The sequence below is a fragment of the Rahnella bruchi genome (assembly GCF_003614975.1).
In the GTDB taxonomy this organism is placed as follows: Bacteria; Pseudomonadota; Gammaproteobacteria; order Enterobacterales; family Enterobacteriaceae; genus Rahnella; species Rahnella bruchi.
The window spans coordinates 115343-215251 of sequence record NZ_QZWI01000006.1; the positions used below are offsets into that span (position 1 = coordinate 115343).

General features: G+C 52.3%; 79 protein-coding genes and 1 riboswitch (1 of these 80 running past the window's edge). Of the genes, 47 read left to right on the forward strand and 32 right to left on the reverse strand.

Annotated features, from left to right (window positions below; all coding sequences use genetic code 11):
- The 4 genes in view from ileS to ispH are tightly spaced (at most 5 nt apart) and all read left to right on the forward strand, a layout consistent with a single transcriptional unit that may run on beyond the window.
- Positions 1-2789 carry the 3' portion of an isoleucine--tRNA ligase gene (gene ileS, locus D5398_RS13040; protein ID WP_120508021.1) on the forward strand. 28 nt of this gene lie to the left of the window's left edge, so 2789 of the gene's 2817 nt are visible here — the last part of the coding sequence; the start codon falls outside the window, past its left edge; the stop codon is at positions 2787-2789.
- Positions 2789-3295 carry a signal peptidase II gene (gene lspA / locus D5398_RS13045; RefSeq protein WP_120132517.1) on the forward strand — a complete coding sequence of 169 codons (507 nt, stop codon included), beginning with the start codon at positions 2789-2791 and terminating at the stop codon, positions 3293-3295. Before ileS ends, lspA begins: the two co-directional genes overlap by 1 nt.
- Before the next feature lie 5 nt (positions 3296-3300).
- A complete protein-coding gene (gene fkpB, locus D5398_RS13050) occupies positions 3301-3771 on the forward strand; it encodes an FKBP-type peptidyl-prolyl cis-trans isomerase (RefSeq protein ID WP_112286994.1) in 471 nt (156 codons plus the stop codon).
- Positions 3752-4705 (forward strand): 4-hydroxy-3-methylbut-2-enyl diphosphate reductase, encoded by a 954-nt coding sequence (gene ispH / locus D5398_RS13055; RefSeq protein ID WP_120508022.1) that lies wholly within the window; start codon positions 3752-3754, stop codon positions 4703-4705. Before fkpB ends, ispH begins: the two co-directional genes overlap by 20 nt.
- 66 nt (positions 4706-4771) lie before the next feature.
- Here ispH and D5398_RS13060 read toward each other — a convergent pair whose 3' ends face one another.
- Together D5398_RS13060 and D5398_RS13065 are read right to left on the reverse strand one after the other, a co-directional pair.
- Positions 4772-5647 carry an SMP-30/gluconolactonase/LRE family protein gene (locus D5398_RS13060; protein ID WP_120508023.1) on the reverse strand — a complete coding sequence of 292 codons (876 nt, stop codon included), beginning with the start codon at positions 5645-5647 and terminating at the stop codon, positions 4772-4774.
- Between the two features lie 160 nt (positions 5648-5807).
- Complete coding sequence (locus D5398_RS13065) at positions 5808-6953, reverse strand: porin (protein WP_120508024.1); 1146 nt, start codon at positions 6951-6953, stop codon at positions 5808-5810.
- A gap of 686 nt (positions 6954-7639) precedes the next feature.
- Here D5398_RS13065 and dapB point away from each other — a divergent pair.
- The 5 genes from dapB (at position 7640) to kefC (ending at position 15877) form a co-directional block, all read left to right on the forward strand.
- A complete protein-coding gene (dapB, locus tag D5398_RS13070) occupies positions 7640-8461 on the forward strand; it encodes a 4-hydroxy-tetrahydrodipicolinate reductase (protein ID WP_120508025.1) in 822 nt (273 codons plus the stop codon).
- 477 nt (positions 8462-8938) lie between these two features.
- Positions 8939-10111, forward strand: coding sequence for a glutamine-hydrolyzing carbamoyl-phosphate synthase small subunit (gene carA, locus D5398_RS13075; RefSeq protein ID WP_120132503.1), 1173 nt, complete (start codon positions 8939-8941; stop codon positions 10109-10111).
- A 17-nt stretch (positions 10112-10128) separates the two neighbouring features.
- Positions 10129-13353 (forward strand): carbamoyl-phosphate synthase large subunit, encoded by a 3225-nt coding sequence (gene carB, locus D5398_RS13080; protein WP_120508026.1) that lies wholly within the window; start codon positions 10129-10131, stop codon positions 13351-13353.
- 123 nt (positions 13354-13476) lie between these two features.
- Complete coding sequence (gene kefF, locus D5398_RS13085) at positions 13477-14031, forward strand: glutathione-regulated potassium-efflux system oxidoreductase KefF (RefSeq protein WP_120508027.1); 555 nt, start codon at positions 13477-13479, stop codon at positions 14029-14031.
- Positions 14024-15877 carry a glutathione-regulated potassium-efflux system protein KefC gene (gene kefC, locus D5398_RS13090; RefSeq protein WP_120508028.1) on the forward strand — a complete coding sequence of 618 codons (1854 nt, stop codon included), beginning with the start codon at positions 14024-14026 and terminating at the stop codon, positions 15875-15877. Before kefF ends, kefC begins: the two co-directional genes overlap by 8 nt.
- 54 nt (positions 15878-15931) lie before the next feature.
- Here kefC and D5398_RS13095 read toward each other — a convergent pair whose 3' ends face one another.
- On the reverse strand, positions 15932-16546 hold the full coding sequence (locus D5398_RS13095) for a LysE family translocator (protein WP_120508029.1): 615 nt from the start codon (positions 16544-16546) through the stop codon (positions 15932-15934).
- A gap of 402 nt (positions 16547-16948) precedes the next feature.
- On the opposite strand from D5398_RS13095, the gene folA reads away from it, so the two are divergent.
- Positions 16949-17434: a type 3 dihydrofolate reductase gene (gene folA, locus D5398_RS13100; RefSeq protein ID WP_120508030.1), complete on the forward strand. Its 486-nt coding sequence runs from the start codon at positions 16949-16951 to the stop codon at positions 17432-17434.
- Between the two features lie 82 nt (positions 17435-17516).
- Here the strand turns inward: folA and apaH are convergent, their stop codons facing one another.
- The 6 genes from apaH to lptD form a co-directional block, all read right to left on the reverse strand.
- Positions 17517-18371 (reverse strand): bis(5'-nucleosyl)-tetraphosphatase (symmetrical) ApaH, encoded by an 855-nt coding sequence (gene apaH, locus D5398_RS13105; protein ID WP_120508031.1) that lies wholly within the window; start codon positions 18369-18371, stop codon positions 17517-17519.
- A 5-nt stretch (positions 18372-18376) separates the two neighbouring features.
- Positions 18377-18754 carry a Co2+/Mg2+ efflux protein ApaG gene (apaG, locus tag D5398_RS13110; protein WP_112286979.1) on the reverse strand — a complete coding sequence of 126 codons (378 nt, stop codon included), beginning with the start codon at positions 18752-18754 and terminating at the stop codon, positions 18377-18379.
- A gap of 4 nt (positions 18755-18758) precedes the next feature.
- Positions 18759-19586, reverse strand: coding sequence for a 16S rRNA (adenine(1518)-N(6)/adenine(1519)-N(6))-dimethyltransferase RsmA (gene rsmA, locus D5398_RS13115; RefSeq protein WP_120508032.1), 828 nt, complete (start codon positions 19584-19586; stop codon positions 18759-18761).
- A gap of 5 nt (positions 19587-19591) precedes the next feature.
- Positions 19592-20599, reverse strand: coding sequence for a 4-hydroxythreonine-4-phosphate dehydrogenase PdxA (pdxA, locus tag D5398_RS13120; RefSeq protein WP_120508085.1), 1008 nt, complete (start codon positions 20597-20599; stop codon positions 19592-19594).
- Positions 20589-21884, reverse strand: coding sequence for a peptidylprolyl isomerase SurA (gene surA / locus D5398_RS13125; protein WP_120508033.1), 1296 nt, complete (start codon positions 21882-21884; stop codon positions 20589-20591). Before surA ends, pdxA begins: the two co-directional genes overlap by 11 nt.
- Before the next feature lie 125 nt (positions 21885-22009).
- Entirely contained in the window at positions 22010-24391 is a 2382-nt protein-coding gene (gene lptD, locus D5398_RS13130) for an LPS assembly protein LptD (protein ID WP_120508034.1), read from the reverse strand.
- 181 nt (positions 24392-24572) lie between these two features.
- Between lptD and djlA the strand changes: the two genes are divergently transcribed.
- Positions 24573-25394, forward strand: coding sequence for a co-chaperone DjlA (djlA, locus tag D5398_RS13135; protein WP_120508035.1), 822 nt, complete (start codon positions 24573-24575; stop codon positions 25392-25394).
- Positions 25395-25482: 88 nt separating this feature from the next.
- On the opposite strand, the gene rluA is transcribed toward djlA, so the two are convergent.
- The 3 genes from rluA to D5398_RS13150 all read right to left on the reverse strand — a co-directional run bounded on the left by rluA (position 25483) and on the right by D5398_RS13150 (position 31763).
- A complete protein-coding gene (rluA, locus tag D5398_RS13140; protein WP_120508036.1) occupies positions 25483-26184 on the reverse strand; it encodes a bifunctional tRNA pseudouridine(32) synthase/23S rRNA pseudouridine(746) synthase RluA in 702 nt (233 codons plus the stop codon).
- A gap of 66 nt (positions 26185-26250) precedes the next feature.
- Positions 26251-29148 (reverse strand): RNA polymerase-associated protein RapA, encoded by a 2898-nt coding sequence (rapA, locus tag D5398_RS13145; protein ID WP_120508037.1) that lies wholly within the window; start codon positions 29146-29148, stop codon positions 26251-26253.
- 209 nt (positions 29149-29357) lie between these two features.
- Positions 29358-31763, reverse strand: a complete 2406-nt coding sequence (locus D5398_RS13150) for a DNA polymerase II (RefSeq protein ID WP_120508086.1) — start codon at positions 31761-31763, stop codon at positions 29358-29360.
- A gap of 243 nt (positions 31764-32006) precedes the next feature.
- Between D5398_RS13150 and D5398_RS13155 the strand changes: the two genes are divergently transcribed.
- Complete coding sequence (locus D5398_RS13155; protein ID WP_120508038.1) at positions 32007-32774, forward strand: DedA family protein; 768 nt, start codon at positions 32007-32009, stop codon at positions 32772-32774.
- On the opposite strand, the gene thiQ is transcribed toward D5398_RS13155, so the two are convergent.
- The 4 genes from thiQ to sgrR form a co-directional block, all read right to left on the reverse strand.
- Positions 32764-33504, reverse strand: a complete 741-nt coding sequence (gene thiQ, locus D5398_RS13160) for a thiamine ABC transporter ATP-binding protein ThiQ (RefSeq protein WP_120508039.1) — start codon at positions 33502-33504, stop codon at positions 32764-32766. The genes D5398_RS13155 and thiQ overlap by 11 nt on opposite strands.
- On the reverse strand, positions 33488-35098 hold the full coding sequence (thiP, locus tag D5398_RS13165) for a thiamine/thiamine pyrophosphate ABC transporter permease ThiP (RefSeq protein ID WP_120508040.1): 1611 nt from the start codon (positions 35096-35098) through the stop codon (positions 33488-33490). Before thiP ends, thiQ begins: the two co-directional genes overlap by 17 nt.
- Positions 35074-36057 (reverse strand): thiamine ABC transporter substrate binding subunit, encoded by a 984-nt coding sequence (gene thiB, locus D5398_RS13170; RefSeq protein ID WP_120508041.1) that lies wholly within the window; start codon positions 36055-36057, stop codon positions 35074-35076. Before thiB ends, thiP begins: the two co-directional genes overlap by 25 nt.
- A 43-nt stretch (positions 36058-36100) precedes the next feature.
- A riboswitch (TPP riboswitch) is annotated at positions 36101-36229 on the reverse strand.
- Positions 36230-36269: 40 nt separating this feature from the next.
- Complete coding sequence (sgrR, locus tag D5398_RS13175) at positions 36270-37931, reverse strand: HTH-type transcriptional regulator SgrR (protein ID WP_120508042.1); 1662 nt, start codon at positions 37929-37931, stop codon at positions 36270-36272.
- Between the two features lie 102 nt (positions 37932-38033).
- Here sgrR and sgrT point away from each other — a divergent pair, with 102 nt between their 5' ends.
- Positions 38034-38219, forward strand: coding sequence for a glucose uptake inhibitor SgrT (sgrT, locus tag D5398_RS13180; RefSeq protein ID WP_120508043.1), 186 nt, complete (start codon positions 38034-38036; stop codon positions 38217-38219).
- A 168-nt stretch (positions 38220-38387) separates the two neighbouring features.
- On the forward strand, positions 38388-39551 hold the full coding sequence (locus D5398_RS13185) for an MFS transporter (protein ID WP_120508044.1): 1164 nt from the start codon (positions 38388-38390) through the stop codon (positions 39549-39551).
- A gap of 63 nt (positions 39552-39614) precedes the next feature.
- Here D5398_RS13185 and leuD read toward each other — a convergent pair whose 3' ends face one another.
- The 4 genes from leuD to leuA are packed head-to-tail and all read right to left on the reverse strand — an operon-like array spanning position 39615 to position 44313.
- Positions 39615-40217 (reverse strand): 3-isopropylmalate dehydratase small subunit, encoded by a 603-nt coding sequence (leuD, locus tag D5398_RS13190; RefSeq protein ID WP_120508045.1) that lies wholly within the window; start codon positions 40215-40217, stop codon positions 39615-39617.
- Between the two features lie 10 nt (positions 40218-40227).
- Positions 40228-41628 carry a 3-isopropylmalate dehydratase large subunit gene (gene leuC, locus D5398_RS13195; protein WP_120508046.1) on the reverse strand — a complete coding sequence of 467 codons (1401 nt, stop codon included), beginning with the start codon at positions 41626-41628 and terminating at the stop codon, positions 40228-40230.
- Between the two features lies 1 nt (position 41629).
- The gene (leuB, locus tag D5398_RS13200) at positions 41630-42721 is read right to left on the reverse strand and encodes a 3-isopropylmalate dehydrogenase (RefSeq protein WP_120508047.1); all 1092 of its coding nucleotides are present in this window, start codon (positions 42719-42721) and stop codon (positions 41630-41632) included.
- Between the two features lie 2 nt (positions 42722-42723).
- Entirely contained in the window at positions 42724-44313 is a 1590-nt protein-coding gene (gene leuA, locus D5398_RS13205; RefSeq protein ID WP_120508048.1) for a 2-isopropylmalate synthase, read from the reverse strand.
- Between the two features lie 752 nt (positions 44314-45065).
- Here leuA and leuO point away from each other — a divergent pair.
- The 21 genes from leuO (at position 45066) to lpxC (ending at position 70429) form a co-directional block, all read left to right on the forward strand.
- Complete coding sequence (gene leuO / locus D5398_RS13215) at positions 45066-46013, forward strand: transcriptional regulator LeuO (RefSeq protein WP_120508049.1); 948 nt, start codon at positions 45066-45068, stop codon at positions 46011-46013.
- A 295-nt stretch (positions 46014-46308) separates the two neighbouring features.
- Positions 46309-48105, forward strand: coding sequence for an AMP-dependent synthetase/ligase (locus D5398_RS13220; protein WP_120508050.1), 1797 nt, complete (start codon positions 46309-46311; stop codon positions 48103-48105).
- Between the two features lie 421 nt (positions 48106-48526).
- Complete coding sequence (gene ilvI / locus D5398_RS13225; RefSeq protein WP_120508051.1) at positions 48527-50245, forward strand: acetolactate synthase 3 large subunit; 1719 nt, start codon at positions 48527-48529, stop codon at positions 50243-50245.
- 2 nt (positions 50246-50247) lie between these two features.
- Entirely contained in the window at positions 50248-50739 is a 492-nt protein-coding gene (ilvN, locus tag D5398_RS13230) for an acetolactate synthase small subunit (protein WP_013577020.1), read from the forward strand.
- A 167-nt stretch (positions 50740-50906) separates the two neighbouring features.
- On the forward strand, positions 50907-51911 hold the full coding sequence (cra, locus tag D5398_RS13235; protein WP_120508052.1) for a catabolite repressor/activator: 1005 nt from the start codon (positions 50907-50909) through the stop codon (positions 51909-51911).
- A gap of 707 nt (positions 51912-52618) precedes the next feature.
- Positions 52619-53077 (forward strand): division/cell wall cluster transcriptional repressor MraZ, encoded by a 459-nt coding sequence (gene mraZ, locus D5398_RS13240; RefSeq protein WP_120508053.1) that lies wholly within the window; start codon positions 52619-52621, stop codon positions 53075-53077.
- A 2-nt stretch (positions 53078-53079) separates the two neighbouring features.
- A complete protein-coding gene (gene rsmH, locus D5398_RS13245; protein WP_120508054.1) occupies positions 53080-54021 on the forward strand; it encodes a 16S rRNA (cytosine(1402)-N(4))-methyltransferase RsmH in 942 nt (313 codons plus the stop codon).
- Positions 54018-54338, forward strand: a complete 321-nt coding sequence (gene ftsL, locus D5398_RS13250; RefSeq protein WP_120508055.1) for a cell division protein FtsL — start codon at positions 54018-54020, stop codon at positions 54336-54338. Before rsmH ends, ftsL begins: the two co-directional genes overlap by 4 nt.
- Positions 54339-54365: 27 nt before the next feature.
- The gene (locus tag D5398_RS13255) at positions 54366-56129 is read left to right on the forward strand and encodes a peptidoglycan glycosyltransferase FtsI (RefSeq protein ID WP_120508056.1); all 1764 of its coding nucleotides are present in this window, start codon (positions 54366-54368) and stop codon (positions 56127-56129) included.
- On the forward strand, positions 56116-57603 hold the full coding sequence (gene murE, locus D5398_RS13260; protein ID WP_120508057.1) for a UDP-N-acetylmuramoyl-L-alanyl-D-glutamate--2,6-diaminopimelate ligase: 1488 nt from the start codon (positions 56116-56118) through the stop codon (positions 57601-57603). Before D5398_RS13255 ends, murE begins: the two co-directional genes overlap by 14 nt.
- Positions 57600-58961, forward strand: a complete 1362-nt coding sequence (murF, locus tag D5398_RS13265) for a UDP-N-acetylmuramoyl-tripeptide--D-alanyl-D-alanine ligase (RefSeq protein WP_120508058.1) — start codon at positions 57600-57602, stop codon at positions 58959-58961. The genes murE and murF overlap by 4 nt, the downstream gene beginning before the upstream one ends.
- Positions 58955-60037, forward strand: a complete 1083-nt coding sequence (mraY, locus tag D5398_RS13270) for a phospho-N-acetylmuramoyl-pentapeptide-transferase (protein WP_112286949.1) — start codon at positions 58955-58957, stop codon at positions 60035-60037. The genes murF and mraY overlap by 7 nt, the downstream gene beginning before the upstream one ends.
- Before the next feature lie 2 nt (positions 60038-60039).
- Positions 60040-61356, forward strand: coding sequence for a UDP-N-acetylmuramoyl-L-alanine--D-glutamate ligase (gene murD, locus D5398_RS13275; RefSeq protein WP_120508059.1), 1317 nt, complete (start codon positions 60040-60042; stop codon positions 61354-61356).
- Positions 61357-61361: 5 nt separating this feature from the next.
- A complete protein-coding gene (ftsW, locus tag D5398_RS13280; protein WP_415838473.1) occupies positions 61362-62564 on the forward strand; it encodes a cell division protein FtsW in 1203 nt (400 codons plus the stop codon).
- Positions 62561-63628 (forward strand): undecaprenyldiphospho-muramoylpentapeptide beta-N-acetylglucosaminyltransferase, encoded by a 1068-nt coding sequence (gene murG / locus D5398_RS13285; protein WP_120508061.1) that lies wholly within the window; start codon positions 62561-62563, stop codon positions 63626-63628. Before ftsW ends, murG begins: the two co-directional genes overlap by 4 nt.
- A 78-nt stretch (positions 63629-63706) precedes the next feature.
- Positions 63707-65182: a UDP-N-acetylmuramate--L-alanine ligase gene (gene murC / locus D5398_RS13290; protein WP_120508087.1), complete on the forward strand. Its 1476-nt coding sequence runs from the start codon at positions 63707-63709 to the stop codon at positions 65180-65182.
- Complete coding sequence (locus tag D5398_RS13295) at positions 65175-66095, forward strand: D-alanine--D-alanine ligase (protein ID WP_120508062.1); 921 nt, start codon at positions 65175-65177, stop codon at positions 66093-66095. The genes murC and D5398_RS13295 overlap by 8 nt, the downstream gene beginning before the upstream one ends.
- 1 nt (position 66096) lies before the next feature.
- Positions 66097-66933, forward strand: a complete 837-nt coding sequence (gene ftsQ, locus D5398_RS13300; RefSeq protein ID WP_120508063.1) for a cell division protein FtsQ — start codon at positions 66097-66099, stop codon at positions 66931-66933.
- Entirely contained in the window at positions 66930-68186 is a 1257-nt protein-coding gene (gene ftsA, locus D5398_RS13305; RefSeq protein ID WP_009634688.1) for a cell division protein FtsA, read from the forward strand. The genes ftsQ and ftsA overlap by 4 nt, the downstream gene beginning before the upstream one ends.
- 71 nt (positions 68187-68257) lie before the next feature.
- Entirely contained in the window at positions 68258-69412 is a 1155-nt protein-coding gene (gene ftsZ, locus D5398_RS13310) for a cell division protein FtsZ (RefSeq protein ID WP_112286943.1), read from the forward strand.
- Between the two features lie 99 nt (positions 69413-69511).
- Positions 69512-70429 (forward strand): UDP-3-O-acyl-N-acetylglucosamine deacetylase, encoded by a 918-nt coding sequence (lpxC, locus tag D5398_RS13315; protein WP_120161921.1) that lies wholly within the window; start codon positions 69512-69514, stop codon positions 70427-70429.
- Positions 70430-70441: 12 nt separating this feature from the next.
- On the opposite strand, the gene D5398_RS13320 is transcribed toward lpxC, so the two are convergent.
- Positions 70442-70966, reverse strand: a complete 525-nt coding sequence (locus D5398_RS13320; protein ID WP_120508064.1) for a DUF721 domain-containing protein — start codon at positions 70964-70966, stop codon at positions 70442-70444.
- A 26-nt stretch (positions 70967-70992) separates the two neighbouring features.
- Here D5398_RS13320 and secM point away from each other — a divergent pair, with 26 nt between their 5' ends.
- The 3 genes from secM (at position 70993) to mutT (ending at position 74831) form a co-directional block, all read left to right on the forward strand.
- Complete coding sequence (gene secM / locus D5398_RS13325; protein WP_120508065.1) at positions 70993-71520, forward strand: secA translation cis-regulator SecM; 528 nt, start codon at positions 70993-70995, stop codon at positions 71518-71520.
- 80 nt (positions 71521-71600) lie between these two features.
- The gene (secA, locus tag D5398_RS13330) at positions 71601-74318 is read left to right on the forward strand and encodes a preprotein translocase subunit SecA (RefSeq protein ID WP_120508066.1); all 2718 of its coding nucleotides are present in this window, start codon (positions 71601-71603) and stop codon (positions 74316-74318) included.
- Between the two features lie 111 nt (positions 74319-74429).
- Positions 74430-74831: an 8-oxo-dGTP diphosphatase MutT gene (gene mutT, locus D5398_RS13335; protein ID WP_120508088.1), complete on the forward strand. Its 402-nt coding sequence runs from the start codon at positions 74430-74432 to the stop codon at positions 74829-74831.
- Positions 74832-74911: 80 nt separating this feature from the next.
- Here mutT and yacG read toward each other — a convergent pair whose 3' ends face one another.
- Genes yacG through coaE form a run of 3 tightly spaced genes read right to left on the reverse strand, consistent with a single transcriptional unit; the run spans position 74912 to position 76493 of the window.
- The gene (yacG, locus tag D5398_RS13340; protein ID WP_013576999.1) at positions 74912-75109 is read right to left on the reverse strand and encodes a DNA gyrase inhibitor YacG; all 198 of its coding nucleotides are present in this window, start codon (positions 75107-75109) and stop codon (positions 74912-74914) included.
- A 9-nt stretch (positions 75110-75118) separates the two neighbouring features.
- A complete protein-coding gene (gene zapD / locus D5398_RS13345) occupies positions 75119-75871 on the reverse strand; it encodes a cell division protein ZapD (protein WP_120508067.1) in 753 nt (250 codons plus the stop codon).
- Positions 75864-76493 (reverse strand): dephospho-CoA kinase, encoded by a 630-nt coding sequence (coaE, locus tag D5398_RS13350; protein WP_120508068.1) that lies wholly within the window; start codon positions 76491-76493, stop codon positions 75864-75866. The genes zapD and coaE overlap by 8 nt, the downstream gene beginning before the upstream one ends.
- Before the next feature lie 241 nt (positions 76494-76734).
- Between coaE and D5398_RS13355 the strand changes: the two genes are divergently transcribed.
- Entirely contained in the window at positions 76735-77778 is a 1044-nt protein-coding gene (locus tag D5398_RS13355; RefSeq protein WP_120508069.1) for a GMP reductase, read from the forward strand.
- A gap of 74 nt (positions 77779-77852) precedes the next feature.
- On the opposite strand, the gene hofC is transcribed toward D5398_RS13355, so the two are convergent.
- The 4 genes from hofC to nadC all read right to left on the reverse strand — a co-directional run bounded on the left by hofC (position 77853) and on the right by nadC (position 82194).
- Positions 77853-79073, reverse strand: a complete 1221-nt coding sequence (hofC, locus tag D5398_RS13360) for a protein transport protein HofC (RefSeq protein ID WP_120508070.1) — start codon at positions 79071-79073, stop codon at positions 77853-77855.
- On the reverse strand, positions 79070-80563 hold the full coding sequence (gene gspE, locus D5398_RS13365) for a type II secretion system protein GspE (protein ID WP_120508071.1): 1494 nt from the start codon (positions 80561-80563) through the stop codon (positions 79070-79072). The genes hofC and gspE overlap by 4 nt, the downstream gene beginning before the upstream one ends.
- Entirely contained in the window at positions 80560-81009 is a 450-nt protein-coding gene (ppdD, locus tag D5398_RS13370) for a prepilin peptidase-dependent pilin (protein WP_120508072.1), read from the reverse strand. Before ppdD ends, gspE begins: the two co-directional genes overlap by 4 nt.
- Before the next feature lie 291 nt (positions 81010-81300).
- A complete protein-coding gene (gene nadC / locus D5398_RS13375; protein ID WP_120508073.1) occupies positions 81301-82194 on the reverse strand; it encodes a carboxylating nicotinate-nucleotide diphosphorylase in 894 nt (297 codons plus the stop codon).
- Between the two features lie 94 nt (positions 82195-82288).
- Here nadC and ampD point away from each other — a divergent pair, with 94 nt between their 5' ends.
- Positions 82289-82861 carry a 1,6-anhydro-N-acetylmuramyl-L-alanine amidase AmpD gene (gene ampD / locus D5398_RS13380; RefSeq protein WP_120508074.1) on the forward strand — a complete coding sequence of 191 codons (573 nt, stop codon included), beginning with the start codon at positions 82289-82291 and terminating at the stop codon, positions 82859-82861.
- Between the two features lie 59 nt (positions 82862-82920).
- Positions 82921-83775, forward strand: coding sequence for a beta-lactamase regulator AmpE (gene ampE / locus D5398_RS13385; RefSeq protein WP_120508075.1), 855 nt, complete (start codon positions 82921-82923; stop codon positions 83773-83775).
- 80 nt (positions 83776-83855) lie between these two features.
- On the opposite strand, the gene D5398_RS13390 is transcribed toward ampE, so the two are convergent.
- The 3 genes from D5398_RS13390 to aroP all read right to left on the reverse strand — a co-directional run bounded on the left by D5398_RS13390 (position 83856) and on the right by aroP (position 87852).
- Positions 83856-84833, reverse strand: coding sequence for a glycoside hydrolase family 43 protein (locus tag D5398_RS13390; protein WP_120508076.1), 978 nt, complete (start codon positions 84831-84833; stop codon positions 83856-83858).
- Positions 84826-86268 (reverse strand): glycoside-pentoside-hexuronide (GPH):cation symporter, encoded by a 1443-nt coding sequence (locus tag D5398_RS13395; protein WP_120508077.1) that lies wholly within the window; start codon positions 86266-86268, stop codon positions 84826-84828. Before D5398_RS13395 ends, D5398_RS13390 begins: the two co-directional genes overlap by 8 nt.
- A gap of 213 nt (positions 86269-86481) precedes the next feature.
- Positions 86482-87852 carry an aromatic amino acid transporter AroP gene (gene aroP, locus D5398_RS13400; protein ID WP_120508078.1) on the reverse strand — a complete coding sequence of 457 codons (1371 nt, stop codon included), beginning with the start codon at positions 87850-87852 and terminating at the stop codon, positions 86482-86484.
- Between the two features lie 428 nt (positions 87853-88280).
- Between aroP and pdhR the strand changes: the two genes are divergently transcribed.
- The 4 genes from pdhR (at position 88281) to lpdA (ending at position 95432) form a co-directional block, all read left to right on the forward strand.
- Positions 88281-89051, forward strand: coding sequence for a pyruvate dehydrogenase complex transcriptional repressor PdhR (gene pdhR, locus D5398_RS13405; RefSeq protein ID WP_013576986.1), 771 nt, complete (start codon positions 88281-88283; stop codon positions 89049-89051).
- Positions 89052-89213: 162 nt separating this feature from the next.
- Positions 89214-91877, forward strand: coding sequence for a pyruvate dehydrogenase (acetyl-transferring), homodimeric type (gene aceE / locus D5398_RS13410; protein WP_120508079.1), 2664 nt, complete (start codon positions 89214-89216; stop codon positions 91875-91877).
- A gap of 13 nt (positions 91878-91890) precedes the next feature.
- Complete coding sequence (aceF, locus tag D5398_RS13415; RefSeq protein WP_120508080.1) at positions 91891-93795, forward strand: pyruvate dehydrogenase complex dihydrolipoyllysine-residue acetyltransferase; 1905 nt, start codon at positions 91891-91893, stop codon at positions 93793-93795.
- Between the two features lie 212 nt (positions 93796-94007).
- Positions 94008-95432 (forward strand): dihydrolipoyl dehydrogenase, encoded by a 1425-nt coding sequence (gene lpdA, locus D5398_RS13420; protein ID WP_162940760.1) that lies wholly within the window; start codon positions 94008-94010, stop codon positions 95430-95432.
- Positions 95433-95534: 102 nt separating this feature from the next.
- On the opposite strand, the gene D5398_RS13425 is transcribed toward lpdA, so the two are convergent.
- Complete coding sequence (locus D5398_RS13425; protein ID WP_162940761.1) at positions 95535-96203, reverse strand: helix-turn-helix domain-containing protein; 669 nt, start codon at positions 96201-96203, stop codon at positions 95535-95537.
- A 429-nt stretch (positions 96204-96632) separates the two neighbouring features.
- Here D5398_RS13425 and acnB point away from each other — a divergent pair, with 429 nt between their 5' ends.
- On the forward strand, positions 96633-99230 hold the full coding sequence (gene acnB, locus D5398_RS13430; RefSeq protein ID WP_120508083.1) for a bifunctional aconitate hydratase 2/2-methylisocitrate dehydratase: 2598 nt from the start codon (positions 96633-96635) through the stop codon (positions 99228-99230).
- Between the two features lie 320 nt (positions 99231-99550).
- Positions 99551-99909: hypothetical protein (locus tag D5398_RS13435; protein ID WP_162940762.1), on the forward strand; the 359-nt coding region annotated here is incomplete at its 3' end.

Sequence of the window (99909 nt, forward strand, 5' to 3'; positions counted from 1 at the left end):
TGCCGGAAACAGGGTTCCCGATGCGTGGCGATCTGGCCAAGCGTGAACCTGACATGCTGAAAAATTGGTATGACCAGGATCTGTACGGGATTATTCGTGCTGCCAAGAAAGGCAAAAAAACCTTTATTCTGCATGACGGCCCTCCGTATGCGAACGGCAGCATTCATATTGGTCACTCAGTAAACAAAATTCTTAAAGACATGATCGTTAAGTCCAAAGGACTGGCGGGCTTTGATGCGCCGTATGTTCCGGGCTGGGACTGTCATGGTCTGCCAATCGAGTTGAAAGTCGAGCAACTGATCGGCAAGCCGGGCGAGAAAGTCACGGCGGCAGAATTCCGTGAAGCTTGCCGTAAATATGCAGCAGAGCAGGTTGAAGGTCAGAAGAAAGACTTCATCCGTCTGGGCGTACTGGGCGACTGGGATCATCCGTATCTGACTATGGACTTCAAAACTGAAGCCAACATCATTCGTGCGCTGGGTAAAATCATCGGTAACGGCCACCTGCACAAAGGAGCTAAGCCGGTTCACTGGTGTACAGATTGCGGTTCATCACTGGCGGAAGCAGAAGTTGAGTATTACGACAAAGCGTCTCCTTCTATTGATGTGGCGTTCAACGCGACTGACGCTGCCGCCGTGGCTGCGAAGTTTGGCGTATCTGCTTTCAATGGCCCGGTCTCTCTGGTCATCTGGACCACCACACCGTGGACCATGCCTGCTAACCGCGCCATTTCACTCAATCCTGAGTTTTCTTATCAGCTGGTTCAGGTTGAAGGTCAGTGTCTGATCCTCGCAACCGATCTGGTTGAAAGCGTGATGAAACGTGCCGGTATCGCAGAATGGACCGTGCTGGGCGAGTGTAAAGGTGCGGATCTCGAACTTCTGCGCTTCAAACACCCGTTCCTTGGTTTCGACGTTCCGGCGATCATGGGTGATCACGTGACGCTCGATGCCGGTACCGGTGCCGTGCATACCGCACCAGGCCACGGTCCTGATGACTTTGTTATTGGCCAGAAATATGGTCTGGAAGTGGCGAACCCGGTAGGGCCGAACGGCTGCTACCTGCCAGGCACTTACCCGACGCTTGATGGTAAATTCGTCTTTAAAGCCAACGACCTGATCGTTGAGCTGCTGCGCGAAAAAGGCGCATTGCTGCACGTTGAGAAAATCACGCACAGCTACCCGTGCTGCTGGCGTCACAAAACGCCGATCATCTTCCGCGCTACGCCACAATGGTTCATCAGCATGGATCAGAAAGGCCTGCGTCAGCAGTCTCTGGAAGAGATCAAAGGCGTGCAGTGGATCCCTGACTGGGGCCAGGCGCGTATCGAAAACATGGTCGCTAACCGTCCTGACTGGTGTATCTCCCGTCAGCGTACGTGGGGCGTGCCGATGTCTCTGTTCGTCCATAAAGACACCGAACAACTGCATCCGCGCAGCCTTGAGCTGATGGAAGAAGTCGCCAGGCGTGTTGAAGTGGATGGCATTCAGGCGTGGTGGGATCTGAATCCGGAAGACATTCTGGGTGCAGAAGCAGCTGATTACGTCAAAGTGCCGGATACGCTGGACGTGTGGTTTGACTCCGGTTCAACGCATTCTTCCGTTGTGGATGTGCGTCCTGAGTTCAACGGCCATTCACCGGACTTGTATCTGGAAGGTTCTGACCAGCATCGCGGCTGGTTTATGTCTTCTCTGATGATTTCGACGGCAATGAAAGGCAAAGCGCCTTACAAACAAGTTCTGACGCACGGTTTCACCGTAGATGGTCAGGGCCGCAAAATGTCTAAATCCATCGGCAACACCATCGCGCCGCAAGACGTGATGAACAAGCTGGGTGGCGACATCCTGCGTCTGTGGGTGGCGTCTACGGATTACACCGGCGAAATCGCGGTGTCCGACGAAATCCTCAAACGTGCTGCTGATTCTTATCGCCGCATCCGTAATACCGCGCGCTTCCTGCTGGCGAACCTTAACGGTTTCGATCCGGCGCTGCACAGCGTGGCTCCGGAAGATATGGTCGTTCTGGATCGCTGGGCTGTTGGTCGTGCGAAAGCCGCGCAGGATGAAATCATTGCCGCATATGAAGCCTATGATTTCCACGGTGTGGTTCAGCGCCTGATGCAGTTCTGCTCGATCGAAATGGGTTCCTTCTATCTGGACATCATTAAAGATCGCCAGTACACCGCGAAAAGCGACAGCGTTGCTCGCCGCAGCTGTCAGACTGCGCTGTACTACATCAGCGAAGCACTGGTTCGCTGGATGGCGCCAATCATGTCGTTCACCGCAGATGAAATCTGGGCTGAGCTGCCGGGCAACCGTGAGAAATTCGTCTTTACCGAAGAATGGTATGACGGTTTGTTTGGTCTTGCAGGCAACGAATCCATGAACGATGCGTTCTGGGATGAACTGCTTAAAGTCCGTGGCGAAGTGAACAAAGTGATCGAGCAGGCACGTGCTGATAAACGTCTGGGCGGTTCTCTGGAAGCGGCGGTCACACTGTATGCTGATGATGCACTGGCAACTGACCTGCGTTCTCTGGGCAACGAACTGCGCTTCGTGCTGCTGACTTCAGGTGCGAAAGTTGCCGCTCTGTCTGAAGCGGATGATGCCGCTGTGCCAAGCGAATTGCTCAAAGGCCTGAAAATCGGTCTGGCGAAAGCGGAAGGCGACAAATGTCCGCGCTGCTGGCATTACACTACTGACGTCGGCCAGAACGCGGAACACAGCGAGATCTGCGGCCGTTGTGTCACTAACATCGCTGGCGACGGCGAAGAGCGTAAGTTTGCATAATGAGTAAATCGATTTGCTCCACCGGACTCCGCTGGCTCTGGCTGGCGGTCGTGGTCATTATCGTGGATCTGGGCAGTAAGTTTCTCATTATGGGAAACTTCCAGCTCGGTGAGTCCATGCCTTTGATTCCGTATTTAAATCTGTTCTACGCCCAGAATCACGGTGCTGCGTTCAGTTTCCTGGCAGATAAAGGCGGCTGGCAGCGCTGGTTCTTCGCGTTAATCGCATTGGTTATCGTGGTAGCGTTAGTCGTACTGATGTACCGCGGCAACGCGAAGCAAAAGCTGAACAATATTGCCTTCGCCATGATTATTGGTGGCGCATTGGGCAACTTGTTTGACCGCCTGTATCACGGTTTCGTGGTCGACTTTATCGATTTCTATGTCGGTAACTGGCACTTCGCGACCTTCAATCTTGCCGACAGCTTTATTTGCGTCGGTGCGGCAATGGTGGTGCTGGAAGGTTTTCTGGCTAAACCGAATGAAGCCACGAAGAGCAAAGGATAAGAATTATGTCTCAACAGGTGAAACACGACAGCGCCGTGCTGGTGCATTTTACGTTGAAGCTGGAAGACGGCTCGACGGCAGAATCGACCCGTGCTAATGGGAAACCTGCGCTGTTTCGCCTTGGCGACAGCAGCTTGTCTGACGCGCTGGAAAATCAGCTGTTAGGGCTGAACGTCGGAGATAAACGTGCATTCACGTTAGCTCCTGAATCTGCATTCGGTACCAAAAGCCCGGATCTGGTTCAGTTCTTCTCCCGCCGTGATTTTCAGGAAACTGGGGTGCCGGATGTCGGCACCATTATGTTATTCAGCGGCCGTGATGGCAGCGAAATGCCTGGCGTGGTGCGTGAAGTGACAGAAGATTCAATCACTGTAGATTTCAACCATCCGCTGGCAGGGCAACATATCGATTTCGATATTGAAGTGCTGGAAATTGACCCGGAACTTGAGGGGAAACATGCAGATATTGCTGGCTAACCCGAGAGGGTTTTGTGCGGGCGTTGACCGCGCAATCAGTATCGTTGAGCGTGCGCTGGAAATTTACGGCGCACCCATTTATGTGCGTCACGAAGTGGTACACAACCGCTATGTGGTCGACAGCCTGCGTCAGCGCGGGGCGGTCTTTATTGAGCAAATCAGCGAAGTGCCTGATGGGTCAATCCTGATTTTCTCCGCCCACGGTGTTTCTCAGGCAGTACGCGCAGAAGCGAAAGCGCGTGATCTGACAATGTTGTTTGACGCGACCTGTCCGCTGGTGACCAAAGTGCATATGGAAGTGGCGCGTGCCAGTCGTAAAGGCACCGAAGCCATTTTGATTGGTCATGCCGGACATCCGGAAGTGGAAGGCACGATGGGCCAGTACAGCAACCCGAACGGTGGCATGTATCTGGTTGAAGCGCCGGAAGATGTTTATAAATTGCAGGTGAAAGATGAAAACAACCTGTGCTTTATGACGCAAACCACATTGTCGGTAGACGATACCTCAGCGGTCATTGATGCGCTGCGCGACCGTTTCCCGAACATTGTCGGGCCGCGCAAAGATGATATCTGTTACGCCACCACAAACCGTCAGGAAGCCGTACGTACGCTGGCGGATGGTGCGGATGTTGTGCTGGTGGTGGGTTCGAAGAACTCGTCGAACTCCAATCGTCTGGCGGAACTTGCTCAGCGTGTCGGCGTGCCTTCTTATCTCATCGACTCGGCGGCAGACATTCAGGAAAGCTGGCTGAAAGATGCGAAAAGCATTGGCGTTACGGCAGGCGCATCCGCACCCGATATTCTGGTGCAGGATGTGATAAGCAAACTGAAAACTTTCGGTGGTCTTGATGTGATCAACATCGAAGGACGCGAAGAAAATATCGTGTTCGAAGTGCCGAAAGAGCTGCGCGTTGATGTAAAACAGATCGACTGATCCCCGTCTTTAAATGAAAAACCGGCTCAATGTGGCCGGTTTTTTTATGACTGAAGTCAGGCGGAATTAATGTTTTTCAAGTTTAAACAAATTCTGCGGTGCGCCGACGGTGGTAGTTTCTACATGTAGCAAAGCACCCTCCAGTGCATGCGGTGCGTCGAGATTTTTGCGAGCTGACGTAATAAACAGCTCTGTCATATCCGGACCACCAAATGTGCAGCAACTCGGTTGTGTGACCGGCACCGGTTGCGTATCGAGCGTCAATAATTCGCCCTGATTAATCTGCTGGCGCAGCAAACATTTCGAACCCCAGCAGGCAGTGATCAGCCTGCCATTCTGCGTCAGTGCTGAGCCGTCCGGGATTTTATCGCCCGAAGAAAAACAGGATATTTTCAGTGGATTGATCCGGCGGGCGTTGGCGGAAAAGAAGCGTTTTTTCTTACTGTCGGCGAACCAGACTTTGCCTTCATACCAGACCAGCGTATTGGTACAACCCACACCATCGAGCATCATTTCAGGCTTTTCATCACCCGCTTCATAGCGGAACCATTCGCCGTTGTCCTTCTCTTCTTTGATATCGAGCGTGCCAAACCACAGTGAACCGTCGGGCGCGACAGCGGCTTCGTTCGGACGTGTGCCTTCTGCACCAGGATAATCGCAAAGCTTCTGGCGGAATTTCTGTTCGTAATCGTAGAGATGGATCCCATCAACGGAAACCAGCAAAAACTGATTTCTCTTTTCAGTCAGCAATACGGCGCTGGTGAGGGCGGGAAGTTCATGAATTTCGGTTTGCCTGGTATCAGGCCAGTAGCGCAGAACGCGCTGAGCCAGAATATCGACCCAAAGCAAAGATTGTGTGCGCTGGCACCAGACGGGAGTTTCACCCAATTCGGCTCGATAGTCGCCAATGGCAGTTACGTCGGACCGGAAAAATGCTGACATCGCAAAGCTCTCCTGCAGGTTACAAAGTGAATATAGCGACAGCTGTCTCTATGAGTCTAGTCTGGCTTTGCGTTCGCGGGATAGATGAAATGATGTAAAAAGGAAGGGCCAGCCCGTCAATAAGACGTAAAGCCGGCCCTTAAAGTTCAGTCGATAAGGCTTAGAAGTCGTAACGCAGACGGATCAGGTTCATATCACCGAGGTTATCGGTAGAGGATGTGAACACGTGTTCGTAATCAACACGGAAACCGTAGTCGAGCTGGAAAGACACACCCAGACCGTTATCAATACGCTGGTAATTACGGCCAGTCACATAGGTCAGACGGTCACCCATGAAGTATGGCTGGATGGTTTTGACGGCCAGCTGATTGATTGGGAAGGCGTAGCCCAGGAAGTATTCCAGACCGTAGGCATCACCTGCGAAGAACTGGTCTTCATTTTTCACGCCAGTGGTCAGGAAGTCATGGTAGTAACCGCCACCGAAGGAGGCTGTCCAGTTGCCCGGTTTCCAGCTCAGTGCGGTACCGATAATGCTCTGGTTGTAGTCTTTAGAGGTGTTGTCGCCCGGATTTCTCATTTCTGCGTCGGTGTAGTTGTACGCAGTACCCCACGTCAGATCTTTGGTGATGTGGTAATCCACACCGACGGAACCGCCGCCGTTACGTTTGTAACGCAGGCCATTTTTGCCGGTCAGCAGTTCGCTGTCTTCGAACAGGTAGGATGCATAAACGTCCGCATCACCGAAGGTGTTTTTGTATTTCAGCATCTTACGGGAACGGTAAGAACCATCGTAGTCGCCGTTAACACCATTGCCTGGTGCCTGAGCGAGCATGTCGTAGTCCCAGATATCGGTTTTCGCACCGACCACATCGTAATAAACGCTGTTTTGCTGGCCGAAGGTCAGCTGACCGTAGGTTTTGCTTTTCAGACCGGTATAGAGCATACGACGGGTGGTGTTATGAGCCCCTTTCGCATAATGGTTATCCCAGCCTGTAATTGCCGGCAGATTGACACCCAGCTCGTAGTAGTTGATCCAGCTGATATCATCAAACAGATAATAATCAGTGGAGAAACGGAAACGCGTACCGCCATCAAAACCGTTGGTTTTATAGTTTTTTACGCCGTTCTGGAATTGCCACTGCGGACGAATGCTCCCGCCAACCTGGAATTGCAGGCGGCTCAGCGGATCGTTTGGCTGCGGATCTTGTTTAATCAGGGTGATTTCTGCGTGTGAAGCGAAAGAGGCTAAGCCGAATAAAAGGCCTGCAGTCGTCGCTTGGGCGACTTTGTTTAGTTTGAATTTCATATTAAGTCCCTGTGCCAACATGCCGATACAAAGAATCAGCAATAATATTGGCCCTGTATTATTATTTTTCCCCTCACGGATGACTGTCTGGTGAGGGTGAAGACGCGCCATATGAAGCCAGGCTGCCTATTCCGACTGCATTCAAATCAAATTTCTGCAGTTAAAATTAGGTTGCTATTTATTACCACAATCATTGGTTTTATCAATATTATTTATCTACATATAATAAAAAATTAATGTTTCAGATCTAAGAAAAGCCGTGATTGGTGTTTTATTTGCCATTCCAGGAGCAGGAATCAACGCTTGCAGATATCGCCGTCATCTTCGCTTTTATCCTGAATAACATATTGTCAGACGGTGCCCTGAAGGACGGTGGTAAAATCAGGAATGCGGGTAATAAGGTGACTGAGGTGTTTGAATCGTAAAGTTTATGCACGATATTGCATGATTATGCGAATGGGGCGTTTACGGGCTTTGCAGTGGATTTCGCCAGATAAGTTCCAGTTCCACCTGCGGTTTAACACAAAATTCTACGTTTAGTAACCTGAAACCGGATGGCTTTTACTGATATTAACCGGCCTGTATCATAATTTTCTAATTATGAGGCAATTTCTCTGGCTCCCTCATGGCGGGGCCGATAACCTGATTCTGTTTTGCGGCAGAACCCCTATAAGAAGAGAGTAATTATGAGTAACGCAGATATTCGCATGGCCATTGTTGGCGCTGGAGGCCGTATGGGCCGGCAGCTGATTCAGGCTGTGTCTGATGCCGATGGCGTGGTGTTAGGCGCAGCGCTGGAACGTCCCGGCTCTTCCTTAGTCGGTGCCGATGCGGGCGAACTGGCCGGTGTGGGTAATGCGGGCATTAAAGTGCATGACAACCTGGATGCTGTGGTGAATGACTTCGATATCCTGATCGACTTCACCCGCCCGGAAGGTACCCTGAACCACCTTGAATTCTGCCAGAAACACCATAAAGGTATGATTATCGGGACTACAGGCTTTGATGATGCCGGTAAGGCTGCAATTAAGCAGGCTTCAGAGGTTATTCCGGTAGTTTTTGCGGCCAACTTCAGCGTCGGCGTGAATGTTGTCCTCAAGTTGCTGGAAAAAGCGGCCAAAGTCATGGGCGATTACACCGATATCGAAATCGTGGAAGCGCACCACCGTCATAAAGTTGATGCACCATCAGGTACAGCACTGGCGATGGGTGAAGCGATTGCGGGTGCATTAGGACGAGATCTCAAAGATTGCGCGGTGTACGCCCGTGAAGGTCATACCGGTGAGCGTGATCCACAAAGTATTGGTTTTGCCACTATTCGTGCCGGCGATATCGTTGGTGAACATACCGCGATGTTTGCGGATATCGGTGAGCGTGTAGAGATTACCCACAAGGCTTCCAGCCGTATGACCTTCGCTAATGGCGCTGTTCGTGCCGGTAAATGGCTTTCTTCGCATAAAACTGGTCTTTATGACATGCGTGATGTGCTTGAATTAGATAATTTGTAATAAATGATTTAGATGTGATGTGGTTGTTTTGGTCATAATCTTTTGATAAAAGGGCAGTTCCTTGATTGCCCTTCTCTTTTTATTTGAAAAATAACGCATTGTGTTAATTTTATTGCCTGATGGTTTTTTTTAGATGTTTTCTCTGGTTTTTCATGACGGGTTGTTCGTTTTTTGCTCGTGACAACTCTTCCGTTCTGCAATAATCCCGCTCTCCTCGTCATTTTTCAGACATCCTCCCCCGCAAACGGTTACTATGCTCACTTAGACGCTATTTTTATGGCAGTCATATAGCCTTTTCTCTGAGTTGTGCGAAAAGGATAGAAATATTGGTGCTTTTGGTAGACAAACGTAACTGCCATCATTAGAATGCGCGCAATTTGCCAAAAATTGGCTTTGGGAGCGATTTTTGCATTGATTTAGATCTGGTTATCTGAATTAATATGCAGATATTGTGATTTATTATTCTTGGAGGATGCTTTGATAAAGTCAGCGCTATTGGTTCTGGAAGACGGAACCCAATTCCACGGTCGGGCCATCGGGGCAGAAGGGTCGGCAGTGGGGGAAGTGGTCTTCAATACGTCGATGACCGGTTATCAAGAAATCCTCACTGATCCTTCCTATTCCCGCCAGATTGTCACTCTCACTTATCCCCATATCGGTAATGTCGGCACCAACGCCGCTGATGCAGAATCCTCCGCAGTACACGCTCAAGGCCTGGTCATTCGCGATTTACCTCTGATTGCCAGCAACTACCGTAGTGAAGAAAACCTCTCTGATTATCTCAAGCGCAACAACATCGTTGCCATCGCCGATATTGATACCCGCAAACTGACCCGCCTGTTACGTGAAAAAGGTGCACAGAACGGCTGCATCATCGCGGGCGATTCACCGGATGCTGAACTGGCGCTGCAAAAAGCCAAGGCATTCCCGGGGCTGAAAGGGATGGATCTGGCGAAAGAAGTCACCACAACAGAATCTTATAGCTGGCAACAAGGCAGCTGGACGCTGGAAGGCGAGCTGCCGGAAGTGAAGAAATCTGAAGAGTTGCCATTCCATGTAGTGGCCTACGACTACGGCGCGAAACGCAATATCCTGCGCATGCTGGTTGATCGCGGTTGCCGCCTGACGGTAGTTCCGGCGCAAACACCGGCAGAAGAAGTCCTGAAAATGAATCCGGACGGCATCTTCCTGTCCAATGGTCCGGGTGACCCGGAGCCTTGCGATTATGCTATCGCGGCCATCAAAACTTTCCTCGAAACCGATATTCCGGTATTCGGCATCTGTCTCGGCCATCAGTTACTGGCTCTGGCCAGCGGCGCGAAGACAGTCAAAATGAAGCTCGGCCACCACGGTGGTAACCACCCGGTAAAAGATATCGATAAAGATATTGTAATGATCACCGCGCAGAACCATGGTTTTGCGGTTGATGAAACCGGCCTGCCGGCTAACCTGCGTGTGACTCACAAATCACTGTTTGACCACACGGTGCAGGGGATTCATCGCACAGATAAAGCGGCATTTAGCTTCCAGGGCCATCCGGAAGCGAGTCCGGGCCCGCACGATGCGGCTCCGCTGTTCGACCACTTCATTGAACTGATTGAAGCTTTTCGCGCTACAAATAAAAACGACGCCACTCTTATAGGCAAATAAATCAGGAGCAAGAATAAATGCCAAAACGTACAGACATAAAAAGCATCCTGATCCTGGGCGCGGGCCCGATTGTTATCGGCCAGGCTTGTGAATTTGACTACTCAGGCGCGCAGGCGTGTAAGGCGCTGCGTGAAGAGGGTTACCGCGTCATTCTGGTGAACTCCAACCCGGCGACCATCATGACTGACCCTGAAATGGCCGATGCGACTTACATCGAGCCAATTCACTGGGAAGTGGTGCGCAAGATTATCGAAAAAGAGCGTCCGGACGCTGTGCTGCCAACCATGGGCGGCCAGACCGCACTGAACTGTGCGCTGGAACTGGAACGTCAGGGCGTGCTGGAAGAATTCGGCGTGACCATGATTGGTGCGACTGCCGATGCGATTGATAAAGCGGAAGACCGTCGCCGTTTCGACGTGGCGATGAAGAAAATCGGTCTCGACACTGCGCGTTCTGGTATCGCACACACCATGGAAGAAGCGCTGGCGGTTGCCGCTGACGTAGGCTTCCCGTGCATCATTCGTCCATCATTCACCATGGGCGGCACCGGTGGCGGTATCGCCTATAACCGTGAAGAGTTCGAAGAAATTTGCGAACGCGGCCTGGATCTTTCCCCAACCAAAGAGCTGCTGATTGATGAGTCGCTGATTGGCTGGAAAGAGTACGAGATGGAAGTGGTGCGTGATAAAAACGACAACTGCATCATTGTCTGCTCTATCGAAAACTTCGATGCGATGGGTATCCACACCGGTGACTCCATCACCGTGGCACCTGCTCAGACGCTGACCGACAAAGAATACCAAATCATGCGTAACGCCTCGATGGCGGTACTGCGTGAAATCGGCGTAGAAACCGGTGGTTCTAACGTCCAGTTCTCGGTAAATCCGAAAAATGGCCGTCTGATTGTTATCGAAATGAACCCGCGTGTATCACGCTCTTCCGCTCTGGCCTCTAAAGCGACCGGTTTCCCGATTGCTAAAGTCGCGGCGAAACTGGCGGTGGGTTACACCCTCGATGAACTGATGAACGACATCACCGGCGGTAAAACTCCGGCGTCATTCGAACCTTCTATCGACTACGTAGTGACCAAAATCCCTCGCTTTAACTTCGAGAAATTTGCCGGTGCTAACGACCGTCTGACGACACAGATGAAATCTGTCGGTGAAGTGATGGCGATTGGCCGCACGCAGCAGGAATCCCTGCAAAAAGCGTTGCGCGGTCTGGAAGTGGGCGCGAGCGGCTTTGACCCTAAAGTGAGCCTGGATGACCCGGAAGCGCTGACCAAAATCCGTCGCGAGCTGAAAGAAGCCGGGGCTGAGCGTATCTGGTACATCGCCGATGCTTTCCGTGCCGGGATGTCCGTGGACGGTATCTTCAATCTGACCAACGTGGACCGCTGGTTCCTGGTGCAGATTGAAGAGCTGGTGAAACTGGAAAATGAAGTGGCTGAAGGCGGCTTCAACATTCTGACCCATGATTATCTGCGTATGCTCAAACGCAAAGGCTTTGCAGACTTGCGCCTGGCTAAACTGGTCGGCGTATCTGAAAGCGAAGTGCGCAAGTTGCGCCACAAATACAACCTGCACCCGGTCTACAAACGTGTGGATACCTGTGCCGCGGAGTTTTCTACTGATACCGCGTACATGTACTCAACCTATGAAGAAGAGTGCGAATCTAACCCGACCAATGACAAGCCAAAAATTATGGTGCTGGGCGGTGGTCCAAACCGTATCGGTCAGGGTATCGAGTTCGATTATTGTTGCGTACACGCCTCGCTGGCGCTGCGCGAAGACGGTTACGAAACCATCATGGTTAACTGTAACCCGGAAACCGTGTCTACCGACTACGACACTTCCGACCGTTTGTACTTCGAATCTGTCACACTGGAAGACGTGCTGGAAATCGTGCGTATCGAACAGCCGAAAGGCGTGATTGTTCAGTACGGCGGCCAGACTCCGCTGAAACTGGCGCGTGAACTTGAAGCCGCTGGCGTGCCAATTATCGGCACCAGCCCGGACGCGATTGACCGTGCCGAAGACCGCGAACGTTTCCAGCAGGCAGTTAACCGTCTGGGTCTGAAGCAACCGGCTAACGCCACGGTAGCGACTATCGAACAGGCTGTTGAAAAAGCGGTCGGTATCGGTTATCCGCTGGTGGTGCGCCCGTCTTATGTACTGGGCGGTCGTGCGATGGAAATCGTATACGACGAAATCGACCTGCGCCGTTACTTCCAGAATGCCGTCAGCGTCTCCAACGATGCACCTGTTCTGCTGGACCGCTTCCTGGATGACGCCGTAGAAGTTGACGTCGATGCTATCTGCGACGGCGAACGCGTGCTGATTGGCGGCATCATGGAGCACATCGAACAGGCGGGCGTTCACTCCGGTGACTCTGCATGTTCACTGCCTTGCTACACGCTGAGCCAGGAAATTCAGGATGTGATGCGTCAGCAGGTTGAGAAACTGGCATTCGAACTGAGTGTTCGTGGTCTGATGAACGTCCAGTTTGCAGTGAAGAACAACGAAGTTTACCTGATTGAAGTTAACCCGCGTGCTGCACGTACCGTCCCGTTTGTTTCCAAAGCGACCGGTGTCGCGCTGGCGAAAGTTGCCGCGCGCGTGATGGCGGGTCAGACGCTGGCAGAGCAGGGCGTGACTGAGGAAGTTATCCCGCCTTACTACTCCGTGAAAGAAGTGGTGCTGCCGTTTAACAAATTCCCTGGTGTTGACCCGATTCTGGGGCCGGAAATGCGTTCGACCGGTGAAGTCATGGGCGTCGGCCGCACCTTCGCTGAAGCCTTTGCCAAAGCGCAGCTGGGCAGCAACTCTGGCATGAAGAAAGCCGGTCGCGCACTGTTGTCTGTCCGCGAAGGCGACAAAGGCCGCGTGGTAGACTTAGCCGCGAAATTGCTCAAACGCGGTTTCGAGCTGGATGCCACCCACGGTACAGCGGTAGTGCTGGGCGAGGCCGGGATTAACCCGCGTCTGGTCAACAAGGTGCATGAAGGCCGTCCGCATATTCAGGACCGTATCAAGAACGGCGAATATGTGTATATCGTGAATACCACGGCGGGCCGTCAGGCGATTGAAGACTCCAAGCTTATCCGTCGCAGTGCGCTGCAATACAAAGTGCATTACGACACCACCCTGAACGGTGGTTTCGCCACCGCGATGGCGCTGTCTTCTGACCCGACCGAGCAGGTGATTTCAGTGCAGGAAATGCACGCGAAAATCAAAGGCTAATGGCATAATTGCTTTATGAAAGGCGCGGCGAAAGCTGCGCCTTTTCTTTTTATACGCTCAGCTTTTACCAGAAAGCCTAAAATTGCGTATGCTGAAGTAAAGCTAATAAGACAAGAGACCTGCATGATTTTAATAATTTACGCCCATCCTTATCCGCGCCATTCGCGGGCCAACCAGGGATTACTGGCGGCCGTCAGCGATTTGCCCAACGTTGAAGTGCGCTCGCTGTATGACCTTTATCCTGATTTTAATATCGATATTGCCGCTGAGCAGAAAGCGGTTGAACGTGCGGATCTGGTGGTATTTCAGCATCCTATCCAATGGTACAGCCTGCCGCCGCTGATGAAGCTGTGGATCGACAAAGTACTCGAACACGGCTGGGCTTACGGTCACGAAGGCAATGCGCTGAACGGCAAACATTGTCTGTGGGCAGTGACGACCGGTGGCAACGAGCATCATTTTGAGCTGGGCGATCATCCTGATTTTGATGTGCTGGCGCAGCCGTTGCAGGCAACTGCTATCTATTGCGGTATGCACTGGCTGCCCTATTTTGCCGTACACAACACCTTCATTTGCGATGAAGTGGCGCTGAAAGAGGCCGGTGAAGAGTATCGCCGTCGCCTGACTGCCTGTCTGAGCCTGAAAGAAGGCTGCCCGCCGGAGGTGGATTTTGGATAACCATAACCTGATGATCGAAGGGCTGATTTATCTTGGCTCCGCGGCGCTGTTCGTGCCGATTGCGGTAAGACTCGGGCTGGGATCTGTGCTTGGTTATCTGATTGCCGGCTGCATTATCGGTCCGTGGGGACTGAAGCTGGTCTCCGATGCAGAGTCGATTCTGACCTTTGCGGAAATCGGCGTGGTGCTGATGCTGTTTGTCATCGGGCTGGAGCTGGATCCAAAACGGTTGTGGACGATGCGCGCCTCGGTATTTGGCGGCGGCAGCATCCAGATGGTCGGCTGTGGCGTGGTGCTTAGCGCCTTCTGTTATTTCCTCGGCCTTGACTGGAAAATCGCGCTGCTGATTGGCCTGACGCTGGCGTTGTCCTCAACGGCGATTGCCATGCAGGCGATGAGTGAACGCAGTCTGACAGCTTCACCTATCGGGCGCAGTTCGTTTGCCGTGTTGCTGTTCCAGGATATCGCTGCGATCCCACTGGTGGCGATGATCCCGTTACTGGCAAGCACCGGTGAAGCGACCACGCTCATGAGCTTTGGTCTCTCGGCGGCAAAAGTAGCGGGCGCGCTGGTGCTGGTTATTCTGCTCGGACGCTATGTCACCCGGCCTTTGCTGCACTTTGTTGCACGTTCCGGTATGCGCGAAGTGTTCAGTGCCGTTGCGCTGTTTCTGGTATTCGGGTTCGGTATCCTGCTGGAAATGGCCGGAATGTCGATGGCAATGGGCGCGTTTCTGGCGGGCGTATTGCTGGCGAGTTCAGAATACCGTCACGCGCTGGAAAGCGATATTCAGCCGTTCAAGGGACTGCTCCTCGGTCTGTTCTTTATCGGTGTCGGTATGTCTATCGACTTCGGCACGCTGGTCCATCAGCCGCTTTTGATTGCCACATTACTGGTCGGGTTTATGGCGCTCAAAGCCGCGTTACTGTGGCTGATTGCGCCATGGCTGGGTGTGCCGAAAAAACAGCGTGGCCTGTTTGCCATCTTAATCGGGCAGGGCAGTGAATTTGCCTTCGTGATTTTCAGCACGGCGCAAATGGCAGGTGTCTTGCCGGTGGAATGGTCGAAAGCCCTGACGCTGGCTGTGGCGCTTTCCATGGCGGTGACGCCGCTGCTGCTGGTACTGTCCGCGCGGCTTGAACGCAACGCGCCGAAAGATGATCGTCCGCAGGACACCATCGATGAAGAAAATGCACAGGTAATTATCGCCGGTTTCGGCCGCTTTGGTCAGATTGCCGGTCGTCTGTTACTGGCGAATAATGTACATACCGTGGTTTTGGATCACGATCCGGACCATATTGAGACGCTGCGTAAATTTGGCACCAAAGTCTTTTACGGCGATGCCACGCGCGTTGATTTGCTGGAATCGGCAGGTGCGGCGCAGGCTAAAGTGCTGATTAATGCCATTGATGATGTGGAAGCAAACCTTCAGCTGACGGCGCTGGCAAAAGAGCATTTCCCAAATCTTAAAGTGATCGCCCGTGCCCGTGACGTTGACCACTGGTATCAGCTGCGTCAGTTAGGTGTGGAAGCACCTGAGCGTGAACTGTTCGAAGGATCCTTGCGCGTCGGTCGTGACGTTCTGGAAGCACTGGGACTGGACGCCTATGAGGCACGCGAGAAAGCCGATTTGTTCCGCCGCTATAACCTGAAAATGCTGGAAGCGACTATCGAGAATTATGAAGATACCGAATTCCGCATTGCCAGTATGCAGCGTGCGAAAGATATGCTGACGGCGGCGATTGAGCAGGATCAGGTGCGTCTGGCTTCCGGTCAGCAGCAGGGCTGGCGAGGCAGTATTGACGGAAAAGCCCCGGAGAATGAGGTGATAGAAGCGAAGGGGTAAACAGACTCAAAACTGAAAGCCGGTGCCTGATGCACCGGTTTTTTCTTTCTGAACTTAGCTAAGCGCGACTTTAATACCTAAACCAATCAGTACGCCACCCAGCAGCTTATCGATAATTTTCTGCGCTTTTGCCAGACCGCGACGCACTGGCGGGCTCTGGATCAGTAACGCCAGTGACGGCCACCAGATTGCAGACAGGCCGACGATAATCGAGGCATACCACAGCTTTTCACCGACGGTGGAGTTGATCTGCAAAACCTGAGTGAACATCGCCAGAAAGAACAGCGTTGCCTTAGGATTGAGCAGATTACACAGATAGCCTTGCACGAAAGCTGTACGCAATTTCACCTGCTGCGGTTCCAGACCGTCGAGATTCATCTTGCTGTTGCTGCGAGAGAAGAGCGCCTGAATGCCGACCCAAATCAGGTATGCCGCACCAACGTATTTCAGCAAATCGAACAACCACGGCGTTGTGGTGATCACCACCGCCAGACCGGCCACGCAGTACGACATGTGCGTGATCACACCGCAGATGACACCCAGTGACGTCATGAGTGCTGCCATGCGGGGATAGCGGGCTGCATTTTTGATGACCAGAAAGAAGTCAGGGCCGGGAGAAAGCATGCCGAGGAAGGCGATACTGGCAACAAAAAGGGTGGTTTCAAGCATGAAAATAACCGTCGTCAATGTTCAGAACAAAAGAAGGCGGCATGATACGCCAATCCCCGGCAAGTTAAATCACTCTTATTGCTTTTTTTGCAGGCAACTATAATGATCTGTACCGTAAACGCCCCGGTGTGTAAGGGTTGTTGTACAGCGTGGATGAACAATGCGAGCAGGAAAGATAGGGTTCAGCATTTTCGACTGGATTAGGGCGAAAGCTTCCTGCTTATGACCGCCCTTTACCGCCTGAGCTGGTACTTTTGACGGGGAATATCCCGGCAGAGTTAAAGCTCTCTTATATCTTTGTAAAGCGCAGGTCTTCCTATCGACGGCTGATAGGGCTTTCCGTATAGTGTCAGCTCTTTTTTCGGGTCACGCACCAATTCCTTTTCTACACAGGGCTTCACAATGATTATTAGCCTGATCGCCGCACTGGCGACCGATCGCGTTATTGGCATGGAAAACGCTATGCCTTGGCATTTACCCGGTGATCTGGCCTGGTTCAAGCGTAATACGCTTAACAAACCTGTCATCATGGGACGCAAGACGTTTGAGTCAATCGGACGCCCTTTGCCTGGCCGGCTGAATATCGTCATCAGCTCTAAAGCGGGCGAGCATGAAGGCGTGACCTGGGTAACGTCTGTTGACGCTGCGCTGGCTGCTGCCGGTGATGTGGAAGAAGTGATGGTAATGGGTGGAGGCCGCGTCTACGAACAGATGCTGCCAAAAGCTAACCGTTTATATCTGACTCACATCGATGCAGAAGTGGAAGGCGACACGCATTTCCCTGATTACGAGCCGGATGACTGGGAGAGCACGTTCAGCGAATTCCATGATGCGGATGAGCAAAACTCGCACGGTTATTGCTTCGAAATTCTTGATCGTCGCGCCTGATCCCATGGCCACATGGGATATGTGACAATAAAAAGGCACCCTTCGCAGGTGCCTTTTTGCTATCTGATTGCCTGCGATTGAGCTAAATCGCTTTCGGGATCTCAGAATGCTCTTTTTCACTGTGACGGTTTGACGGTTGCGTGAAGTAGGTTTTATCTTCCCAGCGTAACATTGTCAGATCGCCACCCCAGCAGCAGCCGGTATCGAGTGCATAGATGCCTTCCGGCGCGCCTTTTCCTTCCAGCGATGCCCAGTGACCAAACGCAATGCTATAACCCGCTTCCTGCACGGGACCAGGAATATCAAACCAGGGTTTGAGGGGCTTTGGCGCGCTTTCCGGCACATCTTTGCAAATCATATCCAGCTGACCGTTAGGGAAACAGTAGCGCATACGGGTAAAAGCGTTGGTACTGAAACGCAGGCGTGCCAGGCCGGAAAGCTCCGGATGCCAGTTGTTGGGCATATCGCCATACATCGCATCCAGAAACAGCGGATAGGTATCGCTGCTCAGCACAGATTCCACTTCACGTGCACACATCTGTGCCGTTTCGAGATCCCACTGTGGCGTGATGCCAGCATGTGCCATAACCAGCTTCAGATCCTCGTCTACCTGCAGCACCGGCTGGCGTCGCAGCCAGTTGATGAGCTCATCAGCATCCTCGGCTTCAAGCAAGGGCGTGATGCGATCTTTCGGTTTGTTAAAGCTGATACCCGCGTAAACCGCCAGCAGATGCAAATCATGGTTACCGAGCACCATGCGCACCGAATCGCCCAAACCGCTGACAAAACGCAGCACTTCGAGGGAGGACGGGCCGCGTGCAACCAGATCACCTGTTAACCACAGGACATCATTTTGCGGATCAAAATCCACCTGCGCCAATAGCGCCTTGAGTTCATCGATGCAACCGTGAACATCACCAATAAGATATGTCGACATGAGGATTAATTTATCAGCGTAGGGATGGCGAGGCGGAAGACCGGAACGGGCACACGGAAGGCTTCACCGTCTTGTGCGACCATTTCATAATGGCCTTCCATCGTGCCCAGCGGCGTTTCTAAAATCGCGCCGCTGGTATAGTGAAATTCATTGCCCGGCAGGATCAACGGCTGTTCACCGATAACCCCTTCGCCCTGGACTTCAGTCTGGCGGCCGTTACTGTTGGTAATCAGCCAGTAACGGCGAAGCAGTTGCACATTAAAACGCCCCAGATTGCGGATGGTGATGGTGTAAGCGAAGACAAAACGTTCTTCTTCCGGTATCGACTGTGACTCAACGTAGATACTTTGCACCTGAACACAAACGCGGGGCGAATTAAGCATAACGCTACTCCTGAGGTTCCGGGGTTTTAGGTCGTGTAGACAACCAGTTAGCCAGTTTACAGTATTGCTCTACAGAAATATTTTCAGCACGCATGCTGAGATCTAAGCCCAGTTCGGTCATTTGTTCAGGTGTGAACAGGTGGCCAAGGCTGTTGCGTACTGTTTTACGACGCTGGTTGAACGCATCGGTGGTCAGACGGCTGAGAACGCGAATGTCCGGTACCGGATACGGGATCACTTCATGCGGCACTAAACGTACCACAGCGGATTCCACTTTAGGTGCCGGTGTGAAGGATTCGGGTGGAACTTCCAGAACCGGGATCACGTTGCAATAATATTGCGCCATCACTGTTAAACGACCATACGCCTTGCTGTTCGGGCCTGCAACCAGACGGTTTACCACTTCCTTCTGCAACATAAAGTGCATGTCTTTGATGGCGCTGGTATAGGTGAACAAATGGAACATCAGCGGCGTAGAGATGTTGTACGGCAGGTTACCAAAGACGCGCAGTGGCTGGCCGAGTTCTTCAGACAGTTCGCCGAAATTGATTTTCATCGCGTCAGACTGAATGACACGTAATTTGCCCTGATACTTAGGGTTATTTTCCAGACGCGTTGCCAGATCACGGTCGAGTTCGATAACCGTCATGCTGTCCAGGCGTGAAGCGACAGGCTCAGTTAATGCCGCCAGACCCGGACCGATTTCAACGACAGCCTCGCCCGGCATAGGGTGAATGGCCGATACGATGCTGTCGATAACAAACTGATCGGTTAAGAAGTTTTGCCCAAAACGTTTACGGGCAAAGTGACCTTGGTGGACTCTACTATTCATTGTTGTTATTTATCGTTGCTGTTATTTGCCATGTGAATGGCGAGATTTATTGCTGTCTTGAAACTGCCCGCATCGGCGGTGCCGGTGGCGGCGAGTTCAAGGGCGGTACCGTGATCAACGGAAGTCCGGATAAAAGGCAGGCCGAGCGTGATATTCACTGCGCGACCGAATCCCTGATATTTTAGCACCGGAAGGCCCTGATCGTGATACATCGATAAAACAGCATCGGCATGTTGCAGATATTTAGGCTGGAATAACGTATCAGCGGGCAACGGGCCGATGAGATTCATCCCTTGCTGGCGCAGTTCGTCCAGTGCAGGAATGATAATGTCGATCTCTTCGTGCCCCATGTGGCCACCTTCGCCAGCATGTGGATTCAGGCCACACACATAAATTTGCGGCTCGGTAATACCAAATTTGGTTTTCAGATCATGATGCAAAATGGTGATGACTTCGTGCAGGCAATCTCGGGTAATTGCACCCGGCACCGCCAGTAAAGGCAAATGCGTCGTCGCCAGCGCCACGCGCAATTCTTCGGTTGCCAGCATCATCACAACGCGGTTGCAATGGCTGCGGTCGGCAAAGAATTCAGTGTGGCCGATGAAGGGAATACCTGCATCGTTGATAATACTTTTTTGAACGGGACCGGTAATTAGTGCGGAGAATTCACCGCTGATGGCACCATCGCAGGCACGTGCCAGTGTCTCTACCACGTAGGACGCATTGGCGACATCCAGCTTACCGGCAGTCACAGGCACCGCGAGCTTAACCGGCATTACGGTCAGTGTGCCTGCAGCCTGAGGCTCCGGCTGGCGATCTTGCTGATACTCACGCAACTGAATACTCAGGCCCAGTTTCTCAGCACGTTCAAGTAGCAGGGCCGGATCGGCACATACCACTAACTCAACAGGCCATGCCTGCTGAGCCAGAGCAAGTACCAGATCCGGCCCAACCCCGGCTGGCTCGCCGGGGGTGATGACCACAGATTTTGTCACGGAAGAATTATTTTCCATTACCATCCATAATTTTCACATACGCTTCAGCACGTTGTTCCTGCATCCACGTCTGCGCTTCTTCTGCAAATTTGCGGTTGAACAGCATTCGGTAAGCACGTTCTTTTTGCGCTGCATCAGTTTTGTCAACCTGACGGGTGTCGATCAATTGGATCAGATGCCAGCCGAACGAAGAGTGGACCGGTGCGCTCATTTCGCCTTTTTTCAGGTTCATCAGTGCATCACGGAACGCCGGATCGTACATGTCTGCTGAAGCCCAGCCTAAATCGCCGCCCTGAATGGCAGAACCCGGATCCTGAGAAATCTGTTTGGCTTCATCAGCGAAGGTTGCTTTACCGCTCTTAATATCGGCTGCCACTTGTTCCAGTTTTGCACGCGCCTGTGCATCGGTCATCACCACTGAAGGTTTCAGCAGGATGTGACGGGCATGTACTTCGGTTACGGAAACAGTTTTGTTATCGCCACGGATATCGTTCACTTTCAGAATATGGAAGCCTACGCCTGAACGGATCGGGCCGATAACCTGACCTTTCTGCGCGGTGCTTAACGCCTGTGCAAACAGGGAAGGCAGTTCCTGCAATTTGCCCCAACCCATATTGCCGCCTTTCAGCGCCTGGGAGTCAGCCGAATAGGTGATCGCCAGTTTGCCGAAATCCGCGCCATTGTTCAGATCAGAGACGATTTTTTTCGCCAGCTGTTCTGCAGAATCAACTTGATCCTGACTTGGGTTTTCTGGCAATGGCAACAGGATATGGCTGAGGTTGAATTCAGCACCGCTGCCGTTTTGCGCAGCTACCTGTTTGGACAGCTGATCCACTTCCTGAGGCAGGATAGTGACGCGACGACGTACTTCGCTGTTACGCACTTCACTGATGATCATTTCCTTGCGGATCTGCGCACGGTAGGTGTTGTAGTTCATACCGTCATAAGCCAGACGACTACGAAGCTGATCAACTGAAATGTTGTTCTGCTGGGCGATACTGGCAATGGCTTTATCCACATCCTGATCGGTTGGCGTGATCCCCATACGGGTCGCCATCTGTAGCTGGATCTGATCCATGATCAAACGGTCGAGGATCTGGTGACGCAACGTTGCATCATCTGGCAACTGTTGTTTCGCCTGCTGAGCCTGCTGTTTGACGGAGTTAAACAGACTATCTACGTCACTTTGCAATACGACGCCGTTGTTCACGACGGCAGCAACTTTATCAACTTCCTGAGGGGCAGCAAACGCAGTGCTGGCACAAAGCGTCACGCCGAGGAGAAGTGTTCTCCAGTTCTTCATACTTTTTCCATTTGTCTAATCCGCAAGCGCGGGTTTCAAGTTCACTGAGTTCGTAGTGTCTTCACTAAATCAGCCCCGTCCGAGCGAAACTGGCTGCGGACGGGAACTCAAAAGTGTCGTCGGGCTTAGAAAGCTCGCTGATATGGCAGTATGCCGCTGGCCAACATTTCTTTTGTTCCGAGGGTTTGATTGTTACCCAGGCCTCTAAGTTCAATATTGAAACCAATCTTATTGTCATACTTACTTTCGGACTTGGTCGTGTCGTAGTTGGTAATCTTACGTTCGTAACCGACATTGATCGCCCAGCAGCAGGTATTGTACTGCAGGCCAAGCAACTGATCTGCGCTCTGCTGTGCTTTGGTATCGTAATAATATGCACCGACGATGGACCAGCGGTCGGCAATCGGCCAGCTGGCGATACCGCCGACCTGAGAAATACCGTCCTGATACCCCGCGTTTTTCACATCAGGCAGCGTAGCCTGAATATATTCCGGGCTGGCATAACGGTAGCTCAACTGAATCATTCTTTCCGAGTCAGCGCGATATTCAAGCACCGCATCGCCGAGCGCCAGCGCATCCAGGCGGGTGTCATATTGCACACCGCCACGTACGCCCCAGAAGTTATTGATTTTGTAATAACTGTCACCCGCCCAAACTAGGCTACCGGTGTCATCACTTTTATCCAGCACGCTGTACTGATCACCTGTACGTGGTGGCTGGAAGTAATAAATCTGTCCGGCAGAGGCGTTGAAGCGCTCTTCCAGATTTTCGTCATAAATACGGGTGGTTAAACCGCTCGCTACCTGATTCGCAGAGGCAATGCGGTCAAGGCCACTGTAGCTCTTATCGCGGAACAGACCGGTGTAGTCGGACTGAAGCAACGTGGAGTCATAGGTGTTGATCGAGCTTTGGTTACGATACGGAATGTACAGATACTGCACACGCGGCTCGAGGGTCTGGGTGTAATCACTGTTCCAGTCCATCGTGCGATCAAACACCATCTTGCCGTCGGTTTTAAACTCAGGCATCACGCGATTTACAGATGATCTTAAATCAAGTGGTTTGGCGGTATTAGTGTAATAACTATCAGGGATATCCTGCTGATAGTGGGTAGCCATCAGCTTGACTTCGTTATCCAGGCTGCCCCAGCCATTACTGAGCGGGAGGCTGAGCGTTGGCTCGAAGTGGGTTCGGATGGCTTCAGGATTTGACGGGTTGACACTGGTGAATTTCACCGCCTGACCGTACAGGTGCAGGTCGAACGGACCCAGATCGTTTTTATAATAGTTAATGTCCAGCTGTGGCTGGGCACGGTAAGCATTCTGGTTACCGTAATCACTGAAGACCTGGAACTGTTTACTTGCCAGCGTGACATCCCAGTTTTCGTTCGCGTAACCTACGCTGAATTTCTGGGTGGAATAGCCGTCAGTACTTGAGCCGTATTTCGAATCGAAATCGGTGAAGTAATAAGGGTCACTGACCTTGGTGTAATCGACGTTAAAACGCCATACCTGATCGTAAACACCCGAATGACGCCAGTAGTACATCCAGCGTTTGGTGGAGTTGTCACTGGTACGGCCTTCATCCTTCAGGAACTGATCGTCGATCTGCTTATCATTACCCAGATAATCGAACTCCATCAGGCCTGCACCGGCGACGGTCAGGTAACGGAATTCGTTCTGCAGCTGTAGACCACGGTTGCTCATATAATTTGGCGTGATCGTGGCATCGTAGTTTGGGGCGATGTTCCAGTAATAAGGAACCGTCACACCGAAACCATTGTTGCTGCTGTATTTGGCGTTAGGGATAAGGAAACCGGAACGGCGCTTATTCCCAATCGGTAACTGCATATACGGGCTGTAGAACACCGGAACCGGGCCGATATGGAAACGTGCGTTCCAGATCTCTGCCACTTCTTCCTGGCGGTCCTGAATCACTTCCGAACCGACCACGCTCCAGCTGTTATCGCCTGGCAGACAGGTCGTGAACGTGCCGTTGTCCATGATGGTGTAGCGGTTGTTGTCACGCTGCTTCATCTTATCAGCCTGGCCCCGTCCCTGACGGCCAACCATCTGATAATCACCATCCTGAACATCAGTGTCTTTCGTGGTCAGGTTTGCAAAGCCTTTCGGGCCATTCAGCTTGATTTGATTATCGTTATAACGCACGTTCCCGGTCGCTGTGGCGGTACGGGTTGGCGTTGGCTGATTAGGATTGGCGATTTGATTGAGCTGAACATGATCAGCGTCCAGCGTGCTGTTACCCTGAACAACGTTAACGTTGCCGCTAAACAATGCGCTGTCGGGATAGTTGCCCGTCGCCTTATCGGCATTAATGGTCACAGGCAGTGAGTTAGGATCACCCTGCACCAAAGGTTTGTCATAGGTCGGAACGCCGAGCATACATTGTTCTGCGAGATCGGCCATTGCGCCGTGACTGTACAATACTGACCAGATTGTTGCGGCCAGCATTGTCGGTAAGCGTGTTTTCAGACGTCTGTTTTTCATACGTAAAATGGTGTTCCGTCATCAGAGGCATCATGCCGGCAAACGGTCAGAGACTATCTCACTCATCATGGTTGCGCTAGTGTTAAATCCCACCTGTTACGTTGCCGCCGTTAGGCACAACGATAAATGCCGGTTATGATAAAGCAATTTTTAAGCGACGGCATGGCGAATTGAGGAGTATATGCAGTATTGGGGAAAACTGCTCGGACTTATCCTTGGCTTATGGTCAGGTTTAGGCTTCTGGGGAATTGTTGCAGGGTTGCTGATAGGGCATATGTTTGATACCGCGCGTTCCGCGAAACGCCGGGGTTATTTTGCCGATCAGCAGACACGTCAAACCATCTTTTTCCGCACCACATTTGAAGTGATGGGGAATCTGACTAAATCAAAAGGCAGGGTTACCGAAGCAGATATTCAGATCGCCAGTCTTTACATGGAACGTATGCAATTGCACGGCGAGCAACGCGAAGCCGCGCAGCGCGCCTTCCGAGACGGCAAAGAAGCCAATTATCCTTTGCGGGAAAAAATGCGTGAATTGCGCAGTGCGTGTTTTGGTCGTTTTGACCTGATACGGACTTTTCTGGAAATTCAGATCCAGGCCGCATATGCCGACGGTTCATTGCATCCTAATGAACGTGAAGTGCTGTATGTGATTGCCGAAGAGCTCGGAATTTCGCGGATGCAGTTCGATCAGTTCCTGCGCATGATGGAAGGCGGCCAGCAGTTTGGCGGCCATCAGCAGGGCGGTCAGTCCTATCGCGGCGGTTATCATCAGACGCAGCAAGGCCCGACACTGGCGGATGCCTGCAAGGTGCTGGGTGTGAATGCCACTGACGACGCGACGACCATTAAGCGTGCGTACCGCAAGCTGATGGGGGAGCATCATCCGGATAAACTGGTGGCGAAGGGCTTGCCGCCGGAAATGATGGAAATGGCGAAGGAAAAAGCGCAGGCAATTCAGGCTGCGTATGATTTGATTAAGCGTGAGAAAGGTTTCAAGTAAGCCGACACAGCCTTTACAAACAATCGAATAAATAAATGGCGCTGAGTTCAGCGCCTTTTTTCTTGCTCATTTTTAACTCTGACGGATATCAGAAATCCGGTTCGCAGTTAAACACCAGCGGGGCATCAGTGATCGGATGATAGAAGGATAATTCCTGAGCGTGCAACTGTAGGCGGTCCGCCGCCGCCAGCGCCTGCGGATGAGCATAGAATTTATCGCCCAGAATCGGATAACCGAGCGCCAGAAGATGCACGCGCAGCTGATGTGAACGGCCGGTGATAGGACGCAGTTTCACCCGCGTAGTCCCGTCTTCATCCCAGGACATGACCTCATACTGGGTCAGCGCCTTTTTACCGGTTTCGTGACAGACCTTCTGTTTTGGCCGGTTGGGATAATCACAAATCAGCGGCAAATCGATAATGCCGTAATCTTCTTCAACCCGCCCCCAGACCCGTGCGATATACACTTTCTTGGTTTCCCGCTCGCGGAACTGACGTTTCAATTCGCGCTCTGCGTCCTTAGTGAGTGCCACTACGATCACGCCGCTGGTGGACATATCCAGACGATGAACAGATTCCGCTTCGGGAAACTCCTGCTGAATGCGTGTCATCAGACTGTCCTGATGCTCGGCTAATTTGCCCGGTACCGAAAGCAGTCCGCTTGGCTTATTCACCACCATGATGTGTTCATCCTGAAAAATCACCTGTAACCAGGGATCGGTCGGCGGATTATAATTCTCCAGCGGCCGGGTTTTGGAAGGCTCAGGGATAGTCGGTTGATGTTCGCTCATAGCGGTTTCAGTCTGTGTCCGGATTAAAGATAAGAAGGGATGCAGACTGGCTGCATCCCGTCGGGCTTACTGATGGCTGACCACCACAAGGCGGATAGCATCCAGACGCCAGCTGGCATCGTTCAGATTCGCCAGCACCTGCTTACGGTTAGAGTCTACCGATTCCAGTTCGTCATCACGAATGTTTGGGTTTACTTCTTTCAGCGCTTTCAGGCGATCCAGTTCCTGAGTCAGTTGCTCGTCGGCTTCGACTTTCGCCGCTTCAATCAGCGCGCGTGCCTGCTCAGCGATTTCTGCTTCGGCCTGTTGCAGCATGGCGTGGACGTCCTGCTGCACCGCATTCACCAGTTTGCTGGAGTTATGACGGTTGATGGCGTTCAGCTGACGGTTGAAGCTTTCAAATTCTACCTGAGCCGCCAGGTTGGTGCCTTTGCGATCCATCAACATACGCACCGGTGTCGGTGGCAGGAAACGGGTCAGTTGCAGATGTTTCGGCGCCTGACATTCCACCACGTAAACCAGTTCAGCCAGTAACGTACCGACCGGCAGCGATTTGTTTTTCAGGATCGACACCGCACAACTGCCGGTATCGCCGGAAAGGATCAGATCCAGGCCGTTACGCACGATCGGATGTTCCCAGCTGATAAACTGTGTATCTTCACGGGACAGTGCCTGTTCACGATCAAACGTCACGGTACAGCCGTCTTCCGGCAGACCTGGGAAATCCGGCACCAGCATGTGATCTGACGGCGTCAGCACGATCAGATTATCGCTGCGATCGTCCTGATTAATGCCGACGATATCAAACAGGTTCAGCGCAAAGTTCACCAGGTTTACATCGTTATCCTGCTCGCCGATTTCTTTCGCCAGTTGCTGCGCGCGCTCGCCTCCGTTGGAATGCATCTCCAACAGGCGGTCGCGGCCATTTTCCAGCTTTTCTTTCAGCTCGTCATGTTTTGCGCGGCATTCAAGGATGAACTCGTCCAGACCAGCCTGCTCGGCAGGCGTCGCCAGAAACGCAATCAGCTGTTCGTAGGCGCTGTCATAAATGGTACGGCCGGTCGGGCAGGTGTGTTCGAACGCGTCCAGACCTTCATGGAACCAGCGAACCAGCACCGACTGAGCGGTCTGTTCGAGGTAAGGCACCATAATGTCGATATTATTTTGCTGACCGATACGATCCAGACGACCAATACGCTGTTCCAGAAGATCCGGATTAAACGGCAGATCGAACATCACCATTTTGCTGGCGAACTGGAAGTTACGGCCTTCGGAGCCGATTTCAGAACACAGCAGAACCTGCGCGCCTTCTTCCTGAGATGCAAAGTAAGCGGCGGCGCGGTCACGTTCAATGATCGACAAACCTTCGTGGAACACGGCGGCACGGATCGCTTCGCGCTCACGCAGAACCTGCTCCAGCTGTAAGGCAGTGGCGGCTTTGGCGCAGATCACCAGCACTTTCTCGTCGCGGTTGGCGGTCAGATAACCGAGCAGCCATTCGACGCGCGGATCAAAGTTCCACCAGGTGGCGTTCTCGCCTTCGAATTCCTGATAAATTTGCTCCGGATACAGCATGTCGTGCGCACGGGCTTCAGCGGTTTTCTTCGCGCCCATAATGCCCGAAACTTTAATCGCAGTCTGATACTGCGTCGGCAGAGGCAGTTTCACCGCATGCAGATGACGATCAGGGAAACCTTTCACACCGTTACGGGTGTTACGGAACAACACGCGGCTGGTGCCGTGGCGGTCCATCAGCATGGAAACCAGCTGTTTCGCCGCCGCTTCATCACCTTTATTGGCGGCGGTCAGCAGAGCATCGGTATCGGCGTTGCCAACACTTTCACCCAGCAGAGCCAGTGCTTCTGGCGTCAGCGGTTCTTTGTTGAGTAACAGCGTGACGGCATCAGCCACCGGCTGATATTGCTGCTGTTCTTCGATAAATTCTTCGTAATCATGGAAACGATCCGGATCCAGCAGGCGCAGACGTGCAAAGTGGCTCTCCTGACCCAGCTGTTCCGGCGTTGCCGTCAGCAACAGAACGCTCGGGATCTGCTGGGAAAGCTGCTCGATAACCTGATATTCACGGCTCGGCGCGTCTTCGCTCCACACCAGGTGGTGCGCTTCATCGACCACCAGCATGTCCCATGACGCATCGGACAACTGCTCAAGACGGGATTTATTGCGGCGCACGAAGTCCAGAGAGCAGATCACCAGCTGTTCGGTATCAAATGGATTGGTCGCCTCATGCACGGATTCGGCGTAACGGTCATCATCAAACAGAGAGAAGCGCAGGTTGAAACGGCGCAGCATTTCCACCAGCCACTGGTGTTGCAGTGTTTCCGGCACCACGATCAGCACGCGCTCGGCACGGCCAGAAAGCAGTTGCTGATGGATGATCATCCCCGCTTCAATGGTTTTACCCAGACCCACTTCATCGGCCAGTAAAACGCGCGGCGCATGGCGCTGACCGACTTCGTAAGCGATGTGCAACTGGTGCGGGATCAGGCTGGCACGCATACCGCGCAGGCCGCCGAATTCCAAGCGGAACTGCTCGCGCTGATATTTACGGGCACGGAAACGCAGAGCGAAGCGATCCATACGATCAATCTGACCGGCAAACAGACGGTCCTGTGGTTTACTGAACGTCAGCTTGCTGTCGAGCAGCACTTCACGCATCGCGACGCCGGTTTCTTCGGTGTCCAGACGGATGCCGATGTAAGTCAGCAGACCTTTGTCTTCAACGACTTCTTCAACCTGTAACTGCCAGCCTTCATGACTGCTGATGGTGTCACCGGGATTGAACATCACACGGGTGATCGGGGAATCATTTCGGGCATACAAACGGTTTTCACCGGTGGCGGGGAAAAGCAGAGTAACCATGCGCACGTCCAGTGCTACTACGGTCCCTAATCCTAATTCGCTTTCCGTATCGCTTATCCAGCGTTGACCCAATGTAAACGGCATAATCTCTCTCTGTGTTGTTTGCACTATATACGGCGACTGCGCAATGCTTGTTCAGCCCGCGAACTTTCTCGGGCAATAGTTTTCTTTCCCCGCCAGATGGCGCGGAATAGTTCGCTGTGTGAGGATGTTTCAGAAATGGGAAAGGGCGCTATGGTAAAGGAAGGTAAGCCTTTCGTCACCTGCGAATCAAAGAGCAATTCTTTTTTTGCTTAGAATAATCCCATCTGGCCTGTAATCAGTGTAGCAAAGTCATCGTGCAGAAAAGGCAAAATACCGTCGGCAACCGGCTCCAGCTGACGTTCTATGTAATGATCGTAATCGATGGGGGACTGGCGGTTCTCCAGCGGCTCAGGCCCGGAAGTGGTCATCACATAACTTATCCAGCCACCGTTCTGGTACTGCTTTGCGCGCCCATGCTGAACATTATAGTCATCAGCCAGCCTCGCCGCACGAACATGCGGCGGGACATTTTTTTCGTAGTCACTCAGTTTTCGGCGCAGGCGTTTGCGATACACCAGTTTGTCATCGAATTCACCGCCGAGCGTGCACGCGACATAATCGCGGACGTAATCCTGATACGGCTTACGGTGGAAAATACGCTGATACAGTTCCTGCTGGAACTCCTGCGCCAGTGGCGTCCAGTCGGTGCGTACGGTTTCCAGTCCTTTATAAACGATGTGCTCGCCCTCGGCGTCATTCACCAGTCCGGCGTAACGTTTTTTGCTGCCGGTTTCCGAACCCCGGATGGTAGGCATCAGAAAGCGCTGATAGTGCGTTTCAAATTCCAGTTCCAGCGCGCTTTCCAGTCCGTATTCCTGTTGCAGATGTGCTTTCCACCAGACATTCACCTTTTCAACCAGATGGCGGCCAATCGCGCTGGCGTCTTCCTGAGAATGGGCTTTGTTCAGCCAGACAAAAGTGGAATCGGTATCACCGTAAATCACCTGATAGCCTTCGGCTTCAATCAGCTCGCGAGTCTGGCGCATGATGTCGTGCCCACGAAGCGTGATCGAAGACGCAAGACGCGGATCAAAAAAACGACATCCGCTGGAGCCGAGTACGCCATAAAAGGCATTCATGATGATTTTCAGCGCCTGTGAGAGCGGTTTATTTTTTTGCTTTTTGGCTTCCTCGCGCCCCATCCAGATCTGGCGGACAATTTCCGGCAGACAATGTTTTTCCCGCGAGAAGCGGGCATTGCGGTAACCCGGCACCGAATGTTCGTCGTCCGGTTGTTGCAGTCCGGCGACCAGCCCGACCGGGTCGATCAGAAAGGTGCGGATAATCGACGGATACAGACTTTTATAATCGAGCACCAGCACGGAATCATACAAACCGGGGCGCGAATCCATCACAAAACCGCCGGGGCTCATTTCGCCCTGCAATTCGCCAAGATTCGGCGCAACGTAACCGGCGCGGTGCATGCGGGGCAAATAAAGGTGGGTAAACGCCGCGACGGAACCGCCGCTGCGATCTACCGCAAGACCTGTCACTGAGGCGCGTTCGAGCAAAAAGGGCATCAGCTCGGTTTTGGCAAAAATCCGCGTCACCAGCTCGCAGTCTTTCAGGTTATAGCGTGCCAGCATCGGTTTATCTTCACGAAAACGCTGCTCGATTTCGGCCAGCCGCTGATAAGGATTGTCGCTGGCTTTGCCTTCGCCCAATAAACTTTGCGAAACGAATTCCAGACTGAAAGAGTTGAAGTTCCAGAATGCGGATTTCAGTGCTTCTATGCCGTCAATGATCAGGCGACCGGCGGCGGCAGCGAAAAAGTGTCCCTGTTTAAACCCGTGCTCACGCCATTCCAGTTCGCCGCCGCCGCGTCCGAATTTCAGCGGGATTTTGTAGCGGTCAGCGTGTTTTTGCAAAACCCGCAGGTCGAACTGCACCACGCTCCAGCCAATAATGGCATCGGGATCGTAAGCTGCCAGCCACTCATTGAGTTTTTCCAGCAACTGCGGGCGGCTGTCGACGTAAACCAGATTGAAATCGAACTCTGCGTCAGGGTCGCCGTTGGGCGGGCCAAGCATATAAACGTGGCGCTGCCCGCAGCCTTCCAGCCCGATGCAATACAACTCGCCATTGCCGCTGGTTTCTATATCCAGCGAACACAGTTTCAGTGGCGGACGGTAGTCCTCCGCCGGCTTCATTTTGGTGTCGAGCAGCAACTTATCTGAAGCGGTTTTACCGCTAAACCAGACCGGCGCGGTGATGTAGCGTTCCATCAGGAAACGTTCCGGTGGCCGGATATCCGCTTCGAAAACATTAACCCCGTTTTCTTTCAGCAGTTTTTCTATCCGCATCAACTGCCGGTGTTGCGGGCAGTACAGGCCCAGAACGGCACGGGAATGGAAATCCTGCAAAGGAAGCGGACGCAGACTGATATTTTTTTCGTCCGCGAGAATACGCTCCGCCTGTGGCCGCTGTTCGGCGGGAATAAACGCCACCGACTCCTGCAACGGCAGGCGCACTTTTTGCGGGCCGTCGTCTGTTGCCAGCCATAAATCCACCTCCGTACCCCGCGGCGTGTCGCGCCAGTGGCGGGTCAGCACAAATCCCTGACGCGGCGCCGTGTCAGTGGTTCGGGCAGGTGAGGGTACGGAATTTGCGTTAATAAGCGCCTCGGAACAGGTGAAATAAAAGATGAAATACAAAGACAGAGTATGGTTATTTATACAGTCTTTGTCTACGTCTCAGGTTTTTGCCAAATACGCATACAATTACACGGTTGACTGCAATAGTTCATGCGCTGACAATTCAGCCGCTTGATGTATTTACTACAATGAGAATGCAGAAAACTCACACTTGTCTCATTTTTCTACGCAATTGGCGTAGGCGTAACTGAATTCTGGGAATTTATGGAAGCCTATCTACAACATCTGGTCGCTCAGTCGGTGGGCTTCGCATTAATTATTGTCGCTGTGGTGGCTTTCTTCGAGTCGCTGGCGCTGGTCGGACTGATCCTGCCTGGTACGGTGATGATGGCAACGCTCGGCACGCTGATCGGCAGCGGTCAGGTGGGGTTATACGAAGCGTGGCTGGCGGCGGGTATTGGCTGTTTTCTTGGGGACTGGGCTTCGTATTTCATTGGCCGCGGTTTCAAGGAACCGCTGCACCGGTGGCGTTTCCTCAAGCGTTATCAGTCATTGCTAGATAAAACCGGTTACGCGCTGGACAGACACAGCTTCGCCACTGTGATCATCGGGCGCTTTATCGGCCCGACGCGCCCGCTGGTGCCGATGGTCGCGGGTATGCTGAATCTGCCGCCTTACAAATTTGCTCCCCCGAACATCATCGGCTGTATTTGCTGGCCTCCGGTGTATTTCCTGCCCGGTATTCTGGCGGGTGTGGCGATTGATATTCCGGCAGGGCACAACAGCGCGGTCTTTAAATGGCTGTTATTGCTCTGTGTGGCGCTTATCTGGCTGACGGCGTGGCTGGCGTGGCGTTGGTTCCGGGCCGGAAAAGGGTCGTCCGACGCCCTGACCAAATGGCTGCCTTTACCGCGTTTGCGCGTGATTTGTATTCTGAGTCTGCTGGCGACGATTGCCAGTTTCGTGATGCTGAACCAGCAGCCGATGCTGCCGGTTTACGGTCATTTACTCTGGAAAGTGATTACCCGCTGATTTCCGGCGGACTTTCAGAAACGACGGGTTCTGACACCTCTATCCCCAATACTCTGGCCTCCGGCGCACTGCCGTCGGCCAGCGCCTGAGTCGGCCCGTCGTAGAAAATCCGGCCATCGACAATCAGCAATGTTCGCGGCGCAATCCGTGCTGCATCGTCCAGATTATGTGACACCATCAGCAGCGTGAGATTACGCTGCACGCAAATCTTATCCAGTAACGTCAGCATCTCACTGCGCAGTGCCGGATCGAGCGCTGAAAAGGGCTCATCGAGCAGTAAAACTGGCTGACTGCGTAACAGACAGCGTGCCAGTGCGACACGCTGACGCTGGCCGCCGGAAAGCTGTGACGGCAGGCGGTCAAGGCAATCACTCAGCCCGACCTGTTGGGCGATCTCTTCCAGTTCCAGCTTTTGCTGCACGCTAAGTTTCAGCCCCGGATGTAATCCCAGCCCCATGTTCTGGCGAACGGTCAGATGCGAGAACAGATTGTTTTCCTGAAACAGCATCGACACCGGACGCTTGGCCGGAGCCGTGGCACTGTGATCTGCACCATCGAGCCAGATCTGTCCGCTGACCGGTGCCAGAAAACCCGCCACCAGGCTAAGCAGGGTACTTTTCCCCGCGCCGCTCGGGCCAAGGATTGCCACGCGCTCACCGGCTTCAATCTTTAAATCGAAGCGCATCGGCAGATGTTCGTACAGGTACGTCAGTTTACTCAGCGTCAGCATGGCGGCCCGGCAATTTCTCAATCAGGGTGAATAACAGGAAACATAACAGCAGTAATAGCAGCGCCGTTACCGCACCGTCCTGGCTGCGATAGGAACCGATCTGCTGATACAAATAAAACGGCAGGGTGCGGAAGTTCTCGTTACCGAACAATGCGATGACACCAAAATCCCCCAGTGAAAGCACGCAGGCAAACGCCAGCGCTTGTGCAATCGGGCGTTTCAGCGCGCTCAGTTCCACCCAGCGCAGCCGCTGCCAGCCGCGCATATCCAGTGAAATACACAACGGATTATAACGTTCCGCCACGTCGCGCATCGGGTTATCCAGCACCTTCAACGCGTAAGGTACCGCCATCAGCGCGTTGGTCATGATGACCAACGGCCAGGGCGATTGCGGCAATCCGGTGGTGTCGCCGAGCAGCAGGAAAAAGCCGGTGGCCAGCACGATGCCGGGCATCGCAAGGATCAGCATGCCGCTGAGATCCATCGCCTGTGCCCAGCCGTTTCGCTGACGCAAACGCAGTTCACGGCTGCTCCATAGCAACATCATCGTCAGCAGCACACACAATACGCCGCTGCCCAATACAATCCGCACGGATGTCCATAACGCCTGCCAGAGCTGCGGTTGTTGCAAAACACCGACCGCAGCCCGGTTGATACCGTCAGTCATCACGGCGAGTAACGGCGGCAGGATCAGCAGCAATGCCAGACCAATTAATACCGCATCGCCAATACGACGCGGCAGGGAGTCGTCGGGATTTCGCCAGCGCTGAGAATGTGTCTGACCGACCGGCAGCGCCTGGCTGAGTTTCTGACTGAGCAACACCAGCGCCAGACAACAAAACAGCTGGACGAGTGCCAGCGTGGCCGCACGGCTTAAATCGTAGTCGTAACTCAGCGCCTGATAAATCGCCAGTTCAATGGTGGTGGCCTGCGGTCCGCCGCCCAGCGAAAGCACTGTGGCGAAACTGGCGAAACACAGCATGAAGATCAAGGCCGCAGCGGGGAAAATCTGACGGCGGAGGGCAGGCCATTCCACAAAGCGGAATTGCTGCCAGGTATTCATCCCGAGCTGCGCAGCCAACTGGCGCTGCTCGACGGCGATATTTTCCAGCGCCTGCACTAACAGACGTGTCGCCAGTGGCAGATTGAAAAATACGTGGGCCAGTAAAATGCCCTGTAAACCATAAGGCGAGAAACGATAATTTACGCCCAGCCAGCCTAAAATCTGCGCCAGCCAGCCCTGTCTGCCGTATACGCTGAGAATGCCGAATACCGCCACCAGAACCGGCAGAACCAGCGTCATTGCGCACAAGCGTAATAACAGCTGACGGCCTGGGAAGCGGCGACGAAACAGCGCGCGGGCAAGCCAGATGGCGGGCAGCACCGAGCAGAGTGCCGAAAGCAGCGCCTGCCAGAAGGTAAAGCGGATCACATGCCAGAGATACGGATCCTGCCACAGCGAGGCACCGCTCATCTCTGGCGCATGACGCCAGAGTGAGCCTAACGCCAGCGCCGCGACCAGCAGCATCAGCAGCGAGGCAATTGCGCCCGGCCACAACCAGCGCGGGATCAACGGCTGACGGCGTTCTGCCATGCCTGGATCCACTGGCTGCGGTGAGTGGCGACATCCTGCGCGCTGTATTGCAGCGATTTCGCCGGTACGGTCAGCTGTTTAAAGGCGTCAGGCAGCGGTGTGTTCACCACCGGATACATCCAGTTGCCGGCTGGGATCACTTTCTGGAAATCTTCGGTGGTGACGAATTTCATGAATTCTTCGGCCAGTTTTGGTTGCTTGCTGTTAGCCAGCTGTCCTGCCACTTCGACCTGCATATAGTGACCTTCGGTGAAGTCAGCGGCGGCATAGTTATTTTTCTTCTCTTCAACGATGTGGTACGCCGGAGAAGTGGTGTAGCTCAGCACCAGATCGCTTTCTCCTTTCAGGAATAAACCGTAAGCCTCACTCCATCCTTTAGTGACAGTCACGGTTTTCTTGGCCAGTTTTTCCCACGCCTGTGGTGCTTTATCGCCATAGACTTTTTGCATCCACAACATCAGGCCCAGACCCGGCGTGCTGGTACGCGGATCCTCATAAATGACTTTCCAGTTTTGATCGCTGTTGATCAGCTCATCGAGGCTTTTTGGCGGATTCTTCAGTTTGTTTTTGTCATAGACGAAGGCGAAATAACCGTAATCATAAGGCACGAAAGTGGTGTTATCCCAGCCGCCAGGCACGGTCAGTTTGGCATCGGTTTTCGGCGCTTTGGCGAATAAACCGGTTTGTTCGGCAGCCTGCAACAGGTTGTTGTCCAGCCCCAGCACGACGTCTGCTTTGCTGTTTTTACCTTCCATTCGCAGACGGTTAAGCAAAGACACGCCATCTTCCAGCGCGACATATTTCAGCTCGCAGCCGCACTGGGCTTCAAAGGCTTTTTTGATCGCCGGACCGGGACCCCAGTCCGCAGAGAAAGAGTCATAGGTGTAAACCGTCAGAACAGGTTTTGCAGCAAATGCAGGTGCAGAAAGTAACAGCAGGCAGGACAATAATTTTTTCAACTTTGCGCTCCAAAAAAATGAAAGGGCAAAGGATTTTGAGTAAGCATCGCGCAGTCTCAAATCCCTCCGCCGGTATCAACCGGATCAGGTTCGACGAGTCTAAATCTCAGCCAAACTTGCACGCGGCGTTTACATCGCTGCTTAAACAAGTCGGGCACCCCGTTGAGAACGGATGTCATTCTAGAGATTAACGGCGCGATGCGATAGTCCGATTAACTGTCCGGTGGCGCAAACCAGGCGGATTTAAAGTCGAACCAGCCGAGGGTGTTCATGCGCACGCCGCGCATACTGCGTTGCCCCTGTAAGACTAACCAGTGATGGAACAGCGGGTGAATCTGATGAGTGTGGATTTGTTTCTGTCCCCATTTTGCCATCGAGAATTTCCCTTCCTGCCAAAGCGCAGCGTCCTCGCTGATTTCATCGCTAAAGCAATGTCTGGCCAGAGGCAGCTCATAAAAATGAGCAAACAGGGAAAATTCCAGCGGCAGGGTGAAATTGGCGCTCCCCAGCCACAGGTCACTTTGCGCGTCACCGCGATGCCAGGCGGCATAGTCAACAATCTGAACAATCAGCTCAATGCCCTCTGACACCATCAGCGGACGCAGCGTGTTACATATGGCCTCATGCTCGGAGTGCTCGCCGTAAAATGTCAGCGTCACCTGGCTGAGTCCTGCCGGTTTTGCCGGGCGCGGTTGCGGGTCTATATGATGCCAGCGGGGCAGCAGTCCATAGGCAGGAGACCAGTAGCGCTGATATACCGGCTCGGCGGCGTTGAGCAGGGCGATCGGATTGAGTAAATCGCACAGCCACTGGCGGGTTTCATTGTTTTGGCCGACCGGCGAACGTTGGTCAAATAAAAGAAAATAACAGCCTTCCTCGAGGCGGCTTTCCAGTTCGCTTTTGCCGGACTCATCAGCCTGTAGCTGAACGCCGGAATGCACCAGTTCTTCACTCAGCTCCGGTAACACCCAGATATTCACTTCGTCTATCAATGCCCGAAAGCCAAAGTAATCGTCAAAGGCGCGGATGCGCAGCTGTGTTTTCAGATTACGCACCACCGCATAAGGACCTGTGCCTACCGGATGGCGGGCAAAATCAGGCAGCGATTGCCACTCCTGCGGCAGGATCATGGCGTGGACATTGCCCAGCAGCCAGGGCAGCCAGTGGTCGGGGGACGTCAGATGAACATCAATGACATTCGGTGTCGGCGATACCACCGATAACAGGTTACCGAAAAGCGGATGCGTTTTGAGCCGGGTAAAAGTGGCAATAATGTCCGCCATCTCCAGCTCACGCCCGTGATGAAAATGAATGGCCGGACGCAGATAGAAACGCCAGTGCAGCGCTGAAATTTCCTGCCAGTGATGGGCTAAATCGCCTTCTGCTTCCCCATTTTCCTCATTTATGCGCGTCAGTCCGCTAAAAATTTGCCGTGCAATATGGGTTTCTGACCGGCGCAGCATCGTGCCGGGAAGCAGGTTAAAAAGAGGGCGGTAATACAGAACGCGCAGGATATGCTTGCCCTGGCGAAAGCTGCGTCCCAGCTGTGAGAGCAGCATCTGGCGCACCATGGTTTTGTCGCCAACCAGCTGCACCAGCTGGTCGATATGGTCCTGTTCCAGCAGCTCTTCGGCGCGCTGCTGCTGGAGTGCCAGCCCGGTATATAGAAATTTCAGGGTCGATCGCTTCCCCCGTCCGGCTTGTGCATCCCACATCAGCCAGCCCTTTTCCTGCATGGTGCTGAGCAAGGATCGCATATGCCTTCGCGAGCAGTTCAGAACTTCCGACAGTGCCAGTAACGTGGTTTCGGTTTCTTCACCGTGACAGCTTTGCCACAGGCGGATGAACTGTTGTTGCAAACGGGACGAGGACATAAAAGAGGAGCTCCGTGGGCAGTTTTCATCAATTTATCTTTCCTCATATTACGCTGATACTGTTTCTCAACGAAAGCTTGTTGTGAACGACCGGAGGTCAGCATGAAACGCAATCTGAATGCCCGTTTCTATCAGCGTTACTTTGAAGTTATCAAAAGGAACGCCTCTAAAAATCATGCAGACTGGCTGTCCTGGGTTCCTGTGCAATACCGTCTGGATATTCTGTCCCGTCTCACGCAGTGGGATATCGATTCAGTGGATGAAAAAGAATATCGCCAGCGTCTGTAATCATTTTCACAACGTGCCGGACAAATTCGATTTTCTGAGTAATGGTGTAATTTCACCAGCCAGTGGGGCGACTCACTGGTTTTTTTATGCTCATTTTCCAGAACCGCCTGAAACTTCGCTACACTGTCTGTCTTGCTCTATCTGCTTTCATTTCTCAGGGACGACGTCATGCCAAAACCTCGTTTTAATCGTATTTATGTCACCTTTCTGGTGGTCTCCTTGCTGTGCGGCGTGGCGGGCGCATTACAGGCGCCGACACTCAGTCTGTTTCTGACCAACGAAGTGAAAGTCCGTCCGCTGTGGGTGGGGTTCTTTTATACCGTTAACGCCATCGCCGGGATTGCGATCAGCTTCCTGCTGGCCAACCGCTCGGATAACAAAGGCGACCGGCGCAAATTGCTGATGTTTTGCTGCCTGATGGCGCTCGGCAACAGTCTGGTGTTTGCCTTCAGTCGCGATTATCTGGTGCTGATCACCGTCGGTGTGCTGCTGGCGGCGATAGGGAATGCGTCGATGCCTCAGCTGTTTGCACTCGCCCGTGAACATGCGGATCGCTCTGCCAGTGAAGTGGTGATGTTCAGCTCGATGATGCGTGCGATGCTCTCGCTGGCCTGGGTGCTCGGCCCGCCGCTGTCTTTTATGCTGGCGCTGAATTATGGCTTTACGCCGATGTATCTGAGTGCCGCCGCGGTGTTTGTCGGCAGTATATTAATGATCTTCTTTTTCCTGCCGTCTGTGCCGCGCCTCGAACAACCGTTGGATGAAAAAGTGGTGCCGGTTAGCGCCTGGCGCAATAAAGATGTGCGTTTTCTGTTCTTTTCTTCACTGCTGATGTGGACCTGCAATATCATGTATGTCATTGATATGCCGCTCTACATCACCAGTGATTTAGGCCTGCCGGAAGGGCTGGCAGGGCTGCTGATGGGGACGGCCGCCGGGCTGGAAATTCCGGCGATGTTGCTGGCGGGCTATCTGGTGAAACGTACCGGTAAACGCAAACTGATGCTGTATGCCGTGGCGAGTGGTGTCGTTTTCTATGCCGGGCTGGTGGCGTTTCAGTTCAAGGCGGCGCTGATGATCCTGCAACTGTTTAACGCGATTTTCATCGGGATCGTGGCCGGGATAGGGATGCTGTATTTTCAGGATCTGATGCCGGGAAGGGCGGGTTCAGCGACCACGCTGTTCACCAACAGTATCTCCACCGGTGTGATTTGCGCAGGCCTGTTACAGGGCTTTATCGTGGAAAACTTCGGGCATTATCCGGTGTACTGGGCGGCAACCGTGCTGGCGGTTGTGGCGCTGGGTTTGATGTATAAAGTGAAAGACGTCTGATCTGATTTTGATAAAGAAAAACCCGCGAATTCCGCGGGTTTTTTTATGCTCACAGCTCAGAAATCACTCCATGAAAGCAGGCTGATTTTTCTCGTAGCTGGAAATGTTCCCTTCATGTTGCAGGGTCAGGCCGATGCTGTCCAGGCCGTTGATCATGCAATGACGACGGAAGTTGTCGATGACGAAAGGATAGCTTTTCTCGCCGGCTTTGACGGTTTGCGCTTCCAGATCTACTTCAAACTGAATGCCTTCGTTATTTTTCACCAGCTCGAACAATTCATCGACTTCTGCTTCGCTCAGAGTGATGGGCAGTAACTGATTGTTGAACGAGTTGCCGTAAAAGATATCGGCAAAGCTTGGCGCGATAACGGCGTGGAAACCGTAATCAGTCAGCGCCCACGGCGCATGTTCACGGGATGAGCCGCAACCGAAGTTTTCGCGTGCCAGTAAAATGCTCGCGCCTTTGTAGCGCGGCTTATTCAGCACGAAATCAGGGTTAGGTTCCTGACCGGCATCGTCCAGAAAACGCCAGTCGTTAAACAGATGCTGACCGAAACCGGTGCGGGTGACTTTCTGCAAAAACTGTTTCGGGATAATGGCATCGGTATCGACGTTAGCTGCATCCAGCGGAACCACCAGACCGATGTGTTGGGTAAATTTAGCCATGGTGTTTTCCTCAGTTCAGTTCACGGATGTCAGCGAAACGGCCGGTGACCGCAGCCGCAGCCGCCATCGCCGGGCTGACCAGATGGGTACGGCCGCCACGGCCCTGACGCCCTTCGAAGTTACGGTTGCTGGTGGACGCGCAACGCTCGCCCGGTTCCAGACGGTCGTTGTTCATCGCCAGACACATCGAGCAGCCTGGCAGGCGCCATTCGAAACCGGCTTCGATGAAGATCTTATCCAGACCTTCTTCTTCCGCCTGCGCTTTTACCGGGCCTGACCCCGGAACCACAATCGCCTGCACGCCGGTCGCCACTTTACGGCCTTTGGCAATCGCTGCCGCAGCGCGTAAATCTTCGATGCGGGAGTTGGTGCAGGAACCGATAAAGACTTTATCAATCGCGACGTCAGTCAGTTTAATGCCCGGTTGCAAATCCATATACGCCAGCGCTTTTTCAGCGGACGCACGTTCTACCGGATCCGCAAATGAGGCCGGATTTGGGATGGTCTGATTCACCGCCATTACCTGACCCGGATTGGTACCCCAGGTGACCTGTGGTGCGATTTCAGACGCGTCCAGCGTGACAATACTGTCAAACTTCGCGCCATCTTCGGTTTTCAGGGTTTTCCAGTATTCGACTGCTTCGTCCCAGTTCTGATCTTTAGGCGCAAACTGACGGCCTTTCAGATAAGCAAATGTGGTTTCATCAGGAGCCACCAGACCGGCTTTCGCACCCATTTCGATCGCCATGTTGCACAGAGTCATACGACCTTCCATGCTCAGCGCCTCAATGGCTTTACCGCAGAATTCTACAACGTGACCGGTACCACCAGCACTGCCGGTTTTACCTATGATCGCCAGAACGATATCTTTCGCCGTGATACCCACAGGTGCATCGCCGGTCACTTCGATTTTCATCGTTTTGGCACGACCCTGTTTCAGGGTTTGCGTCGCCAGAACGTGTTCCACTTCTGAAGTACCAATACCGAAGGCCAATGAACCAAACGCACCGTGTGTGGCGGTATGGGAATCGCCGCACACAATGGTCATACCCGGCAACGTCATGCCCTGCTCAGGGCCGATGACGTGAACAATGCCCTGATACGGGTGGTTCAGGTCATACAACTGCACGCCGAATTCCGCACAGTTTTTGATTAATTCCTGCATCTGGATGCGCGCCATTTCGCCGCTCGCATTGATGTCTTTGGTTTGTGTGGATACGTTGTGATCCATGGTCGCAAAGGTTTTACCCGGCTGACGCACCTGACGGCCCATCGCGCGCAGACCGTCGAATGCCTGCGGAGATGTCACTTCATGAACCAGGTGGCGGTCGATGTATAACAATGGCGTTTCGTTTTGCGCTTCATAAACCACATGCGCATCAAACAATTTTTGATACAGAGTCTTGGCCATGTTATGCCCCTTCTTTCACAAAGCGGGCAATGATATCGCCCATTTCACTGGTGCCCAGTGCCTGCTGGCCGTTAGCCAAATCGCCGGTACGATGGCCAGCTTCCAGTACTTTATTGACGGCGTGCTCAATGGCATTGGCCGCGTCATCTGCACCCAAGCTGTAACGCAGCAACAGCGCGGCAGACAGGATTTGTGCAATTGGGTTAGCGATGTTTTTACCAGCGATATCCGGTGCAGAGCCACCCGCAGGTTCGAACAGACCAAATGCCTGTTCGTTCATGCTGGCAGAAGGCAACATGCCCATCGAACCGGTGATCATCGCACATTCGTCGGACAGGATGTCGCCAAACAGGTTGGAACACAGCAGCACGTCAAACTGGGACGGATCTTTAATCAGCTGCATGGTCGCGTTATCGATGTACATGTGACTCAGGCTGACATCAGGATAATCTTTGGCGATTTCGTTAACCACTTCGCGCCACATAATAGAGGTCTGCAAGACGTTCGCTTTATCGATGGACGTCACTTTGCTGCGGCGTTTGCGCGCAGATTCAAAGGCGATACGGGCGATACGTTCGATCTCAAAGCGGTAATACACTTCGGTATCAAAAGCTTTTTCATGTGCGCCCTGACCTTCGCGGCCTTTAGGCTGACCGAAATAAATGCCGCCTGTCAGTTCGCGCACGCACAGAATATCGAAACCTTTTGCGGCGATATCGGCACGCAGCGGACAGAATTCTTCCAGACCCTGATACAGACGGGCAGGGCGCAGATTGCTGAACAGTTTAAAATGTTTGCGCAGTGGCAGTAATGCGCCACGCTCAGGCTGATCGTTTGGCGGCAAATGTTCCCATTTCGGGCCACCGACGGAGCCGAACAGAATCGCATCAGCTTGTTCGCAACCGGCGACGGTCGCTTCCGGCAACGGGCTGCCGTGTTTGTCGATGGCTGCGCCACCCACATCGTATTCGCTGGTGCTGATCTTCAGGCCAAAACGCTGACGAACTGCTTCCAGAACTTTATATGCCTGGGCCATAACTTCCGGGCCAATTCCGTCTCCGGGTAAGACGGCAATATGATGGGTCTTGCTCATGTTCACACCGTTTCCTGATTATTTTGAATGTTGTTGTGTTGCTGACCTGCCTGCTGCAAACGTTGTTTTTCGATCTCAACTTGTTTGCTGCGCCAGATGTTATTCAGTACGTGCACCATCGCTTTCGCGGAAGATTCAACGATGTCCGTCGCCAGACCGACACCGTGGAAACGGCGACCATTGAAGGAGACGACCACGTCCACCTGACCCAGTGCATCACGGCCCTGGCCTTTCGCGCTCAGCTGGTATTTCACCAGTTCAATCTGATAGCCGGTAATGCGGTTGATGGCCTGATACACAGCATCAACCGGACCGTTGCCGGTGGCGGCTTCAGTAATGATTTCTTCGCCGCAGGACAGATTGACTGACGCAGTAGCGGTAATTTTGGAGCCGGACTGCACGCTGAAATTATCCAGACGGTAGAATTCAGGCTCTTCCTGCTGCTTATTAATGAAGACCAGTGCTTCTAAATCGTAGTCGAAAACTTGCCCTTTTTTGTCGGCCAGCTTCAGGAAAGCGGCATACAGATGATCCAGGTTGTAATCGGCTTCTTTGTAGCCCATTTCTTCCATACGATGCTTAACGGCAGCACGACCAGAGCGGGAAGTCAGGTTCAGTTGCACCTGATTCAGGCCGATAGATTCCGGGGTCATGATTTCGTAGTTTTCGCGGTTTTTCAGCACGCCATCCTGATGAATACCGGAGGAGTGTGCGAAGGCGTTAGAGCCGACAATCGCTTTATTGCCCGGGATCGGCATGTTGGTAATCTGGCTGACAATCTGGCTGGTGCGGTAAATTTCTTTATGGTTGATGTTGGTGTGAACGTTCATGTAGTCGCTGCGGGTGCGGATCGCCATGATCACTTCTTCCAGGGCAGTATTCCCGGCGCGTTCGCCGATACCGTTCAGCGTCCCTTCAACCTGTCGCGCACCGGCCTGAATGGCGGCGATGGAGTTACCGACTGCCATGCCCAAATCGTCATGGCAGTGAACGGAAATAATCGCTTTATCAATGTTAGGCACACGTTCATACAGATTCGTGATGATGCCACCGAACTGAACCGGGGTGGTGTAACCGACGGTGTCAGGAATATTGATGGTGGTCGCCCCGGCTTTAATCGCGGCTTCAACGACGCGGCACAGGTTATCCAGCGGTGTACGACCGGCATCTTCGCAGGAGAATTCTACGTCATCGGTATAGTTACGGGCACGCTTCACAGAATGCGTTGCCATCTCCAGCACCTGATCAAACGAACGCTTCAGTTTGGATTCAATGTGCAAGGTAGAGGTGGCCAGAAATACGTGGATGCGGAAAGCTTCTGCGACGCGTAAAGCCTCGGCAGCGGCGTCGATATCACCGTCCACGCAACGAGCCAGACCGCAAACACGGCTGTTTTTAATCTGACGCGCAATAGTTTGTACAGACTCGAAATCGCCGGGAGACGAGACAGGGAAACCGACTTCCATCACGTCAACGCCCATTCTTTCCAGCGCCATTGCAATTTGAATCTTCTCTTTAACACTCAGGCTGGCCTGTAACGCCTGTTCACCGTCACGCAGCGTGGTATCGAAAATAATGACTTGCTCGCTCATGGGTTGTTCCTTGTCTGCTTTTATTTTCGCGCCCTGCGGAGGTAAAAAAAAACCCGCGCATCGGCGCGGGTTTATTGTCTGTGGAAGTTGAAATCAGTTTTGATTTTCGCCCACTGGCTTACCGCGCAAATTTTCTGCGTTGAGTAGTAGGCCTAGGAGACGGGTAATCATGAACATGTGTTTTCAGCTTCTCGTAATGGAGTGGTCAGAACGGACTTCGTTCAAACAGTGCTTAAAGTGATACGGGAATGTGCGCGGCATGTCAACCTTCACTGTGTGGAAATAACAGGAAATTGCAATAATGATAGTTGATCTCATTTAGCATTAAACACTACTTTGCTAAATGTATCCGGAATGAAGATTTTTGCTCATCTGAAGGATGTAAAGAGAAAAAATTAGTCCAAAAATGGATATTAACTTTCTAGGTAAGGAGGAATAAGCTATTTATTACAATAAGTTGAGAATGATTTAGCGCGGCTTAACTTATTATTCATTTTTCGCATGTTGTTTCTATAAACATTTTATTGTTCTATATCATCAGTTTCACCCTAGCGAAATGAAGATAGCATTTAACTTTCTGATTATTGGAAATGAGAACCAATTTCTTTCCGAAATTAAGAACGCATTAAAGTACCGAGTTTATCCGCCGGTCTTCTGTATGTCAGAATTCATTCCGGTGCCATTTTAAATAAAACAAATAATTAAAGATAATCAGTCTTAAGCAGGTTGAGGTATCTTGAATGGGAAATGTAATGTCTGATCTGACCACAGATAATCAAACTAAACCTGCGGAAGCGGATACGCATCTTCGCAATGTTGATTTGAATTTGTTAACGGTATTTGATGCTGTTATGCAATTACAAAATATTACTCGTGCGGCCAATATGTTGGGAATGTCCCAACCTGCGGTGAGTAATGCCGTTGCCCGGTTAAAAATCATGTTCAATGATGATTTATTTGTCCGCTTTGGTCGCGGGATCCAGCCAACCATGCGTGCGCGCCAGTTATTTGGCCCCATCCGGCAGGCTCTGCAACTGGTGATGAACGAACTCCCTGGAGCCGGTTTCGATCCTAACGTGAGTATTCGTGAGTTCAATGTGGCGATTTGCAGTCCGCTGGATAAACGACTGACTTCACATGTTTTGAATGCGGTCGAAAATTTATCGACTGATGTCAGCATTAAATTGCAAACAATTGTGAATGACAATATAGAGCACCAGTTACGTTATCAGGATATTGAATTCATGATCAGCTATCGTAAATTTGATCGCCCGGATTTTTGTAATGAGGCGTTATTTAATGATGAACTGGTCCTGGTTGCTGCGCAAAAACACCCTCGTATCAGTCCGTATATGTCAGATGAGAAATATCTGAAAGAAAAGCACGCGGTAATGATGCTGGACCGTTTTTATTCATTCAGCTCACCTTATTATGATGACCCTGAAATGCATTCGCTGATTGCTTATCAGGGAACAGATCTTTCCAGCGTAATGGAAATTGTTTCGAAAACCGATATGGTCGCGCTGGTGCCGCGCTGGATGGCACAAGCGAGCGCCGGAATATTAAATCTGTCTGTTATCCCTTTACCCTGGATGAAGAATAGCCTGACTTGCTATCTGTCATGGCACGAATCTTCCAGTAAGGATAAAGGCAATATGTGGATGAAGTCGTTATTAAGCCAATGCATTCTCTCCTTGTAGAAGGGGGCGCTGATATATCCCATTTTTACTGAGCTTCGCTCAACAGTAAAAATGGCTGGTTATGGTTTTCTTTGTAGTTTTTTATCCTGCATGGTTTTTTCTCCTCGTTAAAGCCACGCAGGTTTTTTTCATTTCTAAAATCCCCTTCCCGCTTTTCCAAAAGAGCATTTCTGCTTCTACAATTTGATTTCACCGTGCAATGTTTGCCGGTAGACTGCGTTAAATCTTTGTAACAGAGCAATGCAGTCAGCTCCCTCCTTTATCTGATTGCGCTGGACGCCGGTATAGACGCTCAATGAATCCAACCTTAAATGACTACCATCTGATCACCCGTTTTCGCCAGCAAGTCATCAGCCGTGCTGAAAATATCGCATTCCGTGAATGGTCGCCTGTGGCAGAAAGCGCACTCACCTGGCGGGAGCTTGGGGAAAAAGTCGATGCGCTGTCCGACATTTTACTGCAGGAAAACGTAGGTGTTCAGGAGCGCATCGCCATTTGCGGGAATAACTCCATCGCCTGGGCGATGACAGATCTGGCGATTTTGCAGTTACGCGCTGTCACTGTACCCGTGTATGCGACCAATACGCCCGCGCAGTCAGCCTATGTGCTTAATGACGCTGATATCCGTATTTTGTTTGTTGTCGGACAGAGTCAGTACGATGCGGCGGTGGCGTTGCGTGAATTGTGCCCGCAGCTGAAGCATATTTTTGTGCTCGATAACGATGTTGATTTACGTGGTGTACCCATTGCCCGGCACGTTTCAGGCATTGTTCCTCAGGATCTCGTTCTGGCGGCTGAACGAGAGGCGCGGGTTAACGCCTGCCAACTCAGTGATCTCTTCACGCTGATTTATACCTCGGGAACAACGGGGGAGGCAAAAGGGGTGATGCTGGATTACGTCAGTATGGCGACGCAGCTTAAGCAGCATGAGAAGCGCCTGAGCATTTCTGACCGTGATGTTTCGTTATGCTTCCTGCCGTTGGCTCATGTTTTTGAACGCGCCTGGAGTTTCTTCGTCATGCACAGCGGTGCGCAGAACGTTTTCCTGCGTGAAACCGATCTGGTGCGCGATGCGTTACAGGCTGTTAAACCGACGGTGATGTGCGCCGTTCCGCGTTTCTATGAAAAAGTCTTCAGCGCCATTCACGACAAAGTGGCCCGCGCCGGAACCATCAAAAAACGATTGTTCCATTGGGCGGTTGCACAGGGTAAAGAGAAGTTTCTGACTGAGCGTCGTAAAGCGCGTTATCCCTTCTGGCTTTTGGTGTCGCACTTTATCGCCGATAAGCTGGTGCTGAAAAAACTGCGCAATCTGCTGGGCGGAAATTTACGCTTTCTGCCGGCAGCGGGCGCCAGCCTGGACGACAATGTCATTCTGTTTTTCGAATCGCTCGGTTTGAAAATCAAATACGGTTATGGCCTGACCGAAACGTGCGCGACCGTCACCTGTTGGGAAGAGAATGATTTCCGCTTCGGTTCAGTCGGTACGGCGTTGCCCGAGATTGAAGTGCGTATTGGCGAAGAGAACGAGATCCAGGTTCGTGGCCCGACATTGCTGCGCGGTTATTTCAATAAGCCCGAGGAAACGGCGGCCAGTTTTACGGCTGATGGCTGGTTTAAAACCGGCGATGCCGGGAAAATGGATGCAGAAGGCAATGTGTTTATCACCGAACGCCTGAAGGATCTGATGAAAACCTCGGGCGGCAAATACATCGCGCCGCAGCGCATCGAAGGCACGCTGGTACAGGATCGTTACATTGAGCAGGCGGCGGTTATCGCCGATGAGCGTCACTTTGTTTCGGCGCTGATTGTTCCTGATTTTGATGTGCTCAATGCTTACGCGCAGCATCACCATATCGATTATCTCAACCGCACCGGGCTGGTTAAAAACGAGCAAATTCTTTCACTTTTTGCGCATCAGCTTCGTGAGGTACAGCACGAACTGGCCGGTTTTGAGCAGGTGAAAAAATTTGTGCTGCTGACCAAGCCCTTCACGATGGAAGACGGCGAGCTGACGCCGACGCTCAAGTTGCGGCGCAAGATTATTTTCAGCCGTTACCAGAAAGAAATCGACCAGCTGTATCGCGAGTAATTCCTTCCCGAACTGTTTTCCCGTTTTCCCCGCACAATCACCGGCGAACATATGTTTGCCGGTTCATCCTCATCTTTATGTCAGTCACGGACATAATTTAATACTGTAATTTTTCGGGCCTTCCTGATATTTCTGACTGGTTGTTACGCTCAGGCAGTGTTTTGTGTCGGACAGAAGAATGAAGGCAGTGCGAGCCGATATAACGACATTTCCTGACCCTTTTTGGCGTTTGCCTGACTCAGATTCTGACGCTAAGGTACTGAGTTAGATTCATGAACGCCAATAAGAACAGCAGGGTTTCTAAATCCCGATAGAAAGTCCTAAAATTCAGCGATTTACCCGTAAGTCGTTGCCTGATAGAACAGCTAGCTGAAATAAAAAGTCATCCTATAGAAGAAGCAAAAAGCCTGGAGGCAAAACCATGGAGATGTTGTCAGGAGCCGAGATGGTCGTCCGGTCGTTAATCGACCAGGGCGTTAAGCACGTATTCGGTTATCCCGGCGGAGCGGTGTTGGATATCTATGATGCCCTGCATACGGTCGGTGGGATAGATCATGTGCTGGTGAGACATGAACAGGGTGCTGTTCATATGGCTGACGGTTATGCGCGCGCCACGGGTGACGTGGGCGTGGTGCTGGTGACTTCCGGTCCCGGCGCAACCAATGCTATCACCGGTATTGCCACGGCTTATATGGATTCCATTCCGCTGGTGGTGCTATCAGGCCAGGTTCACAGTTCACTCATTGGTTATGACGCGTTCCAGGAATGCGACATGGTGGGGATCTCCCGCCCGGTGGTGAAACACAGTTTTCTGGTAAAACGCGCGGAAGATATTCCGACTGTACTGAAAAAAGCGTTTTATCTGGCGTCTACCGGCCGTCCTGGTCCGGTAGTGGTCGACTTGCCAAAAGACGTGGTAAATCCGCAGATCAAACTGCCTTACGCTTATCCTGAACAGGTTGCGATGCGCTCCTACAACCCGACGGTGCAAGGTCATCGCGGGCAAATGAAACGCGCCGTGCAAACCTTACTGGCGGCTAAAAAACCGGTGCTTTACGTCGGCGGTGGCGCGATTAATTCTGAGTGTGATGCTGAGTTGCTCCAGCTGGCAGAGAAACTGAACCTGCCGGTGACCAGTTCCCTGATGGGGCTTGGCGCTTTCCCTGGCACTCATCGTCAAAGTCTGGGTATGCTGGGTATGCACGGCACTTATGAAGCCAATATGGCGATGCATAACGCGGATTTGATTTTCGGCGTGGGTGTCCGTTTCGACGACCGTACTACAAACAATCTGGCGAAATACTGCCCGAATGCGACGGTTATGCACATCGATATCGACCCGACGTCAATATCCAAAACCGTGAATGCGGATATCCCGATTGTCGGCGACGCGAAACAAACGTTGGTTCAGATGCTGGAACTGCTGGCGCAAAGCGATGAGAAGCAGGAATTCGATGCGCTGCGCGACTGGTGGCAAAATATTGAAAACTGGCGCGGGCGTGAATGCCTGAGCTATGACAAAAATACCGGCACCATCAAGCCTCAGGCGGTTATCGAAACATTGCACCGTCTGACCAAAGGCGATGCCTATGTGACGTCCGACGTCGGCCAGCATCAGATGTTTGCTGCGCTGTATTACAAATTCGACAAACCGCGCCACTGGATCAACTCCGGCGGTCTGGGCACGATGGGCTTTGGCCTGCCTGCCGCGCTGGGTGTGAAACTCGGTCTGCCTGATGAAACGGTGATTTGCGTAACCGGTGACGGCAGTATTCAGATGAACATTCAGGAACTGTCGACTGCGCTGCAATACGATTTACCGGTGATCGTGGTGAACCTGAACAACGGTTACCTCGGCATGGTGAAGCAATGGCAGGATATGATTTACTCTGGCCGCCATTCCCAGTCCTATATGCAATCGCTGCCTGATTTTGTGAAACTGGCTGAAGCTTACGGCCACGTGGGTATTGCTATCCGCACGCCGGATGAGCTGGAAAGCAAACTGGCGCTGGCGCTGGAACAGAAAAATCGTCTGGTATTTGTGGATATCAGCATAGATGAAACAGAACACGTTTACCCGATGCACATCCGTGGCGGTGCGATGGACGAAATGTGGTTAAGCAAAACGGAGAGGACCTGATCATGCGCCGGATTTTATCAGTATTACTGGAAAACGAATCGGGCGCGTTGTCCCGCGTAGTCGGCCTTTTCTCTCAGCGTGGCTACAACATTGAGAGCCTGACCGTAGCACCGACGGACGATCCTACCCTGTCGCGCATGACCATTCAGACCGTCGGTGATGCCAAGGTGCTTGAGCAAATCGAAAAGCAGCTGCACAAGCTGGTCGACGTGCTGCGTGTGACTGAACTGGTGCAGGGCGCTCATGTTGAGCGTGAAATCATGCTGGTGAAGGTACAGGCATCCGGTTATGGCCGCGAAGAAGTGAAACGTTCCACCGAGATTTTCCGCGGGCAGATTGTGGATGTCACGGCAACGCTTTACACCGTTCAGCTTGCAGGGACCAGTGACAAACTTGACGCCTTTTTAGCCAGCATTCGTGATGTGGCTGAAATTGTCGAAGTGGCACGCTCCGGCGTAGTCGGTGTTTCGCGTGGCGATAAAATCATGCGTTAAAGCGTAAATAATCAGCAAGATGTAACATTTGTCTGCTCACTGAAAGCCCGACGTTGACGTCGGGCTTTCTTTTTTGCAGGTCAGGTGAAGCGATTCGGTAAAACACCTTGCCCGGCAGGGGCTTCTGCGGTTAGATAAAGCATTATCTTTATTAAGGGGTTTGCTCAGTGAAGCTGGATGAGATCGCGAGGTTAGCGGGCGTTTCGCGTACCACTGCCAGTTATGTGATTAATGGCAAGGCGAAACAGTATCGTGTCAGCGATAAGACAGTCGAGAAAGTCATGGCTGTCGTGAAGGAACATAACTATCACCCGAACGCGGTGGCAGCAGGTTTGCGCGCTGGACGTACCCGCTCTATTGGTCTGGTGATCCCTGATCTGGAAAACACCAGCTATACTAAAATTGCCAATTTCCTTGAGCGTCAGGCCCGGCAGCGCGGTTATCAGCTGTTGATCGCTTGCTCTGAAGATCAGCCTGATAATGAAATGCGCTGCATTGAACACCTTCTGCAACGTCAGGTTGATGCCATCATTATCTCCACGTCTTTGCCGCCGGAACACCCATTCTATCAGCGCTGGGCTAACGATGATTTTCCGATCATTGCGCTCGACCGCGCCCTTGATCCTGAGCATTTCATCAGCGTGGTCGGGGCCGATCAGGATGACGCACTGATGCTGGCGCAGGAGTTGCGGACTTTCCCGGCTGAATCGGTACTCTATCTTGGCGCACTGCCGGAGTTATCAGTGAGCTTCCTGCGCGAACAGGGATTCCGTCAGGCCTGGGCTGAAGATCCCCGTCAGCCAAAATATTTGTATGCGAATGCGTACGATCGCGAATCGGCCGCTGTCGTTTTTGCCGAATGGCTGAAAACCAATCCGATGCCGCAGGCGTTATTTACGACCTCATTCCAACTCTTGCAGGGCGTGATGGACGTTACGTTGAAAACGGAAGGGCGTTTGCCGGTCGATCTGGTGATTGCCACATTTGGCGATAACGAGCTGCTCGATTTCCTCGAATGTCCGGTTCTGGCGGTGGCACAGCGTCACCGCGATGTGGCTGAACGCGTGCTGGAACTGGTACTGGCCTGTCTTGATGAGCCCAGGAAACCGAAAGCAGGGCTGACCCGTATCCGTCGTAACCTGTTCCGTCGTGGCCGTCTGAGCCGAAAATAAATCCCTGACGGGTATTCATCCTGATTGCCCGTCGCTCCCCTTGGCAGCAGCGCGTTTAAAATGAACGAATAATGGGGCTTACCGGTTCTGATAATCGAATGTGAAAATTCCCATATAAGTTCAGCGGGTAATTTAGGAGCATTCTCAGCCTGCTGAATTATTAACAAATATTTTCGCCTTTCTTTTGCTGATATAAACCTGCCAATCAATTTCTAAAATACGTTAATGCTGCCTGCAAAAGTGCTGTAGAATTCCCCGCTTAATTTCCCAGAGTCAGTGTTTGCGTCTGTTAGGATGGTTTTTAACATTCCTTGAACGCATGTGTCATGCGGGTTGGCACTAAAAATGATGATGATTTAGCAGTGATAGCCTGAAAAAAAGTAAAATCGGTTTTTCTCATGGCTAACAGGTTAAGAAATGAGAGTTAGTTAGCAGAAGAATATAAATAGTTAAATAATGTTCAGTTTGGCTTTTTTTTAAACGAAATTATTAACCCTCCGAAATTTCTTCAACTAATCATGACGTTATTTTCTATTCCACCTCTAAAACACCTCACAACATTGCGCTGCATTTTCGTGTGCCTGCGTAAATATTGCCAAACCGCCTCTGCTCTGGCTTGACAAGGTTTTAAAACCATCCGTAAACTCTTTTCTGTGGGAATTTGTGGGGGAAAGTGGTGAAAAGGGTCACAGAGGGGTAGATCGGTCATGTTTCGTGGCGCGACGTTGGTTAACCTCGACAGCAAAGGGCGACTTGCCGTACCCACCCGTTATCGGGATTTGCTGAGCGAAGAATCGCAAGGTCAAATGGTTTGCACCATAGACCTCCATCACCCATGTCTCCTCCTTTACACCCTCCCTGAGTGGGAAGTTATCGAACAAAAATTGTCCCGTCTGTCGAGCATGAACCCCGTTGAGCGCCGTATTCAGCGCCTGTTACTCGGGCATGCCAGTGAATGTCAGATGGATAACGCCGGGCGCCTGCTGATTGCAACGACATTGCGACAGCACGCCGGGCTCGCAAAAGAAGTGATGCTGGTTGGGCAGTTCAATAAGTTTGAGCTGTGGGATGAACAGACCTGGTATCAACAAGTTAAGGAAGACATCGACGCTGAACAATCGTCTCAGGAACCTCTTACTGACCGATTACAGGACTTGTCATTATAAGCATGGTTGAAAACTACAAACACACTTCCGTTTTGCTGGATGAAGCCGTTAATGGCCTCAACATTCGTCAGGACGGCATTTACATAGACGGAACTTTTGGCCGCGGTGGCCACTCACGTCTGATTCTGTCCCAGCTTGGGCCGGACGGACGCTTGCTGGCAATTGACCGTGATCCACAAGCGATCAAAGCCGCAGAATCCATTGATGATCCTCGTTTTTCGATTGTTCACGGACCTTTTTCCGATCTCGCCGATTATGTGCGTGAACGTGGTCTGGAAGGCAAGATCGACGGCGTTTTACTGGACTTGGGCGTTTCCTCTCCGCAGCTCGACGATCCTGAGCGTGGATTCTCATTTATGCGCGACGGGCCTCTGGATATGCGTATGGATCCTACCCGTGGTTATTCAGCAGCTGAATGGTTGATGAAAGCGGAAGCCGAAGACATTGCCTGGGTGCTGAAAACGTTTGGTGAAGAACGTTTCGCCAAACGCATTGCGCGCGCGATCGTCGAACGCAACCGTGAGTTGCCGATGACACGGACCAAAGAGCTGGCTGATCTGATCGCCAATGCCTCGCCGTTTCGTGAAAAGCATAAGCATCCGGCCACGCGCAGCTTCCAGGCTATTCGTATTTACATCAACAGTGAGCTGGAAGAAATCGAACGCGCGCTGGATGGCGCACTGGAAATTCTGGCACCTGAAGGTCGTTTATCGGTCATCAGTTTCCACTCGCTGGAAGACCGCATTGTGAAGCGTTTTATTCGCCAGCACAGTCGTGGCGCGCAAGTGCCAGCGGGTATCCCGATGACGGAAGCGCAGATCGCTGAGCTCGGTGGTCGTTCACTGAAATCCGTCGGCAAAATGATGCCTTCTGACGCGGAAGTCGCGGAAAACCCACGAGCACGCAGTTCCGTTCTGCGTTTTGCTGAGAGAACGACAGCGTGATTGGCAACGAACGCCACGGATTAGTGGGAGTAATTGCCAGCGATATCCTTCGCAACGGTAAAATTCCAATGATTCTCCTGATCACCGTTTTGGTCAGTGCTGTTTTAGTCGTTACCACCTCTCACCGCACGCGTTTGCTGACGGCTCAGCGTGAACAATTAGTACTGGAAAGGGATGCGCTGGATATCGAATGGCGCAACCTGATCCTGGAAGAAAACGCCCTCGGCGACCACAGCCGGGTAGAACGCATCGCAACGGAGAAATTGCAGATGCAGCACGTTGATCCATCTCAAGAAATTATTGTGGTTCAGCCTTAAAATGCGCACGGAGAATACAGGCAGCTAATGAAAGCAACACGCACCGCGAAGTTAAAGCGTCCAGAAGATCAAGCCAGCTTTATCAGCTGGCGTTTTGCGTTGTTGTGCGCCTGTATCCTGCTGGCATTGGTTGGCCTGATGTTGCGTGTGGCTTATCTGCAGGTAATTAATCCGGACAAACTGGTGAGAGAAGGCGATCTGCGTTCCCTGCGCGTGCAAACCATTCCGACCTCACGTGGCATGATAACCGATCGTTCCGGCCGCCCTCTGGCGGTCAGCGTTCCGGTCAATGCTATCTGGGCAGACCCGAAAGAAATTAACGATCGCGGTGGTATCACCGTTGATACCAAATGGAAAGCGCTGGCTGATGCGCTGAACATGCCACTTCCCCAGCTTTCCGCCCGCATCAACGCCAATCCAAACGGACGCTTCGTTTATCTTGCACGTCAGGTTAACCCTGCCGTTGGCGAATATGTCCATAAGCTCAAACTTCCTGGGATTTCCCTGCGTCAGGAATCACGCCGCTACTATCCGGCCGGACAGGTGACGTCACACGTTATCGGCGTGACCAACATTGACGGTGAGGGCATTGAAGGCGTTGAGAAGAGTTTTGACCGCTGGCTGACCGGTAAACCGGGTGAGCGAACCATCCGTAAAGACCGTTTCGGTCGCGTTATCGAAGATATCTCTACCGTCGACAGTCAGGCTGCGCACAACCTCGCGCTGAGCATTGATGAGCGTTTACAGGCGCTGGTTTACCGCGAACTCAATAACGCGGTGGCGTTTAACAAAGCTGAATCTGGTACAGCAGTGCTGGTGGATGTTCAGACCGGTGAAGTCCTGGCGATGGCCAACAGCCCGTCCTACAACCCAAACAACATGCCAGATACACCGAAAGATGTGATGCGTAACCGTGCGATCACTGACATTTTTGAGCCGGGTTCCACAGTGAAACCGATGGTGGTGATGACGGCGCTGAAAAACGGCGTGGTGCGCGAAAACAGTGTGCTGAATACCCTGCCGTACCGGATCAATGGGCATGAGATTAAAGATGTTGCGCGTTATGCGGAGCTTTCCGTGACGGGCATCTTGCAGAAGTCGAGTAACGTCGGTGTTTCACGACTGGCGTTATCGATGCCATCCGCTGAGCTGGTAGATACTTACTCGCGATTCGGATTGGGAAAACCGACCAATTTGGGGCTGGTTGGAGAAAGCAGTGGCATATACCCTAGAAAACAACGGTGGTCTGACATAGAGAGGGCCACCTTCTCTTTCGGCTACGGGCTAATGGTGACACCTCTCCAGCTAGCGCGAGTCTACGCAACGATCGGCAGCATGGGCGTTTATCGCCCATTGTCGATTACCAAAGTTGATCCGCCGGTCTCCGGTGAACGTATTTTCCCAGAGCCGCTGGTGCGTACCGTCGTACACATGATGGAAAGCGTGGCACTGCCTGGCGGCGGTGGCGTGAAAGCAGCCATCAAGGGTTACCGCATTGCGATTAAAACTGGTACCGCGAAGAAAGTCGGTCCGGACGGTAAATACGTTAACAAATACATTGCCTATACCGCAGGCGTTGCGCCAGCAAGCAATCCAAGATTTGCGCTTGTGGTGGTCATTAACGATCCACAAGCAGGGAAATATTACGGTGGGGCCGTTTCCGCACCGGTGTTTGGCGCCATCATGGGCGGCGTACTGCGCACCATGAACGTTGAACCGGATGCGCTGACTGCCGATGAAAACGCAGACATAGTGAATAATCAAAAAGAGGCTTCAGGTGGCAGATCGTAATTTGCGCGACATCTTAGCGCCCTGGGTGAGTGATGCCCCGGCAGTAGCGCTAAAAGACATGATTCTGGACAGCCGCGTTGCGGCTGCTGGCGATCTGTTTGTCGCGATTTCAGGCCATACCAGTGACGGGCGTCGTTTTATTCCCCAGGCAATTGCCCAGGGCGTCGCTGCGGTAGTGGCCGAGGCAAAGGGTGAGCAAGAGCATGGTTCGGTCTGCCAGATGCATGGTGTACCGGTCATTTATCTCGAAGATCTCAACGTCCTGCTGTCAGAACTTGCGGGACGTTTTTACCAGCAACCGGGCAAAGCATTACGTCTGGTTGGCGTTACAGGCACCAATGGCAAGACCACTACCACGCAGCTGCTGGCGCAGTGGAGCCAGTTACTGGGCGAAACCAGCGCTGTGATGGGCACCGTGGGTAACGGTTTGCTGGATAACGTAGTTCCGGCGGAAAACACCACCGGTTCTGCCGTGCAGGTTCAGCACATTCTTGCCTCTCTGGTGAAACAGGGCGCAACTTTTGCCGCGATGGAAGTTTCTTCCCACGGGCTGGTGCAGCACCGTGTCGCCGCATTGCCGTTTGCCGCTGCCGCATTCACTAACCTGAGTCGTGATCATCTTGATTATCACGGTGATATGCAGAGTTACGAAGATGCCAAATGGCAGCTTTTCTCCTCGCATCAGGTCGGCCAAAAAATTATCAATGCTGACGACGAAGTCGGGGCTCGCTGGTTAGCGAAAACTCCTGATGCTATCGCCGTCAGTATGGAAGACAAAATTCCGGCAGGCTGGAAAGGCCGCTGGCTGGTCGCGCGCAGCGTGAATTATCACGATAACGGCGCCACCGTAAATATCGATTCAAGCTGGGGCGAAGGTAAGTTCGACAGTCGCCTGATGGGCGCGTTTAACGTCAGCAACCTGCTGGTTGCGCTGGCAACGCTGCTTTCTCTGGATTATCCGCTGGCGCAGCTACTGGCAACGGCTTCTCAGCTGCAACCGGTTTGCGGTCGCATGGAAGTGTTCAACGCACCGGGTAAACCTACCGCTGTGGTTGATTATGCCCACACGCCTGACGCGCTGGAAAAAGCGCTGGCGGCTGCCCGTCTGCATTGCCGTGGGACGCTGTGGTGTGTGTTTGGTTGCGGCGGTGATCGCGATAAAGGCAAACGTCCGCTGATGGGCGGTATTGCTGAGCAATTTGCCGACCGCGTGATCGTCACCGATGACAATCCGCGCAGCGAAGAGCCTCGCGCTATCGTCGCAGATATTCTGGCAGGTCTGCTGGATGCCGGACGTGCACAGGAAATTCATGGTCGTGCAGAAGCTGTCACCAGCGCGATTATGCAGGCAAAAGAAGAAGACGTGGTGCTGATTGCCGGTAAAGGGCATGAAGATTATCAGCTGGTCGGTAATCAGCGTCTGGATTATTCCGACCGCGTCACGGTCGCCCGTTTGCTGGGGGTGATCGCATGATCCGCGTTTCCCTGCAAACTCTGGCCGATGCGCTCAACGCTGAGCTCATCGGCACAGACACTCAAATCGACAGCGTGACGACGGATACCCGTCAGATCACCGAAGGCTGTTTGTTTATCGCGCTGAAAGGCGAAAAATTCGATGCCCACGACTTTGCTGCTGATGCCGTAAAAGCCGGCGCAGGGGCTTTACTGGTGAGTAAGCGCTTACCGGTGGATGCTCCTCAATTAGTGGTGGCTGATACCCGCATCGCTCTAGGGCAACTGGGAGGCTGGGTGCGCCAGCAGGTTCCTGCGCGCGTTGTGGGTCTGACCGGTTCTTCTGGCAAGACTTCTGTGAAAGAGATGACGGCGGCGATTTTGCGTGAGTGCGGCAACGTGCTTTATACCGCGGGCAACTTTAATAACGACATCGGCGTTCCGCTCACCTTGCTGCGCCTGACCGCAGAACATGATTTTGCAGTTATCGAAATGGGTGCAAATCATTCTGGTGAAATCGCCTATACCACTGCGCTGGCACAGCCTGAAACGGCACTGGTGAATAATCTGTCAGCCGCGCACCTGGAAGGTTTCGGTTCTCTTGCCGGAGTCGCCCGTGCCAAAGGTGAGATTTTCGACGGCCTGCCGGATAACGGTATTGCCGTGATTAACGCCGATAACAACGACTGGGCGAACTGGCAGCATAAGCTTAACGGTAAAACCGTCTGGCGTTTCTCCCCGACTTTCGGTCAAGACATCGATTTCAGTGCAACGGATGTCAAAATCAGTCCGCTGAATACCGCGTTCACCCTGCATTCTCCTCAGGGCAGCATTGACGTTTCGCTGCCGGTTCCGGGTCGTCACAACATCGCTAACGCTCTGGCTGCGGCTGCGTTGGCAATGTCTGTCGGTGCCTCAATGGACAACGTGCGTGCTGGTCTGGCGACTCTGCAATCCGTTAAGGGGCGTTTATTCCCGATAGCACTTTGCGAAGGTAAAACTCTGCTCGACGACAGCTACAACGCTAACGTCGGTTCCATGACAGCCGCTGCACAGGTGCTGGCAGAAATGCCGGGCTACCGCGTAATGGCGGTGGGCGATATGGCAGAGCTCGGCGCAGAAAGTGAAAGCTGTCATCGTCAGGTTGGCGAAGCCATCCGCGACGCAGGTATCGACAAAGTATTCAGTATTGGCCATGACAGCCGCATCATCAGTGATGTCAGTGGATGTGGTGAGCATTTAGAGGATAAGTCAGCCCTGACGGCCCGTTTAACAAGCTTACTGTCCGAACACGCGGTAATTACCGTTTTGATTAAAGGTTCACGTAGTGCCGCAATGGAGCAGGTAGTACGCGCGTTACAGGAGAATGCAACATGTTAGTTTGGCTGGCCGAACACTTGGTCAAATATTATTCCGGCTTCAACGTCTTTTCCTATCTGACGTTTCGCGCCATTGTCAGCCTGCTGACCGCTTTATTCCTGTCGCTGTGGATCGGGCCCCGCATGATTGCCCGTCTGCAAAAAATGTCTTTCGGCCAGGTTGTCCGTAACGACGGCCCTGAATCGCATTTCAGTAAACGCGGTACGCCAACGATGGGCGGCCTGATGATTCTGGCATCCATTACCATTTCCGTACTGATGTGGGCGTATCCGTCCAACCCGTATGTGTGGTGCGTGCTGTTTGTTCTGATTGGCTACGGCATCGTGGGCTTTATCGATGACTACCGCAAAGTGGTCCGTAAAGATACCAAAGGCCTGATTGCCCGCTGGAAATACTTCTGGCAGTCGGTCATCGCGCTGGCCGCCGCTTTCACAATGTACGCGATTGGTAAAGACACGCCAGCGACCGAGCTGGTAGTACCGTTTTTTAAAGACATCATGCCGCAGCTGGGTCTGATGTACATCCTGCTGAGCTATTTCGTCATCGTGGGAACCAGTAATGCCGTCAATCTGACCGATGGTCTGGACGGTCTGGCGATCATGCCAACGGTCTTCGTGGCAGCGGGCTTTGCGCTGGTGGCGTGGGCGACGGGTAACATGAATTTCGCCAGTTATCTGCACATCCCTTACCTGCGTCACGCAGGTGAACTGGTGATCGTGTGTACGGCGATTGTCGGTGCAGGGCTTGGGTTCCTGTGGTTTAACACTTATCCGGCACAAGTATTCATGGGCGACGTCGGTTCACTGGCTCTGGGCGGAGCGCTGGGTACCATAGCCGTGCTGCTGCGTCAGGAATTCTTACTGGTGATTATGGGCGGTGTGTTCGTGGTCGAAACACTGTCGGTCATTCTGCAGGTTGGGTCCTTTAAGTTACGTGGACAGCGCATTTTCCGTATGGCGCCTATTCATCATCACTACGAACTTAAAGGCTGGCCGGAACCGCGCGTCATCGTGCGATTCTGGATTATTTCGTTGATGCTGGTGCTGATTGGCCTGGCGACTCTGAAGGTACGGTAATTATGGCTGACTATCAGGGTAAAAAAGTGGTCATCATCGGGCTGGGTCTGACCGGCCTGTCTTGTGTTGATTTCTTTGTTGCACGGGGCGTGATGCCGCGTGTCATTGATACCCGCGTCAGCCCGCCAGGACTCGATAAACTGGCGGATAACATTGAGCGTCACCTGGGTTCGCTCAACGAAGACTGGCTGCTGGATGCAGATTTAATCGTTTCCAGTCCAGGCGTTGCGCTGGCGACGCCGGCACTCAGCGCTGCTGCTGAGGCTGGTGCGGAAATTGTGGGTGATATCGAGCTGTTTTGCCGTGAAACCACGGCGCCAATTGTCGCTATCACCGGTTCTAACGGTAAGAGTACCGTCACCATGCTGGTAGGTGAAATGGCGAAGGCCGCGGGCTGGCGTGTGGGCGTGGGCGGTAATATCGGCCTGCCGGTGCTGACCATGCTGGGCCATGAATACGATCTGTTTGTGCTCGAGCTTTCCAGCTTCCAGCTTGAAACCACATACAGTTTGCACGCGGCGGCGGCGACCATTCTGAATGTGACGGAAGATCATATGGATCGCTATCCGTTTGGTTTGCAGCAATACCGTGCGGCAAAACTGAAAGTGTATGAGAACGCCGCGCTGTGTGTGGTTAACGCGGACGATGCACTGACTATGCCGGTGCGTGGCGCGGATAAACGTTGTGTGAGCTTTGGTGTCGATGTGGGTGATTACCATCTGACCCGTCAGCAGGATGATATCTGGCTGCGTGTTCATGGCGAAAAAGTGCTGAACACCAGTGAAATGCCGCTGACTGGCCGTCACAACTACACCAATGCGCTGGCTGCTCTGGCGCTGGCGGATGCGGTGGGTATTCCTCATGCGTCCAGCCTGAAAGCGCTGACGACCTTTACCGGTCTGGCTCACCGTTTCCAGATAGCCTGGCATCATAACGGCGTGCGCTGGATTAATGATTCTAAAGCCACCAACGTGGGCAGCACTGAAGCGGCGCTGAACGGATTACAGGTTGAAGGAACGCTACATCTCTTGCTCGGTGGCGATGGAAAATCTGCCGATTTCGCGCCACTGACGCGTTATCTGCAGGGCGATAATCTGCGTATTTATTGCTTTGGTCGTGATGGCGCTGAGCTTGCAGAGCTGCGCCCTGATGTTTCCTCCCTGTTTGAGACGATGGAACAGGCGATGCGCGAAATCAGTAAGCATGTAGCTTCCGGCGATATGGTTCTGTTATCTCCGGCTTGTGCGAGTCTGGATCAGTTCCGTAGTTTTGAACAACGTGGTGACGTCTTTACCGCGCTGGCGAAGGAGCTGGGCTGATGCGGTTGCGTATTCCGGGGCTGAGCCTCGTCGGAAAATTTAATGACTGGGTGATGGGCATCAAGGAAAGCGATTCTGTCACGCTGGTGCTGTACGACCGGACTTTGTTGTGGCTGACCTTTGGCCTGGCGATCGTGGGTTTTGTAATGGTGACGTCTGCCTCCATGCCTATCGGTCAGCGTCTGGCAGACGATCCGTTCCTGTTTGCTAAGCGTGACGCCATTTATCTTGGTCTGGCTTTTGGTTTATCGCTGGTGACGCTTCGGGTGCCGATGGCCGTCTGGCAGAAGTACAGTAACGTTCTGCTGTTGCTTTCGGTAGTGATGCTGCTGGTGGTTCTGGTGGTCGGCAGTTCCGTCAACGGGGCATCGCGCTGGATTTCACTCGGACCGTTGCGTATTCAGCCTGCGGAGTTCTCCAAGTTGTCGCTGTTTTGCTATCTCGCCAGTTATCTGGTGCGCAAGGTAGAGGAAGTACGCAGCAACTTCTGGGGCTTTTGCAAGCCGATGGGCGTCATGGTCGTGCTGGCCGTTTTACTGCTGGCTCAGCCTGACCTGGGTACCGTCGTTGTACTGTTTATCACCACGCTGGCGATGTTGTTCCTGGCGGGGGCGAAAATGTGGCAGTTCCTGGCCATTATCGGTTCCGGTGCGTTTGCGGTTGTGCTGCTGGTTCTTGCCGAACCGTACCGTATGCGCCGCGTGACTTCGTTCTGGAACCCGTGGGCTGATCCGTTTGGCAGCGGCTACCAGTTAACCCAGTCGCTGATGGCATTTGGCCGTGGTGAATTCTGGGGGCAGGGCTTAGGGAATTCAGTGCAGAAACTGGAATATTTACCGGAAGCGCATACCGACTTTATCTTCTCCATTTTGGGTGAGGAACTGGGGTATTTCGGTGTGGTTTTGGCCCTGTTGATGGTATTCTTCGTCGCTTTTCGCGCGATGTCCATCGGGCGTCGTGCGCTTGAGATTGATCAGCGTTTTTCCGGATTTTTGGCCTGTTCCATCGGCGTGTGGTTTAGCTTCCAGGCGCTGGTAAATGTCGGGGCTGCGGCGGGAATGTTGCCGACCAAAGGTCTGACGCTGCCGCTGATCAGTTACGGTGGTTCGAGCCTGATCATTATGTCGACGGCAATCGTGTTATTGCTGCGAGTGGATTTTGAAACGCGGCTGGCAAAAGCCCAGGCGTTTGTAAGGAGTGCCCGATGAGTGGCAATACCCGGCGTTTAATAGTGATGGCTGGCGGTACCGGCGGGCATGTGTTCCCGGGGCTGGCAGTGGCGCATCACCTTATCGCGCAAGGTTGGGAAGTTCGCTGGCTGGGTACAGCAGACCGGATGGAAGCGGATCTTGTGCCGAAACATGGCATCGACATTGATTTCATTAAAATCTCAGGATTACGTGGGAAAGGTCTGAAAGCGCAACTCACTGCCCCGATTCGCATATATCATGCGTGGCGTCAGGCGAAGGCCATCATGAAACGCTTTCAACCCGATGTGGTGTTGGGCATGGGCGGATACGTTTCTGGCCCAGGCGGTCTGGCAGCATGGTCACTGGGTATTCCGGTGGTGTTGCACGAACAAAATGGCATTGCGGGCATGACCAACAAAGGTTTGTCGCACATTGCCACCAAAGTATTGCAGGCGTTCCCCGGCGCTTTTCCGAAAGCTGATGTGGTGGGAAATCCGGTGCGCACCGATGTGCTGGCGCTGGAATTACCAGAAACGCGCTTAGCCGGACGAGAAGGCCCGATCAGGGTTTTAGTGATTGGTGGCAGTCAGGGCGCACGGGTTCTTAATCAGAGCATGCCGGAAGTGGCGGCACTGATGGGCGATAAAATTACGCTGTGGCATCAGGTCGGTAAAGGTGCGCTGGAGTCAGTGATCCAGGCTTACGAAAAAGCCGGTCAGACTCAGCACAAGGTCACCGAATTTATTGATGACATGGCAGCAGCTTATGCCTGGGCGGATGTTGTGGTTTGTCGCTCCGGCGCATTAACGGTCAGTGAAATTGCTGCCGCAGGTTTGCCGGCCATTTTTGTGCCATTCCAGCATAAAGACCGTCAGCAGTACTGGAACGCATTGCCGCTGGAAAAAGCGGGTGCTGCAAAGATTATCGAGCAGAAAGATTTTAGTGCCGCAGCCGTCGCAGATCTGATGGCCGGATGGGACAGAACCCATCTGATGGAAATGGCAAAGGCCGCGCGTGGAGCCGCTATTCCTGATGCGACAGAGCGTGTAGCCGCAGAAGTGGTTGCCGCCAGCAAAAAATGAAATTGAACGGGCCATGCAGTATGTGGTCCCAGCCGTAAGAAACGGATTAATCAGTAACCTGAAATAGTGAATAAAAACGTGAATACACAACAATTGGCGAAACTGCGTACCTTCGTGCCCGAGATGCATCGTGTCCGGCACATTCACTTTGTTGGCATCGGTGGTGCCGGCATGGGTGGTATCGCCGAAGTGTTGGCAAATGAAGGCTATCAGATCAGTGGATCTGACCTGGCACCGAACCCGGTAACGCAGCAACTGACGGCGCTGGGCGCGACGATTTATTTTAATCACCGCCCCGAGAACGTGCTTGATGCCAGCGTGGTCGTAGTATCGACGGCGATTTCGTCCGATAACCCGGAAATCGTTGCCGCACGCGAAGCGCGAATACCTGTGATTCGCCGCGCGGAAATGCTCGCTGAGCTGATGCGTTTTCGTCACGGTATCGCCGTGGCAGGTACGCACGGCAAAACGACGACCACGGCGATGGTCACCAGTATTTATGCCGAAGCCGGTCTGGATCCGACATTTGTTAACGGCGGACTGGTCAAAGCGGCGGGGACACATGCGCGTCTGGGCTCCAGCCGTTTTCTGATTGCCGAAGCAGATGAAAGCGATGCATCGTTCCTGCATCTGCAACCGATGGTGGCCATTGTGACCAACATCGAAGCGGACCATATGGATACCTATCAGGGTGACTTTGAAATCCTGAAGCAGACGTTCATTAATTTCCTGCATAACCTGCCATTCTACGGACGAGCAGTGATGTGCATTGATGATCCGGTGATCCGCGAGCTGATCCCGCGCGTGGGCCGCCATATGACGACTTACGGTTTCAGCGAAGACGCCGATGTGATTATCGAAAATTACCGTCAGGTCGGCGCGCAGGGGCACTTTACCCTCCGCCGTCAGGACTTGCCGCTCATCAGCGTGACGCTGAATGCGCCGGGCCGTCATAACGCCCTGAATGCCGCCGCCGCCGTGGCCGTTGCGTCAGACGAAGGTATCTGTGATGACGCTATTCTTCGCGCACTGGCAGGTTTCCAGGGAACAGGACGTCGTTTCGATTTCCTGGGCGAATATGCGCTGGATAACGTTAACGGCAAAACCGGTAGCGCGATGCTGGTTGATGATTACGGTCATCACCCGACGGAAGTAGATGCAACGATCAAAGCGGCACGCGCTGGCTGGGCGAACAAGCGTCTGGTGATGATTTTCCAGCCGCACCGTTACACGCGTACCCGTGATTTGTACGACGATTTCGCGAATGTACTGTCTCAGGTTGATGTGCTGATCATGCTGGATGTGTATCCGGCCGGAGAAGCGCCAATCCCGGGAGCAGACAGCCGCTCACTGTGCCGCACCATTCGTGCGCGCGGGAAACTGGATCCGATTTTGGTTTCTGATATTGAAGCCGTGCCGGAAAGTCTGGCGCAGATCCTCGAAGGTGACGATTTAGTTCTGGTTCAGGGTGCCGGTAATGTCGGCAGAGTGGCCCGTAAATTGGCGGATCAAAAGCTGCAACCAGTAAAGAAAGGTGAAGAACATCATGTCTGAGAAAGTAGCAGTATTGTTGGGTGGTACTTCCGCAGAACGCGATGTGTCATTACAGTCCGGCGCTGCGGTGCTGGCTGGCTTACGTGAATCCGGCATTGATGCTCACGGCATCGATACCAAAACTTTTAATGTGGCGCTTCTTAAACAAGAAGGCTTTGGCAAAGTCTTTATCGCACTGCACGGGCGCGGTGGCGAAGACGGTACGTTGCAGGGCTTGCTGGAACAAATTGGCCTGCCTTATACCGGCAGCGGTGTGATGGCGTCTGCGCTGACCATGGATAAATTCCGCACCAAGTTGGTGTGGCAGGCATTAGGTTTACCGGTCGCACCGTTTGTTGCACTGCATTGTTCACAAATTGAAGAAGCAGGGCAGGGCGCTCTGGCGGCAAAAATCGCCGAATTAGGTCTGCCGGTGATCGTTAAACCGAGCCGCGAAGGTTCCAGCGTCGGCATGAGCAAAGTGACAACTGAAAAAGAATTGCTGCCAGCCCTGCAGGAAGGCTTCCGTCATGACGATAACGTACTGATCGAAAAATGGCTGAGCGGCCCGGAATATACGGTTGCCATCGTGGGTGACGAAGTGATGCCATCAATTCGTATCCAGCCAGCCGGAACATTTTATGACTATCAGGCAAAATATCTGTCTGATGAAACGCAGTATTTCTGCCCAAGTGGTTTAAGCCAGGAGCAGGAGCAACAGTTATCTGCGCTGGCATTGCAGGCCTATCAGGCGCTTGATTGCAGCGGCTGGGGACGCGTTGACGTGATGCAAGACAGCGATGGCAGCTTTAACCTGCTGGAAGTGAATACGTCGCCGGGCATGACCAGTCACAGTCTGGTGCCGATGGCAGCCAAACACGCGGGGTTAAGTTTCCCGCAGCTCGTTTCCCGTATTCTGGCACTGGCGAACTGATATGTCTCAAGCCGCCCTGAATACCCGAGAGCGTGAGACGGTCGAAAACAACGGCCGTCGCAGTAACGGTGGCCAGCTGGCAGGGATCGTGTTTCTGTTGTTGGTAGTAGGTACGATTTTATGGAGTGCGTGGGCCGTTGTGGGCTGGATGCAGGATGCGAACCGATTGCCGTTGTCCCAGTTAGTGGTTACCGGGGAACGCCATTACACGACCAACGATGATATTCGTCAGGCGATTCTCTCCTTAGGGGCTCCGGGAACGTTCATGACGCAGGATGTAAACGTCATTCAGCAGCAGATTGAGCGTTTACCCTGGATAAAACAGGTCAGCGTCCGTAAGCAATGGCCGAATGAATTGAAGATACATCTGGTGGAGTATGTGCCGGTCGCACACTGGAATGATCTGCATATGGTTGATGCCGATGGCAAATCATTCAGCATACCCGCTGAGCGTGTGGTCAAACAAAAAATGCCGTTGCTTTACGGTCCGGAAGGCAGCGAACAGGATGTTTTGCAGGGCTTTCAAACAATGAGCCAGGCGCTGGCCGCCGGTAAGTTTACGTTGAAAGCAGTGGCAATGAGTGCGCGTCACTCGTGGCAGTTAACTCTGGATAATGATGTCCGGCTGGAATTAGGAAGAGATGACCGGATGGGACGTTTACAACGTTTTATCGAGCTCTACCCGCGATTCCAGCAACAGGCAGAGGCCGATAAGAAACGCATCACTTATGTCGATTTACGTTATGACAGCGGTGCGTCGGTAGGTTGGGCACCAGAGTTTATTGACCAGCAAAACAGTAATCAGCAACAGAATCAGGCACAGGCTAAACAACAATGATCAAGTCGACGGACAGAAAACTGGTAGTTGGGCTGGAGATCGGTACGGCAAAGGTCGCCGCATTGGTGGGGGAAGTTCTGCCCGATGGCATGGTCAATATTATCGGCGTGGGCAGTTGCCCATCCCGTGGCATGGACAAGGGTGGCGTGAATGATCTGGAGTCGGTGGTGAAATGCGTTCAGCGCGCCATCGATCAGGCTGAACTGATGGCTGATTGCCAGATTTCCTCTGTTTACCTTGCTTTGTCTGGTAAACATATCAGTTGTCAGAATGAAATAGGGATGGTTCCTATTTCAGAAGAGGAAGTCACGCAGGAAGATGTAGAGAACGTTGTGCACACTGCGAAATCAGTACGCGTGCGTGACGAGCATCGGGTTCTGCATGTGATCCCTCAGGAATATGCCATTGATTATCAGGAAGGGATCAAAAACCCGGTGGGACTTTCCGGCGTGCGTATGCAGGCCAAAGTTCACCTGATCACCTGCCATAACGATATGGCGAAGAACATTGTTAAAGCGGTAGAACGCTGCGGCTTAAAAGTTGACCAGCTTATTTTTGCCGGTCTGGCAGCCAGTTATGCCGTTCTGACCGAAGATGAACGTGAATTAGGTGTGTGTGTGGTCGATATTGGTGGTGGAACCATGGATATCGCGGTTTATACCGGCGGCGCACTACGTCATACTAAGGTCATCCCTTATGCAGGGAACGTGGTCACCAGCGACATCGCTTATGCGTTTGGTACACCACCGACCGACGCCGAAGCGATCAAAGTTCGCCACGGTTGTGCATTAGGATCGATTGTCGGCAAAGACGAGAACGTCGAAGTGCCGAGCGTAGGTGGACGTCCACCACGCAGTCTGCAACGTCAGACACTGGCTGAAGTTATCGAGCCACGCTACACAGAATTGCTGAATTTAGTGAACGACGAAATTTTGCAATTGCAGGAGCAGTTACGTCAGCAAGGCGTAAAACATCATCTGGCCGCTGGTATTGTTCTGACAGGCGGTGCAGCACAAATTGATGGTCTGGCAGCCTGTGCGCAGCGGGTATTCCATACCCAGGTGCGTATCGGGCAACCCCTGAACATCACCGGGCTGACAGATTATGCGCAGGAACCTTACTACTCAACGGCTGTAGGGCTGCTGCACTACGGGAAGGAGTCTCACCTGAGCGGTGAGGCCGAAGTGGAAAAACGCGCCTCAGTGGGCAACTGGTTCAAACGAATCAACAGCTGGCTGAGAAAAGAGTTTTAATGGTTTAACAACGGGATCATGCTGTTAAGGTTTTTGATCCCGACGCGACAGGCACAAAACGGAGAGAAACTATGTTTGAACCTATGGAACTGACCAATGACGCGGTGATTAAAGTCATCGGCGTCGGCGGTGGCGGTGGCAACGCTGTCGAACACATGGTGCGCGAGCGCATCGAAGGTGTTGAATTCTTCGCCGTTAACACCGACGCTCAGGCGTTACGTAAAACGGCAGTAGGCCAGACTATTCAGATCGGTAGCGGTATTACCAAAGGTCTGGGTGCTGGTGCGAACCCGGAAGTGGGTCGCAATTCTGCAGAAGAAGACCGTGAAGCCCTGCGCGCTGCGCTTGAAGGTGCTGACATGGTCTTTATCGCAGCGGGCATGGGCGGCGGTACCGGTACCGGTGCAGCGCCAGTGGTTGCTGAAGTAGCAAAAGATTTAGGTATTCTGACCGTTGCTGTTGTGACTAAGCCTTTCAATTTCGAGGGCAAAAAGCGCATGGCATTCGCGGAGCAGGGTATCGCTGAACTGTCCAAACATGTGGACTCCCTGATCACTATCCCGAACGATAAGCTGTTAAAAGTTCTGGGTCGCGGTATCTCTCTGCTGGACGCTTTCGGTGCGGCCAACGACGTCCTCAAAGGCGCCGTGCAGGGTATCGCAGAGCTGATCACCCGTCCGGGTCTGATGAACGTCGACTTCGCTGACGTGCGCACCGTAATGTCCGAAATGGGTTATGCCATGATGGGCTCCGGCGTGGCATGTGGTGAAGACCGTGCTGAAGAAGCAGCTGAAATGGCGATTTCCAGCCCGTTGCTGGAAGATATCGACCTGTCAGGCGCTCGCGGCGTTCTGGTTAACATCACCGCTGGCTTCGACCTGCGTCTGGATGAGTTCGAAACTGTGGGTAACACTATCCGTGCTTTCGCCTCTGACAACGCGACCGTGGTTATCGGGACTTCCCTTGACCCGGAAATGAATGACGAATTGCGCGTCACCGTTGTAGCGACCGGTATCGGCATGGACAAACGTCCTGAGATCACTTTGGTGACCAACAAGCCGGCAGCCCAACCAGTGATGGATCATCGTTATCAGCAGCACGGGATGTCTCCGCTGCCGCAGGAAACAAAACCCGCTGCTAAAGTGGTCAATGATCAAAGCGCGCAATCTAATAAAGAGCCCGACTATCTGGACATCCCGGCCTTCCTGCGTAAGCAGGCAGACTAGTCCGAATTGTAGGATCTCCGCTCTTTGTGCTAAACTGTCCCGCCGACCTTAAGGTATGCTTAGGTCGGTTGGATGGATAAACATTGCGAGATAAAAACGATGATCAAACAACGTACATTAAAACGTATCGTTCAGGCGACGGGCGTCGGTTTACATACCGGCAAGAAAGTCACCCTGACTCTGCGTCCTGCACCGGCAAATACCGGGGTCATCTATCGTCGCACTGACTTGAATCCACCGGTTGATTTCCCGGCAGATGCAAAATCCGTGCGTGATACCATGCTCTGTACTTGTCTGGTTAATGAGCATGACGTGCGTATTTCTACGGTAGAACACCTTAATGCGGCATTAGCTGGCTTGGGCATTGATAACATTGTTATCGAAGTCGATGCGCCTGAAGTGCCGATTATGGACGGTAGTGCTGCACCTTTCGTCTATCTGCTGATGGATGCAGGGATTGAAGAGCTGAACAGCGCCAAGAAATTCTTGCGCATCAAAGAAACCGTGCGTGTCGAAGACGGTGATAAGTGGGCTGAGTTCAAACCATTCAATGGTTTTTCTCTGGACTTCACTATCGACTTCAATCACCCGGCGATTGATTCCAGCTCACAGCGCTACAAAATGAATTTCTCCGCTGAAGCATTTGTTCGCCAAATTAGCCGCGCACGTACTTTTGGTTTCATGCGTGATATCGAGTACCTGCAGTCACGTGGTTTGTGCCTGGGTGGCAGCTTTGATTGCGCTATCGTTGTGGATGATTACCGTGTGCTTAACGAAGATGGCCTGCGTTTTGAAGACGAGTTCGTTCGTCACAAAATGCTGGATGCTATCGGTGACCTGTTCATGTGTGGACATAACATTATTGGTGCGTTTACCGCATTCAAGTCTGGTCACGCATTGAACAACAAGTTATTGCAAGCGGTACTGGCTAAGCAGGAAGCCTGGGAATTAGTTACCTTCCAGGATGAGGCTGAATTGCCACTGGCTTTTAAAGCACCTTCCACAGTATTGGCGTAATCGATACTCGTATTACTTATTACGACTGGTTGTTTTGGCACCCTCTCCGGCCAACCCAGCCAGTCGTTCTAATGCCTTCCTCAGTTTTTCCGGGCTACGGCTCGCAAGTTCTCTTAATTCCTCAGCACTTTGCGCACTCAAATGTCTGACCGGCATGGATTCAGAAGCGATCGCTTGATTTTTAATCGCAATCTGCGAGGCATTTTCCATTTTCGCCATAAGCGAAGGATTAATCCTGATGTCGATTGATGACAATGATGGTAGAATTTGCGCTCGAAGTGCAGAGAGTAATGCAGGTTGTTCATAGCGTAATCGCATCATCCAGCTGGCATTAGCAATCTCGAGTACTAAAACACCCTGTCGATAATTACCGACACGACACCATGGTTGCATGGGCGTCGGTAACAGACCTTTCACTGCGCGGTTGAGTTTTAATAACGCCGCTGCACGCTGTTGAACAATGCGCAGCGGGCTTTGCTCAGTGGAAGATGCGTCATCGAACAGGATATCTAATAATTGTGGGCGACTATCGCGCATGACGGGCTCCGGCGGATTGTAAACTTGTGATTGGCATTCTAAATCGTTGGCGACAATTTGGCAGAAGGTATTTTTGGCCGCATCTCCTTTTGGGGATGGTCGCGGCGAGCCTTGGCGTGTCAACGAACCTGTCGCAAACGGAACTGCCTGCGGTTCCCAATACGTCCTCAAGTCTAAACCGTCTTAACATCGGGAGTACAGGGCTGAGTAATCTTGCATTACTCCAGGCGAATCGCCGCCCGTCTTTCGGTGTGGATTACTGGCAGCAACATGCGTTGCGCACGGTCATCCGTCATCTCTCTTTTGCTCTCGCTCCGCAGGTAGTTTACACCGTTGCCGCGCCGGAAGTAGTGGCTGAAGAAGCCGGACCCTTACACGTTCAGCAACTGGCTTTGCTGGTTACTCTGAATGCTTTACTGACACATGAATCCAAACCACCGGTTATCATCCGTCAGACGCAACAACCTTTTCTAACCTTCTCTTTACCGCACCAGACTGGCCTGTGGTTAGCACAGGTGCAAGGCATTCGTGCTGGCCCAACCTCCCTGATTTAACAGACTGTAATTTTAAACTCTATCTATAAATCAATAAATTAGTGGCCAGTTTACATGGCCTCCAAGAGATATTAAGCATAATGTTAATCAAATTATTGACCAAAGTTTTTGGTAGCCGTAACGATCGTACACTTCGTCGTATGCGTAAAGTTGTCGACCTGATCAACCGCATGGAACCTGAAGTTCAAAAGTTGACGGATGAGCAACTGCAAGCGAAAACCAATGAGTTCCGTGAGCGTCTGGCAAAAGGTGAAGTACTGGAAACCCTGATCCCGGAAGCTTTTGCTGTGGTTCGTGAGTCCAGTAAGCGTGTGTTCGGAATGCGTCACTTTGACGTTCAGTTGCTCGGCGGTATGGTCTTGAACGAGCGTTGCATCGCGGAAATGCGTACCGGTGAAGGTAAAACGCTGACCGCAACGCTGCCAGCCTATCTGAACGCACTGAGCGGTAAGGGCGTTCACGTTGTTACCGTCAACGACTACTTAGCCCAGCGTGACGCCGAAAATAACCGTCCGTTGTTTGAATTCCTTGGCCTGAGCATCGGCATCAACTTACCTGGTATGCCTTCACCGGCTAAACGTGCTGCTTACGCTGCTGACATCACTTACGGTACAAACAACGAATACGGCTTTGACTACCTGCGCGATAACATGGCGTTTAGCCCTGAAGAACGTGTTCAGCGTAAACTCCACTACGCGCTGGTGGATGAGGTTGACTCCATCCTGATCGATGAAGCACGTACTCCGCTGATCATCTCCGGCCCGGCCGAAGACAGCTCAGAAATGTACACCCGCGTGGACAAACTGATCCCTAAACTGATCCGTCAGGAAAAAGAAGATTCCGACACCTTCCAGGGTGAAGGGCACTTCTCCGTGGATGAGAAAGCGCGTCAGGTTCACCTGACCGAACGTGGTCTGGTACTGATTGAAGAAATGCTTGTAGAAGCAGGCATCATGGAAGAAGGTGAATCTCTGTATTCCCCGACTAACATCATGCTGATGCACCACGTGACAGCGGCACTGCGCGCACACGTGTTATTCACCCGTGATGTCGATTACATCGTGAAAGACGGTGAAGTTATTATCGTCGATGAACATACCGGTCGTACCATGCAAGGTCGTCGCTGGTCTGACGGTCTGCATCAGGCTGTGGAAGCCAAAGAAGGCGTTGAAATTCAAAACGAAAACCAGACACTGGCTTCTATTACCTTCCAGAACTACTTCCGTCTGTACGAAAAACTGGCCGGTATGACCGGTACTGCGGACACCGAAGCGTTCGAATTCAGCTCTATCTACAAACTGGATACCATTGTTGTGCCAACTAACCGCCCTATGGTGCGTAAAGATATGGCCGACCTGGTGTACATGACGGAGATGGAAAAAATTGGCGCGATTATCGAAGATATCCGTCAATGTACTGCGAACGGTCAGCCGGTCCTGGTCGGTACGATCTCGATTGAAAAATCAGAAGTCGTTTCTAACGAACTGACTAAAGCGGGCATCGCGCACAGCGTACTGAACGCCAAATTCCACGCCAAAGAAGCAGACATTGTTGCTCAGGCGGGTCAGCCAAGCGCGGTCACCATCGCCACCAATATGGCTGGTCGTGGTACCGATATCGTACTGGGTGGCAGCTGGCAGGTTGAAGTTGAAAACCTGGGCGAAGAAGTGACTGACGAGAAAATCGCTGAAATTAAAGCAGCCTGGCAGATCCGCCACGACGCGGTTCTGGCTTCAGGTGGTTTGCATATCATTGGTACTGAGCGTCACGAATCACGTCGTATCGATAACCAGCTGCGCGGCCGTGCGGGTCGTCAGGGTGATGCCGGTTCATCCCGCTTCTACCTGTCTATGGAAGATGCCCTGATGCGTATCTTCGCCTCTGACCGCGTATCAAGCATGATGCGTAAACTGGGTATGAAACCAGGCGAAGCGATTGAGCACCCTTGGGTGACCAAAGCGATTGCCAACGCTCAGCGTAAAGTTGAAAGCCGTAACTTCGATATTCGTAAGCAATTGCTGGAATATGATGATGTGGCGAGCGATCAGCGTCGTGCGATCTACAGCCAGCGTAACGAACTGCTGGACGTGTCTGATGTGAGCGAAACCATCGCCAGCATCCGTGAAGATGTGTTCAAAGCAACTATCGACAGCTACATTCCACCACAGTCTCTGGAAGAAATGTGGGATGTGAAAGGTCTGGAAGAGCGTCTGAAAAACGATTTCGAGCTGGAAATGCCGATTTCTGAGTGGCTGGATAAAGAGCCGGAACTGCATGAAGAAACCCTGCGCGAACGTATCATGGAGCTCGCGAAAGAATCTTACGCCCGTAAAGAAGAAGTCGTTGGCGCTGAAATGATGCGTAACTTCGAGAAAGGTGTGATGTTGCAGACCCTCGATTCCCTGTGGAAAGAGCATCTGGCGGCAATGGATTACCTGCGTCAGGGCATCCACTTACGCGGTTACGCGCAAAAGGATCCTAAGCAGGAATACAAACGTGAATCCTTCGCGATGTTTGCTGCGATGCTGGAATCTCTGAAATATGAAGTGGTCAGCGTGCTGAGCAAAGTTCAGGTACGTATGCCTGAAGAAGTTGAAGCGATGGAGCTTCAGCGTCGTGAAGAAGCAGAGCGTCTGGCGCGTCAGCAGCAGCTGAGCCATCAGGATCAGCAGGAAATCGAAGTGGCCGAAGCCGCACGTCTGGCTTCATCCGGTGAACGCAAAGTGGGACGTAACGATCTCTGCCCATGCGGTTCCGGCAAGAAATACAAACAATGCCATGGCCGCCTGCAAAAGTAAGCTCTCAGGTTAAGTCATCGTGTTAATCTTAAAGGCGGCTAATCACCGCCTTTATTTTTGTCTAAAAGTTCGTACAGGACAGTCTTTGCAGTCAGCGGATAGGTGGATACTGTGACGCTTAAACAACTGAATATCTCAGTCGGTATTATTCGTAATACTCAGAAAGAAATCTTTATTACTCAGCGTGATGCGTCATCGCATATGGCAGGTTTCTGGGAGTTTCCCGGCGGAAAAATCGAAGCAGGTGAAATGCCAGATCAGGCGGTGATCCGCGAGTTACAGGAAGAAGTTGGCATTGATGCGAAGGCTCCGGTTTTACTGAAAACGCTGGAGCATCGTTTCCCTGACCGTATCATCACTTTGTATTTCTTTATGGTAGAAGAGTGGCAGGGTGAACCGTATGGCAAAGAAGGACAGCCCAAGCGCTGGGTTGCTCAGTCTGATTTGAAGGCGGAAGAGTTTCCCCCGGCTAACGAAGTCATCGTTACTGCCCTTAAAAATAATCAGTACTGATTGCGGCTGTTATTCGATTACCCATACAAAAAGGGGCCAAAGCCCCTTTTTCATACCCTTTTTCTTACCCGTTTTCCTGACTAGATTTCTTCTTCACTCCAGTCGTCCAGGTCATTCACATCCCCTTTGCTCGGGATGCGTTTCTCTTCATCAGCCCATTCACCGAGATCAATCAGCTGGCAGCGCTTGGAACAAAACGGGCGGTATGGGCTTTGTTCACCCCAGACCACGATTTTCTGACAAGTCGGGCAATTTACTTCAATAATTTCAGGATCCATTTGCAACTCCTAGCAGCAGGCAAGTTCAAAATTCAGTCGCGCGGGAACCACGCCATGTTCGCTGTCCAGAGGTAAAAAGCGAATGGCATAACGGGTTTTATGCCCGGATACTTGCGGATAAAGTTGGTTTTCCATCGAGAGGCGCAATCGTAACAGATCTGCGCCTTCTGCGTTGTCCTGGAAAAAACCATTCAGGCTGATCTGATTACGAAACGCGCCGGACTGGCGGATCAGATCGAGAACCATCGTGAGTGAGTTATTCAGCGGAGCCAGCGTTTCGAGCCAGTTTTGTACTTCACTGTCACGCAGGGACTGAGCCAGATGCAGCCAGATATGCAGCGTCGGCAGATCAAAACTACAGCAGCCACCAGGAATACTCAGACGCTGACGGACCAGGGCAATCAGGCGATCTTCCTTCAGCGCCTGTCCGATACGCGGGGCTTTCATCAGCACGGTCGCACACTGTTTGAGGTCGGTGCGCAGTCCGTCAATTCTAGACAGATCCACGCCGGGAACGTCTTTCCACTGAGATAATTTTTGTTGCTGGCGTTCCAGTTCCTTCAGTAAATCAGTACGAACTTCTCCACGTTCCAGAACGTCGAGCAAATCGGATGCGGTTCGGAAAAATAACAGGGCGGAAGCAATCGAAGTGATTTGCGAATTAGAGTGCATCTGTTGCAACAAAAACTCGATACGCAACCAGGTGCGCATCTTCTCATTCAGTGGATGTTCAAAAAGAACGGTTGCAGCTACATCAGTCATGCTTGGCAATATCCTGTCTGTTTACTGATGCCGCAAATTCCAGATAGCGGCGATGTAATAAGGCAACATGCGGTTCGATAGATTTCGGGTCACCGCTGTTATCAATGATGTCATCCGCACAGGCCAGCCGCTTTTCACGAGTGACCTGCGCAGCAATAATATTTTCAGCCTGCTGACGACTAACGCCGTCACGAAGCATGGTGCGTGAAAGCTGGATCTGAGGCTCAACATCCACTACCAGTACGCGATTTGCCCGCGTCTGTAATCCATTTTCGATAAGCAATGGCACCACCCAGAGCACATAGGGCGTATCAGCCTGTGCAAAAAACTGCTGTGTTCTGGCATGAATAATCGGGTGCAGTAACTGGTTAACCCATTCTTTATCAGGCGGATAACTAAAAATTTTCTCCCGCAGAGCCGGGCGGTTCAGTGAGCCATCCGCAAGAATAATTTCGTTACCAAATCGTTGATGGAGCTGTTTTAGCGCAGGTTCCCCCGGCGCAACCACCTGACGGGCAATAATATCAGCATCGACAATGCTCACACCGTGGCGGGCAAAACTTTCGGCAACGGTACTTTTTCCACTACCGATACCTCCGGTCAATGCAACGATATAGCTCATGCTGATGCTCTGATAAAATTAGTTAGGTAAATGATAAAGAGATTGTGATTAAGTGCAAGCCGTCGTCGTCCCGCTTTTCATGCGAAAATTATTCAGCAGCACAATCAAAAGTCTGTGATGTGAGTTGCAAAAGCCATCTTGCCGTTGTCATTTTCCTGTGTATGATAAAACCACTGGAAAGGGTGTCTAAAAATTTGCTGTACACCCTAGCGACCCGTCGCCAAACCAGGACAAACCCGTCATGCGCATTGAAGAAGATTTGAAGTTAGGTTTTAAAGACGTACTCATCCGCCCTAAACGTTCTACTCTCAAAAGCCGTTCCGAAGTTGAACTGGAACGCACATTCACATTCAAACACTCTGGTATCAGCTGGTCTGGCACACCGATTATTGCCGCGAACATGGACACCGTCGGAACATTCCGTATGGCGACCGTTCTGGCATCTTTCGGTCTTCTGACCGCGGTGCATAAGCATTACACCGTAGAACAGTGGCAGGCATTCATCACTTCAGCGGATGAATCAGTCCTGCGCAATGTGATGGTTTCTACCGGAACGTCTGAAGCGGATTTCGTCAAAACTCTGCAAATCCTTGCTCTGTCGCCGCTGCTGAAATTTGTTTGTCTGGATGTCGCGAACGGGTACTCCGAACATTTTGTCGGTTTCCTGCAACGCGTACGTGAAGCCTGCCCGGATAAAGTGATCTGCGCCGGTAACGTGGTCACCGGTGAAATGGTTGAAGAACTGATCCTTTCAGGTGCTGATATCGTTAAAGTCGGTATCGGGCCGGGATCGGTATGTACAACCCGTGTGAAAACCGGTGTGGGTTATCCGCAGCTTTCTGCGGTAATTGAATGTGCAGATGCCGCTCACGGTCTGGGCGGTCAGATTGTCAGTGACGGCGGTTGCGCGGTTCCTGGTGATGTGGCGAAAGCCTTCGGCGGCGGCGCTGATTTCGTCATGCTCGGCGGTATGTTGGCTGCGCATGAAGAGTGTGAAGGTACCGTCGTCGAAGAGAATGGCGAAAAGTTCATGCTTTTCTATGGTATGAGCTCAGAGTCTGCCATGAAACGTCACGTTGGCGGTGTTGCAGAATACCGTGCAGCAGAAGGTAAAACGGTAAAATTACCTCTGCGTGGTCCGGTTGAAAACACCGTACGTGATGTCCTCGGTGGCCTGCGTTCAGCCTGTACTTATGTCGGTGCTGAGCGTCTTAAAGAACTGACCAAACGTACGACCTTTATCCGCGTAGCGGAGCAGGAAAACCGCCTGTTCGGCAGCAAATAAGTCAGTTATCTCTGATGCGGCGAGACTCGTTTTCGCCGCTTTCTGTTTTTTTTCATTCTGCTTTATCCGTTTTCCTATCCCATCACCGACCCCAGCTGGAATATCGGAAGATACATTGCAATCACCAGCCCGCCCACAATGATCCCCATTACTGCCATCAGCACGGGTTCAATGGTTTGCGACAAAGTGTCGGCCAGTGAATTCGCTTTATGGTTATGCAGGTGCGCGAGTTTTTGCAGTAGCTCATCCAGAGAACCTGATTCTTCACCGATTTTAATCAGCTGATGGCATAAGGTCGGAAACAGCGGTGACTGAACAAACGCTTTGTGTAGGGGGATCCCTTGCATGATCTGCTCACGTATCTGGTTCAGTGCGGCCTGAAAATGCAAATTAGATACAGAAGCAGAGGCCGCCGCCAGCCCTGCGATTAATGTCATTCCTGCCTGTTGTGTCATCGCCAGTGTTTGAAAAATTTGGCCGAGGCAGCTGTCTGTTACCAGCCGTGAAGTCAGGGGCAACCGGAGCAGAAGTTTTTGCTCACGCAGTTTCCAGCGAATGTGCGGATGCATTTTTTGCAGATATCCAAAACAACAAAGCAAAAGTGCTCCTGCTATCCACGGGCCTGTCGTGATCAACGCTTCCGAAGTGTTGATTAGCATCTGAGTAAACCACGGCAACTTAGCATCAAAGGAAGCGTAAATCTTCGCAAACTCAGGCAGAACCAGCGTCAGCATCAGCACGGTAACAACAGTGGCAATCGCGCTGACGATCAGCGGATAACGCAGAGCTTTTTTCACCTTATTTCTCAATTCAGCCTGTTGTTCCTGCTGGGTCGCCAGTTGCAGACAGCATCTGTCCAGCTGACCCGTCAGCTCGCCTATCGAAATAATTTGCCGGTAAATATCAGGAAACGTATCGGGATACTGGCCCAGCATCTCTGAAAGAGGTTTTCCCTCGCGGACGCCTTTGGCGATGTTCAGCAGCACGCAGTTCCACGCTGCTTTCGTATGCTCATTGCCCAGCAACGTCAGGCTATTCATCAGGGGTAAACCGGCCTGCAGAAGCGTCGCCAGTTGTCTGACAAAGGCGACGCGCTCCTGATTTTTCCAAAATTGCCTTCTCAGGCGTTGCTTCATCCTGATACTCACCGGCTGCAAACCTGCGGCAAAGAGCTGCTGGTAAATGTTGTCTTTATTTATTTCAATGCAATTTCCCTGCTGAATACTTCCCAGCGTATCGACTGCCTGCCATTGATAAAGTCGCCACTTTTTAGAAACAGCCCCGGTTTCGTTCATAAGCCGGTGTCTTCCCCGGTAACTCTGTAGAGTTCTTCAAGTGAGGTGATACCTTGCTCGACCAGTAGCATTCCCGCTTCCTGCAAGGTTTTCTGTCCCTGCTCTCGGGCGATTTTACTCAGTTCAGTCACACCCGCACCCGAGACCAGGGCCTGCTGCAACCGGGGGGTAATATTGAGTGTCTCGTAAATCCCTGTACGTCCGTAGTAGCCGGAAAAACATTGATGGCATCCCGCGGCTAACCAAAGTGGCATTGTGCTGCTGTGCCCATCGGGGCCTTTTTCGACCAGTGCCATATGTGCTTTGCGGCAATGTGGGCAAAGTTTTCGAACCAGTCGCTGTGCGATGACCAGACGTAAACTGGCTGCTATATGAAAGCCTTCGATCCCCATTTGTCTCAGACGGGTCAGCGTCTCGCAGGTGGAATTGGTGTGGAGAGTAGAAAGCACCATATGCCCGGTCTGCGCCGCTTTTACAGCAATCTCGGCAGTTTCTTTATCCCGGATTTCACCGACCATAATCACATCAGGATCCTGACGTAATAATGCCCGCAGGACACCGGCAAAACTCAGATCCGTTTTGCTGTTGATCTGCGTCTGATTAATGCCGCTGACCGGAATTTCGATCGGATCCTCAACGCTGCAGATATTTCGGGTAATGGCGTTCAGATGCCGCAGGCCGCTGTAGAGCGTCACTGTTTTTCCGCTGCCTGTCGGGCCGGTGACCAGAATCAATCCCTGCGGATGTTTAAGCGCTGCTTTGAAATAGTCGAGATCGCGTGGCGTAAACCCCAGCTGTGACATTGACAGATCCTGCTGTGTCATATGGAGTATCCGCAGCACGATTTTTTCACCGTGCAGCGTCGGCAGGGACGAAACCCGCATCGAGTATCGCTGATTTTGCAGCATCACTGAAAGCTGACCGTCCTGCGGCAATCTGCGTTCTGCCACGTTGAGCTGCCCCATAATTTTCAGGCGTGCGCATACGCTGGCAGCCATCGAAAACTCAGGGCCGGGGATTTCCTGTAATACGCCATCAATCCGGACGCGAACCCGGAAGCTGTGCTCAAAAGGTTCAAAGTGAATATCCGAGGCGCGACGGGTAATAGCGTGCCTGAGGATCTGGTTAAGCACATTAATGACCGGGGCTTCACTTTGGGCGCTAAGTTCATTCTCGTCATGGGAAACTGACGGGGTTGGCTCCTCCTGCACGGCATTTTGCTGCGAGCCGGAAGGGTCTTTTTCCATTACCTGTTCCAGCCGCGCCTGTGGCCAGCGTTCAAGCTGGACTTTCAAGCCGGTGGCGAAACGCAGCACGTTGCTCAGCGATTCCGTGTCCGCCTCGCTTTCATGACAGGCAACGCGAAGGGTCTGCGGGTCACGATGTAAAATGACGGCTTTATATCGCTGGCACAGGGCTTCAAGCGAAGCTTCACTTTGCTGCCTTTCGCTATGTACCGGCGAAACAGTGGTCAGTGGTGTATCGGTCATTGAGTTGCTCCCTGACTGTCAAAACGAAATACGCTTTCGCACGCATCAACCATCGAAGTATTGGCGGCGTTCGTGCAACTGCGATTCCAGACGATCCCCCCTGCCAGATTATCGACCACCGGTGTCATGACGACGCTGAGCCCATCGAGCGCCTGTTGCCCGGTGAGCGATATGACGCCTGCGCTGACGCGTACCTGGCTGACATAACGGCTGCTGGTTGCAGCGGGGATCCCCTGAGTGCCTGCGTTGCAACCCGTCAGGGTTCCGACATCAATCACACACAATTCGACGCCGGTTTTATACGGCACCATCGTTTGCAGCATGTCGGTCATGGCGGCTTTCTGGATATAGCTCTGGTAAGCGGGTATGCCGATGGCGCTGAGGATCGCAATAATCGCGATCACGACCATCAGTTCAATGAGGGTAAATCCTTGTTGCCGGTGCATGGCGTTCTCCGTTAAGTAAAACTGCGGGGGTAATGCTCTGGCAGCAAACTAAACGCAGATATCACCGGACTCCAGCCCCATTGTTGGCTTCTACGCGATGTCTTCCAGGATAAATATGCATGTTATTCAGGACGGCAAAATTTTTGCGTAATGCTCCGCAAGAATGATGATGAAATGAAAAAGGGGATGGCAGTCAGGCCGTGAGAATGCGAGGGTAATGCGGCAAGATGAAATAGACCGGAAGAAGTCGTGTTGCCCCTGAAAAGGAAGTCAGGGGCAACAGCGCAGCAATCAGCTAAAGCGCATGGAGAGATCCATCGCTCTGACATGTTTAGTCAGCGCACCGACGGAAATATAATCCACGCCGGTTTCTGCGAACTCACGCAGCGTTGTTTCCGTAACATTACCGGAGACTTCAAGCAGCGCGCGACCGGCGGTCAGTGCCACGCCTTCGCGCATCATCGGTACGGTAAAGTTATCGAGCATGATGATGTCCGCTTTTGCATCCAGCGCCTGCTGAAGTTCATCGAGGGATTCGACTTCGACTTCCACAGGAACCTCGGCATGGATCCACAATGCGCGCTCGACTGCCGCTTTAATTGAGCCACAGGCAATGATGTGGTTTTCTTTAATAAGAAACGCATCGGCCAGACCCAGACGGTGATTGCTTCCGCCACCGCACAGCACGGCATATTTCAATGCAGTACGCAGACCCGGCAAAGTTTTGCGGGTGTCCAGCAGCTTGGTTTTTGTGCCTTGCAGAATTTTCACATAGTGATTCACTTCGGTTGCCACGCCGGAGAGCGTTTGCACAAAATTCAGCGCGGTACGTTCGCCGGTCAGCAACATACGTGCGGAGCCGGAAAGTTCGCATAACGTCTGGTTTTCAGAAACTGCGTCGCCGTCTTTAACATGCCATCTGACGGTGATTTTGTCCCCGGCCAGTTGCTTAAAGACTTCATCCAGCCAGCGTTGCCCGCAAAAAATGCCAGGTTCCCGGGTGATGATTGTGGCGGTCGCGTTTTTATCCTGCGGTAACAATTGCGCCGTTAAATCATTGTTAGCATTAGCTTCGCCGCCGAGGTCTTCGCCCAGGGCTTGAGTCACAAGAGTTGGAATATCATTCTGGATACGTTCGAGTAACTGTGCGCGGCGACTTTCAGGGCTGTAGCTGCGGGTAGACATACAAATACTCCGAAATGGCGGATAAGAAGGACAAAAAAACATGCTACCCTGTTGCTGTGATAAGTACCACACAAGCACATCATTGAGGTCTTTGATGCACTTAGAACAAGGCTGGATAGCCGAAGCCCGGCGGGTCGTTTCTCCCCATTTTGATCTCCGTCCTGACGATGAAATCCCCTCGTTGCTGGTTGTCCACAACATCAGTTTGCCGCCCGGAAAATTCGGCGGTCCTTATATTGATCAACTCTTTACCGGCACCCTGAACCCGCAGGACGATCCTTATTTTGAAGGCATCCACCAGCTGCGTGTTGCTGCGCATTGCCTGATCCGGCGCGATGGCGAAATTGTTCAATACGTTCCTTTTGATAAACGTGCCTGGCATGCAGGTGTTTCAATCTGGCAGGGGCGCGAACGCTGCAATGATTTCTCCATTGGCATCGAGCTGGAGGGCACTGATTTTGAGCCTTTTACTGACGCGCAATATCGCAGTCTCGCTGCTGTTACTGATTTGTTAATTAAGCACTATCCCATTAATCTTGATGCCATTACCGGACACAGTGATATTGCTCCGGGGCGTAAGACCGATCCCGGCCCTGAATTTGACTGGGCATTTTATCGCAAGCTGATAACGCTGCCGGTAGGGCAGAATAGTTCTTCTGACCAGTGAGTTAACGCGGCCTCTGGTGTGTGTTGAGCATGTGATGTATTGAGAGAGAGTGACAATCGATGACGTTATTTACTTTGCTGCTGGTGCTGGCTTGGGAACGGCTGTTCAAACTGGGTGAACACTGGCAGCTGGACCATCGGTTCGAGGTGATATTCCGCCGCGGGCGGCAGACTTCCCTGGTGAAAACGCTGGCTATCATGGTCATCTGGATGGCGGTGATCTGGGTCGTACTGCGTGCACTGCAGGGGATCTTCTTTGGCGTACCGACGCTGATTTTATGGGTGATTTTGTGTCTGCTGTGTATTGGCGCGGGAATTAAACGTAAGCATTATCGCGCTTATCTTAAGTCCGCCCGTCAGGGGGATGCTGACGCCAGCAAAGAAATGGCTGAAGAACTGGCGTTAATCCATGGCCTGCCGACGGATTGCACGGAAGAAGCCCGCTTGCGGGAACTGCAAAATGCGCTGTTATGGATAAACTACCGTTACTATCTCGGGCCATTATTTTGGTTTGTGGTGTGCGGACCCTTCGGCCCGGTTGCTTTAGGCGGATATGCAGCCTTGCGCGGATACCAGACCTGGCTGGCGCGCCATATGCCGCCTTTAAAACGTGCGCAATCCGGCGTTGATGCTCTGCTGCATATTCTGGACTGGATCCCGGTTCGTCTGGCGGGTGTGGCTTATGCACTGCTGGGCCACGGTGAGAAAGCGCTGCCGGCGTGGTTTGCTTCGCTTGGTGATATTCACTCGTCACAGTATCAGGTATTAACCCGTCTGGCGCAGTTCTCGCTGGCACGTGATCCGCATACCGATCCGGTACAAACGCCACGCGCTGCGGTGAGTCTGGCACGCAAAGTGACGATGATTATTCTGGTCGTTGTTGCGCTTCTGACGATTTACGGCACGCTGATTTAACGAGATTCTGCTGCACCTCTGGTCACTACAAAGCACGAATAAAAAAGCCCGGCACATTTTCATGTTCGGGCTTTTTGTTTTTATCCGCGCTGTTTTTGCAAGGTCAGCGGCCGGTTATCGGCGGCGGGTTCACCGAAATCTGGCATCCCGTTTTCATCCCAGCGAAGGGTCTTTATGCGCGTATGCCGGTTAGGGTCATAAAGTGGATCACCTTCTATTTCCGTGTAATTTCGCGCGTGATACACCAGTACATCTTCGCCCTGTTCGTTGCGGGTAAAGCTGTTGTGGCCAGGGCCGAACTGTTTGTTCTGCGCCTGGGTGGTGAACACCGGATGCTGAGATTTATGCCAGTTCGCCGGATCCATCAGATTGCTACTGAGATCTGCCCAAAGTAAACCAATACAGTAATTCTCGTCGGTGGCGCTGGCGGAATAAGTGATGAAAATCTTATCGCCATGGGTGATCACCGCCGGGCCTTCGTTGACCCAAAAACCGATGATTTCCCAATCCAGTTCAGGTTTGGTAAGCAAGACTGGCGGCGATTTCAGCGTCCACGGGTTTTCCATTTCAGCCAGATACAGATTGGAGTTTCCGCGAATTGCCGGGTCTTTCTGCGCCCACAGATAATAGCTTTTGCCCTGATGTTCGAAATGCGTGGCATCGAGGGAGAAGCTGTCGATAGGCGTCTGGATCCGGCCTTTCTCCTGCCATTTTCCCGTAAGCGGATCGGCCTCTTCGCACACCAGCGCATACATCCGGTGCTGGAATAATCCGTCCACAATTTCCTGCGACGGCGCAGCGGCGTAATAGATAACCCATTTATCGTTAATAAAATGCAGTTCCGGCGCCCAAATCAGTGCGCTCATCGGTCCGGTTTCAGGTTTATGCCAGACGACGGTCGCTGGCGCGCTGGCAAGGCCGGTCAGCGTTGGCGAGCGGCGGATCTCCAGCCGGTCATATTCAGGAACCGACGCGATAAAGTAATAGTTTCCGTCGCTGTGCAGCCAGATATGCGGGTCTGCGCGTTGCTCAATCAGCGGATTAGGGTAATTACTCATGTTTCAGCTCCTTGCTGTTCAGTGAGACGCTGGCGATATCCGCGTCTTGTGCATTTTTTGCGTCGTGATATTCATTCAGCTCGCGGTAATTACGGCGACGAATTTCCAGATCAGCCTGAATGGTGCGCATGGTTTCGCGATCCACTTTCAGTAAACGCACCACACCGGCAGTAATCAGATATCCCACACCTGGGATGATGGTGAACAACAGCACAATGCCGTTGATTGCGTGGTCACTTTGCTGTGTTGCTCCGGCATTGTAGCCATAAGCGGAGAGCAGGAAGCCGACCATCGCACCCGCCACCGCCAGCCCGCATTTGAGGAAGAACAGGTTGCCGGAGAAGCTGATACCGGTGACGCGTTTCCCGGTTTTCCATTCGCCATAATCATCCACATCGGCCATCAGCGACCAGTGCAGCGGGGAAGGGAGCTGGTGCATGATGTTCAGAATGAAGTACGCCACCAGAATCAGCGTTGTGGCGTGCGGATCGAGGAAATAGAAGCCGCAGGAGAAAATTGTCAGGATGATGTTGGCCCAGAAGAACACTTTCAGTTTGCAGTATTTATCGGTCAGCGGTTTTGCCAGTGCGCTGCCGATCATCATGCCCACTACGCCCAGGCTGATAAACATACTGGCGAACGACGTGGACTTTTCCATAACCCAGGTGACGTAATACATGGTGGCTGCCATCCGGATGAAGCCCGGACAGACGTTGCAGAATGTCAGCAACAGGATGCGCACCCACTGGTCGTTTTTCCATACATCTTTCAGGTCAGATTTCAGGGCGTGTTTAGAAGGTACCGCTGGCTGGATGCGTTCTTTCACCGAGCTGAAGCAGAACAGGAACATAAACAGCGCGATGATCGCCATCACGCCCATAGACATCTGATAGCCCTTGGCTTTATCCGCGCCGCCGAAAAAATCCGCCATTGGCAGAAGAGTCGATGACAGGATCAGTGTGGCAATCCCAACCATAAAGAAACGGTAAGACTGACAGGCCACACGTTCATGCGGATCGGCAGTAATTACGCCCCCCAGTGAACAGTAAGGAATGTTAATGGCTGTGTAAGTCAGTGACATCAGGAAGTAGGTGACAAAAGCATAGATAACCTTGCTGTTATAGCTCCATTCTGGCGTGGTGAACATCAGCACGCTGAAAAGAACATACGGCACCGAAACCCATAACAAATACGGGCGGAACCGTCCCCAGCGGGTGGTCGTGCGATCGGCAATCGCGCCCATGATCGGGTCGGTGACGGCGTCAATGACGCGTACTGAAAGCAGTAATACGCCGACCAGCGCCGGTGCTAAACCGAAAACGTCAGTGTAAAAATAATTAAGAAACAGCATGATGGCGCCGCCAATCATATTACAGCCTGCATCCCCCATGCCGTACGCCACTTTCTCTTTGAACGACAGCGCGCCTTCCTTCATGGATGTTCTCTCCGGATAGATGTCAAAAGGACAGTTGTTAAAAAACTGTTTGATAGCCCAGAGTATTGGCTCAGGAAGGGAATAAGAGTCAGGAGGTAAGAGTCGTGAAGATGGACGATTTGGTCATCTCAGAAAAAGTGTGACCTGTATAACAAGACGCCCCGGTAAGTGATTTAGCCGGGGCGTCTGAGAATTTTAAACAATTACTATTGCTTAAGCGTTAACGGATTTTCCGCTTTGCTGATTCTTGATCCAGTAACCGATGCCCAGAACGACAAGCCAGACCGGGATCAGCCATACGGAGATCGCCATGCCAGGGGTCATAGCCATGATCACCAGAATCGCCGCCATAAACAGCAGACAGATGTAGTTACCCACCGGATACAGCAGCGCTTTGAACTTAGGTTCCACGCCTTCACGACGTTTAGCCTGACGGAATTTCATGTGCGCAAGGCTTATCATCGCCCAGTTGATCACCAGTGCAGAAACCACCAGTGCCATCAGCAGACCAAACGCTTCTCCCGGCATCAGATAGTTAATCAGAACGCAAAGTGCGGTAGTGGCAGCAGAAACGAGGATGGAAGCCACCGGCACGCCGCGTTTGTCGACTTTCATCAGGGATTTTGGCGCGTTGCCTTGCTGTGCCAGACCGAACAACATGCGGCTGTTACAGTAAACACAGCTGTTGTAGACGGACAGGGCAGCAGTCAGGATCACCACGTTCAGAGCATTCGCAACCAGTGCATCACCCAGTTCATGGAAGATCAGGACGAACGGGCTGGTGTCTGGCCCGACGCGGGTCCACGGCATCAGGGAAAGCAGTACGGCCAGTGAGCCCACATAGAAAATCAGAATGCGGTAGATAACCTGATTGGTGGCTTTAGGAATGCTGATTTCCGGATTATCCGCTTCAGCGGCGGTGATACCGACCAGTTCCAGACCACCGAACGAGAACATGATGATGGCCATCATCATGACCAGCCCGGTCATACCATGCGGCAGGAATCCTCCTTGTTCCCAGAGGTTACGTACTGTGGCCTGCGGACCTGCGGTATCGCTGAACAGTAACCAGCCGCCGAACAGAATCATCGCCACAACGGCAACCACTTTGATGATCGCAAACCAGAATTCCATCTCACCAAAAACTTTAACGTTGGTGAGGTTGATGGCGTTGATCAGCACGAAAAATACAGCCGCAGAAGCCCATGTTGGGATCTCCGGATACCAGAATTGAATATATTTACCTACTGCGGTCAGTTCTGCCATCGCCACCAGCACGTACAGAACCCAGTAGTTCCAGCCGGAAGCAAAGCCCGCGAATCCACCCCAGTATTTATAAGCAAAGTGGCTGAATGAGCCTGCAACCGGCTCCTCAACAACCATTTCACCTAACTGGCGCATAATTAAAAAGGCAATAAAACCTGCAATTGCGTAACCCAGAATAATCCCCGGCCCCGCAGACTGAATGACGGAAGCGCTGCCCAGAAACAGCCCTGTGCCGACGGCCCCACCTAGTGCAATCAGCTGAATATGGCGGTTTTTTAGACCACGCTTCAGCTCATCGCCTTGTTGTTGATCAACCATTTACCTGTCCTCTGTCATTGGGGCAAAACCCATAACATTCTGCGTGTTATAAAGAATGTAAGGCGATAATTACACTTTTTGTATTTAATTATTTACGGCTGGATTGTGCCTAAAAAGCAGCATCATCTACCGTTCGGCCAAGAATAGTGGTATGCGCAAAAGTTTGCACGGGGTTTATGCATCATCTGCATAACAAATAGCCAAATTGACTGGAAAATTGTTCAGGATCTAAAAAATGTGATCTGCGGCTGGGTAAAAAAGATAAATGATAAGAATTTGTTAAATTGTGCGGGGTCGACGCATTTACTGGGTAGCCATATGGACACAAGGTGAATACTTTGTTACTTTACGGCCACGTTTTTTAAATTGGTATTACCAATTGACTCCGGCAACTTACAGAGTCGCTACTCGCAGAGAACAGCACATATATGGCTTACAGCAAAATCCGACAGCCTAAGTTATCCGATGTGATCGAGCAGCAACTTGAGTTCCTGATCCTCGAAGGCACTTTGAGACCCGGGGAAAAGCTTCCGCCAGAGCGCGAACTGGCCAAACAGTTTGATGTATCGCGACCTTCTCTCAGAGAGGCAATCCAAAGCCTGGAAGGGAAGGGGCTACTCCTGCGCCGTCAGGGTGGTGGTACTTTCGTACAAAGTAATCTCTGGCAAAGCGTGAGCGATCCGCTGGCCGAATTACTGGCCGACCATCCTGAATCACAATTCGATCTCCTTGAAACACGCCATGCCCTTGAAGGGATCGCTGCCTATTACGCGGCGCTTCGTGGCACAGAGGAAGATTTGCAGCGCATTCGCGATTGTCATGTGGTCATTCAGACTGCACAAGACAGCGGGGACCTGGATGCAGAAGCCGACGCGGTGATGCAGTATCAGGTTGCTGTAACAGAAGCAGCGCATAATGTCGTGCTGCTGCATTTGGTTCGCTGTATGGGACCGATGCTCGAGAAGAACGTTCGACAGAACTTTGAATTGCTATACTCACGCCGCGAAATGTTGGCGACGGTTAGCAACCACCGCGCCAGTATTTTCGAGGCGATTGTTGCACGGGAACCAGAAATAGCGCGTGCCGCATCTCACCGTCACCTGGCGTTCATTGAAGAAGTTTTGCTGGATCTCAGCAGGGAACACACCCGGCGGGATCGGTCTTTACGACGGCTCCAGCAACGAAAAGATGAAAGTTAACCCACGGGGTTAATTTTTAGAGCCTTCATTTGAGGGCTCACGGCAACTACATGACGGGCCTGTCTTCGTGTGCTTTCTCATCACCAAGACCGTTTTAGAAAGAGCGCAGGAAGACAGGCTCCAGATAAACCAACGTATTAGATACAGATAAGGAAAAGCACCATGTCAGAACGTGTAAATAATGACGTGGATCCGATCGAAACTCGCGACTGGCTACAAGCGATCGAATCGGTCATCCGTGAAGAAGGTGTTGAGCGTGCACAGTTCCTGATCGATCAGGTTCTGAGTGAAGCGCGTAAGGGCGGCGTGAGCGTCGCTGCTGGTGCAGCCAGCCGTAACTACGTCAATACCATCGCTGTTGAAGACGAACCTGAGTACCCAGGTAACCTGGAGCTGGAACGTAACATTCGTACCGCTATCCGCTGGAACGCCATCATGACCGTTCTGCGTGCGTCCAAGAAAGACCTGGAACTCGGTGGCCACATGGCTTCTTTCCAGTCTTCTGCGACCGTGTACGAAGTGTGTTTCAACCACTTCTTCCGCGCACGCAACGAAAAAGACGGCGGCGATCTGGTTTACTTCCAGGGCCACATCTCTCCGGGCGTTTACGCACGTGCTTTCCTTGAAGGCCGCCTGACAGAAGACCAGATGAACAATTTCCGTCAGGAAGTTCACGGTAAAGGTCTGTCTTCTTATCCGCACCCTAAACTGATGCCAGAATTCTGGCAGTTCCCGACCGTTTCCATGGGTCTGGGCCCAATCGGTGCTATCTATCAGGCTAAGTTCCTGAAATATCTGGAACACCGTGGTCTGAAAGACACTTCCGCACAGCGCGTTTACGCGTTCCTGGGCGACGGTGAAATGGACGAACCAGAATCCAAAGGTGCGATCACCATCGCCACCCGTGAGAAACTGGACAACCTGTGCTTCATCATCAACTGTAACTTACAGCGTCTTGATGGCCCGGTAACCGGTAACGGCAAAATCATCAACGAACTGGACGGCATCTTTGCAGGCGCTGGCTGGAACGTGATCAAAGTGATTTGGGGCAACCGTTGGGATGAGCTGCTGCGTAAAGATACCAGCGGTAAACTGATCCAGCTGATGAACGAAACCGTTGATGGCGACTACCAGACCTTCAAGTCCCGCGACGGCAAATACGTTCGTGAACACTTCTTCGGTAAATACCCTGAAACCGCCGCTCTGGTCAAAGATATGACCGACGACGAAATCTGGGCGCTGAACCGTGGCGGTCATGATCCGAAGAAAGTCTTCGCTGCACTGAACAAAGCACAGAACACCAAAGGCCAGCCGACCGTTATCCTTGCGCATACCATTAAAGGTTATGGCATGGGCGACGCTGCCGAAGGTAAAAACATTGCTCACCAGGTGAAAAAAATGAACATGGATGGCGTACGCTATATCCGTGATCGTTTCAGCGTGCCAGTTGCCGATGAAAATCTGGAAAAACTGCCGTACATCACTCTGGAAAAAGACTCTGCAGAATACAAATACCTGCATGAGCGTCGTGCTGCGCTGAAAGGCTACCTGCCGACTCGTCTGCCAAACTTCACTCAGAAGCTGGAAATGCCGAAACTGGAAGACTTCTCACAACTGCTGGAAGAGCAGAAGAAAGAGATCTCTACCACTATCGCTTTCGTCCGTGCCCTGAACGTGATGCTGAAAAACGACTCTATTAAAGACCGTCTGGTCCCGATCATCGCCGACGAAGCGCGTACATTCGGTATGGAAGGTCTGTTCCGTCAGATTGGTATTTACAGCCCGAACGGCCAGCAGTATACCCCGCAGGACCGTGAGCAGGTTGCTTACTATAAAGAAGACGAGAAAGGTCAGATCCTGCAGGAAGGTATTAACGAACTGGGCGCCGCTTCTTCATGGCTCGCCGCAGCGACTTCTTACAGCACCAATGATCTGCCAATGATCCCGTTCTACATCTACTACTCCATGTTCGGTTTCCAGCGTATCGGCGACCTGTGCTGGGCAGCGGGTGACCAGCAGGCGCGTGGCTTCCTGATCGGCGGTACTTCAGGTCGTACTACCCTGAACGGCGAAGGTTTGCAGCACGAAGATGGTCATAGCCACATTCAGTCTCTGACTATCCCGAACTGTATTTCTTACGATCCGTCTTACGCTTACGAAGTCGCTGTCATCATGCATGATGGTCTGGTTCGTATGTACGGCGATGCGCAGGAAAACGTCTACTACTACATCACTACGCTGAACGAAAACTACCATATGCCAGCCATGCCAGAAGGCGCGGAAGAAGGCATCCGTAAGGGTATCTACAAGTTAGACACTCTGGAAGGTAGCAAAGGTAAAGTGCAGCTTCTGGGCTCCGGTTCAATTCTGCGTCACGTACGTGAAGCGGCTGAAATCCTGTCCAAAGACTACGGCGTAGGTTCTGACGTTTACAGCGTGACATCCTTCACTGAACTGGCCCGCGACGGTCAGGACTGTGAGCGCTGGAACATGCTGCACCCAACCGAAACGCCACGCGTTCCGTACATCGCCCAGGTGATGAGCGACGCGCCAGCGGTTGCGTCTACCGACTATATGAAACTGTTTGCTGAACAGGTTCGTACTTACGTTCCGGCCAGCGATTATCGCGTACTGGGTACAGACGGCTTCGGTCGTTCAGACAGCCGCGAAAACCTGCGTCACCACTTCGAGGTGGATGCTTCCTACGTTGTGGTTGCTGCGCTGGGTGAATTGGCTAAACGCGGTGAAATCGAAACGTCTGTAGTGGCAGAAGCCATTAAGAAATTCGATATCAACCCTGAAAAAGTTAACCCGCGTCTGGCATAAGAGGTAAAGACAGATGGCTATTGAAATTAACGTACCGGACATCGGTGCAGATGCAGTGGAAGTCACCGAAATTATGGTGAAGGTGGGCGATAAGGTTGAAGTTGAACAATCGCTGATCACCGTTGAAGGCGACAAAGCTTCTATGGAAGTGCCTTCTCCACAGGCTGGCGTGGTCAAAGAAATTAAAGTTGCGGTCGGCGATACCGTCGAGACCGGCAAACTGATTATGATCTTTGAAGCCGCCGACGGTGCTGCTGATGCAGCACCCGCGAAACAGGAAGCGAAAGCAGAAGCAAATGTTCAAGAGAACGCTGCCGCTGCGCCTGCTTCGAGCGAAAGCAAAGAAGTGAACGTGCCTGATATCGGTGGCGACGAAGTTGAAGTCACAGAAATCATGGTAAAAGTAGGCGACACCGTGACAGCTGAGCAATCGCTGATCACCGTAGAAGGCGACAAAGCCTCTATGGAAGTCCCTGCGCCGTTCGCGGGCAAAGTTAAAGAAATCAAAATCGCTGCGGGCGACAAAGTCAGCACCGGTTCTCTGATCATGGTCTTCGAAGTTGCAGGTTCTGGTGCAGCAGCACCGGCCGCAGCAGCAGAAACCAAATCAGACGCGGCTCCAGCAGCTCCAGCTCAGACCGGCAGCAAAGAAGTGAACGTACCAGATATCGGTGGCGACGAAGTTGAAGTCACTGAAATCATGGTTAAAGTTGGCGATAAAATCAGTGCAGAACAGTCACTGATCACCGTTGAAGGCGATAAAGCTTCAATGGAAGTCCCGGCACCGTTCGCGGGCACCGTGAAAGAAATCAAAATCGCTGCGGGCGACAAAGTCAGCACCGGCTCTCTGATCATGGTCTTCGAAGTAGAAGGCGCTGCGCCTGCTGCTCCGGCGGCTAAGAAAGAAGAAGCGGCTGCACCTGCGAAACAGGAACAGAAAGCGGCTGCCCCTGCTGCTTCAGCCGCGAGCAAAGGCGAATTCGCTGAGAACGACGCTTACGTTCACGCCACGCCGGTTATCCGTCGTCTGGCCCGTGAATTCGGCGTTAATCTGGCGAAAGTCAAAGGGACTGGCCGTAAAGGTCGTATCCTGCGCGAAGACGTTCAGACTTACGTGAAAGACGCAGTCAAACGTGCTGAAGCCGCTCCGGCAGCAGCAACGGGTGGCGGTCTGCCGGGCATGCTGCCTTGGCCGAAAGTAGACTTCAGCAAGTTCGGTGAGATTGAAGAAGTTGAGCTGGGCCGTATCCAGAAAATCTCTGGTGCGAACCTGAGCCGTAACTGGGTGATGATCCCGCACGTTACGCACTTCGACAAAACCGATATCACTGAGCTGGAAGCGTTCCGTAAACAGCAGAACGATGAAGCCGCTAAACGCAAACTGGACGTGAAATTCACCCCGGTCGTCTTCATCATGAAAGCCGTTGCCGCTGCGCTTGAGCAGATGCCACGCTTCAACAGTTCACTGTCTGAAGATGGTCAGAAACTGACGCTGAAAAAATACATCAACATCGGTGTGGCGGTAGATACGCCAAACGGTCTGGTTGTTCCGGTCTTCAAAGACGTGAACAAGAAAGGCATCGCCGAGTTGTCCCGTGAGCTGATGGCTATCTCCAAGAAAGCCCGTGACGGTAAACTGACTGCTGGCGAAATGCAGGGCGGTTGCTTCACTATCTCCAGCCTCGGTGGTATCGGGACGACCCACTTCGCGCCAATCGTCAACGCGCCGGAAGTGGCTATCCTCGGTGTTTCCAAGTCTGCTATCGAGCCAGTCTGGAACGGTAAAGAGTTCACACCGCGTCTGATGATGCCAATGTCGCTCTCCTTCGACCACCGTGTCATTGACGGTGCCGATGGTGCGCGCTTCATTACCATCATCAACAACGTGTTGTCTGACATTCGCCGCCTGGTGATGTAAGCGAAAAGCCGGCCAATCGGCCGGCTTTTTTCTGATAATCTCTTCATGCTGTTTGAGATTTTCCGGGGCTAAGCACAAATCGTATGCCGTTTGTTGTTTCAAATTTGTTAACAATTTTGTAAACTGCGGGCGGATAGAACGACCCGGTGGATGATGGGCGTTGCGACATAAAAATGACGTCAGACCCGCCGGACATAAATTAAGAGGTCATGATGAGTACTGAAATTAAAACTCAGGTCGTGGTACTTGGGGCTGGCCCTGCGGGCTATTCTGCTGCTTTCCGTTGCGCTGATTTAGGTCTTGAAACCGTTCTGGTTGAGCGTTATTCCACCCTCGGTGGCGTGTGCCTGAACGTAGGTTGTATCCCTTCTAAAGCTCTGCTGCACGTCGCGAAAGTGATCTCTGAAGCAAAAGCACTGGCAGAACACGGTATTGTTTTCGGTGAGCCGAAAACTGACATCGACAAAGTTCGTGTCTGGAAAGAAAAAGTCATCAACCAGCTGACCGGTGGTCTGGCAGGTATGGCGAAAGGCCGTAAAGTCAAAGTCGTGAACGGCTTGGGCAAATTTACTGGCGCAAATACTCTGGTTGTTGAAGGCGAAAACGGTCCTACGACCATCACTTTCGACAATGCCATCATTGCGGCGGGCTCCCGTCCAATCAAACTGCCGTTCATTCCACATGATGACCCGCGTGTATGGGATTCTACCGATGCGCTGGAACTGAAAACCGTCCCTGAGCGTCTGCTCGTGATGGGTGGCGGTATCATCGGTCTGGAAATGGGTACCGTTTACCACGCGCTGGGTTCTCAGATTGACGTGGTAGAAATGTTCGATCAGGTTATTCCTGCGGCTGACAAAGACGTGGTGAAAGTCTTCACCAAGAAAATCAGCAAGCAATTCAACCTGATGCTGGAAACCAAAGTGACTGCGGTAGAAGCCAAAGAAGACGGCGTCTACGTCACAATGGAAGGCAAAAAAGCCCCTGCAGAACCACAGCGTTATGACGCCGTGCTGGTGGCTATCGGCCGTGTACCCAACGGTAAACTGCTGGAAGCGGGCGCTGCGGGCATCGAAGTTGACGATCGTGGTTTCATCCACGTCGACAAACAAATGCGCACTAACGTGCCACACATCTTTGCAATCGGCGATATTGTCGGTCAGCCAATGCTGGCGCACAAAGGTGTTCACGAAGGTCACGTGGCTGCCGAAGTTATCTCCGGCAAGAAACACTACTTCGACCCGAAAGTCATCCCATCCATTGCCTACACTGAGCCAGAAGTTGCCTGGGTTGGTCTGACTGAGAAAGAAGCGAAAGAAAAAGGCATCAGCTACGAAACCGCCACCTTCCCGTGGGCTGCTTCTGGCCGTGCTATCGCTTCTGATTGTGCAGACGGTATGACCAAACTGATCTTCGACAAAGAATCTCACCGTGTTATCGGTGGTGCGATTGTCGGTACTAACGGCGGCGAGCTGCTGGGTGAAATCGGTCTGGCTATCGAAATGGGTTGTGATGCAGAAGATATCGCGCTGACCATCCATGCTCACCCGACTCTGCACGAGTCCGTGGGTCTGGCAGCAGAAATCTACGAAGGCAGCATTACTGACCTGCCAAATCCGAAAGCGAAAAAGAAGTAACTTTCTGATAATGACTTTCTGTTGAAAGTAAAAACGGCCCTATGGGGCCGTTTTTTTTGCCTGAAATCAGTGCCGAAGAGCCTGAACTCAATGCAAAAAAAATCAGTATTCGTCTGGCAGGCGCTTATTGATGGCAATCAGCTTTCCGTTCTGGATATCGATATAACCGCCTACGCGTAAATCCGCCAGAATCTTCATGACGCCACTGCGCGCTAAATTAGAACGCTCCAGAATGAAATTTGCCATGCTGTTTTTGCGGCGAATTTCTTCCGGTAAGCGCTCCATTTCCTGTAACAGGCCGCAAATAATGTCATAGGCAGTGCGGTTGATCATCAGGTCGGAATGGTAGCTGCGGTAATCGGTAAAGCTGGTGCTGTAAGCGATGAGCTCTCTCACCAGTTCATTATCGACAATCAGGTCGATAGCCGTCTCGCGCGACAGCGCACTCACCTTACTTTCCTTTTTCCCTTTAAAAATAAAGGATGAACTGCTGTATTCAGACGTCATTAACCCCAGAATTGCGGGCGCGGTGGCGATGCCGTACAGCAAGTTGTCTGAAGATCGATAGACTTTGATTTCGCCTTCTAACAGCAAAATGATTTGCTGATGGCCGTCTTCTGCATTCATGGTGATAAGAGTATTTGCGTCGTCTGACACCACCGGGGAGGAGTGCGGGAGAAACGCGTCAACCAGGCGTGTGATGGCTTCTAACGGTTTTTGACCCGGTGGCGATTTTTTACCTTTGTGTGGAATATTACTGTTCGTCTTCATGTTCGATAAGTTTCTCGTCAGAGGGCCGGTCATTGCTTCATGCTATCAAGTTTGGCATAGGGTTATAGAAGATTCTTAAACATTTAAATGTTATCTGCACGCCAGTATCTGCCCGCTGCGCAAGGCGTTAGCCGATGCCATAACGGCATATCGGAAAGGAATATTTTGTCCTTAACGATTCAGCAAGAATTTAATGTTGCTTTTTTGTAAACAGATTAACACCCCCTGAAAATCCTGCTATGCTGCTTCGGCGCTAAAGGACACTGTGCTCCGGTTCAGGATGTGTCGTAAACCGACAAAGAAACAATCATACCCGCAGTGTCCCCGACTCATCAGACAATCCGATATTCCGCTGTCCCTGCAGGATTACTACCGGTCTGATGAGGGAAGCCAGGCATAATAAATGACAATGAGAGCGAGGAGAAAGTCGTGCTAGAAGAATACCGTAAGCACGTAGCCGAGCGTGCTGCAGAGGGCATCGTCCCTAAGCCACTTGATGCTTCACAGATGGCAGCGTTGGTTGAGTCCCTGAAAAATCCGCCGAAAGGCGAAGAAGATACTCTGTTAGACCTGCTGATTAATCGTGTTCCACCGGGCGTCGACGAAGCCGCCTATGTTAAAGCCGGGTTCCTGGCTGCAGTCGCCAAAGGCGAAACTACCTCCCCGTTGGTCACTCCTGAAAAAGCCGTTGAACTGCTGGGCACCATGCAGGGCGGTTACAACATTCATCCGCTGATCGACGCACTGGAGAGCACAACGCTGGCACCTATTGCCGCCAAAGCGCTGTCTCACACGCTGCTGATGTTTGATAACTTCTACGATGTGGAAGAAAAAGCACACGCCGGCAACGAATACGCGAAAAAAATTCTGCAGTCATGGGCCGATGCCGAATGGTATCTGTCACGCCCTCAGCTGGCTGAAAAAATCACCGTTACTGTCTTTAAAGTGACGGGCGAAACCAACACCGATGATTTGTCACCGGCTCCGGATGCCTGGTCCCGTCCAGATATCCCGCTGCACGCGCTGGCAATGCTGAAGAACGAACGCGAGGGTATCCATCCGGATGAACCTGGCAGCGTCGGTCCGATCAAGCAAATCGATGAACTGAATAAAAAAGGTTTCCCGCTGGCTTACGTTGGTGACGTAGTCGGTACTGGATCCTCACGTAAATCAGCCACCAACTCCGTGTTGTGGTTCATGGGCGATGATATTCCTCATGTGCCGAACAAACGCGGCGGCGGTGTGGTTCTCGGCGGTAAAATCGCGCCAATCTTCTTCAACACCATGGAAGATGCCGGTGCATTGCCGATCGAAGTGGACGTTTCTGACCTGAATATGGGCGATGTTATCGACATCTATCCGTACCAGGGCGAAGTGCGTAACCACGAAACCAACGCAGTGATCGCCACTTTCGAACTGAAAACCGACGTACTGCTCGACGAAGTGCGTGCGGGTGGCCGTATTCCGCTGATCATTGGCCGTGGTTTAACCACCAAAGCCCGTGAGTCACTGAAACTGCCTCAGAGCGAAGTGTTCCGTATTGCTAAGCCAGTTGCTGCAAGCAATAAAGGTTTCTCGCTGGCGCAGAAAATGGTTGGCCGCGCCTGTGGCGTTGCCGGTATTCGTCCGAACGAATATTGCGAACCAAAAATGACGTCAGTGGGTTCTCAGGACACCACCGGTCCTATGACCCGTGATGAGCTGAAAGACCTGGCCTGTCTGGGCTTCTCAGCCGATCTGGTGATGCAGTCATTCTGTCATACCGCTGCGTATCCTAAGCCGGTTGACGTGACCACACACCACACGCTGCCCGATTTCATCATGAACCGCGGCGGTGTTTCACTGCGCCCTGGCGACGGTATCATCCACTCGTGGCTGAACCGTATGCTGCTGCCGGACACAGTCGGTACCGGCGGTGACTCCCATACCCGTTTCCCGATCGGGATTTCCTTCCCTGCGGGCTCCGGTCTGGTGGCGTTTGCTGCGGCGACCGGCGTGATGCCTCTTGATATGCCGGAATCCGTTCTGGTGCGTTTCAAAGGCAAAATGCAACCGGGTATCACCCTGCGTGATCTGGTTCATGCGATCCCTTACTACGCGATCAAAGAAGGTCATCTGACCGTTGAGAAGAAGGGTAAGAAAAACCTCTTCTCAGGCCGTATTCTGGAAATCGAAGGTCTGCCGGAACTGAAAGTAGAACAGGCATTTGAACTGGCGGATGCGTCCGCAGAACGTTCAGCGGCAGGTTGTACGATCAAACTGGATCAGGCGCCAATCAAAGAATACCTGAGCTCTAACATCGTGCTGCTGAAGTGGATGATCTCTGAAGGTTACGGCGATCGTCGTACCATCGAGCGCCGCATCAAGGGCATGGAAGAGTGGCTGGCTAATCCGAACCTGCTGGAAGCCGATGCCGATGCCGAATACGCGGCGGTCATCGAAATCGATCTGGCTGACATCAAAGAGCCGATCCTTTGTGCGCCGAACGATCCGGATGATGCGCGTCTGTTGTCTTCCGTGCAGAACAGCAAAATCGACGAAGTGTTCATCGGTTCGTGCATGACCAACATTGGTCACTTCCGTGCGGCAGGTAAACTTCTCGACAGCCATAAAGGCGCGTTGCCAACCCGTCTGTGGGTTGCGCCACCGACCAAAATGGATGCAGCTCAGCTGACCGAAGAAGGCTATTACAGCGTCTTTGGTAAGAGCGGTGCGCGTGTAGAAATCCCAGGTTGTTCACTGTGCATGGGTAACCAGGCGCGTGTGGCCGACGGTTCTACCGTGGTTTCCACCTCTACCCGTAACTTCCCGAACCGTCTGGGCAACGGTGCTAATGTTTATCTGGCATCGGCTGAACTGGCGGCTGTTGCGTCCCTGCTGGGACGTCTGCCAACGCCGGAAGAATACCTGGGTTACATGGCTGAAGTGGATAAGACAGCGGCAGATACCTACCGTTATCTGAACTTCGACAAGCTGAGTGAATATACGGATAAAGCTGACGGCGTGATCTTCCAAACCGCAGTCTAAATCGTCTTTCTTGACGACAGTGATTTGAAGAAGGCTGCGGCCTGATGCGGATCATAGAAGATAACCAGACCGATCCCATGGCTGGTGTAAAAAGGGTTCATGTTCAACATGAACCCTTTTTTATATTTGCTTTTTAATGCAGCTAAGTGATTATAATATATTATTAATAAATGGGATTATCTTTACTGTTTATTTTTTCTTAAATAATCATTAAGTGGATGCCGCGGGACTGAACGTTTAGTTTCTGCGGTTCCGCGAACTAAATCTGCCTTCCCAGTTTATTTCGCCTTTTTCATGATAAATATCGAGCGAAATAAACAATGCGCGTCTCAAAAGCAATTTGCTTATTACAAATAGGCCTTCAGTTTTCTTATTCTTCCATGTGCATTTACGCCTTTTCATTTGACGCCGCCGCTGAAGCCAGGGCGCCTGTGGTGTCTGAGAAAACGGCAAATGAAAAGTTACCCTCTGCCAGCCGCCAGGGAGGAGCTTCAGACACGACGACAGCTTCGGATACCGAGAGTAATACCTCAATGGCAGGGCTCGCCGCTCAATCCGGTGCAATGCTTGCGGGAAATTCATCAAGTGATGCGCTAAAAGGTATGGTCGCTTCCGGTGCCACCGGCAAGGCGGCGCAAAGCGTGGAGTCCTGGCTAAACCAGTTCGGGACCGCGCGCGT

Excerpts from the sequence above, each read along its gene's own strand:
- nadC (WP_120508073.1), bottom strand. The coding sequence starts at position 82,194 with ATGTCTACCCGCAGCTACAGCCCTGAAAGTCGCCGCGCACAGTTACTC.
- D5398_RS13095 (WP_120508029.1), bottom strand. The coding sequence starts at position 16,546 with ATGCTTGAAACCACCCTTTTTGTTGCCAGTATCGCCTTCCTCGGCATG.
- ampD (WP_120508074.1), top strand. The coding sequence starts at position 82,289 with ATGCACTTAGAACAAGGCTGGATAGCCGAAGCCCGGCGGGTCGTTTCT.
- hofC (WP_120508070.1), bottom strand. The coding sequence starts at position 79,073 with ATGAACGAAACCGGGGCTGTTTCTAAAAAGTGGCGACTTTATCAATGG.
- leuC (WP_120508046.1), bottom strand. The coding sequence starts at position 41,628 with ATGGCCAAGACTCTGTATCAAAAATTGTTTGATGCGCATGTGGTTTAT.
- gspE (WP_120508071.1), bottom strand. The coding sequence starts at position 80,563 with ATGACCGATACACCACTGACCACTGTTTCGCCGGTACATAGCGAAAGG.
- leuA (WP_120508048.1), bottom strand. The coding sequence starts at position 44,313 with ATGAGCGAGCAAGTCATTATTTTCGATACCACGCTGCGTGACGGTGAA.
- lpdA (WP_162940760.1), top strand. The coding sequence starts at position 94,008 with ATGAGTACTGAAATTAAAACTCAGGTCGTGGTACTTGGGGCTGGCCCT.
- D5398_RS13295 (WP_120508062.1), top strand. The coding sequence starts at position 65,175 with ATGTCTGAGAAAGTAGCAGTATTGTTGGGTGGTACTTCCGCAGAACGC.
- ilvN (WP_013577020.1), top strand. The coding sequence starts at position 50,248 with ATGCGCCGGATTTTATCAGTATTACTGGAAAACGAATCGGGCGCGTTG.
- coaE (WP_120508068.1), bottom strand. The coding sequence starts at position 76,493 with ATGAGCTATATCGTTGCATTGACCGGAGGTATCGGTAGTGGAAAAAGT.
- D5398_RS13390 (WP_120508076.1), bottom strand. The coding sequence starts at position 84,833 with ATGAGTAATTACCCTAATCCGCTGATTGAGCAACGCGCAGACCCGCAT.
- D5398_RS13155 (WP_120508038.1), top strand. The coding sequence starts at position 32,007 with ATGGAAGCCTATCTACAACATCTGGTCGCTCAGTCGGTGGGCTTCGCA.
- ftsA (WP_009634688.1), top strand. The coding sequence starts at position 66,930 with ATGATCAAGTCGACGGACAGAAAACTGGTAGTTGGGCTGGAGATCGGT.
- djlA (WP_120508035.1), top strand. The coding sequence starts at position 24,573 with ATGCAGTATTGGGGAAAACTGCTCGGACTTATCCTTGGCTTATGGTCA.
- lptD (WP_120508034.1), bottom strand. The coding sequence starts at position 24,391 with ATGAAAAACAGACGTCTGAAAACACGCTTACCGACAATGCTGGCCGCA.
- murG (WP_120508061.1), top strand. The coding sequence starts at position 62,561 with ATGAGTGGCAATACCCGGCGTTTAATAGTGATGGCTGGCGGTACCGGC.
- yacG (WP_013576999.1), bottom strand. The coding sequence starts at position 75,109 with ATGGATCCTGAAATTATTGAAGTAAATTGCCCGACTTGTCAGAAAATC.
- carB (WP_120508026.1), top strand. The coding sequence starts at position 10,129 with ATGCCAAAACGTACAGACATAAAAAGCATCCTGATCCTGGGCGCGGGC.
- ftsQ (WP_120508063.1), top strand. The coding sequence starts at position 66,097 with ATGTCTCAAGCCGCCCTGAATACCCGAGAGCGTGAGACGGTCGAAAAC.
- thiP (WP_120508040.1), bottom strand. The coding sequence starts at position 35,098 with ATGGCAGAACGCCGTCAGCCGTTGATCCCGCGCTGGTTGTGGCCGGGC.
- rsmH (WP_120508054.1), top strand. The coding sequence starts at position 53,080 with ATGGTTGAAAACTACAAACACACTTCCGTTTTGCTGGATGAAGCCGTT.
- D5398_RS13060 (WP_120508023.1), bottom strand. The coding sequence starts at position 5,647 with ATGTCAGCATTTTTCCGGTCCGACGTAACTGCCATTGGCGACTATCGA.
- fkpB (WP_112286994.1), top strand. The coding sequence starts at position 3,301 with ATGTCTCAACAGGTGAAACACGACAGCGCCGTGCTGGTGCATTTTACG.
- surA (WP_120508033.1), bottom strand. The coding sequence starts at position 21,884 with ATGAAGAACTGGAGAACACTTCTCCTCGGCGTGACGCTTTGTGCCAGC.
- apaH (WP_120508031.1), bottom strand. The coding sequence starts at position 18,371 with ATGTCGACATATCTTATTGGTGATGTTCACGGTTGCATCGATGAACTC.
- D5398_RS13065 (WP_120508024.1), bottom strand. The coding sequence starts at position 6,953 with ATGAAATTCAAACTAAACAAAGTCGCCCAAGCGACGACTGCAGGCCTT.
- zapD (WP_120508067.1), bottom strand. The coding sequence starts at position 75,871 with ATGACTGATGTAGCTGCAACCGTTCTTTTTGAACATCCACTGAATGAG.
- D5398_RS13220 (WP_120508050.1), top strand. The coding sequence starts at position 46,309 with ATGAATCCAACCTTAAATGACTACCATCTGATCACCCGTTTTCGCCAG.
- ppdD (WP_120508072.1), bottom strand. The coding sequence starts at position 81,009 with ATGCACCGGCAACAAGGATTTACCCTCATTGAACTGATGGTCGTGATC.
- D5398_RS13425 (WP_162940761.1), bottom strand. The coding sequence starts at position 96,203 with ATGAAGACGAACAGTAATATTCCACACAAAGGTAAAAAATCGCCACCG.
- mraY (WP_112286949.1), top strand. The coding sequence starts at position 58,955 with ATGTTAGTTTGGCTGGCCGAACACTTGGTCAAATATTATTCCGGCTTC.
- secA (WP_120508066.1), top strand. The coding sequence starts at position 71,601 with ATGTTAATCAAATTATTGACCAAAGTTTTTGGTAGCCGTAACGATCGT.
- sgrT (WP_120508043.1), top strand. The coding sequence starts at position 38,034 with ATGAAACGCAATCTGAATGCCCGTTTCTATCAGCGTTACTTTGAAGTT.
- ispH (WP_120508022.1), top strand. The coding sequence starts at position 3,752 with ATGCAGATATTGCTGGCTAACCCGAGAGGGTTTTGTGCGGGCGTTGAC.
- D5398_RS13255 (WP_120508056.1), top strand. The coding sequence starts at position 54,366 with ATGAAAGCAACACGCACCGCGAAGTTAAAGCGTCCAGAAGATCAAGCC.
- D5398_RS13355 (WP_120508069.1), top strand. The coding sequence starts at position 76,735 with ATGCGCATTGAAGAAGATTTGAAGTTAGGTTTTAAAGACGTACTCATC.
- lpxC (WP_120161921.1), top strand. The coding sequence starts at position 69,512 with ATGATCAAACAACGTACATTAAAACGTATCGTTCAGGCGACGGGCGTC.
- pdxA (WP_120508085.1), bottom strand. The coding sequence starts at position 20,599 with ATGGAAAATAATTCTTCCGTGACAAAATCTGTGGTCATCACCCCCGGC.
- rsmA (WP_120508032.1), bottom strand. The coding sequence starts at position 19,586 with ATGAATAGTAGAGTCCACCAAGGTCACTTTGCCCGTAAACGTTTTGGG.
- leuD (WP_120508045.1), bottom strand. The coding sequence starts at position 40,217 with ATGGCTAAATTTACCCAACACATCGGTCTGGTGGTTCCGCTGGATGCA.
- ilvI (WP_120508051.1), top strand. The coding sequence starts at position 48,527 with ATGGAGATGTTGTCAGGAGCCGAGATGGTCGTCCGGTCGTTAATCGAC.
- rapA (WP_120508037.1), bottom strand. The coding sequence starts at position 29,148 with ATGCCGTTTACATTGGGTCAACGCTGGATAAGCGATACGGAAAGCGAA.
- mraZ (WP_120508053.1), top strand. The coding sequence starts at position 52,619 with ATGTTTCGTGGCGCGACGTTGGTTAACCTCGACAGCAAAGGGCGACTT.
- ftsZ (WP_112286943.1), top strand. The coding sequence starts at position 68,258 with ATGTTTGAACCTATGGAACTGACCAATGACGCGGTGATTAAAGTCATC.
- pdhR (WP_013576986.1), top strand. The coding sequence starts at position 88,281 with ATGGCTTACAGCAAAATCCGACAGCCTAAGTTATCCGATGTGATCGAG.
- D5398_RS13185 (WP_120508044.1), top strand. The coding sequence starts at position 38,388 with ATGCCAAAACCTCGTTTTAATCGTATTTATGTCACCTTTCTGGTGGTC.
- dapB (WP_120508025.1), top strand. The coding sequence starts at position 7,640 with ATGAGTAACGCAGATATTCGCATGGCCATTGTTGGCGCTGGAGGCCGT.
- sgrR (WP_120508042.1), bottom strand. The coding sequence starts at position 37,931 with ATGTCCTCGTCCCGTTTGCAACAACAGTTCATCCGCCTGTGGCAAAGC.
- thiQ (WP_120508039.1), bottom strand. The coding sequence starts at position 33,504 with ATGCTGACGCTGAGTAAACTGACGTACCTGTACGAACATCTGCCGATG.
- D5398_RS13320 (WP_120508064.1), bottom strand. The coding sequence starts at position 70,966 with ATGCGCGATAGTCGCCCACAATTATTAGATATCCTGTTCGATGACGCA.
- rluA (WP_120508036.1), bottom strand. The coding sequence starts at position 26,184 with ATGAGCGAACATCAACCGACTATCCCTGAGCCTTCCAAAACCCGGCCG.
- aceF (WP_120508080.1), top strand. The coding sequence starts at position 91,891 with ATGGCTATTGAAATTAACGTACCGGACATCGGTGCAGATGCAGTGGAA.
- murD (WP_120508059.1), top strand. The coding sequence starts at position 60,040 with ATGGCTGACTATCAGGGTAAAAAAGTGGTCATCATCGGGCTGGGTCTG.
- aroP (WP_120508078.1), bottom strand. The coding sequence starts at position 87,852 with ATGGTTGATCAACAACAAGGCGATGAGCTGAAGCGTGGTCTAAAAAAC.
- apaG (WP_112286979.1), bottom strand. The coding sequence starts at position 18,754 with ATGCTTAATTCGCCCCGCGTTTGTGTTCAGGTGCAAAGTATCTACGTT.
- aceE (WP_120508079.1), top strand. The coding sequence starts at position 89,214 with ATGTCAGAACGTGTAAATAATGACGTGGATCCGATCGAAACTCGCGAC.
- murF (WP_120508058.1), top strand. The coding sequence starts at position 57,600 with ATGATCCGCGTTTCCCTGCAAACTCTGGCCGATGCGCTCAACGCTGAG.
- kefF (WP_120508027.1), top strand. The coding sequence starts at position 13,477 with ATGATTTTAATAATTTACGCCCATCCTTATCCGCGCCATTCGCGGGCC.
- ampE (WP_120508075.1), top strand. The coding sequence starts at position 82,921 with ATGACGTTATTTACTTTGCTGCTGGTGCTGGCTTGGGAACGGCTGTTC.
- D5398_RS13395 (WP_120508077.1), bottom strand. The coding sequence starts at position 86,268 with ATGAAGGAAGGCGCGCTGTCGTTCAAAGAGAAAGTGGCGTACGGCATG.
- lspA (WP_120132517.1), top strand. The coding sequence starts at position 2,789 with ATGAGTAAATCGATTTGCTCCACCGGACTCCGCTGGCTCTGGCTGGCG.
- folA (WP_120508030.1), top strand. The coding sequence starts at position 16,949 with ATGATTATTAGCCTGATCGCCGCACTGGCGACCGATCGCGTTATTGGC.
- leuB (WP_120508047.1), bottom strand. The coding sequence starts at position 42,721 with ATGAGCAAGACCCATCATATTGCCGTCTTACCCGGAGACGGAATTGGC.
- leuO (WP_120508049.1), top strand. The coding sequence starts at position 45,066 with ATGTCTGATCTGACCACAGATAATCAAACTAAACCTGCGGAAGCGGAT.